The 115,343-nt window shown below is 44.0% G+C and carries 105 protein-coding genes, 1 tRNA gene and 9 pseudogenes (1 of these 115 cut by a window edge); 46 read left to right on the top strand and 69 right to left on the bottom strand.

The annotated features are described in order from the left end of the window. The 3 genes and pseudogenes from ATY38_RS11680 to ATY38_RS11670 form a co-directional block, all read right to left on the bottom strand. Positions 1-980 carry the 5' portion of a glycosyltransferase family 4 protein gene (locus tag ATY38_RS11680; protein WP_062559455.1) on the bottom strand. Its footprint begins 694 nt before the window's first position, so the window shows 980 of its 1,674 coding nt (coding positions 1-980); it begins with the start codon at positions 978-980; the stop codon falls past the left edge of the window. 11 nt (positions 981-991) lie between these two features. Then, entirely contained in the window at positions 992-1,861 is an 870-nt protein-coding gene (locus ATY38_RS11675; RefSeq protein WP_062559454.1) for a polysaccharide deacetylase family protein, read from the bottom strand. 614 nt (positions 1,862-2,475) lie between these two features. Next, positions 2,476-3,390: pseudogene (locus tag ATY38_RS11670) on the bottom strand (IS3 family transposase); the annotation flags it as partial. A 90-nt stretch (positions 3,391-3,480) separates the two neighbouring features. Here ATY38_RS11670 and ATY38_RS11665 point away from each other — a divergent pair. Continuing rightward, entirely contained in the window at positions 3,481-4,131 is a 651-nt protein-coding gene (locus ATY38_RS11665) for an IS110 family RNA-guided transposase (RefSeq protein ID WP_201011894.1), read from the top strand. Between the two features lie 91 nt (positions 4,132-4,222). Here the strand turns inward: ATY38_RS11665 and ATY38_RS11660 are convergent, their stop codons facing one another. Further along, positions 4,223-5,299 (bottom strand): IS5 family transposase, encoded by a 1,077-nt coding sequence (locus ATY38_RS11660; RefSeq protein WP_062559453.1) that lies wholly within the window; start codon positions 5,297-5,299, stop codon positions 4,223-4,225. 105 nt (positions 5,300-5,404) lie between these two features. Between ATY38_RS11660 and ATY38_RS11655 the strand changes: the two are divergent. Further along, positions 5,405-5,836 (top strand): annotated as a pseudogene (locus tag ATY38_RS11655) (transposase); the annotation flags it as partial. Between the two features lie 261 nt (positions 5,837-6,097). Here ATY38_RS11655 and ATY38_RS11650 read toward each other — a convergent pair. From ATY38_RS11650 to ATY38_RS11640, 3 genes and pseudogenes are all read right to left on the bottom strand, one after another. After that, positions 6,098-6,420: pseudogene (locus tag ATY38_RS11650) on the bottom strand (transposase); the annotation flags it as partial. Between the two features lie 171 nt (positions 6,421-6,591). Further along, complete coding sequence (locus ATY38_RS11645) at positions 6,592-7,383, bottom strand: class I SAM-dependent methyltransferase (RefSeq protein ID WP_062559451.1); 792 nt, start codon at positions 7,381-7,383, stop codon at positions 6,592-6,594. A 201-nt stretch (positions 7,384-7,584) separates the two neighbouring features. Further along, the gene (locus tag ATY38_RS11640) at positions 7,585-8,646 is read right to left on the bottom strand and encodes an IS5 family transposase (protein WP_062559450.1); all 1,062 of its coding nucleotides are present in this window, start codon (positions 8,644-8,646) and stop codon (positions 7,585-7,587) included. Between the two features lie 125 nt (positions 8,647-8,771). On the opposite strand from ATY38_RS11640, the pseudogene ATY38_RS11635 reads away from it, so the two are divergent. Continuing rightward, positions 8,772-9,934: pseudogene (locus ATY38_RS11635) on the top strand (IS30 family transposase). Positions 9,935-9,991: 57 nt separating this feature from the next. On the opposite strand, the pseudogene ATY38_RS17090 reads toward ATY38_RS11635, so the two are convergent. Continuing rightward, positions 9,992-10,213, bottom strand: a pseudogene (locus ATY38_RS17090) (transposase); the annotation flags it as partial. A gap of 63 nt (positions 10,214-10,276) precedes the next feature. Between ATY38_RS17090 and ATY38_RS17180 the strand changes: the two are divergent. Beyond that, positions 10,277-11,066: pseudogene (locus ATY38_RS17180) on the top strand (IS30 family transposase); the annotation flags it as partial. Positions 11,067-11,594: 528 nt separating this feature from the next. On the opposite strand, the gene ATY38_RS11620 reads toward ATY38_RS17180, so the two are convergent. Then, on the bottom strand, positions 11,595-12,551 hold the full coding sequence (locus tag ATY38_RS11620; RefSeq protein ID WP_062559446.1) for an alpha/beta fold hydrolase: 957 nt from the start codon (positions 12,549-12,551) through the stop codon (positions 11,595-11,597). Beyond that, entirely contained in the window at positions 12,551-12,943 is a 393-nt protein-coding gene (locus tag ATY38_RS11615) for a hypothetical protein (RefSeq protein WP_062559445.1), read from the bottom strand. Before ATY38_RS11615 ends, ATY38_RS11620 begins: the two co-directional genes overlap by 1 nt. A gap of 285 nt (positions 12,944-13,228) precedes the next feature. On the opposite strand from ATY38_RS11615, the gene rlmKL reads away from it, so the two are divergent. Continuing rightward, entirely contained in the window at positions 13,229-15,424 is a 2,196-nt protein-coding gene (gene rlmKL, locus ATY38_RS11610; RefSeq protein ID WP_062559444.1) for a bifunctional 23S rRNA (guanine(2069)-N(7))-methyltransferase RlmK/23S rRNA (guanine(2445)-N(2))-methyltransferase RlmL, read from the top strand. A 97-nt stretch (positions 15,425-15,521) separates the two neighbouring features. On the opposite strand, the pseudogene ATY38_RS11605 reads toward rlmKL, so the two are convergent. The 10 genes and pseudogenes from ATY38_RS11605 to ATY38_RS11560 all read right to left on the bottom strand — a co-directional run. Then, positions 15,522-15,863, bottom strand: a pseudogene (locus tag ATY38_RS11605) (transposase); the annotation flags it as partial. Positions 15,864-15,879: 16 nt separating this feature from the next. Beyond that, positions 15,880-16,953: an IS110 family RNA-guided transposase gene (locus tag ATY38_RS11600; RefSeq protein WP_062559443.1), complete on the bottom strand. Its 1,074-nt coding sequence runs from the start codon at positions 16,951-16,953 to the stop codon at positions 15,880-15,882. A gap of 268 nt (positions 16,954-17,221) precedes the next feature. Next, the gene (locus ATY38_RS11595) at positions 17,222-17,836 is read right to left on the bottom strand and encodes an IS3 family transposase (protein ID WP_062558875.1); all 615 of its coding nucleotides are present in this window, start codon (positions 17,834-17,836) and stop codon (positions 17,222-17,224) included. Further along, positions 17,836-18,156: a transposase gene (locus ATY38_RS11590; RefSeq protein ID WP_062558874.1), complete on the bottom strand. Its 321-nt coding sequence runs from the start codon at positions 18,154-18,156 to the stop codon at positions 17,836-17,838. The genes ATY38_RS11595 and ATY38_RS11590 overlap by 1 nt, the downstream gene beginning before the upstream one ends. A 231-nt stretch (positions 18,157-18,387) precedes the next feature. Beyond that, the gene (locus tag ATY38_RS11585) at positions 18,388-21,843 is read right to left on the bottom strand and encodes a tetratricopeptide repeat protein (RefSeq protein ID WP_062559442.1); all 3,456 of its coding nucleotides are present in this window, start codon (positions 21,841-21,843) and stop codon (positions 18,388-18,390) included. Positions 21,844-21,961: 118 nt separating this feature from the next. Then, positions 21,962-22,855 carry a hypothetical protein gene (locus ATY38_RS11580; protein WP_062559441.1) on the bottom strand — a complete coding sequence of 298 codons (894 nt, stop codon included), beginning with the start codon at positions 22,853-22,855 and terminating at the stop codon, positions 21,962-21,964. Positions 22,856-22,870: 15 nt separating this feature from the next. After that, positions 22,871-24,319, bottom strand: a complete 1,449-nt coding sequence (locus ATY38_RS11575; protein WP_062559440.1) for a CHASE2 domain-containing protein — start codon at positions 24,317-24,319, stop codon at positions 22,871-22,873. A 34-nt stretch (positions 24,320-24,353) separates the two neighbouring features. Then, positions 24,354-27,647, bottom strand: coding sequence for a tetratricopeptide repeat protein (locus ATY38_RS11570; protein WP_062559439.1), 3,294 nt, complete (start codon positions 27,645-27,647; stop codon positions 24,354-24,356). Positions 27,648-27,666: 19 nt separating this feature from the next. Then, positions 27,667-28,386: a hypothetical protein gene (locus ATY38_RS11565; protein WP_062559438.1), complete on the bottom strand. Its 720-nt coding sequence runs from the start codon at positions 28,384-28,386 to the stop codon at positions 27,667-27,669. A gap of 31 nt (positions 28,387-28,417) precedes the next feature. Beyond that, a complete protein-coding gene (locus tag ATY38_RS11560; protein WP_062559437.1) occupies positions 28,418-28,999 on the bottom strand; it encodes an RNA polymerase sigma factor in 582 nt (193 codons plus the stop codon). Positions 29,000-29,074: 75 nt separating this feature from the next. Between ATY38_RS11560 and ATY38_RS11555 the strand changes: the two genes are divergently transcribed. Both ATY38_RS11555 and ATY38_RS11550 read left to right on the top strand, forming a co-directional pair. Continuing rightward, the gene (locus tag ATY38_RS11555) at positions 29,075-29,404 is read left to right on the top strand and encodes a CHAT domain-containing protein (RefSeq protein ID WP_062559436.1); all 330 of its coding nucleotides are present in this window, start codon (positions 29,075-29,077) and stop codon (positions 29,402-29,404) included. A gap of 7 nt (positions 29,405-29,411) precedes the next feature. Further along, positions 29,412-30,113 carry an SDR family oxidoreductase gene (locus ATY38_RS11550; protein ID WP_062559435.1) on the top strand — a complete coding sequence of 234 codons (702 nt, stop codon included), beginning with the start codon at positions 29,412-29,414 and terminating at the stop codon, positions 30,111-30,113. Between the two features lie 74 nt (positions 30,114-30,187). On the opposite strand, the gene ATY38_RS11545 is transcribed toward ATY38_RS11550, so the two are convergent. Genes ATY38_RS11545 through ATY38_RS11535 form a run of 3 tightly spaced genes read right to left on the bottom strand, consistent with a single transcriptional unit; the run spans position 30,188 to position 32,785 of the window. Continuing rightward, entirely contained in the window at positions 30,188-31,021 is an 834-nt protein-coding gene (locus ATY38_RS11545; protein ID WP_062559434.1) for a metal ABC transporter permease, read from the bottom strand. Continuing rightward, positions 31,021-31,839 carry a metal ABC transporter ATP-binding protein gene (locus ATY38_RS11540; RefSeq protein WP_062559433.1) on the bottom strand — a complete coding sequence of 273 codons (819 nt, stop codon included), beginning with the start codon at positions 31,837-31,839 and terminating at the stop codon, positions 31,021-31,023. The genes ATY38_RS11545 and ATY38_RS11540 overlap by 1 nt, the downstream gene beginning before the upstream one ends. Next, positions 31,817-32,785 (bottom strand): metal ABC transporter substrate-binding protein, encoded by a 969-nt coding sequence (locus tag ATY38_RS11535; RefSeq protein WP_062560194.1) that lies wholly within the window; start codon positions 32,783-32,785, stop codon positions 31,817-31,819. The genes ATY38_RS11540 and ATY38_RS11535 overlap by 23 nt, the downstream gene beginning before the upstream one ends. 128 nt (positions 32,786-32,913) lie before the next feature. Between ATY38_RS11535 and ATY38_RS11530 the strand changes: the two genes are divergently transcribed. Further along, positions 32,914-34,992 carry a TonB-dependent receptor gene (locus ATY38_RS11530; RefSeq protein WP_062559432.1) on the top strand — a complete coding sequence of 693 codons (2,079 nt, stop codon included), beginning with the start codon at positions 32,914-32,916 and terminating at the stop codon, positions 34,990-34,992. Positions 34,993-35,093: 101 nt separating this feature from the next. Then, on the top strand, positions 35,094-35,555 hold the full coding sequence (gene nikR, locus ATY38_RS11525) for a nickel-responsive transcriptional regulator NikR (RefSeq protein ID WP_062559431.1): 462 nt from the start codon (positions 35,094-35,096) through the stop codon (positions 35,553-35,555). Positions 35,556-35,631: 76 nt separating this feature from the next. Here the strand turns inward: nikR and yut are convergent, their stop codons facing one another. From yut to ATY38_RS11480, 9 genes are all read right to left on the bottom strand, one after another. Next, positions 35,632-36,615, bottom strand: coding sequence for an urea transporter (gene yut, locus ATY38_RS11520; protein ID WP_062559430.1), 984 nt, complete (start codon positions 36,613-36,615; stop codon positions 35,632-35,634). 112 nt (positions 36,616-36,727) lie between these two features. Beyond that, complete coding sequence (gene ureG, locus ATY38_RS11515) at positions 36,728-37,363, bottom strand: urease accessory protein UreG (RefSeq protein WP_062559429.1); 636 nt, start codon at positions 37,361-37,363, stop codon at positions 36,728-36,730. A 17-nt stretch (positions 37,364-37,380) separates the two neighbouring features. Further along, a complete protein-coding gene (locus tag ATY38_RS11510; protein ID WP_062559428.1) occupies positions 37,381-38,058 on the bottom strand; it encodes an urease accessory protein UreF in 678 nt (225 codons plus the stop codon). 12 nt (positions 38,059-38,070) lie between these two features. Continuing rightward, positions 38,071-38,598 carry an urease accessory protein UreE gene (ureE, locus tag ATY38_RS11505; RefSeq protein WP_062559427.1) on the bottom strand — a complete coding sequence of 176 codons (528 nt, stop codon included), beginning with the start codon at positions 38,596-38,598 and terminating at the stop codon, positions 38,071-38,073. A gap of 127 nt (positions 38,599-38,725) precedes the next feature. Continuing rightward, entirely contained in the window at positions 38,726-40,432 is a 1,707-nt protein-coding gene (gene ureC, locus ATY38_RS11500; RefSeq protein WP_062559426.1) for an urease subunit alpha, read from the bottom strand. 33 nt (positions 40,433-40,465) lie between these two features. Continuing rightward, on the bottom strand, positions 40,466-40,774 hold the full coding sequence (locus tag ATY38_RS11495; RefSeq protein WP_062560193.1) for an urease subunit beta: 309 nt from the start codon (positions 40,772-40,774) through the stop codon (positions 40,466-40,468). Positions 40,775-40,811: 37 nt separating this feature from the next. Beyond that, positions 40,812-41,114 carry an urease subunit gamma gene (gene ureA, locus ATY38_RS11490; RefSeq protein ID WP_062559425.1) on the bottom strand — a complete coding sequence of 101 codons (303 nt, stop codon included), beginning with the start codon at positions 41,112-41,114 and terminating at the stop codon, positions 40,812-40,814. 89 nt (positions 41,115-41,203) lie between these two features. Further along, the gene (locus ATY38_RS11485) at positions 41,204-42,151 is read right to left on the bottom strand and encodes an urease accessory protein UreD (RefSeq protein WP_082633035.1); all 948 of its coding nucleotides are present in this window, start codon (positions 42,149-42,151) and stop codon (positions 41,204-41,206) included. Between the two features lie 41 nt (positions 42,152-42,192). Then, a complete protein-coding gene (locus ATY38_RS11480; RefSeq protein WP_235590279.1) occupies positions 42,193-43,560 on the bottom strand; it encodes a hypothetical protein in 1,368 nt (455 codons plus the stop codon). A gap of 736 nt (positions 43,561-44,296) precedes the next feature. Here ATY38_RS11480 and ATY38_RS11475 point away from each other — a divergent pair. Then, positions 44,297-45,352: a class I fructose-bisphosphate aldolase gene (locus ATY38_RS11475; protein WP_235590278.1), complete on the top strand. Its 1,056-nt coding sequence runs from the start codon at positions 44,297-44,299 to the stop codon at positions 45,350-45,352. A gap of 81 nt (positions 45,353-45,433) precedes the next feature. Here ATY38_RS11475 and ATY38_RS11470 read toward each other — a convergent pair whose 3' ends face one another. Both ATY38_RS11470 and ATY38_RS11465 read right to left on the bottom strand, forming a co-directional pair. Continuing rightward, a complete protein-coding gene (locus tag ATY38_RS11470) occupies positions 45,434-46,111 on the bottom strand; it encodes a tetratricopeptide repeat protein (RefSeq protein ID WP_062559424.1) in 678 nt (225 codons plus the stop codon). Between the two features lie 83 nt (positions 46,112-46,194). Then, entirely contained in the window at positions 46,195-46,944 is a 750-nt protein-coding gene (locus ATY38_RS11465; RefSeq protein ID WP_062559423.1) for an ankyrin repeat domain-containing protein, read from the bottom strand. Between the two features lie 351 nt (positions 46,945-47,295). Between ATY38_RS11465 and ATY38_RS11460 the strand changes: the two genes are divergently transcribed. The 5 genes from ATY38_RS11460 (at position 47,296) to purD (ending at position 52,797) form a co-directional block, all read left to right on the top strand. Beyond that, entirely contained in the window at positions 47,296-48,468 is a 1,173-nt protein-coding gene (locus tag ATY38_RS11460; protein ID WP_062559422.1) for an FAD-dependent monooxygenase, read from the top strand. A gap of 179 nt (positions 48,469-48,647) precedes the next feature. Further along, a complete protein-coding gene (gene dusB / locus ATY38_RS11455) occupies positions 48,648-49,655 on the top strand; it encodes a tRNA dihydrouridine synthase DusB (RefSeq protein ID WP_062559421.1) in 1,008 nt (335 codons plus the stop codon). Between the two features lie 3 nt (positions 49,656-49,658). Next, positions 49,659-49,901, top strand: a complete 243-nt coding sequence (locus ATY38_RS11450) for a helix-turn-helix domain-containing protein (RefSeq protein ID WP_062559420.1) — start codon at positions 49,659-49,661, stop codon at positions 49,899-49,901. After that, positions 49,898-51,457, top strand: a complete 1,560-nt coding sequence (gene purH / locus ATY38_RS11445) for a bifunctional phosphoribosylaminoimidazolecarboxamide formyltransferase/IMP cyclohydrolase (RefSeq protein WP_143023470.1) — start codon at positions 49,898-49,900, stop codon at positions 51,455-51,457. Before ATY38_RS11450 ends, purH begins: the two co-directional genes overlap by 4 nt. Positions 51,458-51,471: 14 nt before the next feature. Continuing rightward, positions 51,472-52,797: a phosphoribosylamine--glycine ligase gene (gene purD / locus ATY38_RS11440; protein WP_062559419.1), complete on the top strand. Its 1,326-nt coding sequence runs from the start codon at positions 51,472-51,474 to the stop codon at positions 52,795-52,797. A 6-nt stretch (positions 52,798-52,803) separates the two neighbouring features. On the opposite strand, the gene flgL is transcribed toward purD, so the two are convergent. From flgL to flgB, 11 genes are all read right to left on the bottom strand, one after another. Beyond that, complete coding sequence (gene flgL, locus ATY38_RS11435) at positions 52,804-54,012, bottom strand: flagellar hook-associated protein FlgL (protein WP_062559418.1); 1,209 nt, start codon at positions 54,010-54,012, stop codon at positions 52,804-52,806. 26 nt (positions 54,013-54,038) lie between these two features. Continuing rightward, on the bottom strand, positions 54,039-55,955 hold the full coding sequence (flgK, locus tag ATY38_RS11430) for a flagellar hook-associated protein FlgK (RefSeq protein ID WP_062559417.1): 1,917 nt from the start codon (positions 55,953-55,955) through the stop codon (positions 54,039-54,041). Positions 55,956-56,038: 83 nt separating this feature from the next. Further along, the gene (gene flgJ / locus ATY38_RS11425; protein ID WP_062559416.1) at positions 56,039-57,034 is read right to left on the bottom strand and encodes a flagellar assembly peptidoglycan hydrolase FlgJ; all 996 of its coding nucleotides are present in this window, start codon (positions 57,032-57,034) and stop codon (positions 56,039-56,041) included. 15 nt (positions 57,035-57,049) lie between these two features. Further along, positions 57,050-58,159 carry a flagellar basal body P-ring protein FlgI gene (locus tag ATY38_RS11420; RefSeq protein ID WP_062559415.1) on the bottom strand — a complete coding sequence of 370 codons (1,110 nt, stop codon included), beginning with the start codon at positions 58,157-58,159 and terminating at the stop codon, positions 57,050-57,052. Positions 58,160-58,204: 45 nt separating this feature from the next. Then, positions 58,205-58,921 (bottom strand): flagellar basal body L-ring protein FlgH, encoded by a 717-nt coding sequence (locus ATY38_RS11415; RefSeq protein ID WP_062559414.1) that lies wholly within the window; start codon positions 58,919-58,921, stop codon positions 58,205-58,207. Between the two features lie 24 nt (positions 58,922-58,945). Continuing rightward, entirely contained in the window at positions 58,946-59,728 is a 783-nt protein-coding gene (gene flgG / locus ATY38_RS11410) for a flagellar basal-body rod protein FlgG (RefSeq protein WP_013647644.1), read from the bottom strand. A gap of 27 nt (positions 59,729-59,755) precedes the next feature. Then, the gene (gene flgF / locus ATY38_RS11405) at positions 59,756-60,499 is read right to left on the bottom strand and encodes a flagellar basal-body rod protein FlgF (RefSeq protein ID WP_062559413.1); all 744 of its coding nucleotides are present in this window, start codon (positions 60,497-60,499) and stop codon (positions 59,756-59,758) included. A 28-nt stretch (positions 60,500-60,527) separates the two neighbouring features. Next, positions 60,528-61,799: a flagellar hook protein FlgE gene (flgE, locus tag ATY38_RS11400; RefSeq protein ID WP_062559412.1), complete on the bottom strand. Its 1,272-nt coding sequence runs from the start codon at positions 61,797-61,799 to the stop codon at positions 60,528-60,530. 13 nt (positions 61,800-61,812) lie between these two features. Beyond that, entirely contained in the window at positions 61,813-62,481 is a 669-nt protein-coding gene (locus ATY38_RS11395; RefSeq protein WP_062559411.1) for a flagellar hook assembly protein FlgD, read from the bottom strand. Positions 62,482-62,492: 11 nt separating this feature from the next. Continuing rightward, positions 62,493-62,897: a flagellar basal body rod protein FlgC gene (gene flgC / locus ATY38_RS11390; RefSeq protein ID WP_062559410.1), complete on the bottom strand. Its 405-nt coding sequence runs from the start codon at positions 62,895-62,897 to the stop codon at positions 62,493-62,495. Between the two features lie 3 nt (positions 62,898-62,900). Beyond that, a complete protein-coding gene (gene flgB, locus ATY38_RS11385) occupies positions 62,901-63,311 on the bottom strand; it encodes a flagellar basal body rod protein FlgB (RefSeq protein ID WP_062559409.1) in 411 nt (136 codons plus the stop codon). 218 nt (positions 63,312-63,529) lie between these two features. Here flgB and flgA point away from each other — a divergent pair, with 218 nt between their 5' ends. The 3 genes from flgA (at position 63,530) to ATY38_RS11370 (ending at position 65,121) form a co-directional block, all read left to right on the top strand. After that, a complete protein-coding gene (flgA, locus tag ATY38_RS11380) occupies positions 63,530-64,252 on the top strand; it encodes a flagellar basal body P-ring formation chaperone FlgA (protein ID WP_235590273.1) in 723 nt (240 codons plus the stop codon). A gap of 125 nt (positions 64,253-64,377) precedes the next feature. After that, on the top strand, positions 64,378-64,656 hold the full coding sequence (locus tag ATY38_RS11375; protein WP_082633034.1) for a phosphopantetheine-binding protein: 279 nt from the start codon (positions 64,378-64,380) through the stop codon (positions 64,654-64,656). 96 nt (positions 64,657-64,752) lie between these two features. After that, a complete protein-coding gene (locus ATY38_RS11370; protein ID WP_062559407.1) occupies positions 64,753-65,121 on the top strand; it encodes an Mth938-like domain-containing protein in 369 nt (122 codons plus the stop codon). 478 nt (positions 65,122-65,599) lie between these two features. Here the strand turns inward: ATY38_RS11370 and ATY38_RS11365 are convergent, their stop codons facing one another. Further along, positions 65,600-66,880 (bottom strand): DUF2130 domain-containing protein, encoded by a 1,281-nt coding sequence (locus tag ATY38_RS11365; protein WP_062559406.1) that lies wholly within the window; start codon positions 66,878-66,880, stop codon positions 65,600-65,602. A 486-nt stretch (positions 66,881-67,366) separates the two neighbouring features. Here ATY38_RS11365 and ATY38_RS11360 point away from each other — a divergent pair, with 486 nt between their 5' ends. Together ATY38_RS11360 and ATY38_RS11355 are read left to right on the top strand one after the other, a co-directional pair. Beyond that, positions 67,367-69,808: an EAL domain-containing protein gene (locus ATY38_RS11360; RefSeq protein ID WP_062559405.1), complete on the top strand. Its 2,442-nt coding sequence runs from the start codon at positions 67,367-67,369 to the stop codon at positions 69,806-69,808. Positions 69,809-69,837: 29 nt separating this feature from the next. Then, entirely contained in the window at positions 69,838-71,241 is a 1,404-nt protein-coding gene (locus ATY38_RS11355; RefSeq protein WP_062559404.1) for a sensor histidine kinase, read from the top strand. Here the strand turns inward: ATY38_RS11355 and ATY38_RS11350 are convergent. The 3 genes from ATY38_RS11350 to ATY38_RS11340 are packed head-to-tail and all read right to left on the bottom strand — an operon-like array spanning position 71,219 to position 73,116. Continuing rightward, positions 71,219-71,638 (bottom strand): ExbD/TolR family protein, encoded by a 420-nt coding sequence (locus ATY38_RS11350; protein WP_062559403.1) that lies wholly within the window; start codon positions 71,636-71,638, stop codon positions 71,219-71,221. The genes ATY38_RS11355 and ATY38_RS11350 overlap by 23 nt on opposite strands. Next, the gene (locus tag ATY38_RS11345) at positions 71,638-72,399 is read right to left on the bottom strand and encodes a MotA/TolQ/ExbB proton channel family protein (RefSeq protein WP_062559402.1); all 762 of its coding nucleotides are present in this window, start codon (positions 72,397-72,399) and stop codon (positions 71,638-71,640) included. Before ATY38_RS11345 ends, ATY38_RS11350 begins: the two co-directional genes overlap by 1 nt. Before the next feature lie 3 nt (positions 72,400-72,402). Beyond that, positions 72,403-73,116, bottom strand: coding sequence for an energy transducer TonB (locus ATY38_RS11340; protein ID WP_062559401.1), 714 nt, complete (start codon positions 73,114-73,116; stop codon positions 72,403-72,405). A gap of 299 nt (positions 73,117-73,415) precedes the next feature. Between ATY38_RS11340 and ATY38_RS11335 the strand changes: the two genes are divergently transcribed. The 7 genes from ATY38_RS11335 (at position 73,416) to ATY38_RS11305 (ending at position 81,538) form a co-directional block, all read left to right on the top strand. Next, a complete protein-coding gene (locus ATY38_RS11335; RefSeq protein ID WP_062559400.1) occupies positions 73,416-73,832 on the top strand; it encodes an RDD family protein in 417 nt (138 codons plus the stop codon). A 231-nt stretch (positions 73,833-74,063) separates the two neighbouring features. After that, the gene (locus ATY38_RS11330; protein WP_062559399.1) at positions 74,064-74,996 is read left to right on the top strand and encodes a GGDEF domain-containing protein; all 933 of its coding nucleotides are present in this window, start codon (positions 74,064-74,066) and stop codon (positions 74,994-74,996) included. 170 nt (positions 74,997-75,166) lie between these two features. Then, complete coding sequence (locus ATY38_RS11325; protein WP_062559398.1) at positions 75,167-77,467, top strand: DNA translocase FtsK; 2,301 nt, start codon at positions 75,167-75,169, stop codon at positions 77,465-77,467. A gap of 56 nt (positions 77,468-77,523) precedes the next feature. Further along, positions 77,524-78,147, top strand: a complete 624-nt coding sequence (lolA, locus tag ATY38_RS11320; protein ID WP_062559397.1) for an outer membrane lipoprotein periplasmic chaperone LolA — start codon at positions 77,524-77,526, stop codon at positions 78,145-78,147. Beyond that, a complete protein-coding gene (locus ATY38_RS11315; RefSeq protein WP_143023469.1) occupies positions 78,125-79,459 on the top strand; it encodes a replication-associated recombination protein A in 1,335 nt (444 codons plus the stop codon). The genes lolA and ATY38_RS11315 overlap by 23 nt, the downstream gene beginning before the upstream one ends. A 35-nt stretch (positions 79,460-79,494) precedes the next feature. Then, positions 79,495-80,811: a serine--tRNA ligase gene (gene serS, locus ATY38_RS11310; RefSeq protein WP_062559396.1), complete on the top strand. Its 1,317-nt coding sequence runs from the start codon at positions 79,495-79,497 to the stop codon at positions 80,809-80,811. A 40-nt stretch (positions 80,812-80,851) separates the two neighbouring features. Next, positions 80,852-81,538, top strand: a complete 687-nt coding sequence (locus tag ATY38_RS11305) for a DUF6781 family protein (protein ID WP_062560186.1) — start codon at positions 80,852-80,854, stop codon at positions 81,536-81,538. Positions 81,539-81,607: 69 nt separating this feature from the next. Here the strand turns inward: ATY38_RS11305 and ATY38_RS11300 are convergent, their stop codons facing one another. Then, a complete protein-coding gene (locus ATY38_RS11300) occupies positions 81,608-82,495 on the bottom strand; it encodes a recombination-associated protein RdgC (protein ID WP_062559395.1) in 888 nt (295 codons plus the stop codon). A 46-nt stretch (positions 82,496-82,541) separates the two neighbouring features. On the opposite strand from ATY38_RS11300, the gene ATY38_RS11295 reads away from it, so the two are divergent. The 3 genes from ATY38_RS11295 to ATY38_RS11285 all read left to right on the top strand — a co-directional run bounded on the left by ATY38_RS11295 (position 82,542) and on the right by ATY38_RS11285 (position 85,540). Further along, the gene (locus ATY38_RS11295) at positions 82,542-82,874 is read left to right on the top strand and encodes a putative signal transducing protein (protein WP_062559394.1); all 333 of its coding nucleotides are present in this window, start codon (positions 82,542-82,544) and stop codon (positions 82,872-82,874) included. Positions 82,875-83,007: 133 nt separating this feature from the next. Beyond that, positions 83,008-85,230, top strand: a complete 2,223-nt coding sequence (locus ATY38_RS11290; RefSeq protein WP_062559393.1) for a Tex family protein — start codon at positions 83,008-83,010, stop codon at positions 85,228-85,230. A gap of 234 nt (positions 85,231-85,464) precedes the next feature. Then, positions 85,465-85,540, top strand: a tRNA-Lys gene (locus tag ATY38_RS11285). Positions 85,541-85,983: 443 nt separating this feature from the next. Here ATY38_RS11285 and istB read toward each other — a convergent pair. Both istB and istA read right to left on the bottom strand, forming a co-directional pair. Continuing rightward, positions 85,984-86,793, bottom strand: coding sequence for an IS21-like element helper ATPase IstB (istB, locus tag ATY38_RS11280; protein WP_062559392.1), 810 nt, complete (start codon positions 86,791-86,793; stop codon positions 85,984-85,986). Continuing rightward, positions 86,786-88,285, bottom strand: a complete 1,500-nt coding sequence (gene istA / locus ATY38_RS11275; protein ID WP_201011929.1) for an IS21 family transposase — start codon at positions 88,283-88,285, stop codon at positions 86,786-86,788. Before istA ends, istB begins: the two co-directional genes overlap by 8 nt. A gap of 588 nt (positions 88,286-88,873) precedes the next feature. On the opposite strand from istA, the gene ATY38_RS11265 reads away from it, so the two are divergent. From ATY38_RS11265 to ATY38_RS11250, 4 genes are all read left to right on the top strand, one after another. After that, on the top strand, positions 88,874-89,110 hold the full coding sequence (locus ATY38_RS11265; protein WP_062559389.1) for a hypothetical protein: 237 nt from the start codon (positions 88,874-88,876) through the stop codon (positions 89,108-89,110). Positions 89,111-89,200: 90 nt separating this feature from the next. Continuing rightward, complete coding sequence (locus tag ATY38_RS11260) at positions 89,201-89,398, top strand: hypothetical protein (protein ID WP_062559388.1); 198 nt, start codon at positions 89,201-89,203, stop codon at positions 89,396-89,398. A gap of 351 nt (positions 89,399-89,749) precedes the next feature. Further along, a complete protein-coding gene (locus ATY38_RS11255; RefSeq protein WP_062559387.1) occupies positions 89,750-90,037 on the top strand; it encodes a hypothetical protein in 288 nt (95 codons plus the stop codon). 505 nt (positions 90,038-90,542) lie between these two features. Continuing rightward, positions 90,543-90,812 carry a hypothetical protein gene (locus ATY38_RS11250; RefSeq protein WP_143023493.1) on the top strand — a complete coding sequence of 90 codons (270 nt, stop codon included), beginning with the start codon at positions 90,543-90,545 and terminating at the stop codon, positions 90,810-90,812. A 134-nt stretch (positions 90,813-90,946) separates the two neighbouring features. Here ATY38_RS11250 and tnpA read toward each other — a convergent pair. Continuing rightward, positions 90,947-91,300, bottom strand: a pseudogene (gene tnpA, locus ATY38_RS17070) (IS200/IS605 family transposase); the annotation flags it as partial. A gap of 292 nt (positions 91,301-91,592) precedes the next feature. Between tnpA and ATY38_RS16105 the strand changes: the two are divergent. Continuing rightward, positions 91,593-91,754 carry a hypothetical protein gene (locus ATY38_RS16105; RefSeq protein ID WP_158441775.1) on the top strand — a complete coding sequence of 54 codons (162 nt, stop codon included), beginning with the start codon at positions 91,593-91,595 and terminating at the stop codon, positions 91,752-91,754. A 119-nt stretch (positions 91,755-91,873) separates the two neighbouring features. Further along, entirely contained in the window at positions 91,874-92,449 is a 576-nt protein-coding gene (locus ATY38_RS11245) for an MEDS domain-containing protein (RefSeq protein ID WP_062559385.1), read from the top strand. Between the two features lie 88 nt (positions 92,450-92,537). Here ATY38_RS11245 and ATY38_RS11240 read toward each other — a convergent pair whose 3' ends face one another. Further along, complete coding sequence (locus ATY38_RS11240; protein ID WP_062559384.1) at positions 92,538-93,143, bottom strand: MazG-like family protein; 606 nt, start codon at positions 93,141-93,143, stop codon at positions 92,538-92,540. 320 nt (positions 93,144-93,463) lie between these two features. On the opposite strand from ATY38_RS11240, the gene ATY38_RS16100 reads away from it, so the two are divergent. From ATY38_RS16100 to ATY38_RS11220, 5 genes are all read left to right on the top strand, one after another. After that, positions 93,464-93,619, top strand: coding sequence for a hypothetical protein (locus tag ATY38_RS16100; RefSeq protein WP_158441774.1), 156 nt, complete (start codon positions 93,464-93,466; stop codon positions 93,617-93,619). An 88-nt stretch (positions 93,620-93,707) separates the two neighbouring features. Next, positions 93,708-93,920: a hypothetical protein gene (locus tag ATY38_RS11235; RefSeq protein ID WP_062559383.1), complete on the top strand. Its 213-nt coding sequence runs from the start codon at positions 93,708-93,710 to the stop codon at positions 93,918-93,920. Between the two features lie 636 nt (positions 93,921-94,556). Beyond that, positions 94,557-95,471, top strand: coding sequence for a hypothetical protein (locus tag ATY38_RS11230; protein WP_062559382.1), 915 nt, complete (start codon positions 94,557-94,559; stop codon positions 95,469-95,471). A 122-nt stretch (positions 95,472-95,593) separates the two neighbouring features. Beyond that, a complete protein-coding gene (locus tag ATY38_RS11225; RefSeq protein ID WP_062559381.1) occupies positions 95,594-95,794 on the top strand; it encodes a hypothetical protein in 201 nt (66 codons plus the stop codon). 43 nt (positions 95,795-95,837) lie between these two features. Then, entirely contained in the window at positions 95,838-96,506 is a 669-nt protein-coding gene (locus ATY38_RS11220; RefSeq protein ID WP_062559380.1) for an IS1595-like element ISNur1 family transposase, read from the top strand. Between the two features lie 331 nt (positions 96,507-96,837). On the opposite strand, the gene ATY38_RS11215 is transcribed toward ATY38_RS11220, so the two are convergent. From ATY38_RS11215 to recQ, 4 genes are all read right to left on the bottom strand, one after another. Beyond that, on the bottom strand, positions 96,838-97,686 hold the full coding sequence (locus ATY38_RS11215; protein WP_062559379.1) for a GNAT family N-acetyltransferase: 849 nt from the start codon (positions 97,684-97,686) through the stop codon (positions 96,838-96,840). Positions 97,687-97,883: 197 nt separating this feature from the next. Beyond that, a complete protein-coding gene (locus ATY38_RS11210; protein WP_062559378.1) occupies positions 97,884-98,165 on the bottom strand; it encodes a high-potential iron-sulfur protein in 282 nt (93 codons plus the stop codon). Positions 98,166-98,839: 674 nt separating this feature from the next. Next, positions 98,840-99,022, bottom strand: coding sequence for a hypothetical protein (locus ATY38_RS11205; RefSeq protein ID WP_062559377.1), 183 nt, complete (start codon positions 99,020-99,022; stop codon positions 98,840-98,842). A 132-nt stretch (positions 99,023-99,154) separates the two neighbouring features. Further along, entirely contained in the window at positions 99,155-100,954 is a 1,800-nt protein-coding gene (gene recQ / locus ATY38_RS11200; protein ID WP_062559376.1) for a DNA helicase RecQ, read from the bottom strand. A gap of 273 nt (positions 100,955-101,227) precedes the next feature. Here recQ and glnA point away from each other — a divergent pair, with 273 nt between their 5' ends. The 3 genes from glnA (at position 101,228) to ATY38_RS11185 (ending at position 103,733) form a co-directional block, all read left to right on the top strand. Next, positions 101,228-102,637, top strand: a complete 1,410-nt coding sequence (gene glnA / locus ATY38_RS11195) for a type I glutamate--ammonia ligase (RefSeq protein WP_062559375.1) — start codon at positions 101,228-101,230, stop codon at positions 102,635-102,637. Between the two features lie 197 nt (positions 102,638-102,834). After that, complete coding sequence (locus tag ATY38_RS11190; protein ID WP_062560185.1) at positions 102,835-103,284, top strand: DUF4124 domain-containing protein; 450 nt, start codon at positions 102,835-102,837, stop codon at positions 103,282-103,284. After that, positions 103,284-103,733, top strand: coding sequence for a DUF4124 domain-containing protein (locus ATY38_RS11185; protein WP_062559374.1), 450 nt, complete (start codon positions 103,284-103,286; stop codon positions 103,731-103,733). The genes ATY38_RS11190 and ATY38_RS11185 overlap by 1 nt, the downstream gene beginning before the upstream one ends. Before the next feature lie 96 nt (positions 103,734-103,829). On the opposite strand, the gene xth is transcribed toward ATY38_RS11185, so the two are convergent. The 4 genes from xth to ATY38_RS11165 all read right to left on the bottom strand — a co-directional run bounded on the left by xth (position 103,830) and on the right by ATY38_RS11165 (position 107,537). Continuing rightward, positions 103,830-104,609 carry an exodeoxyribonuclease III gene (gene xth, locus ATY38_RS11180; protein WP_062560184.1) on the bottom strand — a complete coding sequence of 260 codons (780 nt, stop codon included), beginning with the start codon at positions 104,607-104,609 and terminating at the stop codon, positions 103,830-103,832. A gap of 70 nt (positions 104,610-104,679) precedes the next feature. Continuing rightward, positions 104,680-106,608 (bottom strand): DNA repair helicase YoaA, encoded by a 1,929-nt coding sequence (locus ATY38_RS11175; RefSeq protein ID WP_062559373.1) that lies wholly within the window; start codon positions 106,606-106,608, stop codon positions 104,680-104,682. A gap of 189 nt (positions 106,609-106,797) precedes the next feature. After that, positions 106,798-107,103, bottom strand: a complete 306-nt coding sequence (locus ATY38_RS11170; RefSeq protein ID WP_062559372.1) for an RnfH family protein — start codon at positions 107,101-107,103, stop codon at positions 106,798-106,800. Beyond that, positions 107,100-107,537: a type II toxin-antitoxin system RatA family toxin gene (locus ATY38_RS11165; protein WP_062559371.1), complete on the bottom strand. Its 438-nt coding sequence runs from the start codon at positions 107,535-107,537 to the stop codon at positions 107,100-107,102. The genes ATY38_RS11170 and ATY38_RS11165 overlap by 4 nt, the downstream gene beginning before the upstream one ends. A gap of 88 nt (positions 107,538-107,625) precedes the next feature. Between ATY38_RS11165 and smpB the strand changes: the two genes are divergently transcribed. Both smpB and ATY38_RS11155 read left to right on the top strand, forming a co-directional pair. Continuing rightward, the gene (gene smpB / locus ATY38_RS11160; protein ID WP_062559370.1) at positions 107,626-108,069 is read left to right on the top strand and encodes an SsrA-binding protein SmpB; all 444 of its coding nucleotides are present in this window, start codon (positions 107,626-107,628) and stop codon (positions 108,067-108,069) included. 54 nt (positions 108,070-108,123) lie between these two features. Further along, positions 108,124-109,137, top strand: a complete 1,014-nt coding sequence (locus tag ATY38_RS11155; RefSeq protein ID WP_062559369.1) for a COX15/CtaA family protein — start codon at positions 108,124-108,126, stop codon at positions 109,135-109,137. 66 nt (positions 109,138-109,203) lie between these two features. Here ATY38_RS11155 and ATY38_RS11150 read toward each other — a convergent pair whose 3' ends face one another. The 7 genes and pseudogenes from ATY38_RS11150 to ATY38_RS11125 form a co-directional block, all read right to left on the bottom strand. Further along, on the bottom strand, positions 109,204-110,403 hold the full coding sequence (locus ATY38_RS11150) for an acetyl-CoA C-acyltransferase (protein WP_062559368.1): 1,200 nt from the start codon (positions 110,401-110,403) through the stop codon (positions 109,204-109,206). A 23-nt stretch (positions 110,404-110,426) separates the two neighbouring features. Next, complete coding sequence (locus ATY38_RS11145; RefSeq protein ID WP_062559367.1) at positions 110,427-112,955, bottom strand: 3-hydroxyacyl-CoA dehydrogenase/enoyl-CoA hydratase family protein; 2,529 nt, start codon at positions 112,953-112,955, stop codon at positions 110,427-110,429. 180 nt (positions 112,956-113,135) lie between these two features. Next, positions 113,136-113,489 (bottom strand): arsenate reductase family protein, encoded by a 354-nt coding sequence (locus tag ATY38_RS11140; RefSeq protein ID WP_062559366.1) that lies wholly within the window; start codon positions 113,487-113,489, stop codon positions 113,136-113,138. Positions 113,490-113,492: 3 nt separating this feature from the next. Further along, positions 113,493-113,831, bottom strand: coding sequence for a cupin domain-containing protein (locus ATY38_RS11135; RefSeq protein ID WP_062560183.1), 339 nt, complete (start codon positions 113,829-113,831; stop codon positions 113,493-113,495). Positions 113,832-114,103: 272 nt separating this feature from the next. Further along, a pseudogene (locus ATY38_RS17065) lies at positions 114,104-114,243 on the bottom strand (IS5/IS1182 family transposase); the annotation flags it as partial. A gap of 45 nt (positions 114,244-114,288) precedes the next feature. After that, the gene (locus tag ATY38_RS11130) at positions 114,289-114,708 is read right to left on the bottom strand and encodes a hypothetical protein (RefSeq protein WP_062559365.1); all 420 of its coding nucleotides are present in this window, start codon (positions 114,706-114,708) and stop codon (positions 114,289-114,291) included. 1 nt (position 114,709) lies between these two features. Then, positions 114,710-115,237 (bottom strand): hypothetical protein, encoded by a 528-nt coding sequence (locus ATY38_RS11125; protein ID WP_062559364.1) that lies wholly within the window; start codon positions 115,235-115,237, stop codon positions 114,710-114,712. Positions 115,238-115,343 lie beyond the last annotated feature (106 nt).

The raw sequence follows: 115,343 nt of genomic DNA, 5'->3' as shown, positions 1-115,343 counted from the left end.
AATCCTGCGCTGATCAAACTCAAAAAAATGACCCAATCCGGTTTGGATTGCAGCATGATCGCCAATAAACCGAAAGCAAACATCGCAAGATAGATCACAGATACTACTGTCGGATGAGACAAACCAATATCAATCAAACGATGGTGCAAATGCGTTCGATCAGAAAGAAATGGACTGTTCTTAGAAGAAATGCGCCATGTCATTACTGATAATGTATCAAACAATGGCAGCGCAATTACCATAGCAAGCGCGGATAACGGCAATTGCGGAGCAGTATGACTCAAACTGACAAGCATCACCCCTAACACATAACCCAGCATCATACTCCCGCTATCGCCCATAAAAACTCTCGTGGGATAGCTGTTGTGACGCAAGAAACCAATAATTGCACCAATTAGAGAAATAGCAATTATCATTAACCACTCGCGATCAACGCTCCAAGCAAAATAACCTAAGAATACCAATGCAATTACTGAGATTCCACCCGCCAGACTATCCAGGCCATCTGCAAAGTTAAGTGCATTTATGATGCCCACCAAGAGAAATACCGTGAAAATCACTGATGTTTTACCCAACTCGATGTCACCAATGCTTAGAATATCTCCAATATACTCAACTTGCATACCGCTCAGATAAACAAATAATGTTGCGGATAAAAATTGCCCCAGGAACTTCCAGCCTGGTGAAATTTCCATTATGTCGTCAATGGCACCGGTTATGACGATTGCGATCAATCCTGTCAAAAAGGCAATAAAAAAAGCGTTCACTGGAAGAAAAATCAAGCAAATTATCACAAAACTAATTGAAATCGCTATGCCACCCATGCGCGGCTTTGGCGTTGTATGAATACTCCGGAGTTTTGGAATATCTATCGCTCCGATCTTCTGAGCCAGGCGGGAAGTAATCGGCATAAGCAGCATGGACAAGAAAATTGCCAAAGATAAAATTAACCCAGTGAATTCTAATGACATTTCAGCCATAAAAGCACTGACTATTCGAAACGCCCACTACAGGATTGCATCATAACAACAGGCGCTTTTGTCCAATTCACCAGTTTATCGGCTGCTTCGATGTCAATAAACCTGTTCCCGGCCAACCATAGATCCAGTTTCTTATATGCGCCTTTCAAGCCTATATAGGATTTAAATCTTCGATAGAACGGAATATTTAAAACGGGTTGATCAACATCAAAATCACGTGGATGAAAGTATGTCATCACGTAATCAGTCTGATTGGTCAATTTCTGAATCACCCAGAACGGCATTAGTCTGAAATATCCTCCTCCGGAAAATACTAATTTTTTACCCAAAACATTCCCGACACCAATTGGAAATTCTTTAATTTGTCCGCTTGCACAACCTAACAAGGAAGGCCGTGCTCGGCCAAAGCTTTTATAGCCGCCATGTCCCCGTTCAATGGGAAAAATGGAACTATCTCTTTCGATTCCATTCTCAAGCAGAGCTTCGACTATCCAGGTATTTCCTCGAATAAAGGAGAACCCTGGCGCTCGATAGGTTTTAACTTTTTTACCAGTAATATCTTCCAGAGTACAAATTGAACGTCTTAAATCTTCTCGGAATTGATGTCGGGTTTGCTGGTAGACCAGTTGGTGCATATGCGAGTGGGAAGCAACTTCAAAACCAAGCTCATCAATTCGGCGAATAATTTCCGGATAATGTTTACCCACCCAACCCAAACAAAAGAAAGTTGCGCGGTGTCCGTGCAGCAAGGTTAATTCCAGCAAACGATCGACATTGGCATGAATTCGTGGCTTAAAATTGCGCCAATGAGCTTCCGTAGCGGTACACTCAATGTCCAGCATATGAAACCAATCCTCGATATCGTAAGTCAGAATATTCATCTTAACGAAATGCGCGCAATATTTTATAAAATCAGCTCAATATAAAATCTTGTCAGTTTCTTGATAGAAAAAAGATTATACGCAAACAGCATATCTCATTCTCTTAAAATAATATATATGTCAAATAATTAACACTGAATGAAATACTGCTCTTAAGAACTCTGCGGCAATTTCCGGAATGGTGTTACCCAATCCCCGATAATCAACTTTGGTGAAATAATGATCAATGTTGATTGTAAAATCAGCACGGTGGTTTCTGTGATGTAGCGGTAGAAGATATTATTTGTTTTGAAGCTATACATGATGCATTTTTTGGTTTGAATCTAAAAGATGATGCTCTGGATTGATCGGTAATGTACTGTTTTATGTACTTAATTCTAATACAACTGTGTAAATGAAATCGCGGATTCAACTATGAAGTGCAACTTTTGTAAGGAAGTTTATAGGGAAGCTGCGGTAGTATCGGAGCTGCTTAAACGACCAAGTAAAAGGAGCGCAGATGAAGCACTACAAGCAGCTCACCAGAGAACAACGATACCAGATTTCTGGTTTGAAGAAAGCGGGATTGAACCAATTGAATCGCCCCGGATTTTCCGGAGACATGTTTTCTTGAATCAAGCTGCATCAGCTGACTCTTCCTGTTGGCGATGATACGCCTTTTCAAATTCTGCCGGTGGGACATATCCGATTGCGTCCAGCAGTCTTCGATTGTTGAACCAATCCACCCATTCCAATGTGGCAAATTCTACTTCTTCGATACTACGCCAAGGACCGCGATGCCGTATGACTTCGGTCTTGTACAAACCATTGATGGTTTCGGCTAGCGCGTTGTCATAAGAATCTCCGATGCTTCCGACAGAGGCGTCAATATTTGCCTGCGCCAAACGTTCCGTATAGCGAATCGATAAATACTGGCTGCCTCGATCACTGTGATGAATCAATCCTGAGGTTCCCCGCCGTGCCCATAGCGCCTGTTCCAATGCATCCAGTATCAGTTCCGTTCGCAATGAACGACTCACTCGCCAGCCAACAATATACCGGGCAAAAACATCGGTGATAAAAGCCACATAAACAAATCCTGTCCATGTCGCTACAAATGTAATATCCGCCACCCACAGTTGATTGGGCCGGGCAGCTACAAATTGCCGGTTAACCTTGTCCGTTGGCCGGTCAAGCAAATCGTCCGAAATGGTTGTCCAACACTTTTTGCCGCGTCGAACACCTTGTATTCCAAGCTTCTTCATTAACCGCTCGACCGTACAACGAGCAACACCAATACCTTCTCGCAGCAACTGCCGCCATACTTTGCGAGCACCATAAACTCGGAAATTGTCTTTCCATACCCGCTGTATATCAAGTTCTAGTCTCATATCCCGCTTGATGCGGTCAGGCAATCGATCGGGATCTCGCTCGCGCGCTTTGTGTTCGTAGTAGCTCGACGGGGCAATCCAGATTTCATTGCAGATTGGCTCGACCCCGTATTCCGCTTTGTTGCTATCGACAAATGTCACCATCATTTCGGTCGGCGGTCAATGGAATGGACGCCTTCATCTGATGTTGACGTATAACTCTCAAATGGGACATCCCAAACCTAACCACACAAAATCGAGGAGACTACTATGAGCAAGATCACCATCACTGGCATTGATCTGGCAAAGAACATATTCCATCTACATGCTGTCGATAGTACTGGCAGGCAGGTCAAGGCAATCAAGCTTTCACGTTTGAGACTGAGCGAATATCTGCATCGTAGCGAGCCAGTTACGGTTGCAATGGAGGCTTGTGCCAGCGCCCATCACTGGGGCAGGTTATGCCAGTTACTGGGCCATGAAGTCCGACTGATTTCGCCACAATTCGTCAAACCATTCGTCAAACCATTCGTCAAATCCAATAAGAACGACCGTAACGATGCACGTGCTATTTGCGAGGCGGCACAACGTCCTGACATGCATTTTGTTCCAGTAAAAACTGTCGAGCAACAGGCGGTTCTGAGTCTGCATAGGGTACGCGAGATGCTGATAGGCCAGCGAACAGCCACTATAAATCAGCTGCGCGGATTATTGACTGAATTCGGTTTAACAGCCCCAGCAGGGCGCAGAGCATTGCATAACACAATCCCCGCTATGCTTGAGGATCTTATGAAGATCTCGCCCACATTTCTCGTCAGCTGCATCAGGCAGCAATGGGAGCATATCGGAGAACTGGATCAGCGTATCGACAACGTAACCTCACAAAAAGACCTCTGCACAACCGCAAGAATTTTGCTGTAGCGACAGAGAAAATTTTCCAAGTGACACTTGTTGCACGTCACTTTAATAGAAAGTGAAGTTTTTTCCTTTTTTTAGGTGAATTTTTCCCCTTTTATGTAATATTTGGACGGATCGCTCCCCTTAATGGTTGGTCTACGAAGATTTTGTTGGCTGCTTTCTTTAGATTCATGCAGATACTTTTCAGTATGACTTGGGCGTTGACTTTCGTCGTACCGAAGTAGCTGGCGCGTCCCATTCTGAATAAGCGTTTGATTGTGCCGAAACACTGTTCGACAATATAGCGTTTTTTACTGATCAATTGATTCGCCAGCTTCTGGCGTGACGAGAGGGGTTTATTCTTGTACGCGCGATGCATGATTGCGCTCTTGATCTTTTGCTTTCTTAGAAATTGCCGATTGGCATTGCTGGCGGATCCCTTGTCGGCATACACCCGATTCGCCTCGATATGCGCACCATCGATAGCGGCTTCGAAATGCATCATTTCGCTCTGGTTGGCAGGGGCGGTGTGAACCCCGCGCACATAGCCGTCTTGTGCGTCCACCACCAGGTAACTGCGGTAGCCAAACTGCGACTTCCTGCCTTTCTTTAGCCAGGTCGCATCCGGATCCGCGCTTTGTTCTTCGATACAGTTGATTCCAGGTTGACTGCCATCTTCAAACTGAACAACCTTACCTTCTTCGGCATCCACTTCCAGTGTGATGGTCTTTTTAGGGCGTGCCGCTGACTCAATCAGCGTGGCATCAATGACCGCTCCTGTCGCACCCTTGATCATCAATCCGTGGCATTGAAGCTGTTCATTAATAGAGGCCAGCAGATCATCTAGCCGGTCGTTGGTTATTAGCCGGTTACGGAACCGGCACAAAGTGGTTTCGTCCGGTATCGCATCCGACAAGGACAGTCCGCAAAATTGCAGAAAATCAATGCGTACACACAGTGCTTGCTCCAACGCAGCGTCCGATAAACTATGCCACTGACCTAGCAGGATCGCTTTGAACATCAACAACCCATCAAACGGCTCTTGGCCTCCACCATGCGATAACTCGCGCTTGTATAAACCCGTAAGTTTCGGACGTAAGTCCTCCCACTCAATTAGGGCATCAATCTTCACCAGAACATTTTCTCGCTTCAATCGCTCTGCTAATTCCAGTGTTCCAAAACTCATCTGCATCTTTTGCTCCAACTGTCTTTTAACCCCCTCTATTTTAGTTGGTTATTGCACTGCCAGGCGAGGTTGTGCAGGAATCTTCAAATTGAAATGCATGCCCGTCAGTCTGACGTTACGCGTCGTCTGCAGACGATTCCTGGCATTGGTCCAATTACCGCTTCAGCATTAGAAGCATACGTTGGCAACGCCACTCAGTTTCGGGCAGGACGGCAGTTGGCCGCATGGTTAGGTTTAGTCCCTAGACAGCACTCGACAGGAGGCAAACCCGTGCTGCTAGGAACCAGCAAGCGTGGTGACGGTTATTTACGCAGGCTCCTCGTGCATGGCGCGAGAGCCGTCGTAGCCACTGTGCGCAGTTCTCCCAATGTACAAAAGCAGGACAAGACTATTATGGGATGGGTGGCCAGAAAACACATGAACGTGGCAGTCGTGGCTATGGCTAATCGCAATGCCCGCATTGCCTGGGCCGTGATAACACAAAAGCGGAATTTTGATAGAAATTTCCGCGATCAATTGGCAAACCAGTTGGCAGCGACCTAGCTGAGACTACAACTTTATATCTCTTTCTTGATTGCTACAGGTGACTAATTGACGTGATGGCATAGACAGGTCAGACCGGTGCTGGCAAAACCCGTGGAGCTCGATAGCAAGGACCAATAGGTCAATGCTGTGCGGTCGTTTGGGAGCCGACAAGCAGATTCCATCCTGGGCAGCGCATGGCCAAAATGAGCGCACAAATAGCCCGAATATACGACTGCGATCTTAACCTTCTACCCCAAAATGACAGAAAATCACTTGGCAAACTGGAGGCGTCCATATACGAGCTCCGCCTGCGCGAAATAGGCCGATGCCTTACGTAATATCTCGTTAGCTCGCTTTAATTCCCGATTCTCCTGTTCCAATTCCTTGAGCCGCTCACGATCCGCAGTCGACAGGCCGCCTCGAATTCCCTGATCAATCTCTGTTCGTCTTACCCAGGTGCGCAACGTCTCCGCTGTACAGCCAATCTTTGATGCGATCGACTTGATCGCCATCCATTGCGATTCATGCTCCTTTTGTTGCTCGAATACCAATCTTACCGCTCGTTCTCGTACTTCCGGTGAATAACTGATTTGGTTTTTCATCTCTTCCTCCTCTCAAACCATTTTATCTCTGGAAATACCGGGACGATTCAGAGAGGATTGTAAGAGAAGGCGAGGGCATTAAGCATCAAGCATAGTAGAAAGAGGATTTTCATCCAGGCCAAAACATAATCATCATTTTAACCGGCATAGTTCTTTGCAACAGAATCTTTTTCAATCTTTCCTAGCTACAATCAAATCCTGAAATGCACCGATATGCCGTTCAACACCGCTCCAAGGTCCTAAATACATATTGCTGATTGTCGTAAAAGAATGGGATTTGTAAAGATCAAGTATATAATCAACATCGTAAGCAACTGCAGCAGTAGATTTGTCTTGACTCTTTAGAAAATAATCTGGACCTTTTCCAGAAAGATCAAAAGGAAGGGCGTGTGATTTTATTGGATTGAGCAATTGTTCTCTGGCTAAGTTGTCAACTAAGAACCAAGTAGCTAAAAAATCACCTCCAGACCGTGTCCATTGCTGTACAAGTTTAAAATAATGCAGTAAATCTTCATTGTTCAAGTGAGTGCAAACAGAAGACATAAAGACAACATCAAATTCACCCAGATCAGGAAATTCATAGTTTATTAATTCACTTTTAGCAGAGGAATTATAGAACGTATTATGAATATCAGTATGAATAAATTCGAAGTGTGCCTTAGGAGCAGTAAGCGGTACAATGTTTTTCTGGCAAAAATCAACGGAATCTTTAACTATTTCCAATCCCACGTAGTGTCCATTCTTTAAAAAATGAGCAAGCGGATACGCAACGCGTCCAAGACCAGATCCAATATCTAGCACTCTAGAGTCTGGACTCAATTGGGTCGAGTGAGCTAGTTCTCGAAAAACAGCGCATCCAACTGATAAGAAATTATCCTTTGATCCACCAATGAGAGCAGCATTTTCTGGAACAACCACTTCTTTGGAGGTCATAACCTGCTGACACAGTTCTTCAATGTCCATATTTAACGCTCAACCCTGTTTTATATTAAAAAAAAACTGATACTTGGAGATTCAATGGGTGAAAGCAACACTTAAAAAGACCTCTGCACAACCGCAAGAATTTTGCTGTAGTGACAGAGAAAATTTTCCAAGTGACACTTGTTGCACGTCACTTTAATAGAAAGTGGAGTTTTTTCCTTTTTTTAGGTGAATTTTTCCCCCTTATGTAATATTTGGACGGATCGCTCCCCTTAATGGTTGGTCTACGAAGATTTTGTTGGCTGCTTTTTTTAGATTCATGCAGATACTTTTCAGTATGACTTGGGCGTTGACTTTTGTCGTACCGAAGTAGCTGGCGCGTCCCATTCTGAATAAGCGTTTGATTGTGCCGAAACACTGTTCGACAATATAGCGTTTTTTACTGATCAATTGATTCGCCAGCTTCTGGCGTGACGAGAGGGGTTTATTCTTGTACGCGCGATGCATGATTGCGCTCTTGATCTTTTGCTTTCTTAGAAATTGCCGATTGGCATTGCTGGCGGATCCCTTGTCGGCATACACCCGATTCGCCTCGATATGCGCACCATCGATAGCGGCTTCGAAATGCATCATTTCGCTCTGGTTGGCAGGGGCGGTGTGAACCCCGCGCACATAGCCGTCTTGTGCGTCCACCACCAGGTAACTGCGGTAGCCAAACTGCGACTTCCTGCCTTTCTTTAGCCAGGTCGCATCCGGATCCGCGCTTTGTTCTTCGATACAGTTGATTCCAGGCTGACTGCCATCTTCAAACTGAACAATCTTACCTTCTTCGGCATCCACCTCCAGTGTGATGGTCTTTTTAGGGCGTGCCGCTGACTCAATCAGCGTGGCATCAATGACCGCTCCTGTCGCACCCTTGATCATCAATCCGTGGCATTGAAGCTGTTCATTAATAGAGGCCAGCAGATCATCTAGCCGGTCGTTGGTTATTAGCCGGTTACGGAACCGGCATAAAGTGGTTTCGTCCGGTATCGCATCCGACAAGGACAGTCCGCAAAATTGCAGAAAATCAATGCGTACACACAGTGCTTGCTCCAACGCAGCGTCCGATAAACTATGCCACTGACCTAGCAGGATCGCTTTGAACATCAACAACCCATCAAACGGCTCTTGGCCTCCACCATGCGATAACTCGCGCTTGTATAAACCCGTAAGTTTCGGACGTAATTCCTCCCACTCAATTAGGGCTTCAATCTTCACCAGAACATTATCTCGATTCAATCGCTCTGCTTTCCAGTGTTCCAAAACTCATCTGCATCTTTTGCTCCAGCTGTCTTTTAACCCCCTCTATTTTAGTTGGTTATTGCACTGCCAGGCAAGGTTGTGCAGGAATCTTTTAAATTGTATAGTTTACATTTTGGAGTGAGCTCATGAATTATCAACCCTCAAAACGAAGTTTTACGTATCATCAACAGGAAACCATGTGGCAGCTATGGTCACAAGGTAAATCGTTGAGTGAAATCGGCCGGCAATTGAATAAACATGCCGGTTCGGTATTTTGCTACTTACAAAAATCCGGTGGAATAAAGCCATCGCCACCCAAACGTTCGGTCAGGGACTTGTCATTACTAGAGCGTGAGGAAATATCACGAGGCCTATCGGCTAATTTATCCTTTAGGGCGATTGCCAGAAATCTCAACAGGGCCACGTCAACGGTTTCCCGAGAAATCAACCGCAATGGCGGACTATCGAAATACCGTGCCGTAGCAGCCGATAGACGCGCCTGGGTGAAAGCCAAACGGCCAAAGACCTGTAAGCCTAATGACGACGCCAACTTACGCGCTATCGTATCGGATAAACTGGCTAGCCAGTGGTCGCCAGAACAAGTGGCGGGTTGGTTGAAACAAACTTATCCTGAAGCATCGGCTATGCATATTTCACACGAAACCATCTATAAAACGCTGTTTATTCAATCGCGCGGTGCTTTAAAAAAAGAGCTGCTCCGGCAGTTGCGGACGCAACGGGTGATGCGTCAATCCAGGCACTTCAATACCAAAGGAAATGCCCGGGGCGGCATTATTGATGCAGTATCCATCCATGATCGGCCGCAAGAGGTGAACGATCGAATCATCCCGGGACACTGGGAAGGCGATTTAATCTGCGACACCCAAAAGTCGTATATCGCAACCTTAGTCGAACGAAGCTCCCGCTATACGTTGCTGGTTAAATTAACCGGGAACGATACTCATGCTGTGGTTAGTGCTATCACCCAGAAAGTCATTGAGCTGCCCCAGCAACTGAAAAAATCGTTGACCTGGGATCGAGGGATGGAATTGGCGCAGCACAAACTGTTCACTATTGATACCGATATCAAAGTCTATTTCTGTGATCCTAAGTCACCTTGGCAAAAAGGAACCAATGAGAATACTAATAAACTACTCCGTCAATATATGCCTAAGAAGACCGATCTATCCGTTTATTCACAGGAGCAACTCGACATGATGGCAGAAGAGTTAAATGATCGACCTAGAAAAACGTTGAATTTTTTATCGCCATCACAGAAAATTTCAGCAGTGTTGCAATGACCGGTTGAATCTCCAACACACTTTTTTATAAAGTCACGCTCCATCTTCACTTCTGCTAATTCTCGTTTAACTCTGGACAGCTCTAATTCAACTTCAGTCAGAGGCTTCTGATGCTTACCTACCAATGCAAGTTCTCCTCGTTTGTCAGCATAAACCCAATTCTTTAATGTGCTTTCCGGTAAAGAAAGCCGTTTTGCTGCCTCAACCAAAGTTAACCCACTTTCTTTAAAAAACTTAACTGATTGCTCCCTAAATTCCTGGCTATATTGTGCGCGGGGTAATTCCATCTCCATCCTCCATTTCATGTTCTCATTTTATGAAACTTCGGATTCCTTGAAAATCAGCATACCTCAGTACAGCGTCACTCATTGCTGGAATGGACGGAAGTTGAACGACTGATTTGGTTGGACATGAGCCCGGAACAAGCATCTTGCCGACTTGTACTGGAATGCGGGTTGAGAATCAGCCATGAGACGATCTACGTGTACATTTATGAAGACAAACGCCGTGGTGGCGACCTGTGGCAACACTTACGCTGCCAGAAACCACACAGAAAACGTTACGCCGGTGGTCAAGAACGCCGGGGTACGATCAAGAACCGGATCGGGATTAACGAACGCCCGGGGATTGTCGATCAGAAGAGCCACATAGGCGACTGGGAAGGCGGCACCGTGATCGACAAAGAACCATCGAGGCGCATTGGTCACATTGGCTGAACGGAAGTCGCGCTACATACTGGCAGCCCAAGTACCCGGCAAACAGGCATCGGGTGTGACGGCGGCGATAACGCGGCTGCTGCGTCCCCATAAAGACAAGTGCTACACCATGACATTCGACAACGGAAAAGAGTTTGCGGAGCATGAAACCATCTCGGCGAAACTCAATGCGGATGTTTATTTCGCTCACCCCTACCGTTCATGGGAGCGTGGCTTGAACGAGAACAGCAACGGGTTACTGCGTCAGTATTTCCCCAAGGTAATGGAGTTGATTGAGGTTACCCAAGAACAAGTGCAATGGGCGGTGGATAGACTCAACCATCGACCACGCAAAGTACTTGTATTCAGAACTCCGTTTGAGATATTCTTCGGGAAGACGGTACGCTACACCAAATCACCGTTAGGTGTTGCACTTCGAAATTGAATCCACCAATACTTACTGAAGGAAATCAATCAACAAATATTCTCCACCGCAAATTTCCCTTTTTTATAGCGATCAAGCCTGAATGAATCCCGCCATATCGAAAAACTTACTTCTTAGCGGTACACAAGTTTAACTACAATCGCTTTTTCTCGCGTTATTGCCTTACTTCTCAGAGAGTTTCATCTATTACTCACAATTTCTGTGGATAACTTTGTGAATAACACTTTATTTAGTTGGCTAACTTAAATATTTCTAAAGGTTTTTCTTGAATTGATTAATAAGTTAACACTTTAATTATATAAAATTTATCATATAGTTATGATAAGTTTATCAGATTGGCATGAAGTTATTTATGATAGCAATTGTATCTTACTGAAATTGTGGACGACTCAGAATGTCAAGAAAAATTTAAGTGCGCGGAAAAACACGCACCCCAAGTAAAAACTGACTCGACAATCCTCAGATGAAACAGGGAGTTTTCACTGAATGACGGACAATAGTATGAGTCCGTTGCCGCGAGAGGTACTCCTATAATCTGGATGAAACATGACGCGTTTGTGCATCCAGAAATTGCTGTAAATAAGGTAATAACCTTGATGGCGCTTCCTCCTGCACAGCATGCCCAACATCGTTAAAGATAATCAGCTTCGAATTGGGCAAATTCTCATGCAGACGCTCACCAATGGCCAGAGGCACAATTTCATCATCCCTGCTCCATATGATTAAGGCAGGAAGCAGCAAACTCGAATAGTTTTCTGAGAATTGCTGTAAATCTGCCGGCAGCATTTGCCGCACGGTAGCGAGTGTTGCGTACTTTGCATTGGGCTTGGCGAGATTGTCTGCATAGTGATCAATGGTGCCCTGCGGAATAGCAGCATCATTAAAATACACTTTCTTCAGCAAGCTTTTCACCTGAACAGAATTTGGAATAGCATGGATCACCAGCGGCCCCAGTACCGGAGTAGCCAGCATTCTCACAAAACCAGGCAGTTCTTGCGGATATGCAATACTGTCTATCAACACCAGGCTGCGCTGCAGATTCGGATGTGAAGATGATAAATAGATCGATGCAGCCAAGGCTACTCCGCCACCGTAAGAATGCCCGATAATGTGAAGGTTCTTCAGGTTGTTTTCAAGGACGAAATTCCTTACTAATCGCGCCTGGTCATAAACGGAATAAGCGTTATCGCGCGGTTTGGGCGATTCGCCAAAGCCTTTCAGATCAATGGTGATTACCCGGTATTTCTGCGCCAGGGGTTCAACAATATGCCGCCAGCTATAACTGCTGGCGCCAAAACCGTGAATCAGAAGCACCGGATTCCCTTTACCCAGGCTTTTAGATGCCAATCGCAATTCACCCGCCTGTTCCGGATAACGATATTGCGACCAACCCGGAATATCCTTGTCCATGACGGCACAGCCGCCAAGACCGAAAATCATACCCAGAAAGGCAAAAACAAAAACGCTTATACGAGAATTTTTCATTAATTAAGAGACCGCATTAACATCACCATATCGAATAGGCCGCCAGCAGCAAAAGAAATGGCTCCGAAAATAGGCAATATCGCAATAATCCGGCAAGCTATTCTTAAATGCTCAGCTTCCTCCTTATTTTCTATCCTCATGTGGCGTGGAATTGAGAGGATCACATAGCTAATCAAACTAAGAAAAATGATATTTCCAATAGTAAGCGGGAGAAGATTGGTTAAATAGATTTCTATCGGGCCGAGTGTCTTCCCGGCACAGTATCCACACTCATCGATCAGTTCAAATATCAAGTCGCGCCGTGCATTAATGGTTTGAAAAAAACTCAGTGTCGTATTCACTGCACCCCACAAGGCTGCCAGCAAGACAATTGGAAGTCCCAATCGATCCATTTTTGCTCCTTTTCGACTCAGAGATTGAGGAAGTTTAAGCGGATCCACAAGCAACTGTACGTACATTGCATGATAGAGATTATCACGGCGATGTTTAAAAAGAAATTCGATCTCCTTTCAGAGGCAGGCAATAACAAATACCAAGCCCTCGCATTATCGAATGATTCGCCAAACTGCAGGAATCCAATCAATACTGAATGAATCCAGCCGCAGTTAAATAAAAAAATGCGCGACTACTGCACATTCAAGTATCCTACGCGGTTATTCCACAGTCAGTCACAAACTATGACGCAATATCAGCTCTTCGCCACCACGCCCAAAGCGATGGAAGGTATTCTCGCAAATGAAATCAGCGCTCTGGGTGGACACGATGTACATCAAAAATTGGCTGGTGTGGCTTTTCAGGGCGATCTGGCCATGGCATATAAAGCTTGTCTATGGCTACGCACCGCCAGCCGCGTTTTGTTATTACTTAACAGTTTTGAAGTGAATTCCCAACAGGATCTTTACGAGGGCATCCAACGCATCGACTGGTCCGAACATTTAGGTCCTGACGACAGTTTAGCGGTATCGTTCAGCAGCAAAAATAATCCGGCAATCGATAACACGCACTTTGGCGCACTGAAAGTCAAAGATGCCATCGTCGATCAAATGCGTGGCAAGTTTGGCAGCCGACCCAATGTCGATACCGCACACCCCAGCATTCGTGTCAATGTGTATCTGCATAACGAAATCGCACAGTTGAGCTTGGATTTATCCGGTGAAAGCTCGCATATGCGTGGTTATCGCGACATCACTATTGCAGCACCCCTCAAGGAGAATCTTGCTGCGGCCATTCTGCTGCGCGCAGGTTGGCCGGAATTCGCCCGGCAAGGAGGTTCACTGCTCGATCCGATGTGCGGTTCGGGAACTCTTTTGGTGGAAGGTGCGTTGATCGCGGGTGATATCGCACCGGGCTTGCAGCGCGATTATTACGGCTTTCTAGGCTGGAAGCAGCACGATGCTGCACTGTGGCAGAACATTCTAGAACAAGCCCGGCAGCGCCGTGAGATAGGTTTAGCCAAATTGCCGGTGATGGTTGGTTTTGACCAGGATCGTGATAGCGTCAATGCCGCGTTGCGGCATATTGAAAACGCAGGATTATCCGGCAAGATCCACATTGAAAAACGGAATATCATCGATGCATCTGCCGCGACAAGTTGGCCTCATGGATTGATTGTTTGCAACCCACCGTATGGTGAACGTCTTGGCGATGAAGAACAAGCCGGAATGTTATACCGAGAATTTGGCGAAGTATTGAAACAACGCTTTACCGGTTGGCAAGCCGCAATCATTATTGGCAATCCGGAGCTGGGCTTCCGATTGGGCATACGTTCGCACAAACCGATCACGCTTTTTAATGGCGCACTGGAATGCAAGTTGTTGCGCTTGACCATTGAGGAAAAAGCTTTTTTTGAACCGAAAGCCAAATCCCAGCAGGAACGCATCGAATTTATCCATCGCCGCGCCCAGGCCGGGCAACCCGACAGTCGAGCGGAAATGTTCGCCAACCGATTACATAAGAACCTGAAAAAACTGACCAAGTGGGCCAAACAAAATCAAGTCCATTGTTATCGCCTGTACGATGCTGATCTCCCCGAATATGCGGTGGCTGTGGATATTTATCAAGGCGAGAGAATCTGGGTCAATGTTCAGGAATATGAATCTCCCCGATCTGTCGACCCCGCCAAAGCCAATCAGCGGCTGGCCGGAGTGCTGGCGGAAATACCCAAAGTGCTGGAAATTCCTGCCGAACAAGTGTTCTTGAAAATTCGCCGCAAACAGAAAAACACCGATCAATATGAAAAACAGGGAGATTCCCGCCGCTTTCATGTGATTGAAGAAGGTGGATGCAAGTTTTGGGTGAATTTTGAGGACTATCTGGACACCGGCCTGTTTCTTGATCACCGCGCAATGCGCTTACTGATTCAACAACAAGCCAAAGGTAAACGTTTCTTGAATTTATTCGCTTACACCGGCAGTGCTACCGTACATGCAGTAATCGGCGGTGCGATATCGAGTCTCACGGTGGATATGTCCAATACTTATCTGGATTGGGCCAGGCGCAATTTTCATCTCAATGGTATCAGCGACGAACACCAACTGATTCGGGCCAATTGCTCGGAGTGGCTGGCGCAACAAGCGCAAGCAAAACATAAACAACAATTTGACCTGATCTTTCTCGATCCCCCTACCTTTTCCAATTCCAAAAAAATGGATGAGATCTTCGATATCCAGAAAGATCATATACCACTGATCCGTAATACCGCGGCCCTACTGGCACCCAAAGGAACCTTATATTTCTCGACCAATTTCCGCCGTTTCAAATTGGACCAGGAAGCATTAAGCGATCTTATCATCGAAGATATCAGCACCAAGATGATCCCCGAGGATTTTGCGCGCAACGCCAGAATACATTATTGCTGGAGAATATCTCGCTGATCAAATTTCATCAGCAATAGCGCCACAAGAGTTATTGAGAAAAAAACCTGCATGAACAATCAATTCTGGAGTTGTCCCCTTTTGGCGGACATTTTTTTCATGGAGTCGAGAGAGTCTCGACCTGTGAAAGCGGATTGCAGTTTATCGCGATTTTATTTTTCTCATTCAGTTTTCTCTCAAAATTGTTTGGTGATAAGTATCCCAGGCCGGAATGCCTGCGAGTTGGGTTGTACCATGACTCGATCCAGGTGAATATGGCCAGCCTTGCTTCAGTTTTATTTTTCCAGGAGCGCCTATCGATCAATTCACATTCCAGGCTGGCAAAAAAGCTTTCAACCATTGCATTGTCATAAGCATCACCCACACTTCCCATGGAGGGATGCACACCCATTTCCCTGCATCGCTTGCCGAATTCAACACTGGTGTATTGACTGCCCTGGATGCCCTTCTAAATGTCAAGCAGCAATTTGGATACTATTGATAAGATTGTTGCGTTTTTTCAGAATGTAATAAACTTCTCGCGCAATATAGCGTTTAAGGCACCGCAGCGCCTCAAGTTTCGTATGCCCTTGTGTCAAACTTTTATCAACGTACTCTTTAGTTTTATTGTCCGTCCTCAGTCGTCCAATAGCGATAATATGCAGTGCACTATTAGCGGCTCTGTCACCGCCGCGATTCAATCTGTGTCTATTGACCTTGCCCGAGGAAGCAGGAATTGGATTTACACCGCATAATGCGGCAAAGCTAGCTTCGGATTTTAATCGATCCGGATTGTCTCCCGCGGTAATGAGTAATTGTGCAGCAGACTCATAACCAATGGCTTTACCTGCAATCAGATCGGGAGCAAGTTCATCAACTATGGCTGAGATCATGACATCCCGATCCGCAATCTCATCATGCAATTCCAGATATCGCCGTGCAAGAGATTTCAATGCGATTTTGTATGCAGTTGATATATTACGATACCCGCCCAGATCTGGCCGCCAAGTGACAAGAGTACGGATTAATTGCATGCGAGTCAGTGCACGGAGCGGTTCCCGAATCGACTCTGGTGCGGAAATAATATTCATTTGGATCATTTGGAGTGCGATACGTCTAGCTGCAATGGCAGTCTTCCTACATACCTTTAGAACTCGTAACGACTCCACCATGCCATCTCGTGTTTTAGGTGTGACGGTTCGTATTCCAGCAAATGCAGCATGGGCCGCATTTTCCGCATCGATTGTATCGTTCTTGCCGCGTCTGCGTCGATCCATTTTATCAGGTGAGGTAACTTCTAAAATTTCGACGTCAAACTGCTGCAGATACCTTAGCAAACCCGCACCATAAGTCCCAGTGCATTCTATTCCAATGCGCTTGACCTCACCAAAAGATTGCATCCAATTCATCAGCATTGATTTGTATCCTTGCCGTGTTGTGGAGAAAGAATTACTGGCAAGCACTCGATCGTAAGTATCGACTACGGCTGCGAAATGTATGTCTTTGTGGGTATCAACTCCTCCAACTATGCCATGATGATTGTCATCCATTCTCAGCTCCCTATTTTTGAATGATGTTATTGATAGGGATTCACCGAAACCGATTGCCGGGACAAGACAGTAATGAGATAAGCGATCAGGCCCTTCTTGGGTCACAGACAATGGCGAGGTGAAACCTCACCGATAGATATTGCCAAATAACCGACAGATCCAGGGAATGACACTATTGACGGTCTATCGCTCTGAGAGTCAGGAAACTTGGCAATTCTTACGGTACCAGAATTCCAATAATTACTCATTCAATAATTGAGTCAAATCATTATTGAAATCTGGTGCAAGTATTCTTACTATCGCTATGGTGAATCACTTTGCCCGGTTTACGAGTGATTAACGCCATGTTCAACGCACTGATCACCAGGCTTGCTGTCATGGTTTCACCGAAAGACCAGCCCACTACCTTACGGCTGAATACATCGATGACCACGGCCAGGTACAGGAACCCTGCCCAGGTAGGAATGTAAGTCATGTCCGCAACCCATAGTTGATTGATGCTAGCTGCCTTGAAATGGCGTTGCACTAAATCCGGTGCAGGGCGGTCACGCTTATTCCGATGAGTCGTGATCACAAAGCCTCGCCTGCGACTCACCCCTTTAATTCCAGCTTCACGCATCAATCTGCCTACGCGCTTATGATTGACCCTGACTCCACGATCGGCTAATTCAACGGTAATGCGGGGGCGGCCATACGTACAATCGCTGGTACGGTATATGGCCATGATCTGCTCGATCAATCGACAGTTGGTAATGGCCCGTCGGCTGGGTGTGCGTTTTGCCCAGTCATAGTAACCGCTGTGCGATACACCGAGTGTCTCGCATAGAACACGAGCCGGAAATTGGGCCCGGTTTGCCTTGATTAATTGGTACACCTTCCCCATCAATCCTTGTTGTTTGCAAACCAGGCCGTAGCCTTTGCCAATATGTCACGCTCCATCTCCACACGCTTGAGCTTCTTACGCAATTCCAGCAGTTCCTGCCGTTCGTTGGCACTCAAGGAAGCAACACTCGATGTCGCAGCGAAAGCAATTGCCTGGCTTGATCTAATTGGTACACCTGCTGCTCGACACCAGGTTTGTATCGAAGTGTAGTGGCATCCAAATTCCTTGGATAATTGCTTGGGGCATTTGCCTAATGCTACCAATTCCACCATCTGCTGACGAAACTCAGGTGGGTAAGCAGGTTTGTAGTTTTGTGTCATATTTCTTCTCCTTTAAACAGAACATAATGTGTCCGTTCAAAGGGGGCAACTCCAACTCCACAACTAATAATCAACACTCGGCCGTAACCAACGAGATATTGAGCACGCTCCTCAATCTGCTAGTTCTTAACGAGCTTCCGTCCCAAGTCGCATAAAATGAAACCCGGGGATAAAATATCATTCAAGAACGCCAGAATATTATCCATGGAATCGCGCCGCCTTGTTGATATTTCACAACCAATTACCCATCAACACAAACGGTGCCCAGTAATAGGGCTGGGAGAATTTATCGCCGCTGGTAATCATTGAAAGTTGTGCTTGACGCAGGGCTTCTGCTTTGGTGAGTTTGTTTTGCTCGCGGAGTTGATAAAAGCTTTTCATAAAAAAGCTGGTGCTCTCATCAATCACCGGCCATAAAGTCGCCATGACTGACTTGGCCCCCAGTTCCTGTACTAATACGCCGAAGCTTTCGATTTCGGCGCCGTTGGATAGTGCGTTGTCTTCACCCATTGCGGTATCGCAAGCCGATAACGTAACCAGATCAGCGCCGGAGAAATCAAGATTTTCATCGTACACTTCGGCCATGGTCAAAATAGTATTTTGACCGAGTAACAGAAACGAACGGCTGTTATCGCCGGGGCGCAGTTCAAAATGGCTGCCGATATGAATAACCGGGCTCGGTTGCTCGCGCGTCAGAACTTGAGTCAGTTTTTGTTTACTGAACGCCTCATCGAGATAAATTTCTCCCGGTAACAAGCCTGCTTCCTTCTCGTTCTGACGGATAAGGGTCTTCAGCTCAGTAGCCACAAATGGCAAAGAAACAAAATTGATAGGTTTTAGGGTGACAGGGTCGACAACATCAGCTGCCTGACTGACGCCAAAGCCTGAAATTTGCCAATTCGGTTGCGGACGAATATTCAGATCGGTGCGTGCAGCCAGTGTCTGAAAGTTAATCGCATAGCGCTCGATCAGAAACTGTTGGCCATCAAATAAAGCGGCAAACGGCAGGTAGCGCAATATGCCGTCCAGCGAGACCATCAATGTTTGCGCATTGGCGGCAGCCAATTCATCCGCTACCGGGGAGATCAGCAGCGCATAGAGTTCTTCACTAAGCGCTTTGTTATCGACCTGTTCCTGCTGCCTTAAAAGAGCCTGGCGCATCGCGCCGACTTTACGCCGCAATGTTGCGAGTTTGATCTCGCTGTTGCGTGTTAACTGTTTATCCGGCGTAGTCAGAATGATTCTGACCCCGTCGTCCATCAAAAGGTAATGCAATGATACAGCGCCATGCCCCAGTTCTTTTAAACTGCGGCGCAGACGGTTAGACCGCTGCAAAATATCCTTTTCCACATGAAGCTTGTACTCCGGATTGCCTTGCCATGCGCTCAAAGAGGTGTTGATCTGCATCAAACCTTGCCCAAAAGCCATTTTGCGTATTTTAAGCCGTTGCTGCAATTCGTTCAGCCGCTTCTGTTCAACTTCCACGCCTGCACGCACTTGTTTTTCGGTTTCTTGCCATACCATACCTACTTCACGCAGATCGTTGCTGAGCTGCTGATAATGTTGACAGTGCTCTTCTTCCCAACGGGTACAGATCGTGCGCGTATTCAGCATTTTGGCTGCAGACTGATTGCGGCGTAGATACTGATAGTGTTCTTCCTCTTTCAGCATGGCCAGCACTTGTTCAGCTTCGGCCAGACGCCCTGCTTCTAATAGCCAGTCGGCAACGGTGCGATAGCTCGATTCCTTGCTTTTAAGAAAGCTTTTGCGTAGTTCATCACTCAGTTGCCGGTTGGATTCCCGGCTGGCCTGCAAAACATTGATGGCCCGCTTACCGTAAAAAATGGCGCGTGTTGTTTGATCAAGGGCGCGCTGTAGTTTTGCGTAATTGAGTAAAACCACGGCGGTATCTGGATGGCTTTCTCCTAGCAGTTGCTCAGTAATAGCCAATGACTGCTGATAATAATCTAGGGCCTGCAGATATTGGCTCAGGCTAGTGTACACACGACCCAGATTGTTCAAGCTACTCGCTTCGCCATTGCGGTCACCGAGTTCACGCACAATTGTCAATGACTGCCGATAATAATCCAGCGCCTGCGGATATTGGTCCAGACTAGTGTACACATTGCCCAGATTGTTCAAGGTATCCGCTTCGCCATTGCGCTCACCGATTTTACGCCTAATTGCCAGTGACTGCTGATGATAATTCAGTGCCTGCGGATATTGGCCCAGACTTTTATACACAATGCCCAGGTTATTCAAGCTATTCGCTTCGCCATTGCGGTCACCGAGCTCACGCTTGATTGCCAATGACTGCTGATAATGATCCAGCGCTTGCGGGTATTGACCCAGACTTTTATACACAATGCCCAGGTTATTCAAGCTATTCGCTTCGCCATTGCGGTCACCGAGCTCACGCTTGATTGCCAATGACTGCTGATAATGATCCAGCGCTTGCGGGTATTGACCCAGACTCGCATACACATTGCCAAGGCCAATCAGGTTATTTGCTTCGCCATTGCGGTCACCGAGCTCACGCTTAATTGCCAATGACTGCTGATAATGATCCAGCGCTTGCGGGTATTGGCCCAGACTTTGATACACATTGCCCAGATTGTTCAAGGTATCCGCTTCGCCATTGCGGTCACCGATTTTACGCCTAATTGCCAGTGACTGCTGATGATAATCCAGCGCCTGCGGGTATTGGCCCAGCCTTTCATACACATTGCCCAGGTTACCCAGGTTACCCGCTTCGCCATTGTGGTCACCGAGTTTACGGTCAATGGCCAATGACTGCTGATGATAATCCAGCGCCTGCGGGTATTGGCCCAGATTTTGATACACAAGTCCCAGATTGCTCAGGCTATTCGCTTCGCCATTGCGGTTACCGAGCTCACGCTTGATTGTCAATGACTGCTGATGATAATCCAGCGCTTGCGGGTATTGACCCAGACTCGCATACACATTGCCAAGGCCAATCAGGTTATTTGCTTCGCCATTGCGGTCACCGAGTTTACGCCTAATTGCCAGTGACTGCTGATGATAATCCAGCGCCTGTGGGTATTGACCCAGACTTTCATACACAATGCCCAGGTTGCTTTGGAACATAGATTGCCAATCGTTTTGCTTCTGAGTACTGGCGATTTCCAATCCTTGCTGATACTGTTGCAGAGCTTCTTTGAAGTGAGATTGACGATAGGCCTCATTCCCCCTTTTGCGCAGAAACTGCATTTGTTGCGTCGATAATTCGGCTTGGCTTGGGATTAAGGAAACAATCTGTACACCGATTCGGTCACCCTTAAGAACTGCATTGTGCAGTTCACGATTGCGAAGATAAGTTAATGTTACCACCTCGTTTTCAGCCTTCGTTCCAGTAAGTTCAATGAGGTGTTCGTATGAATCCAGAAACGTATTGTCATATGTCAGCAGGATATCTCCCGATTTTAATCCTGCTCTTTCCCCCTGACCACCGGGTACAACATCTGTAACCAGAACACCTTTGGCTTCGCCAAACAGTTCATGATGAGATTGTCTGAAAGATCTGGCCTGCTCCAGCATGGCTTGCTGAGGATCGGCAGCCTCGACCTGTGCATTGCCGTTATTGCCTGCATCAAGAATTTCTGACTCTGCTTGAACGATCCCGCACAGGAACACTAAAAGCAAGATGCAAATCAAATTTGGGTTCATTTTTCACTTTGCTCGATTGCTATTTGATTTGTTCAATTTCCGGCATATTCCGTATCCAGCCGTCTTCTGTTTTTCCAGAAAATAAACGTTATTTTCCACTACTGCTTTATGAGGTGGGCTATTTACTAATTGATTCAGGGACGTGCCCCATCAGAATACCCTGCCTGAAATCCCGCAAACCATACCGATGCGCCCATTGCAACGACTGAAACAACCATTTTGGTTCACTCGCGAGTGCCAATGTAGCGTAACGTTGTTTAACTTTTTCCGGCACATGGCTGGCATGAATTTTATGATAAAGCGCGGGTACTTTGTCAGATTGCACGACAGTCAGTGCAATATACGAAGACGAACTGTCACCGAGAACTTCAAGCCCATAATTTCCAACCGGAAACGTGATGTCTGTAAGTGTTATGTGATTATGCTGAATATTAATTTGTTCGGTGATGATATTGTCGTTTTTGTCGAGCAATCGAACGCGGTAGGGTGGCTCTCCACCGCTCCAGTAGACTGTCAGGGCATCCAATCCCGCTATGAGGTAATTTTTATGATCGGAAGCACCCAAAATCAGAACCGGCGCACCACCGCGTGATGTTAATGACCGAGTCGATTTTTTTTCTTCTGATACTTTCTCAAACCATTTTTCACCGAGCGCGATCATGTTTTCAATAAAATCAGGTGGCGTACTTGACTCTGGCACTCTGAATACGCCTTTTTTTTGTGTGAGGATGAATTGCTTGTTATTTTCAGGATCGTTCTGTTCCAGATGGATTTCACCGGTTTCGCTGAGTACGCGAAGTTCATCGCCTGTGCGCAACAACATTTGCGTTTCGATTGTTAATTCACTTCCTTGCCGCACCAAGCGGTATTCTTCGGGCTCGCCGGTAAAATCATCAATCCAGAATGCCGCCCAGAGTGTTTGCGGTATGAATATACTCACCAGTAGAACCAGCAGCGATTGAATCAGTTTTTGTCTGAATTGATCGCAATACAATCTGTTGTTTTTAATCATTTTACCATCTCTGTATCAATGTTTTCCCGAGTTGTTCAATCGATTGCGGATCGCGATATTTTCTTCATATTGCGCAATGAATTGATGAAATTGCATTCCAAGCAAAGGAACCGCAAAATCGATCCACAGACCGTATTTAAAAAAATAGAAACTGAGCGGTAACAGAATAATGATGATGACAGTGCCCGTTACCAATGTTCCTTTCATACTGTTATAACGCGCAAAAGCCCAACTCATCAGGATAATTAATCCCAGTTCTAAAACCCACTTGATAACACTATGCGGCGGTGCAATCTGGCCATACAAATGCAGCGATTTGATTGCATTGAGAATAATCATTGCTCCCGGCATTTCTCCAAGCGGCGTTTGATACAAATCACGGCTGTCGCTGTAACTGGCGCCAATGATGACAATGCGGTTTTGCACCAGGTCATTTGATGGAATTCTTGTGGCCTCGGTAATTTTGTACACAGGACGTTGCCAAAACTCATCCGTTGTTGTTTTTTGCCATGGCAAAGTATAGATGATGCGTTCACCTATGCGCTGGTGCTCATTGGCATCAAGTTTGATTCGTTTGTCCGCATAATACAATTCACCCTTGAGGTGTTGCTCTGTTTCTTCGATGGCATCGCAAGAATCCGGCAATTGTTTTTCCAGTTGCGCGATAACCTGCTTGAATTCTTCCGGAGCACTTAAATAAACATCGATCAACAGTTGAAAAGCGGGGGCAATGGCAGGCAGCCCGTCCAGGCAACCTATTGCAACCAGGTGCCAGTAGCGGACAACCTGATCAGAGGCGCTGGCTCTAAATAATGGCTGCACCCAGTGTATATTCTTGCCGAGTTCATGGCTATCCAGAAACGAGGAGCGAAAATAATAGTCTTTTTGACCGGTGAATTTGGACTCGGGATAAAAGCCGCGCAACAGGAACAGGGGTGGATATTCTGCTTTGTATTGCTGGAGAAAAGTAATCAACGATGTATCATTAGCTGAAGGTTTAGCCAGTTCTACGTCCAGCACAATCGCTTGGGCACCTCCTTTGGCTGCATATGAAATCAAATGTTCAAGCTTATCGCGTGGAATATGAAAGGGTTCCTCCCAGGTGCGGTAAGTGTCTTCATCGATATCCAGAAAGGTAAATTCCAGTGGTCTTGATTTATTCGGAATCTGCGCCATTCTGGGCGTATTCTGGTTAATGAACATCATACTATCCATCGCCCAATTTTCCGCTTGTGAAATCCAATGGGTATGATGTGCAACATGCAAACCAACGGCAATAGCGACACCCACGACAAAATTACTGATGAAATGCTTCCGGAATTTAGGCATTTGCTGCCACCGTCTATGCACGGGATGGAATCTAACTGCAATCCATCCTTTCGTAGCATGAAACAGTCTGACAAAACCGCCAAGCATATATACAAAGATATAGCGTAACATAGTCAGCTTGATCAACCACTTCATGATGATTTTCTTTTTTTAAGGATTCAGTGTGGAGTTATAACCAGTTACCCATCATCACAAAGGGTGCCCAGAAATACGGGTGGCGAAAATCATGTCCGCCTTCCTTGGCCTTTAAGTCGCCTTTGAGCATTGCAATTTGCGCCTGACGTAGCGCTTCGGCTTTGCTTATTTGCATGTTTTCACTGCGCAACCGGTAGAGGCGTTTCATCAACAACCCCGTGCTTTCATCTTCCACCCGCCACAGACTGGCCAGCACACCATTTGCTCCTCGCAATTGCGCCATCACAGCAAAGCTCTCGACTTCACCACCCGTGCCTTTATCGCCAACCGCTGTGTCACAGGCAGACAATGTCAACAGATCGACGCCATGCAGCTTGAAAGCCGCCTGCCGCCGGAATTCATCCAGACTCAACTGATCGCCATCGCCCAGTAGCAGCGTCGACAAACTGCCATCGCCTGGTTGCAATTTAAAGTGACTGGCGATATGCAATACCGGAAAACCGGCTCGAATGACTGATTTAAACGACTCGCGATTAAATGCCTTGTCCAGGTGAATCTCCCCTGGCAAAACACCTAATGGATCATTGTCATTTTGGCGGATAATATTTCTGAGCTCAGTGGGAACACCTGGTAACGCTTCAAATCCCGGATGCGCCTGGCTCACGCCCAAACCCGCAGCACGCCAGGCACTGACATTGTTTTCGTGCAGATTATTATGCGCAGCAGCAGTATAGAGACTTAGATTATATTTCTCGATCAGGAATTGCTGGCCGTCATGAAGGGTTGCCAGCGGTATATAACGTAAGACACCGTCCAGTGACCACATCAGAGTTTTGGCCTGAGTTTGCTGCAGGTCCTTTTCCAATGGTTTCACTAGATGGTCATACAATTCCTGCGCCAGTGGTACCGGATTGCTGCCGGGATGTTTTAATGCATTGCGGAAACGTTTGACGAGATCATTCAGATCTTTTTCTGTAATAGCGGATTCCCTTGCCAACTGCACTTCGGGTGTTGTCAATATCAGATGCAATTTATCTATGGTTGCCACGGTCGTGATGATCACGGATTGATGTCTGCGCAGCAAATCCTGTTGCCGCTCCAGTTGAGCTAGCTGACGCTCGCCAAATTCTACCGCTTTATCACCGCCCACCTGTTTGAAATATCCTTCCAAGCTGGATAATAAATTGAGAAAGACACCCTGCGCTTGCTCCAGTTCTTTTTCGATCTCAGCCAAACGAATTTTGGCTTGTTCGTCAATCTGGCTTAATTTCTCAAGATTGTCATATTCCTTACCCAGGGAAACTAATTGATTGCTGAATTGCTCGATCTGCTTGACGATACCGCTTTCAACCTGCGTATAACCCACCTGAATCGTACGCATGTCGTCCTTGCCATCGCGCTGGATAAAATCAAAATATTCCTCTTCCTTCAGCATGGCCATGACTTGTTCGGCTTCGGAGAGACGGCCTTGTTCAATCAACATCTTTGCCAGACCGTGATAAACAAATGTTTTATCTACCAGAAAGCTAAGTTGCAGATTTTGCTGCAATGTTAAATTACCTGTACGCAACCCTTGCAAAGCATTCACGGCCTGCTTAGCTGCCATTATAGCCGCGTGAATCTGATCAAGTTGATAGGAAGCGCTTGCAATGCCATACCAAATACGCCAAAGTGATTCCGGCACCGTTGTGATATGCGTGAGGATATTCATTGCCTGACGGTAGGCATCCAGTGCCTGCTGATATTGGCCAAGATTTTTATACACAGTGCCCAAGCCGTTCAGGCTATTTGCTTCGCCATTGCGGTTACCTATTTCACGATATAGGTACAATGACTGCTTATAATGATCCAGCCCCTGCGGGTATTGGCCCAGACTGTCATACACATTGCCCAATCCAATCAGATTACTTGCTTCGCCATTGCGGTCACCAATTTCACGGTAAATGTTCAATGAATGCTTATAATGATCAAGTGCCTGCGGATATTGACCCAGATGATAATACACACTACCCAAGTTGTTCAGGCTAGTCGCTTCGCCATTGCGGTCACCAATTTCACTCCTAATTAACATTGCCTGCTGATGATAATCCAATGCCTGCGGGCTTTGTCCCAGAGTTTCAAACAAGAGGCCTAAGTTGTTCAGGCTTCCCGCTTCGCCATGTCGGTCACCGATTTCATTCCTAATTACCAATGCCTGCTGAAAATAATCCAGCGCTAGCGGGTATTGGCCCTGATTGTAATACCAGAGGCCTAAGTTGTTCAGGCTTCCCGCTTCACCATGGCGGTCACCGATTTCACGTTTTATTACCAATGACTGCTGAAAATAATCCAGCGCCTGGGGATATTGACTCAGAATTTCATACACAGCGCCCAAGCCAATCAAGCTATTCGCTTCACCATTGCGGTCACCGATCTCACGCTTAATTATTAATGACCGTTGAAAATAATCCAGCGCCTTATTGTATTGGCCCAGAATTTCATACACATTGCCCATATTGTTCAGGCTTCCCGCTTCGCCATGTCGGTCACCGATTTCAATCCTAATTACCAATGCCTGTTGATGATATTCCAGCGCCTTCGTATATTGGCCCAGCATTACATACACATTGCCCATGTTGTTCAGGCTTCCCGATTCGCCACGTCGGTCACCGATTTCATTCCTAATTACCAATGCCTGCTGATGGTAATCCAACGCTTGCGGGTATTGGCCCAGACTTTTATACACTACGCCCATGCCGTCCTGGAAATAAGATTGTTCAGCTTTTAGCTTCTTAGTACTCGCCATTTCCAGCCCTTGCTTAAACTGTTGCAAAGCTTCATTGAAGCGAGATTGATGATGGGCCTCATTCCCTTTTTCAAGTAGAAACTGCATTTGTTGCGTCGATAATTCTGCTTCATTAGGGATTAAGGAAAGAATGTGTACACCGATTCGGCCGCCCTTAAGAACAGAATTGTGCAGTTCACGATTGCGCTGATAAGATAATGTTACCGCCTCGTTTTCATCCTTCGTTCCGGTAAGTTCAAAGAGGTGTTCGCGTGAATTCAAAAACGTATTGTCATAGGTCAGCAGGATATCTCCCGATTTTAATCCCACTTTTTCACCTTGGCTGCCGGGTACAACATCTGTGACCAGAACACCTTTGGCTTCGCCAAACAGTTCAGGATGCGATTGTCTGAAAGACCTGGCCTGCTCCAGCATCGCTTGCTGCGGATCGGCTGCTTGAGCTTGCGAGTTGTCACTATGAACTGTTATTGATGTTTTCTGCCCGGTTTGCGCACATCCGAACAGAAGCAAAATGAGCAATAGGTGGATCCATACCGTTTTCATATCTGAATTCACTCCATGATTATTGATTTTGTTTGATTTCCGGGGCAATTTGTATCCAGCCGTCTTCTGCCTCTTTAAGACGCCATTGCTGTAAAAATGTCAGGATATTTTGTTCGGGTTCAAAGGGGATATAAATTTCCAATTTCCAGTCGGATTTGTCGTCGGCTTCCAATGGTGTGAAGCGGTAAGCAACGTTGAGTGCTTTTAGTTGTTCGATCAGTTGCCTAGCGGTCTCCCGGCTTTGGCGGTGTGAGTCAACCGGTATAGGTTGCGTAACCATTTCGCTGCGGAAGCGAGGGAGTTCCTTAAAGTTGGTTGAGGTCTGCGGCAATAGCGGTTCATCCGGGGATGGAATAACAATCCAGAGTGTCAAAGAGATCACCAAAACGGCAGCTGCAGAAATGAAAGCCCCTGCCGGAAAATTGAAGGAACGGAACCATTTTGTTTGCGCATACGGTTTCGATTCATCTAACAAATTTTCTTTTTTTAAACGTTTTAAAAGTCGATCTAATTCTTTTGATTGATCCGATTCACTATGAATCGTCTTGTCTGTTTTTAATTCTTCCTGATACTTTTGTAAAATCGCTTCGCGTAGTGCCTCGGCTTCTGCACGCACAACAGGATCGGCGTCATGCACCGTTCGTTCTGCAAGAATATCCTGCCAGTCCTGTTCCAGCTTTGAGTCAGGCGATTGTGGTGAATCCGATGAGCCCTGATCTGCGTTTGTTTTCTCTGTCATAACAAGATTAGATGCTTTTTTAGAAATTTAGTCAGGGTGTGAGGAAATCAAAACATGGTTTCAAAAATGGTCGCAGTTTTTTACGCGATTGCGATAGATATTCACGGGTAGCTGCTATTGTGCGGCCAAGAAAGCTGCTCATTTCTTCGATCGTCCATCCGTAAATCGCAAACAGTGTTAGTGCATGCGCGCGCTCTTGGTGTTGTTGACTAAAACGTTCAAAAGCCTCATGTACACACTTCTTCAGTTCATCCTGGTCGGAATTGTGGGCTGAATTAATTGGAACATTTTCAATCAGATTTTCATCGAACTCTATTTCACTGACGTGATTGCCAGATTTTCGATATTCGCTGATAAGCCTATTGCGGGCTATTGTCCATATCCATGCACTGAATGCGCCTTCATGGCGGTAGCTGTCTATATTGTGTATTACTTGAATAAAAACGTCCTGCAATAAATCTTCAGCCTGCGCTAATGATTTTCCATTCCGCATATAATAACGCTTCATTTGAGGAGCGTATTTTCGGTAAAGCGTTGAGATACCTTCAGCGCGTTGTTTCCCACCAGCGCGGATTTGCAAAACACAGTCCAATTCTTGTTGTTCTTGTTTCATAATTCTATGAAATATTGTTTGTATTTTTACATTTGGGGTTATCTGAGATTTAGGTAAGGATTGTGTCGTAATTTATTGCTTGATTGCAAGCAATTGATTGATGTTGCGAACACCAGCTTTGTGAATATCGGCAGCAATTTTGAACTTCGTCCCGGCGATAATAGCCGTTCGTTTCTGTTACTCGGTAAAAACACTATTCTGACCATGGCCGAAGTGTACGATGAAAACCTGGATTTCTCCGGCGCCGATCTGGTTACGTTATCGGCTTGCGATACCGCAATGGGTGAAGACAACGCATTACCCCGCATCTTACCTCACAAACGGATTGACGGAAAATATTCAGACAGGCTATCAAAAAGATTGAATAGCGGTATCATTAAGTCATCAGACTTCCTACCCAGGTAAAAAAACGATGAAGAAAACAGTACTCATTACAGGTTGCAACCGCGGTATCGGGCTGGAATTTGTGCGTCAATACGCTATGAATGACTGGTGTGTCATTGCTTGCTGCCGCAACCCGATGTCAGCCGATGCATTGAACCGTTTAGCCGCGCAACATCCAGACCAAATCAATATTTATCCATTGGATGTCGCTAATCATTCGCACATTGAACAGTTAGCACAGACGCTATCCGGGAATGCCATTGATTTATTGATCAATAATGCCGGTATTTACCCACCGGAATCAGGCGATGCTTTCGGAATGACGGATTACGAAGCATGGACACATACCTTTGCAGTGAACACCATGGCACCGTTGAAAATGGCTGAAGCATTTCTTCAACCGATTGCCGACAGCAATCTGAAAACCATCATCACCATTACCAGCAAAATGGGCAGTATCGCAGATAACCGGGGCGGCGGCAGTTACATCTACCGTTCCAGCAAAGCGGCGGTCAATATCGTCATGAAAAGCTTGTCGATAGATTTGAATCCCAAACAAATCACTGTTGTCCTGTTGCATCCCGGTTGGGTAAGAACCGACATGGGTGGCCCGAACGGTTTAATCTCAACCGAGCAAAGTGTCACCGGCATGCGCCACGTTATCGATAACCTAAAATTCGAAGACTCCGGAAAGTTTTATGCTTTTGACGGACAAATTGTGCCTTGGTGAATACATATCCAATCAGATAACAGTCTGCATTACTCCGAATATTGCAGCCAACTAAAACCAGCTATCCGCGCCATTCAACATTGCCTTGACCGATAAACGTTACGCAAAGGTTTCACCAGCATCGATAAGCCAAACACCAACACGCTGAACAGCACAATAGTTGTACCGGAAGCGACGTTGAAAATATAACTCAAATACATACCCATTACGCCGGTCACCGCGCCGATGATGGTCGAATAAATAATCATGCTGCTAAAACGATCCGTCAGCATTCTCGCAGTCATGGCCGGGGCAATGAGCGTGGCGGCGACCATGGTGACGCCAATGACATTCAGCGACGCGATGACCGAGAATGTAAGCAACAATGAAAATAGCCATTGCACGGAATCGGTTTTGATACCAAATACACGCGCCGCTTCATTATCGAAAGTGGAGAACAGTAATGCGCGATACGTGATGAACATGGTAATCAGCGTGAAGAAAGCGACCAGCCCGATGATCATCAAATCCTGTTCTGTAATTCCAAGAATATTGCCAAATAAAGCTGCTTCGAAGTTTTGTTTAAAATTCCGCATCTTGCTGACAATTGCCACACCCAGGGCGAACATCGCCGTGGTTACTATCCCGATCGCAGCATCCAGTTTGATTTTATTGTTTTTAGTAATTTTGTTGATGATGAATGCGGCGAGTAATCCCATCGCGCACGCGCCCGCATAAAAATTCAGATTCAGGGTGATACCGATTACTGCGCCACCAATTGCCGCATGAGATAATCCGTGACCGACATAACTCATGCCGCGTAGCACGACGTAAACTCCGATCAGGCCACCGGACGCACCTACCATTAACGCTGCAAGCAAGGCATGACGGAAAAATTCATACTCGATCGGTTCCAGCAGAAATTCCATCAGGGATGCTCATCAATAAAATTGAGCGGCGTGCTATTAGCGATCAGGAGATGTCCTTCGGATTTTACAATGACAATATCACCACCATATGTTTTAGTCAGGATTTCGTTGGTAAATATCGTATTCGGCCGACCTTGGGCAACCATCCCCCGATTGAAACAAATAACCCACGGCAAGTGAGATGCCACCGCATTTAAATCATGCGTGGTTAATAATATGGTAATACCCCCACTATTGATATCCCCCAATAAATGCAACACCTCGTGCTGAGTCTTGATATCCACCCCGGAAGTCGGCTCATCCAGAATCAGAAGCTTGGGATTGTTGATCAACGCGCGCGCCAGAAACGTGCGCTGTCGCTGCCCCCCTGATATATCGCTGATATGGTTTTGCAGGCAATCGTCAACACCTAATCGATGCGCAAGGTCCCGAATGCACGCCCGCTCCTGCTTGCTGAGCCAAGGCCATATACGCCCATTGGTATAAAGCCCCATGGAAATGACTTCTTCAACCGTTACCGGAAAATTCCAGTCAACACTGCCAAGTTGCGGCACATAACCTATCGTGCCTGGCCTCACTTTATCCACGGGATAGCTATAGAGCTCCACCTGTCCTGCACTCACAGCATGGATCCCCAGAATAATTTTCAGCAACGTCGATTTACCACAAGCCGTGGGACCGACAATTCCGGCAAATTGACCTGCAGCTATCTCTAAACAAAGGTCGTTAAATACTACATTTTGATCATAACGAGCAGTAACGTCGATCAATTTTACCGCAGGAACTAAAGGTGAATCAGAATGCAATGTTGCTGGCATCAATGTTGGCCATACAGGTTGGATTACCGCCTAAGGCTTCAGTCATGGTAATCATGTTACCGGCCATCATACCGATGAAAGAGTTATTAGGCCCTGCCGGGAGCTCATCATCCGAGAGTTGATCGATAAATTTGGCTTTTGCTTCCCGGGCAATTTGTTTCATCACTTTGCTGGGAAAAACTTCCGAACCAAATATGGCTGGCACCCCTGTTTCCCGGATTTGTTTAATGATGCTGATAACTTCTTGGGGGCCGGGCTCGGAGAAATCGGAAGGTTGAATTGCTGCGATAACTGTCATGCCATAACGTGGCGCAAAATAGGCAAAAGAGTCATGATAGGTTACCAGCTTACGGTTATTTTGAGGAATCGTCTCAATACAATTGAAAATGGCCTGATCCAGCTTCTTTAATTTGGTCAAGTAAGTTGCTGTATTTTCCTGATAATGCGCTTTATTGGCAGGGTCAAGCGTAATCAGGTTGTCTTTTATTATTTCTGCATAACGCATTACCAATTCAATATTTAGCCATAAATGGGGATTAGGGTGTCCATGTTCGCGGGGAAAGCTAAAATCATACTGCCAGTCCGCTTCTTTTAGCGTAAGGTTTCCTAATTGCAGAATCGAAGTTTCAGGCCTTTTTACCTTTCTCGCCAGTTTTAATGTAGGCAATTCCAGATCAAGGCCATTCACGATAATCATGTCAGCTGCCCGTAATATTTTTATGTCCGAAGGAATAGGCTCAAACGTATGGGAATCGGTACCATCAGGAACGATTCCGGTTACTTTGATGTGTTTTCCACCGATATTTTGCACGATGTTCGTGATCGGCGAGACCGTGGTAACAATTTCCGGTATTTCATGAGCGCTGGCTGCGAATACCGAGTTTTGCAAACAAAGTAGCAGCAAACATAAAAAAATCCCTGTAATTCTATACGTTATAAATTTCATAACCACGCTTCCCTTAAATAACATTCTTCTTTTGTATGAAAAAAAAACAATTTATCATACATTTTGAATTATTATGAGTCTCCATAAGGATTTTAACTAATAAAACATGTAATTTTATGGAGAAAAACATGCAAAAAATAACTACCCTGTCGTCCGTATTACGGCGGTTTATCCAAGGAGGTAGTATTCTATCATTGAGTTTGACATCCTTATGGGTCGACGCCGCAGGCATTCCAACCCTTAACGAAATACTCGTTCGTGCTAACGCGCGGGAATTAATCGGATCGGCCAATTCCGCCAATGAAGGCACTGTCCTTAAGCATCAGCTCGATCTGCGCACGGTTTATCGTCCGGGAGAATTACTCGAAACAGTACCGGGTTTAATTGTTACGCAACATAGTGGCGAGGGCAAGGCCAATCAATATTTTTTGCGCGGATTTAATCTCGATCATGGCACAGACTTACGAATAACCGTCGATGGCATGTTAGTCAATCAACGTTCGCATGGTCACGGCCAAGGTTGGGCAGACACCAACTTTATCATTCCTGAATTGATAGGCAACTTGCAATATATGAAAGGACCGTATTACGCTCATCAAGGAGATTTCTCCTCTGCCGGGGCTGTCAGTATGGGCTACCTCGACAAGCTACCCAAGGGTATCGCTAGCTATGGTTTAGGGCAACAAGGATTTATGCGGGGGCTGGTAACTAAATCGCATGAAGTCGGACGTGGTAATGTTTTGTATGCGGTCGAACTGCTCACTAAAGACGGCCCATGGGTTAAGCATGAAGATTTCAAGAAATTTAATGCAGTATTGCGTTATAGCCAAGATACCGGGCCAACCAAATTCAATGTTACCGCGATGGGCTATGGCGGAAACTGGAATTCTACCGATCAGATTCCGGCAAGAGGGGTAGCCAGTGGCTTCATTCCACGATTGGGTGCCATAGATCCCAGTAGTGGCGGGGAATCGCATCGATTTAGTCTCTCGACTGCATTGCAACATTCAAGCCGCTATGGCATCACCCAATTCAACTTGTATACGCTTCACAGTAACTTGGCATTATTTTCAAATTTCACCTATTTTCTGGATGATCCCGTAAATGGAGATCAATTTTCTCAGATTGATAAACGTTTTCAGTCGGCAATGAATGTAGATCATCTTTGGGTCAGCAGGATTAAGGGGATCGAAATCGAAAATACGGTGGGTGTCCAGTTTCAGAACGACGTAATCAATAATGGACTGTTGAGCACCAAAGAGCGCCAAACTTTGTCAACTACGCGAAAGGACCATATCAATCAGAACAGCGTGGGTATTTTTTATCAGAATAGCATTCAGTGGCTGGAAAAATTTCGTAGCGTGGCTGGTGTCCGTTCAGATTATTATTGGTTTGATGTTAACAGCAATCTCAATGTAAACTCGGGTAACCGCTACGATAGTATGACAAATCCCAAATTGGGTCTGATTTTTGGCCCTTGGGTACAGACGGAATTGTATTTTAATTATGGCAGTGGATTTCATAGCAATGATGCACGCGGAACGACTTCTATCGTTGATCCCAAATCAGGGGATTCGATTAACAGGGTTAATCCATTGGTGCGCTCGACCGGCTATGAAGTCGGGGTTCGTACCGCCATAATTCCGGGGCTACAGGCCTCCTTTGCCGCATTCCGACTGGATCTTGATTCAGAATTGTTATTTGTGGGCGATGCCGGAACAACTGAGGCCAGCCGTCCAAGTAAGCGGGAAGGGTTTGAGGTTTCACTGTTTTATATGCCCAAGGATTGGTTAACGATCGATATTGATTATGCATTGGCGCGCGCGCGTTTTAGTGATGACGATCCCAGTGGAAATTACATACCTGGCGCAATTAGAGGAGTAGGCAAGATGGCGGTTTCCGTCGATAACATTGGCCGGTTTTTTGGTAGCATGCAGGTACGCTATTTTGGCAAGCGCTCATTGATAGAAGATAACAGCGTACAATCCAATCACACCGTAACGCTTAATGGTCAAATCGGGTATAAAATTGGCAGCAATGTGCGCGTAATCCTGCAAGGATTCAATTTACTTAACACGCATGCACATGCAATTGATTACTACTATGCTTCCAGGCTTCCTGGAGAACCTACAGATGGCGTCAATGACGTGCATTTTCACCCGATTGAGAGCTGTTCACTGCGGGTCAATTTGGTAGCCAACTTTTAACTGACAAAATAAATTAAAAATCCCTTAAATTGTTTGCTGATGTACGATTTTATGTTTTTTCAGATAATCGAATTCTTGTCATAATTCCTGAGGAGTGTTGTATGGAGCGTTTTACTATTTCAATGGATGATCAGCTTTTTAAACAATTCGATAAACTTGCGCAGGCACGTGGTTATGATAATCGTTCAGAAGCGATTCGTGATCTTGTCAGAGAATATCTGGAAACCGCGCGCCTGCAAAAGAGCAACCAAGGCTATTGTATTGCCACGCTGAGTTATATCTACAATCATCACGAAAGGGATCTGGCCAGCCAGGTAACTTCGGCCCATCACAGCCATCACGATTTGACCTTATCGAGTATGCATGTCCATATGGATCACGATAATTGCCTCGAAGTTGTCATTCTTCGAGGAACGATTCAGGATGTCAGGACTTTTGCAAACCAGATAATTGCCACCAACGGTGTGCGGCATGGTAAGTTGCACATTGTACCGATTGAATTTGCCCAGGAACATCACTCCCACTCGACTGCTGCGCATACGCATAGCAGTCCGTTGACTTAACTTTCTAACAATAACCTTGTGAAAATAAAGAACCCAGTTTTAGTAACGAGGTTTTAGCTTCAGAATTTTGTCATATTCAGTGTGAATTTCCCCAATATTTGGATTTGCTGGCAGCAAATAGAAACATCCACATGACCAAAACAAAAGGAAATGTCAGTGTCGGTAAGCCAATCGGTGCAAGGAAATTAGCTAAACCGGCCTGGCAAATCACAGTTAAAACTCCCGCCAATAGAGCCAGAATTGCAGTGCCTGTAGTAGGCTTGAGGAAAACCCAACCAACCGCCATCATTGTCAACACCGGATTAAATGCATAGAGTCCCATTTCAATCAGTGTCTTATCGGCCCCTAAGCAGATAGGCAAGGCTACACCAACTATTGCACCAGCTAGCGCCATGGATGCACCGCGCAATGACGTAATTGCAATACCGGTAAGAAACAGGATACCTACAATAACGCTATCGGCAAACATCACTTCGGCGACGCCTTTGGTTACGGCTGTATACCAGGCCTCGGCCGCATCTTGCGTAAGAGTCGCAAACTCCGCTGCAACCACTGAGGCCGCCGCAATGTCAGCGGGAATGCCTGGTTCCGGCAATACAGGGCCACGCGCAAATCCGTCAAAAGAATAGACGGCCACCATAAACATCCAGCATGTTAGAACAAAGGGGGATGTTGATGCGGGAATGTTATAAGGCTGCAAGATCCGCATCAACGCAGCGAGCACAATGGTCGATAAAATCGAGGCAAGTACAACAAGTACCCAGAGTTGTGGCGTATTTTCCAGGAACAAAAATAGACAAGGACCTACCAAAGTTCCATTAAAGCCGTATAACCCTGCATCAATATCATCATCAGAGAAGCCTAATAAATATGCAGCAACCGTACTGCTGATGACGCCCACAGTCGCGGCAAGTCCAGCAGTGATCCCGCCAACATATAAGGCAATTAGAAAAATAAGACCGGTAACCGCATTGCAACAGAAAAACACTTGCCCTACGCCTCTGAAGATAACACGCAAAGGTTTGGGTATTGCCTTGTCAATCGATAAAGACCAATCCATGATGATTAGCTCCTAAAGTTTATGCAAAAAAGAAACTACGGTAACTAAATAAAACACTAATTTACTGAATCACTCATGCCAGGATTGACAGTAAGCTTGTGAAGGACATCGATCAACCTGTTCGCTGTTTCACTTCTTCCAGCAATCCTTGCTTCACAATAAAATCAATTATTTGATCAACACCTTCGCCAGTTTGCAGGTTAGTAAACACAAATGGCCGATCGCCTCGCATTTTTTTCGCATCTCGCGCCATCACATCCAAATTTGCTCCGACATAAGGTGCCAAATCAATTTTATTAATAACCAGCAACGCTGAACGTGTGATGCCAGGCCCCCCCTTACGCGGTATTTTCTCACCGGCTGCGACATCAATGACATAAATGGTTAGATCGGAAAGTTCCGGGCTAAAGGTGGAAGCTAAATTGTCCCCGCCGGATTCAACCAGAATAAGATCAAGATTGGGAAAATCGGCTGTCATGCGCGCAATGGCCTCAAGATTGATTGAAGCATCTTCCCGAATGGCGGTATGCGGACATCCCCCCGTCTCCACACCCATCAAACGCTCCGGAGGCAGCGCATTGGCGCGCAATAAAATCTCCATATCTTCCTTGGTATAGATATCGTTCGTAATAACAGCCATCTCGTAACGATCACGCATTTTCTTGCTTAAGGCCTCACATAAAGCCGTTTTTCCTGACCCTACCGGACCCCCGATACCCACTCGAAGAGGATTTGATTGTTTGTTCACGTGTAATACCTCAAAAATTATGACCGATAAACTCTACTATATTGGGTTTCATGTTGCATCGACAACAATGATAACCCTGGCGCCCAATTCGACAACTCGTCATCGTTGAGTTGCTGCGCACGTACTGATACTTCTTCAATCACTGTATGCAACGATAATAAAAGACTTTGTCCGGAAACCTGCCCAAGTGGCACTGATTTAACGCAAACTAACACTTGATTCTCAACCAATGAAAACAGCATTCCTAGCAATGCTGCTTCATGAGGCACTCCCAGAGCTTCTGCGACGCATGCAAATGCGGTAGGCAAAGGTATTTCGGATTGATCGGCTAAAATCGCATGTAGTGAATCGTCTGCAATCTTAAGATCCGTGACCAGTTTCCCTAAAGAGTACCCCATCTGTATTGTTTCCGCACGAAACTCTGCGGTATCTCGTGCTGCAACAAAACATTCAGTCCAGTAGCTAACGGTCTCCACATCGCGCTCGGCAAATGCTTTAAGTAAACGCCAGACGATTGGCGCTTCGAAATCCGCGATGATATTCAAGGCCTCCGAAATCCACACACGCGCAGAACTCTCATCATGCACATCACCCTTCTCAATGGCGGATTCCAGGCCTTGCGAATACGTATAGGCACCAATTGGCAGCGATGGACTTGCGAGTTGCAGTAAGCGCAGCAATAAAGTGGATTGCACAGTGAATGACTCCTAAGATTGCGAGTCGGAAGGTCTGTGAATCTTTTGGCGTGCTGGTATTGGTGCAAGCGGACCATGCGCATGATAATGGCCATCATCGCCATGGTGATGATGCCCTCCTCCACCATAAGCGCCTGATTCCGGTTCAAATTGCTCATCCTCTTCTATGACAGAAGCACCCAACCCCTCCAGCATTTGTTTCAAGACAGCATCTTGATGAATGCGCAGAAAAGCTTCTCCAACTTGGGTTTGCGTATGCCGATTACCCAAATGAAAGGCACACCGTAATAAATCATGTGGCGTCTGGCAAGTCACCCGATAAGTGGGCTCTTTAGCGGCAATAATCTGCACCACTCGCCCGTCATCGCTTCTAAGAAGGTCATTATTACGTAATATTGTGCCTCGCCCAGTAAAAATCGCCACTTCCTCACCTGATGCAAGCGTCGCTCTTAGCCGACTGTTTTCACGCATTTCGTAAGGCAAAACGAGTTGCGCATATACTGAGTCTGCATGATCTATTTTCTTATTCAGCGTAAGCATTTATGTTACCGTAAGTCATTAATTATACTGCAGCTATCAAAGAAACAAATGTCGTGATAGCTGCTCATCAAAATGAAAAATCCTTGTTCTTGTGCTACTCGTTAAAAAAGCAAGGTAAGAAATGCACCTAAAACAGGAAGTAGCGTTGTGCCATTGGCAACACGTCTTCAGCGCCGCACGTCAGCAATTGCCCATCCGCACGGACTTCATAGGTTTCCGGATCAACTTCCATTTTAGGAGTTGCGCTATTATGAATCATGTCTTTCTTGCGCAAGTTTCGGGTATTCTTAACCGCAATAATATCTTTGTCCAGCTTCAGTTGATCAATTAAATTAGCATTAAGCGCAGCTTGCGAAGCAAATGTAAAACATGATGTTTTGATCCCGCCTCCATATCCTCCAAACATGTAGCGATAATGTACCGGCTGAGGTGTTGGAATCGATGCATTAGGATCACCCATCAGCGATGCTGCAATCATTCCCCCTTTCAATATCATGGATGGTTTTACACCGAAAAAGGCAGGTCTCCATAATACAAGATCTGCATATTTACCGACTTCTATCGAGCCGATTGCATGTGCAATGCCATGTGTGATGGCCGGATTAATTGTGTACTTGGCAACATAACGTTTTACACGAAAATTGTCATTCCTTGAGTTATCTTCTTGCAATGTACCGCGCTGTATCTTCATCTTATGCGCGGTTTGCCATGTACGCAACACGACTTCACCAATGCGTCCCATTGCTTGCGAATCCGAGGACATCATAGAAATTGCTCCCATGTCATGCAAAATATCCTCAGCGGCAATCGTTTCTTTCCGGATACGTGACTCTGCAAAGGCAACATCCTCCGGAATATTGGCATGTAAATGATGGCACACCATCAACATATCCAAATGCTCATCAAGAGTGTTGACCGTATAAGGACGAGTCGGATTCGTAGACGAGGGTAAAACATTCTCCTGGCCAACGACTGCGATAATATCCGGCGCATGACCTCCACCTGCACCTTCGGTGTGAAAAGTATGAATAGTCCGATCTTTCATGGCAGCAATGGTATTCTCCAAATATCCGCCTTCATTAATAGTGTCGGTATGGATAGCGACCTGTACATCATATTTATCCGCCACATCCAGGCAATTATCGATCGCGGCATATGTGGTACCCCAATCCTCATGGAGCTTCAGGCCACAAGCTCCGGCAAGTACTTGCTCTTCGAGCGGTGTAGGCAGGCTGGTATTACCTTTACCGAAAAAGCCTGTATTCATTACTAGCCCATCCGATGCTCTTAGCATCGAATGAATATGCCAGGGACCGGGCGTACAGGTAGTTGCCGCTGTTCCAACTGCAGGTCCGGTACCGCCGCCCAGCATGGTAGTGATGCCGTTCATCATGGCGTCTTCGGCTTGTTGCGGAGAAATGAAGTGAATATGGGTATCAACACCGCCCGCGGTAACAATCGAATTTTCACCCGCAATAATCTCAGTCGCTGAACCAATTGCCATCGTAACATTCGGCTGAATATCCGGGTTACCGGCTTTTCCGATATTAGCTACTTTGCCATTCTTGATCCCAATATCCGCTTTTACAATCCCCCAGTGATCGATAATGATAGCATTGGTAATGACGGTATCCATAACATCCGCATGATTTCGCTGTGATTGTCCCATGCCATCCCGAATTACTTTACCACCACCGAATTTCACCTCTTCTCCATACGTAGTGAAATCTTTTTCAATTTCTATAAATAGCTCTGTATCGGCCAGACGAACACGATCCCCGGTCGTTGGACCCATCATCTCAGCATAGTTTCGACGGGAAATTTTTACGCTCATTTTCTTACTCCTGTAAAATTATTGCGATACAAACTATTTAAGTTTGCCCATCACTTTTTGGTTAAATCCATAAACGATCCGATCTCCCGCAAGCTCAACAAGCTCAACCGTTCTTTCTTGTCCTGGTTCGAAACGAATAGCTGTCCCGGCCATAATATTCAGGCGCATACCATAGGCAGCTTCTCGATCAAATTTCATCGCGGAATTAACTTCATAAAAATGAAAATGGGAGCCTATTTGTATTGGGCGATCCCCTCCATTTGAAACGGTTAGAGATTTAGTGTTTCTGCCCACGTTTAATTCTATTTCACCCGCCTCAGTAAATACTTCACCTGGAATCATTGGCACTCTCATGGCGATCTCCTATACTTTAAATTAGCTAAACAATCGGATTATGAACAGTCACCAGTTTTGTACCATCTGGGAACGTTGCTTCAACCTGAATATCCGGAATCATTTCAGAAACACCTTCCATGACATCAGAGCGAGTTAATATTCTTTGCCCGGCAGCCATAAGTTCTGCCACTGTCCGACCATCTCTGGCCCCTTCCAGTACAGCACAGGTAATCAGAGCAACTGCTTCAGGATAATTCAGACGTAAACCACGCGCTTTACGTCTTTCTGCGAGTAATCCGGCAGTAAATATCATCAGCTTGTCCTTCTCTCTCGGTGTTAAGTCCATAGTTCTTCTCCTGGGTAAAATGACGCTTACAATTTTAAAACTGCTGCAGCATCGTCAATGTAAAAACACTACAATTAATTATTAAGGAATCACGTATTCCACATCCGCGGCACAATAGCAGCACATCCGATTAATTCCGGTCGCAGCAAACCCCAGACACACAACATCACCTGTTTTGCCACTTCACTTGAATCACCCAAATAACGCACCACCAAAGCAGATTTAAGCTGCGACATTCCGACCTGGTCAGCTCGCTTTGTGATTTTATTTGTTTCTTCTCGAGCCAGATCAATCATTGGCTGGGATATTGTTTTTCCAGTCAGAATCAGTGTTGCACAGACTGTTTTTCCAGATAGTGCCAAAGCGCCACTCATCGCAGAGCTCTCGCCAAGAAGATGTATTTGCTCCAGCCAGATCAATTTGTTATTTCTCTTGATGCTGGTACGTTGCTTGATTTGACCGTTACTGAACGTTTCACCGTAGGCGGTCCTTCCAAAACACAATATTTCACAACTCACATAAACTGCATCATCTTCCAGGATTACCTGATGATCAATTTCTACGTTTGCATTGTTGTAAAAAATGGTTTCCTGCGGCACCCACTCAAGAGAGCCGCCTTTTTTTACATTGACTCTAATTTTCTGGTGTGAAGTATGGCCGTTAGCTTTGTACCATTTGGCAGCACCGGGTGTAATTATCTGTGCATTGGCAAATGCATCAACTTGAGCTGAAATTTCCAGCTGATCACCGCCCACAACCCCACCTGGCGGATGAATAATCACTACATGGCAAATCTTTTGTCCTTCAGGGTAAAAAGGTTTCTGTACCAGTAAAGGACCGAAGTGTTCTCGTTCTACGAGGCGCGTTACTCCATCCATTTCAGCGAATTTGAGTGATAATCTTGCTTGGAGTGGCTTATGCTCTGAAGCTACGTTTGAGGTGGATATAACAGCATCAGTTGGCTGCTTGAAATCACTTGGAATAGTAGAGTTCCGTTGCTTGATTTCTGATTCTTCTGAATAAGTGGATAGCAACATAGTTTTTTCCAGTATTAATGGAGAAAAGATTACAGAAGACCCTAAATTTGTAACTGGAAAGAGATTTTAAAAACATCAAGTGTTGGACCCGAGATTCCTGGCGCATAATTTAATCCTTTCATCAGCAGATCCCCATGCTGATAATATGCTGAAATACGTGCATTAAATCCATCGATAATATAGTTTAGACCCGTCTCAATTTCTTCTCGATTACTGCTAGCATTGGGTTGGACGCTGGTAAATCTGCCATAAGGCTGAAAATGCCCTATGCCAATTTTAGTTGGAAACATATAAAGACCGGTTACTGTCCACGACTTGCCATCGAACATGCAGAAGCAATCACGATCAGAAAATGCCGCAGTCGAGTAGTTAGCATAAAATTGTTTATACTCAGCATTTAAAGTAGTAACGCCCATATTTTTAGGCAATACTTTCTCGAATAATAAGTCGCCGGTAAAACCAAGAAAATCACTACGATTTATGAACGAGCCGGCGCCATTCTTTTGATAAGACATACCAAATGCGAGCGCTAAAATGTCTCCAGCCTTTCCATAATACGTACTGGAAGTGTAATAACCGGGGTTTTTTTCCGGATTCAGAAAATTATAGGTAACACGCGCAGCTGTCAGTATAGTGCCGCCCGGATTGGGGCCTGCAATTTTCGAGGATTCCAAGCCACGAAAAACTCCCACTGCATAACCCAGTGTGCCTGGAATAATACCAGGCTCTGCATTACCCCAAAAAGTTACACCGTCGTCACGGCCGTAACGACCTGCACCACCATCGCCAAACTTAGTGCTGAAATCTTGAGAAAAGAAAGGAGTTTTGAATGCATCATGAGTAGCCTGAAAAAAAGGGCCGCTTAGTTCCCCTCGTTCCGTGGGTGCCAACATACGCCCCCCCCATACATTAAAGTAGCGGTTGTACTCAAATTTAACAATCGCATCCAGAATGTTGTAGGACATCTTTGGATTTTCACCAGAGGCGGTATTGTTACAAAAGAAGCACTCGGTATTCACTTCGAATTTGAAGTGCTGATTAAACTGTCCATTGAGATAGAGACGCGCATTGTCATTGCTGTAAGCGCCATCATTCAGATTTCCAGAATTTGGATTTTCCGTCCATAACCCTGTACCGCGATACCCTGCTCCTAAACTAATCCATCTGTTTTCATTCGTTTCCACCTTGAGCATTTTTTTAATCGGTGCAGTTGCTCCGGCCATCGAATAGGCTTTCGGTACAGATAAAAGAAAAACACTCATCAGTAGAACCGTAAGGAAAAACCATGTCCATACCTGTTTTATCAATTTTTTATTACCTATATGGAAACTATGCCGGTCGAACATGATAAATGACTCCAAATTTGTATTCTCGATTTTCATTTGAAAGTTGCTATTGTCTTTATGCATGAGATTGCTCGTTCCCTAATATAGACTAATCCAATTGAATGATTAAACGGTCGATGATTGTTATTGCAAAAATAAGCAAAAAGATTCTATCGCAGAATTTCTATTAATTACATTTGGTAATACTTTTTATATGTTTAGTATGATTAATTGTTAACAAGTCACTAATAATTCGGTGGCTCTCAGTTCAACGCTTTCTTTTTAACCGAGGTATGCTGATTTTCGTAAACTTCGAAGTTTTGTAAAATGAGAACATGAAATGAAGAACAAAAATGGAATAACTGTTTGCCCAGTATGACCAGGTATTTCGGGATCAATGCGAAAGTTACTAATACAAAACACAAGACTCTAAATCAGTGAATACAATCTATAATCCTATAGCTCTTGTCACGATGATCGACAAGATAGTACGAACGGCGCAGCCGATTTTGGATACATGGTCGAGAGGATCATAGGGGTTATGTGAGTCGAAATGCTCACATAACAATGAACAATTATTGAAAAGGAATGGAATGCTGATAGGTTATCCAAGCAGATAAATCATGTGTGGCAAAACAGGTCGAGCCGCAAGAATGTTAACCTGAATTTCTACCAGTACACCAGCACTTCAGACACAATGCGGGGTAGGAATATTCTTGGTAGAGTCTCGTTTGCAGGAAGGTTAGGTACAAAATACGGCCGATTCCTTTATTGCTAAAACATGCATTATCTCTTGTCAGATCGGGAGGCATCCATATAAATGAAAATGACTGATATTACTGCGATTCTGGGCAACGAAAGCGAACAACTTCTCAATCATATTTGCAATACGATTCCTAAACATAACTTGCAGCTGCCAGGTACCGATTTTGTCGATCGTGTGATGGCATTGAGCAATCGAAAACCAAGTGTTTTGCGCAATTTGCAGGCACTTTATCATCGGGGACGATTATCCGATACAGGTTATTTATCCTTGTTGCCTGTAGATCAAGGGGTGGAACACTCGGCAGGCGCATCGTTTGCACCTAACCCAATGTTTTTTGATCCGAAATGTATTGTTGAGCTTGCTATTGAAGGTGGCTGCAATGGTGTCGCCTCCACTCTGGGGGTATTGGCGATCGTGTCACGTCAGTATGCACATAAAATCCCTATGATTCTTAAAATCAACCATAATGAATTGCTGACTTACCCTAATAAATTCGATCAAACGCTATTTGCGAGTATTGATCAGGCCTTCGACATGGGAGCTTGTGCAGTGGGGGCAACTGTATTTTTTGGTTCGGATGAATCGCGTCGTCAAATTCAAGAAGTTTCAGCAGCATTTGAACATGCGCACGATCTAGGTATGGTCACCATATTATGGGCGTACACTCGAAATAGTGCGTTTAAAACTGCAGACAATGATTATCATGTCAGCGCCGATCTAACGGGTCAGGCTAATCATCTGGCAGTCACCATCGGTGCAGATATCGTTAAACAAAAAATGGCTACCAATAACGGTGGCTATAACGCAATAAAATTCGGCAAAACTCACCCCAAAGTATATAGTGAACTCACAACAGATCATCCGATTGATCTCGTGCGCTATCAAGTCGCAAATTGTTACATGGGACGGATCGGCATGATCAATTCGGGTGGTGAATCGGGCAGCGATGATTTGCACCAAGCCGTTAGAACTGCCGTAATTAACAAACGTGCCGGAGGAATGGGGCTCATCTCCGGGCGCAAAGCCTTTCAAAAACCTTTCGCTGAAGGTGTCAAGTTGCTTCACTCGATACAAGATGTGTATTTGTCGCATGAGGTAACTATAGCTTGAGAAGGGTAGTTGGAATGTAGCAGGTCTAACCCGATATGACAGTCACGCGATCAAATCGGGACTGTCCTGTCAACAATACAATCACTTGGAATGTGATTGCTGTATAGCATCCAAATTGCTCCGTGCTTCTTCATTTCCTTGCGCAGCTGCTTTCTCAAACCATTCGATCGCTTTCTTCTCATCCCTTGCCACGCCTTCTCCGGTAAAGTACATGGCACCTAAATTATTTTGTGCATCTACATGTCCTTGTTCTGCAGCCTTCTTAAATAACTCGACAGCTTGTTCCATGTCCTTAGGCACGCCCTCACCATTGGCATACATAAGCCCTAAATTGAATTGCGCATCGGCATAACCCTGCTCCGCCGCACGGTAAAACCATCCGGCCGCGAGCTCAGGATCAGTATTTAATACCTGCCCGGAAGCTGTCTTGGAAACAGCATCGCCCGTATAATACATCACACCCAAGCCATTCTGGGCAACTGGATCTCCAGCTCTAGCATCTTCCATGAGCGCCTTAAATTTTTCCGCAGCAATATTTTCATCACCAACATCTGACGGCATAATCTGTTCCTTCAGCGCAGCCTTCTCATCTTCCGTCAAACCCTCACTCATAAATGATGGAATCTCACCCATCTTGGTGATTTCACCCATGGGGTTTGGTATTGCGCTATCTTCTGATTTATCACTTTTTGTCTCTTCACCGCAACCATGTAGCAATAAAATCGCTGCCGCAAGTAATAAAACAGCAAAAACTTTCATTTATATTTTCCTTTATTTCTCAAGTTAAACAATATAAAAAATACACTATAACAACTCGATGAGAAGTTGTGTATTGATAGTTACTAACGAGCACCAGCCTTTTTTAACAATTCAGTAATTTCCCGATGTTGATAGCGACTGGCAAGCATCAATGCAGTCATTCCATTACCTGCTTTAAGATTAAGATTGGCATTTGCTGCGATCAGCGAATAGACAACTCTCAAATTACCATGTTGAACTGCAAGCATTAATGCAGTAGCGCCATTTTCCAACTGATAATCTACTTCGGCTTTTGCATTAACCAAGATTTGAATGGTCTGCTGATGACCTTCTTGCGCAGCCAGCATCAGAGCTGTCATACCATCTGCCCGTTTAGCATTTACATCTGCCTGAGCATCTAACAACAAAGTAATGACTTTCTTTCTATCTTTCTCGGCAGCCAGCATCAATGCCGTGCCATCTTCTTCAGAAACAGCATTTACATCAGCTCCGGCTCTTAATAAAATCTCAACCACCTGATCACGACCATCTCGGGAAGCACGCATCAAAGGCGAGAGACCGTCATATACTCTTAAATTTACATCCGCGCCGGCTTGTAGAAAGCGCTCTACGATAGCGGAATTTCCCTTATTTACCGCTGCTAGAAAAGCTGTATTCAATTCTTTCGGGTCTATTTTTTGATTCTCAAGAATATTATTTACCAAAGAAAAATTTCCCTTGTCTGCGGCAGTAATCAATTCATCATCAACATCCCCTGACCAGGCATCGAAAGCTAGAAAAGTCAGTAAAAACATAATTCCTGTTATAAATTCTTTTTTAAAAAATCTTATCATGCAAAATTTCCTATAATCATTCAATTATTTTCATGCGGAGAATTCCAGAATTCTAATTAGCTTATCGGTTTTGTATTTATTAATCGAATAGAAGAATTATACAATTTAAATAATTTTATTACCGCCATGTAACCCGGAATTCTATTATCTATTACATTTCAATATCATGTGCTGTATGCTATTGCTGCACAGGGTGTATTAATCTACTGCCCAATAAAAAATCTGATGCAAATTGCTAATTTGATAGATATGAATCGGAACGTTTTGAATGTAGTATCTTGGTTGGTCATGTGATTACGGTTAAGAAGCCAAAGTTCTTACTCTGGAAATAATTCGAAAAAATTAATTTTTATGATCATTGATCATTATGACATCGTTATTGTTGGTGGTGGCCCGGTAGGCATGGCATTAGCGCTTGGCCTACATGATAGTGGAATATCAAGCCTGCTTCTGGAAGCTCGCGGACTACCTGAAAAAGACGAAGATCCGCGTCCATTGGCATTATCGCATGGCAGTTATCTGATATTGCAGCGATTGAAAGTGTGGGATAAGTTAATACATAATACCCCGATCCGGACAATTCATATTTCCAATCGCGGCAGTTTCGGGCGTACTATTTTGGAATCTCAGGATGCCGGTGTTCCTGCGTTAGGCTATGTAGTGAATTATCATGATCTTTTTAGTGCCATGCATGCGCAGCTAACGACCGCGCAATCCAAATATATTGCCGGTGCTTTAGTTACCCGAATCGATACTACTGAAAGCTCGGGCAATGTATTCTTTGACCATTACGGACAATCAAAACAAGTAACCGCTAAGCTGCTTGTTCTGGCTGATGGCGGCCAACTTACCAAACAAATACCCGACATTAATTATCAATCCTATGACTATCAGCAATGGGCTGTAGTGGCAAATATCAGAGCTGAGAATAAGCAAACGGGCATCGCTTATGAGCGCTTTACGCCGGATGGACCTGTTGCACTACTTCCCAATGATTCGGATTTTTCTTTGGTATGGACTGTAGCTCCAGAAATTGTAAAGAGAATTACCGAATTGAATGACAGATCTTTTTTATTCCAGCTACACCAACATTTTGGCGATAGACTCGGAAAATTTATTGGCGCGGGGAAAAGATCGGCATTTCCGTTATCACTTAAATATGCCGCATCCTCCGTATCGCAAAGAATTGCACTCATCGGCAATGCAGCCCAAACTTTACATCCGGTTGCAGGACAGGGGTTTAACCTGGGCTTGAGAGATGCCTATGAATTAACACATGAAATCATTCACACGAAAAATGTATCGCAAGAGCTCGGCGCACCCACCATGCTATCCAGATTCCACCAGAAAAGACAAAAAGACAGCAACGCTGTTAGAATCTTTACCGATACTTTGGTCAAGCTATTTTCCAATGATAATAAAATACTAAACCAGGCTTATGGATTCGGTTTAAGCACTTTGGATTGCTTGCCGCCGCTTAAACGCTTTGTTGCGCGCCGCATGATATTTGGCGCAAAAGGATAACTTCGATCTTTGTTCCACGGTCAATTTGACAAAGGTTATAATAAAGCCCGTAAGAGAATATGAAGATATAATTCCATTTTCCTGATTGAGCTTTAAGCTGTTTTCTACAAACTTTCAAATAACAACAATACTCAACATCAGATCTAACCTACTATTAATAATCTCCATAAGATGTTTCCATGCAAATTGGCCCTCACATTCTAAAGAATAAGTTGATTGTTGCTCCAATGGCCGGTGTTACCGATCGACCGTTTAGGCAGCTGTGCAAATCAATGGGTGCCGGCATGGCCGTATCCGAAATGGTGTCAAGCAACTCTCTGCTCTGGGGTTCTAAAAAAACACAGCGCCGAGCGAATCATGAAGGAGAAGTTTCTCCCATTTCTGTTCAAATTGCTGGCGCTGACCCGCAGATGCTTGCAGCAGCGGCACAGTATAATGCAGAAAATGGCGCCCAGATTATCGATATCAACATGGGATGTCCGGCAAAAAAAATATGCAATGTCATGGCGGGTTCAGCGTTATTACAGGATGAAAAATTAGTAGAAAAAATCCTAATTGCGGTAGTTAGAACGGTTGATATTCCAGTAACCCTTAAAATCCGCACCGGATGGGATAAACAACATAAAAATGCATTATCTATTGCACATATTGCAGAAAACTCAGGCATTCAGGCGCTTGCAATTCATGGTCGGACACGGGCGTGCGCTTACACTGGCACCGCGGAATACGATACCATAGCCGCGGTGAAGGCGGCAGTTAGAATTCCTGTCATCGCAAATGGCGATATCACTACCCCGGAAAAGGCAAAACAAATCCTAGTCTATACTAAAGCGGATGCGATCATGATTGGCCGCGCTGCCCAGGGAAGGCCCTGGATCTTCCGGGAAATAGATCATTTTCTTACAACAGGCCAACATCTCCAGTCACCTGAGGTATCTGATATACATCGAGTTTTAATTAATCATCTGCATGATTTATATCATTTCTATGGCGAATACTCGGGTGTTCGCATCGCACGCAAACATATATCCTGGTATACCAAAGGACTCATAGGATCCGCCGGATTTCGTCAGGCGATGAACCAGTTACCAACCAGTGATCAGCAAATTTCTGAAACCAATAAATTTTTTACCCAATTAGCTAAAAAAGGCCAAAGATTGAGTTACATCAAAGAGGGGAGTAATTAGTTTATGAGCGCAGTAAAGGAGAATGAAATTGCATCATGCATACGGAATACCATAGGTGGGTATCTCAATGATCTGGATGGAGAAAAACCGGGAAATATTTATAGCATGGTAATTCAAAGTGTTGAAAAACCTTTAATAGAAGTTGCCATTCAGCATACCCAGGGCAATCAAACACAAGCGGCTGAATTACTTGGAATTAACCGCAACACATTACGTCAAAAAATGAAACAATATCAGATTAAATGATTATTAAACAAGCACTCATCAGCGTTTCTGATAAAACCGGAATCATTGACCTAGCCCGGAAACTCACCCATTACGGCATCAAAATTATATCTACAGGTGGTACTGCGAAATTATTAAATGAGGCCGGAATATCCGTTATTGAAGTTAGTAATTATACTGGCTTTCCGGAAATGCTGGATGGTCGGATTAAAACACTTCACCCTAAAATTCATGCCGGTATTCTCGCACGTGATGATTTTCCTGATCATCAGCAGGCGCTTGATCAAGCATCGATATTAAATATCGAATTGGTAATAGTCAATTTATATCCATTCAGACAGACAATCGCAAAACAAAACTCCACGCTCAGTGATGCGATTGAGAATATTGACATTGGGGGCCCTACAATGATCCGGGCAGCTGCCAAAAATTATCAGAAAGTCGCTGTAATAACCGATCCCTTGGATTATTCTTTACTCTGCGACGAACTGGAAGCTAGTAATAAATCGATCAATTCGGCCACTCGTTTTAAGTTGGCCCAAAAAGCTTTTGCACATACAGCTTCGTATGACAGTGCTATCAGTAATTATTTGACTGCATTGGATGAAAACTTTCTCCATAAAGATTTCCCAGAATCGCTTCATCTGAATTTCAATATCGCACAAAATTTACGCTATGGAGAAAATCCTCATCAAAAAGCAGCATTCTATCGAGATTCGATCATAACTTCTGGTGGTTTGGGGAGTTATCAACAACTACAAGGTAAAGAATTATCCTACAATAACATTGCAGATACCGACGCAGCTTGGGAGTGCGTTAAAACATTTGATAAACCAGCCTGTGTAATCGTGAAGCATGCTAATCCTTGCGGAATAGCCATTTCTGAATCAGTACTGAATGCTTATCAACTTGCATTCGCAACCGATCCGGTTTCTGCTTTTGGCGGCATCATTGCTTTCAATCGAATCATCGACAAAGATACTGCAGAGGCAATTCTTAAACAATTTGTTGAAGTGATTATTGCACCGGAAATTTCACCTGAAGCACAACAGTTACTATTACAAAAAAATAATATTCGAGTATTGATGGTACCGTTACAAACAGAAAGCTCTATCTATGATTTAAAAAAAGTCAATGGCGGACTTCTTGTTCAAACACCGGATTTTTCTAATATTACCGCAGCCGATCTGACGATAGTGACTAAAGTAAAACCCACTGCGCAACAATTGGATGATTTATTGTTCGCATGGCGAGCAGCAAAGTTTGTTAAGTCCAATGCTATTGTATTTTGTCGCAACGGCCAAACAATCGGCATTGGGGCAGGTCAAATGAGCCGGATTGACAGTGCACGGATTGCATCTATAAAAGCTCAACAATCGGGTTATACACTTACAGATTCTGTTGTCGCGTCGGATGCATTTTTCCCCTTCCGCGATGGTTTAGACGTTGTAGTACAAGCAGGAGCCACAGCGATAATTCAACCTGGTGGCAGTATTCGGGACGACGAAGTCATTGCTGCCGCGGACGAACAAGGCATTTCCATGATATTCACAGGCATCCGTCATTTTAGACATTAGAAAATCTCTATATCATGAAGTTATTAGTTATTGGTGGAGGAGGCAGAGAACACGCGCTGGCATGGAAATTAAGCCTCTCATCACGCGTGCACAAGGTATTTGTGGCGCCTGGAAATGCGGGTACTGCGCTTGAACCTGGGTTAGAGAATATTCCCATTACTTCAATCCCTGAGTTAATCGAATTTGCACGGAAAGAGCATATTGCAATCACCGTTGTCGGACCAGAAATACCGCTTGCTGCAGGTATTGTTGATGCATTCCGGGCCGACGGCTTAAAAATCTTTGGGCCAACTCAACAAGCGGCACAGCTCGAGACTTCAAAGATTTTTGCCAAGAAATTCATGCAGCGACACCAGGTCCCTACCGCATCCTACATGAGCTTCACTGATGCTGAATTAGCGCATCAATATATTGATCAGCAGCCTACCTCTTTAGTAATTAAAGCAGATGGCCTCGCGGCAGGAAAAGGTGTCATTGTTGCACAAACCCATGAACAAGCACACTCAGCTGTGGATGCCATACTGGTCAATAAAGATCTTGGCACTGCGGGATGCGAAATTATTATTGAAGAATTTCTCCAGGGTATAGAAGTCAGCTTTATCGTCATGACTGATAGTCTCCATATCCTCCCGATAGCAACCAGTCAAGATCATAAACGTCTCTATGATGAAGAATTAGGCCCTAATACTGGTGGAATGGGTGCATACTCGCCCGCCCCTTTTATTTCACCCGATCTGCACGCACAAATCATGCGAAATATCATCGATCCTGTCATTAGCGGATTAAGGCAAGAAAGCATCCGCTATACCGGTTTTCTTTATGCCGGCTTAATGATTACAGAGGATGGCCATGCAAACGTACTGGAATTTAACTGCCGTCTGGGAGACCCGGAAACGCAACCTATCATGCTTCGTTTAAAAAGCGATCTGTTGACACTCATTGAGCATGCTATAAATGGAACGCTAGACAATGCTGATATCGAATGGGACGAACGTGCCGCGCTTGGCGTGGTAATGGCGGCGCATGGTTATCCGGCGAACACGAGAAAAAATGATGTCATTCATGGCCTGCATGATCTTATCGATCAACAAAAGAACAATGATAATTTTCATATTTTTCATGCCGGAACGATCATGAAAGGAACAGAAGACAACGAAATTCTCACTGCAGGAGGGCGGGTTTTATGCGCAACGGCATTAGGGGAAAATATTAAAACCGCTCAGCAAAATGCTTATAAGCTCATCGAAAAAATTTACTTCGAGGGTTATCAAGTTCGCCATGATATCGGCTATCAAGGCATTAATTATCAGGAAAAAATTAAGCAAGAAGCAATTGAGTAAGTGTTTTCAAATATAATTGAACAAGGATAACCCGGAAATTTTAATATAAGATTGTTGTGCAGCTTGGAGATACAGTTGCTGTCTTTGAAAATCTGAAATTACCTTCGACAGATCAGCATCTTGCAAATCAGAAAGTAATTTTTCAAATTGAATATTTTGATCATCACCAACGCTTTCCAAGCTGTCTATTTCATTCATCCGAGCTCCAATAGCGGACTGCTTTGTAAGTACATGCTCCAAACTGTTGTTAATATTTTGAAGCGCTGTATTTAAGCTATTTGACAATCGCGTGCTTCCCGGTTGACTGCTGGATGGTGTTTCGAGCGCCGTAATCAAGTCGCTCACAGTTTCAAAAATACTTTGATTACTGCTTGGAGAAACTGTAAATCTATCTCCATTCGCCGGATCTCCAGTAATACTCAATTGTATTCCGTCAAAACTGATCGCACTGTCACTGGTGTAAGGATTACCTGACGAAACCGCCGACCCTGTGGTTACGTTTACAATGTCATAAGTTGTTACACCCGCTGCAACAGTAAAATTAATCTCGTAATTAGCACCTGTAAGATCAGCTGGTACGATCACTGATCCCTTGTCGATGATACCAGTACCATTGTTTAATGAATCGGCTGCGGTTGAGAAAATACCGTTTCCGTCCCTTATACGCTCAAAAACATCGATGCCAGAATCGCTGACAGGAAGTTGGCGTGCCGATCCAACTTGATTCATTCTCTGTCCCTGATCTCCCGCATACTGCACATTAAGACCCGTTTGCACAAAAGGCTTTGTATTAGCCTGATATCCCGAAAATAAGAATTGTCCATTCTCATCCGTGGTATTGGCTAAACCCACTAATGAATCAAACTTACCACGCAATTCCGTAGCAAGGATCTTCTTATCCGCATCGTTTAGCGTCGAATTTCCCGCATAAACCGCTGAGTTATGCACGCTCTGAAGAATCGAAGTTACTTGCTTGAGTACATTCTCTTCCAGCCCCAATGAGGAGCTTGCACTGGCACGATTAACAGAAAATTGTTTATTCAGTGCTGCTGCTTGTGTAACATTCAACGCCTGTGCCGCAGCAATTGGATCATCTGAAGGTGTCAGGATTCGTTTACCGGTAGATAGTTGCTGTTGGGTCTTAACTAAGTTGCCCTGGTTCTGGAGCATCAAATTAGTCCCGGTTTCATGAATTGTTTGTGTACTGACGCGCATGGTATGACCCTCAGCTTAGAAATACATTAACGGATACGAAGAATTGAATCAAACAGTGTATTGCTCATTTCAATGATCTTACTTGCAGCTTGGTAAGCTTGCTGAAAGCGCATTAAATTGGCAGCTTCTTCATCCAGATTAACACCTGATGTGGACTGTATAGTATTTTCAATTTGTGCTAGGAAATTAGCTTGTGACTTACTGGTCACTTCCAATTCTCGCGTTTTATTACCAATCTGACTGACAAGCTGTCCATAAGCAGACTGGTATGATGCTGTACCATTCTCCACAGTATTTTTAGTCTGTAAGGCACCCAGCAACAATGCATTCCGATTATCGGCAGAGCCGTTAAGATTAGGCGTAATTGTAAAAATATCTCCCGCAGCAGGGCTGCCACTAATTTGAAAAGTGTAACCATTGAAACTAATATCAGCTCCTTCAGTATATGCTTGATTGGTGGCTGGTAACCCGGCACCGGTACCCGTCACATCATATTGACCATCGTATGGCGTATGAAATGTTATAGTTAGCGGTTGCTGAAGATCGGGATCCAGAGGCAAGGGATTTACAGTTCCGGCACTGATCTTCCCGGTACCGGTATTTGTTACTGCTGCATTGGTACGATTAGGTGCCGCTGCAGCAATTTTGGTTGTGTCGGCAATATTTACCGCGATATCTTTCGCGCCATTTACAGTAGGTTGTATTCGGAATCTCTCATTTGTAAGAATAGTTGCTCCGGTAACAGAAATACCATCAAGTATTAATGGCGCTCCCCCTGATGGAGCAACTAAGGTACTTACCGAAGTATTATCCGATAATCTCGTTAATGTATAGTTAGTGCCATCGTATGAGAATTGATAATCACTCGTAGTTAAGGCACCGTGATCGCTTATGCTTGCAGTAATATTAGAAGCCGGATTATTGGTTAATGCTGAAATTACCTTGGGCGATGGAACAGTGAAGAAATTTACCCCCATATTACCATTAAGATCCACGCCTAACTGATGTTGCTCATTGAAACTCTGCGCTAACGTAATGGCAATTCTTCCTAAGGCATTTTGTGCACTATCAAGCGTTTCGCTTCTAAAGGACAAAAGCCCTCCTAAAACCCCACCGGTAACCTGATCCTCATTAATCTGAATAGTATTATTCCTAGAGATGAGACCTAAGGTTAGATCGCTCGGATCGTCAGGTGATTGGATCGCCTTTAACGACAGTACCTGACTTCCAACAACCAATGCTTGCCCATTCCCCACAAAAATACTTACACTTCCATTACTTTCCCGGATGGTATCCGTATTGATTAACTTACTTAACCGATTGATAAGTTCATCACGCTGATCAAGCATATCATTAGCGGGCTGTCCGCCGGATGCACCTTCTGCCAGTGTAATTTGTTGATTTATTTCGGCTAGCTGAACCGCCAAAGAATTTACCTCAACGACAAGACTGGTAACTTGCGCGTTAATACCTTCTCTCATTTGTGACATGCGCTGATCCATACTTTGGAAGCGCGCCGCGAGCGCTTCACCATTACTTATCATGGCTTGGCGTGATGGAATCACAGATGGATTTGATGCAACATCTTGCAGCGCACTAAAAAAATTTTGGAGTGCTGGAGAGAGTCCCGAAGTAGTGTCTCCCAGCATATCGTCTAATTGCTTAATTTGTGCAAAATGACTATCTAGCGATTGGCTTTGTGTTTGGATCTGTAAGGATTGGTTAACAAGAAACTGGTTGTATATACGTTGAACTGTCGTTGAGTGAACACCGCGCCCAACAAATCCGGCCCCCGATGATTGTGGTGTATTGGTGTTCAGTATGACCTGCTGGCGATTATATCCGGGAGTAGCCACATTACTGATATTATGGCTGGTTGTTAGTAACTGATTTTGCGCAGTTAGTAAACCAGAAATCCCAATGTCAAGAATACCATTTCCCATAGTTTATATGCCGACCTTTAATTTTATTTGATTTCTAATAGCGATATCGGTAAGTTGATAAAAGAATTAAAAGATTTTCGTTGTCAAATGAATTCACGATTCTGCATTGCTTCACTGTTAATTATTCGAATCAGCTTCTCGGCATATTTTGGATCGGTAGCATAACCCGCCCGCTGCAAACCCGTTGCAAATGCCGCAAAATCAGAAGATTCCAAGACTTTGGCATAACGTGGATTATCCAATAACAATCTAGCATAATCGTTAAACCCTTCCGCATAGGAGTTATAAGCACGAAATTTATCTACGATCTTTTGCGGTATACCATTAATATATTCAGTAGTTACTTTCTCTACAGTGTCGCCTTTCCAACTTGTGCCGGCTTTAATACCGAACAGATTGTAACTCGGGCTATTGTCAGCACGACGAATCTCATGTTTGCCCCAACCACTCTCAAGAGCTGCTTGAGCCAGCATAAAATGAGAAGGAATACCCGTTGATTGAGAGGCAGTCTTTGCATGTGGCATAAGCATATTGATAAAATCCGTTGAGCGATTGAACGATTTCGTCAGCTGTGATTCGATTTGAATGGGTGTTATAAAAACTTCATTCGATGAAGTCATTTTTTCTGTTTTCTTCGAATTCTGCACGCTAGGCCACAATTGACCGGATATATCGCCGGGGTGTCCATTTTTTAGGGGTGATGGCGGATTAACGGCACTTATAGAAGACAAAATAGCGTCGGCCTGACTTATTGAAGTCTGTGGTTCAATCGGACCATCGGCTCTACCTAATTGTTTTACTAATATATTAGCGATACCAATGCCTTTGGTTGACAGGTGCTGAGCAAGCTGTTGGTCATACATTTGTGTAAAAAACTGCGTTTGTTGGCTATCAAACATTCCATCTTTAGGAGTCGCTTCCCGCATGCTTTTAAGTAACATATTCATAAATAGTGCTTCAAATTGCTGCGCCGCCTTATGTAAAGCCTGTTGCGGATCTCTCTTTGCCATCAGATGCAAATCATCAATGCTTTTGGCATCAACCGCAAGCTTGCTTGAAATATCCGCTGATATCATTATGTATATTCTTCTGGGTTAAATAATTTCCAAATCTGCACGCAACGAACCTGCAGCTTTTAGTGCTTGCAAAATGGACAATAAATCTTGTGTTGTTGCACCAATCGCTGTTAACGCTTTAACAACTTCGCCAAGATCAGCTCCATTTGGCAACAGCATTAAATTTCCTTCGTCAGTACGTATCTCAACTTGAGACCGCTGCGTGACAACAGTTTCTCCCCGTTGTGCGAATGGACCCGGTTGGCTAATTACAGGCTCTGTATTGATAATGATTGATAAATTGCCATGCGCAATTGCGCTTGTTTCCAGCGTCACCGATTGATTCATTACAATAGATCCGGTGCGGGAATTAACAATAACTTTTGCTGTTGCTTTAGCGGGAACCACATCCATGCTCTCAATCTGGGAAATAAACATGATTCTCTGACTAGTATCAGCAGGCGCTTTCACTTGGACGACACGTCCATCAACCGCAACGGCAGAAGCCGGGTAAAATGAATTAATGGCATCTACGATTCGATTCACCGTTGTAAAGTCGGTTGAATTCAGCTCAAGATTAATATAGTCCCCCTGCCCTACAACCGTTGGAATCTCACGCTCGACTATACCTCCTCCGGAGATTCTTCCCACGCTGAGATGATTAACCTGCACACTACTTCCCCCGGCAGCGGCTCCGATGCCACCTACCAAAACACTTCCTTGTGCCATTGCATAAACCTGATTATCAGCCCCTTTTAGTGGAGTCATTAGCAACGTTCCGCCACGCAAACTTTTTGCATTTCCCATGGACGATACCGTAACATCGATATGCTGCCCGGTTTTGGTAAACGCAGGCAGTGTTGCTGTCACCATTACAACGGCAACATTTCTTAACTGTAAATTGGTTCCAGGCGGTAAATTAACCCCTAACTGACCCAACATGCTGATAATGCTTTGTACCGTAAATGGCGTCTGGGTAGTCATATCACCACTTCCATCTAAGCCGACTACTAACCCATAACCTATCAATTGATTGTTACGGACCCCCTGAATCGATGCTAAGTCCTTTATTCGATCCGCCAGACTTATGCCCGGTAGAAATAAGCATATCATCAGCAAACTTTGAATAATCATGTGCAAAATTTTCATAATGTTATGTACTTTTCAGAAAATCGAATATACGTATCAAAATAATCAAAAAGGCGTCGCATTCAGAAAAAAGCGCGATAACCACCCCATCGTCTGAGCTTCATCAATATAGCCATTAGCACGATATTCAATGCGCGCATCAGCTATCTGCGTCGATGATATGGTGTTTCCCATAACATGGATTGGATTGACCACTCCGGAAAGCCTGATGAATTCTTGCCCTTGGTTTATCCCAATCTGTTTTTCACCACTGACCACCAGATTTCCATTTGGCAATGCCTCAATCACTGTTACTGTAATCGTTCCTTTAAAATCATTTTTGCTGGAACTCTCACCACCGCCATCAAAACTATTGTTGGATTTAGCTTCAACAGTGGCATGTTTTTTTAATAAACCTAAGGGTATTCCAAGAAGACTGGGAACCGAGAAATCAATACTTCCTGAGCGATCTACATTACTTCCTGAGCTCTTACTTGCATTTGTTCGTTCATTCAAAGTAACAATGATCGTATCGCCAACACTTCTTGCGCGGCGATCTTCAAATAAGGGGGTATAACGAACACCATTCGTCGTACTATTTAGGGCTTGCAAAATAGAACCATTAGGCTGAATAACCGCCAAGCTTTGATGAGCTGGTCGTAAGGAATTAGGTTGATGAGTAACTGTTGATGGCGTGGTTGTACAACCCGATGCAAGCATAAAAAACATCAATATATATGCGAAAAGATATTTATTACCTATCAACGGCTGGCAGTTAACCATTCTATTACTCCCGTAATTAACCGATTATAGTTGCGCTAGTTTTTGCAGCATTTGATCGGATGTCTCAATAGACTTGGAATTCATTTCATAAGCCCGTTGCGTTTGAATCATATTAACCAATTCCTCCACTACACTTACATTTGAAGTTTCGACGAAACCCTGATCCAGAATCCCCAATCCATTCGTTCCAGGCGCATTCTGATTGGGCGTTCCGCTGGATGCGGTTTCCATATACAGGTTCTCCCCCATTTTCTGTAATCCGGATGGATTGATGAAGCTTGCCAATTGGATATTACCCAGTTGTATGGGTACATTGGAGCCAGGCACCGTTGCAGATACCGTACCATCTCGCCCTACCGTGACAGTCTGGGTATTAGGTGGAACAACAATTGCCGGCTGCACCATATATCCGCTGGAGGTTACAAGTTGACCGTTAAGGTCCAATTGGAATGCTCCATCACGAGTATAGGCGGTTGTACCATCAGGCATTAAAACCTGAAAAAAACCCAGCCCTCGGATTGCAACATCGCGAGGATTATCAGTCGGCTGTATTATTCCCTGAGTAAATATACTTTCAGTTGCCACTGGTTTAACGCCTGTGCCAAGCTGCAAGCCGGAAGGTAATTGAGTTTGTTGCGAGGATTGAGCACCCGGTTGTCGCAATGTTTGATACATTAAATCTTCAAACACTGCACGAGATCGCTTAAAGCCATTGGTATTGACATTCGCCAAATTATTAGCAATCACATCCAATTTGGTCTGCTGTGCTTCTAAACCCGTTTTGGAAATCCATAATGAACGTATCATTTGATTAATCCTTTCAATTTACTGTTTCTAGGCTCTTACAAGCATAATTTGACTAGCCTGCTGTGCATTGCGCTCTGCATTCTCCAGCATCTTCATTTGCATATCGAACTGACGAGCTAAAGCAATCATGCTGACCATCTCATGCACGACATTCACATTACTGCCTTCCAGTGTTCCGTCGATCAGTCGAACTCTGGCATCAACGAGTGCTTCTTTACCATCTTTTTGACGAAACAAACCATCGGCACCCTTTACAAGATTCTCCTCCGGAGGATTGACCAACTTAATTCGCCCGACTATAGCCACAGTATTTGGCAACGCATTAAGCGGAACTGTTGATACCGTTCCATCCACACCGATAGTAATGCGCGTTTCCGGTGGAACAGAAATAACTCCCGTGTCACCTTTAACTTTCAAGCCATTCTGGGTTAACAGCAAACCATTCGGACCGACTTGCAAACTACCATTACGGGTATATGCCTCTTCACCATTATCAAGTTGCACGGAAATCCAACCAGGACCACGAATAGCAACATCAAGATCACGCCCAGTAGTCTCTAGTGGGCCGGTAGTGAAATCGGAACCCGTCGTTGAGTCCACCACAAAAGCGCGTGTCGGCAATCCATCGCCAAATAAAGGGATCGCACGAAATGCATTGGTTTCAGAGCGATAGCCCGTAGTTGATGCATTAGCGAGATTGTGCGCTACCGTTGCCTGTTGATTCAGCGTATGGTTTGCACCGGTCATCGATGTATAAATAAGTCGATCCATGGATTTTTACTCAACTGTAATGAAAAAACTAAAGATTAACCAACGTTTGCAGAATCGCATCCTGAGTTTCAATTGTCTTCGCATTCGCTTGATACATGCGCTGAGCGGTAATCATTTTTACCAATTCAGAAGTTAAATCCACATTGGCGGATTCAACGGCAGAAGCTTGCAGCACTCCTAACGTTCCCGAGTTTGGCTGTCCAACCAATGGTTGTCCTGAACTGGGCGTTTCTATCCAACGACCATCACCAATGGGATTGAGACCTTGCGGATTAACAAAACTGGCCAACACAACTTGCCCCAGTGTTTTATTTTGCCCATTACTGTAATTTCCTTGAATTATTCCCTCTGGAGACGTTGTAAAACCAGCCAATCGACCCGATGCATATCCATCGCTCTGGGCTAAATTAATACCAAATTGAGAGCCGAATTGTGTTGCTGTAGTCAGATCCAAAGCGAAAACTAAAGGAGAGCCTGCTCCCAGTGTCGGATTGATGGTTGCCAAATCCACAGACACATTAAAAGGTGCGATCGGTGCAGTCAGAATTCCATTATCATCAAACGTTAAGGTCACTGAAGCAGCACCGTCCAGCGTAACGCCAATAGGGACGCCTGTCGGATCAATTGCGCCATCGACACTCGCATACATATCCCATGTATTGGCTAATGCACCCGATTTCTGAAAATAATAAGTAAACGCATGATCATTTCCTAAGCTATCGAAAAACACTCCGGATTTTTTTTCATTAAAGCTCTGAGTATTATTCGCATCAAAAGTGGTCACTGCGGGTGCGGTAGCATTTGAAGGCAAATTAAATCCCAGATTGAAAGTCGATGTGACTCTTGGAGAAATATCACTGGTGCTTAATTGTAGATTGGTTGGTTGGCCGGTGTTTATGTTGCCATCCGCATCGGGTGCATACCCGGTCAGATTTATTCCGCTCGCATCGGTAAGGAATCCATTTCCATCGAGACGGAATTGACCATTACGGCTATAACTAATCACACCGTTATCATTCATACGAAAAAAGCCTTGGCCATTTATCGCGATATCCAATGGGTTATTGGTTGGCGCAATATCCCCCTGGTTAAATAGTTGTGCAACAGTAGCTACTCTCGCGCCAATGCCTACTTGAGTGCGCGAAGAACCGGCTCCATCCAATGAGTTTGCAAATATATCGGTAAATTGAGCTTGAGACTGTTTGTATCCGACAGTATTTACATTGGCAATGTTATTACCCACGACATCCAGATTTGTCGATGCCGCACTTAAACCACTTAAACCTTGTTGAAAACCCATCTTGCTCTCCTAATCAAAATACCTGTTTAACGTCAGATAAACTGACTAATCCCAACACATTACCCATATCTAGAAACGTTCCCTGCTCTCCATGGGAAACGCTATTTACCGTGCCAAATGAAAGCGTGTTGACTTTTACATCCTTATCACCCTGTTTTGCGGTTACCTCAAAGGTATAATCACCCGGAGCTGCTTTAGTACCACTGTCTGTCATGCCATCCCAAGCAATAGTACTGACACCTGCCGGTTGCACACCCAATTCCATTTTGCGAATTGCAATACCCGAGCTATCGAGTATCGTTACTGTAGCTTTATCAACCGATTGAGCTAATTCAATCCCGGCTATAGCACCTTCTCCTTCAAAATTAATTGAGTTGCCGGGAACATAAGCGCTATGCCCAATCATTTCCAATGCTTCGATCGATCGGCCATCATCAGCGCTGGAAACCAACTGCTGCAGTGTTGTGTTTAATTTATCGATACCAGTTACCGTGCTGATTTGCGCCAACTGGCTGGTCACTTCTGCATTATCTAATGGCTTGAGCGGATCCTGATTTTTCATTTGGGTAATCAGAAGCTTCAAGAAACGATCCTGAGGATTTTCGGCATCTTTTTTAGTTGTGATACCTGCTGTGGTTCCCGCCGAAATTGATTGCGAATCGGCTGCTTGAACTGAAGTCATGGAATACTCCTTTATTGACCTAGGGTCAGGGTTTTTTGTAACAGAGATTTAGTAGTGTTCATCATATCGACACTATTCTGATACGAGCGTGAGGCCGACATCATATTGACCATTTCATCAACGACATTGACATTTGGCATCGTCACATAACCGCCTGTATTCGCAAATGGGTGATTGGGTTCAAATACTTGCCTCATCGGCGATGGATCATGGATAACGCCCGCAACCTTAACACCCGCAGCGCCATTAGCATCCGCACGCAATGTGCTGAAAACCACTTGACGTCCACGATAAGGTTCTCCAGTCGAACTGGTCACACTATCCGCATTCGAAAGATTGCTCGCCACCACATTCAACCGCTGTGACTGCGCAGACATGGCCGAGCTTGCTATACCAAACACATTAAACAATGACATTTTTTATCTCTCCTGCAATGCTGATGATATATTTTTAAGCTCATTACTTAAGAAAGTGATACTCGCATCGTACTTAATTGCATTATCAGCAAACCGGGTGCGTTCCATATCCATATCAACCGTATTTCCATCTGCGCTAGGTTGTAAAGGAACGCGATAGAGAATGTTATCTCCGAATAATCCAGGTACAGATGAATTAATATGCATTAACGATGTCGTATTAAGGCTTACTTTTTTCAGGCTTGGGGTAGAAGAAAGCTTTTCATGCAGCATACTGGCAAAATCAATATCTTTTGCCTTAAAATTAGGAGTATCAGCATTTGCCACATTGCTTGAAAGTAATTCTTGCCTCGCGACCCTCAAGCTTAACGCGGTGTGGTGATAATTTAATTCTTTATCAAGTTTATTAATCATCTTCTATATTGCCTTAATCAAATAATTTTCTATTCATCATTTAGCATTTAACATGCCAACTATAATAAATGCTCGGATTGATAGGCGAAGTAACAATAAAGACAAGAAATAGACGTTATCTTTGAGCATGAATCCATTCACAATTGCTTAATATACGGATATAGCGGCAATAATTGCCGACATCGGCAAAAATGAATGACCCAGCAAATAAAAAAATTATGACACGTTACTCAATATTAATCCTTTGCCCAATCATCCTGGCGCTTGCTTCTTTTACACCTGCACTTGCATCTCGGCACAAAAATGTTCCTCCTAGACAAGAAATATCTCTGATAAATAATGCAATTGAGAATTTTCTCTACAGCAATACTGCTAGCTTGCCCGGTCACGTCACTGTAAATATAGGTCAAATTGACAGACATCTGGTGTTACCAGAATGTGCGCAATTGGAACCTTTTATTCCTGTAGGAAACCGTTTATGGGGAAAAACTTCTATTGGTGTCCGTTGTAATAGCGGGAGTGCAACCTGGACCATCTACGTACAAGCAGAGATAAACGTGATGGCGAATGTGTTACATACCGCACGGCCTATCGCTACCGGGCAAATAATTACCAATGAGGATATTGCGCCCCAGAATATCAATCTGACACAATTACCCGAAGGCATACTTACCGATGCTTCACTAATAGTAGGTAAAGTTGCCGCAACTAATTTACCCGCCGGTCAGCCCTTACGTCCACAAATGCTACGTGCACCTCATGTAGTCTTGCGGGGACAAACCGTCAATTTAGTCGTCCAAGGCCGCGGATTTAATATTCAATCTGAAGGACAAGCGTTAGCTGATGCAGCTGATGGACAAGTCATTCAAGTGCGCAATAAATCAGGACGAATCATCAGCGGATTAGCCCGCCCCAATTCAACTGTTGAAATAAGGCCATAATTTATAACCAGCAGACTAATTTCCACATAATCGCTAAATGCTAAAAATTATCACCGTATAAATACTTAAATCAGATTTATAATCATTAATTACATGGCAAAACGAATAACAAATAATTTTTTACTGTGATAAATATAAACCATACGCTTGAAATAAAAAAAATTCTGACTGATACCTTAGGATTAGGCAAACGACTTGATGCAATGGGGTCGGATGTAATATTACTTGGCAATATTCCTGAGCTTGATTCAGTTGCGGTTGTTACGATCATCTTGGCTTTAGAGCAAAAATTCTCTATCTCAATAAAGGATGACGAAATTAGTGCCAAAACTTTTGAGAAACTCAGTTCATTGGTTAACTTTGTAGAAATAAAGCTGGCTGAAAAGAACAGACGATTAGCCTGAATCTGTCCTCAAATACCTGCACAATACTGATTGTGTTCTGATTCAATTCATGCATAATCGCTTTTGATACAATCAAAATCATCATGGAGCATAGCATTGAAATTACACCCTGCTCATTTCTCTCATCAGTATATTTTCACTGGGTACGGTGACAAATATGTGGAAGTCAATCAAATACGATATGAAAAAAATTTGATTGTATTACCGAATCGGCTGATTGAAAACTGGCCGGTTATTTCAGTTTCTGAGCTGGAAATTCAGCATTTTGAAAATTTGTTACCTCATACACCAGAAATAGTTGTTCTAGGCACAGGTATCTCGCATCAATTCCCGCACTATTCACTACTGAATCAAATGGCTAAAATGGGCATTGGAATTGAGATTATGGATACAAAAGCTTGCTGCCGAACCTATAATATTTTAGTTGAAGAAGGACGGCAAGTCGCAGCGGCTCTATTTATATAAAACTGCAGCAATGCAAGGGACGCCCGCTACCCTGAACGTCATCAAAATACCAAAAAAATACTATTAAAACCACGTAACCAGGAAAGGGCATTCGACATGAATATCACCACCATAGGCATTGATCTGACAAACGAAGCATTACAGATTCACGGTATAGATATTCATAGTAAGATTATGTTGCGCAAGTAACTGCATCACAGCAAGATAGCGCAGTACCCCGCACTACTGAGCGCGAGAGCAATGATAAATTGGAACACCGCCAAACCCATACCTCATAAATCTTTCACTTGCATAAACAGAGTCTTGCTTAACTTTGTCGCAGCGAATGAGTCTGGATTAAACAACCGGAGCGCGATAAGTATTTTCCGTTGGTAATCATGAATATTAAATTCAGTATGTACATTCCAAGAAGATCCACTAGCCGCTTAACCTTAGGATTTCATTGTTGACAGCGGCCATCACCATATGTTTGATCTTGTCAATCAGTATCTTTGATTTCAAGTGCAGCTAACTCCAATCCCTCGATTTCTTGCAACGACCTGCCCGCAATTCCTTGCAAATCTCCGTACATGCCCACTGTCGCTGTCATCACGCGCTCAATCTGTTCTTCGCGTTTGGCCCATTGTTTCATAATCGCCTTCCGTTCCCTTTCGAGATCTTGCTGCATAGTGGAAAATGCTTCGACAATTGCTTCCACACGCTGACGGAAACGCGGGCCAGTGAGATACTGGTAGACCATTTCGGTTTTGGTTTGCTGGCCTTCGGATGATTGGCGCGCTAATGCAACTTCCAACAGGGATTGACGCAGAATCATCGCTACCGGCAATGTGGCACGCGGATGGGTAACCCAAACACCTTCAATCAATTCAAACGTTTCAACACCTTTTGGCAGGCTATGGCTCACAATAATGGCGATTTCCGCCTTCGCGGTACGCTGATCATCACGCAATTTCACCAACCAGGCATCGCTCCAGTTTTTGGTACGCTTGAATTCCCACAAAATGACACCGCACGGTTGACCGCCTGTGCCAACAACACGATGCAACACATCCCCACCATATTCACCCTTGGGGACCGGATCAATCGCATCATAAGGAAATTTCATGCGCAATAGGTTCTCCAGCTCTAGTTCCTGCACTTCCCCTTGCAGTTGTTGCGATCCCTGCTCCGCCCTACGTTTAAGGTCTTCAATCTGCTTTTGCATCGCGGCAATGGTTTGTTCCTTTTCCATTACCTTGAATTTTTGCTCTTCTTCGGCTTCTTTTTTGGCAAGTGTACGAGCTTCGATCAGTCCCTCCTGCACTCGCTTGGCAACGGTGAGTTCCAACTCGCGCTTGGCATCATCGAGTTCTCGCTGTTTCTTGATCAATTCAGCTTGCGCTAGTTGCGCTTGCGCGAGCTTTTCTTCACGGACTTTTAGCACTTCTTGTAATTCGATCAATTCACGCGCCTTGCTTTCCAGTTCAGCGGCATTGGCCAATTTAGCTTTGCGGGATTCTTCTGCAATCACACGCACACGCTCCACTTTCAGCTGCTCCGCCACTTGACTGACTATCTGGTCTTCCAGCTTGCGTTTGTCTTCGGTCAGTTGCTTTTCCTTGTCACGTATCGCTTGCTCGCGCAGGATAATTTCGCTGTCTTTTTGAGCCAATCGTTGTTCAAATTGCTTGCGCGTCGATTCGATCAGCGGAGCTGCCAATGATTCAGTGAGCTTGATTTCTGTTTTGCAGTTCGGGCATGTAATCGTTGGTTCTGTCATAACGCTGTTTCTCCAGTTAAGAGCAATGATATTATTCGCTGCACGTGATTGGCACCCTGATTCTGAGGTGAATTCAAGTCTGAAGTATGCAACTTTATAATACCGAGTGGAAGCAAGCTATATTAGCCGGTTAAGCTGCTTGAACGATTAAATAAAATAATCCAGCTCTACACAATCGTGCAGCTCTCCAGAGCGCAACGATAACAGATTTACGAATACGTGAGCGATGCTAGAAACAAGGTTTGGAGAAATATCGCATGTTCCGCAGCCAAATGAACACACACAGCACTTGACGACAAAACACCAAATGCGTTCTACTTCTATAAATTATCCGCAATGAAAAAAACAGCACAGACATTCATCGCAAGATTTTCATTTAATGCATGAAAAGGTCTGCTCAATCAAGCGAGGCCGATTCTCAAGCCTTTCCTTGAGCAATATTGAATAGATTCAAACTCGATCAATCTTTACAACCGGTTCGCAACTATGAGTGAATTTATCAAAATACTGATTATCGAAGATGAAAAAATAGTGGCTCTTGATTTAAAAAGACGTCTGATCAAATTAGGCTACCAAGTCACAGGAATGGCTGCCAATGGTCAGAAAGCGTTAACTCTGGTGAATCAGGATCTGCCCAATATTGTTTTAATGGATATCCATATTCAAGGAAGTATGGATGGAATTGAGTTGGCTGGTATATTACAAAAAACACATAGCATTCCAATAATTTATCTCACAGCCTATTCCGAAGCACAAACTGTAACCCGCGCAAAAGCAACCAAACCCTATGGATATCTGCTAAAACCATTTTCTGACAGAGAATTAAATATCATCATCCAAGTCAGTATAGAACGCTACGAAAGTGATATTTTGTTAAAAAAAAGCGAGCAGCACTTACGCCTTGCATTAGAAGCAGCACGTATGGGCACGTGGGAGGTGGCAAAAGCCTCACATAAGATATTCATGGGGAAAAGCCCAAGAGGCGATCTTGAACCCATAGCCGATTGGGAAAGTTTTTTTCTCACCATTGACGATAGCGATAAATCAGAAGTTTGTGATTTCATTGATAGACTCTGTGCAAAAAGAGGTTATGCAGCTGAAATAGAATTTCGTGTCACCTCTGACGCAGGGAAAATTTGCTGGTACAAGCTGTACGGCAAATCATTTGAGAATGGTAGCTCTGCCCAATATCAGGTTGTTGGAATCTTGCAGGAAACTACTGAGAATCGACTTGCAAAAGATCGTCTGGCTCAGGCAGCCACGGTTTTTGAATGTTCCACGGAAGGTATTATTATCCTTAACAAGGATAAGTTGGTTGATTGCGCCAATAATGCTTTTTACTCCATGACCCAGTATCAAGAATGTAATCTCAAAAATAAAGAATTGCCTTTTCTTACCCATCGATCGCTGGATGAAAATATCTTTAAGGACTTATGGCATAGCGTTGAGACGCATGGCTGCTGGCGCGGAGAAATCAAGGCATTTAAAAGAAATAAGGAAATAATGTACATCTGGCTTACGATCGGGCTCATTCCGGTCGAGACAGGTATGGAAAAGCAGTTTGTAGTGATGATATCGGATATTTCAAAGATCCGCGAAACACAGGAGCAATTAACGCATTTTGCGTATTACGATAGCCTTACTAATTTACCTAATCGTATTTTGATCATGGACCGCCTTAATCAGTCCATAGCAAAGGCGGCACGTGATTCATCCTTGCTGGGCATATTATTTATTGATCTGGATAACTTCAAACGAATTAATGATACTTTGGGGCACAAAAATGGCGATTCAATGCTATGTCTCATTTCGCAAAGAATATTATCAGTATTACGCCAAAGCGATACATTAGGAAGATTGAGCGGTGATGAGTATATTACTATTGCGGGTAACGTTGAATCTTATGATGCTTTGATTAGAATTGCCGAGAAAATATTGGATTGCATTTCGAAACCTGTCGTTCTCAGTAATATGGAAATAATCCCGTCATGCAGTATTGGCATCAGCGTGTATCCCCATCACTCCGAAAATCCGGATCATTTAGTGCAAATGGCGGATACAGCAATGTACGAAGCCAAAAACAACGGGCGTAACAATTACGCCTTCTACCATCCTGGTCTGACACAAAGAGCCGTCCATCACCTGACACGGGAGAGGGAATTACATCATGCTCTGATCAATAATGAATTTTTACTTCATTTTCAGCCACAATTCTCTCTGATAAATGAAGAAATAATCGGAGTGGAAGCTCTGATTCGTTGGAAGCATCCCAAGAAAGGACTACTACTGCCGGCAGAAATTATTCCCGTCGCTGAAACCAGCCGATTAATTATTGATATCGGTAATTGGGTCTTGAGGGAAGCATGCAAACAACTGCATCAGTGGCGAAATGATGGTTTGAATAATTTACGCATGTCAGTGAATGTTTCAATACGCCAGCTCGCGGATAATAATCTGCAAAAATTTATCGCAAAATTATTGCATCAGTATTCTCTCCCCGCGCATTCTCTCGAACTGGAAATCACAGAATCCTGTTTGCAAAATGAATTAATTTATATCTCCTGCCTGGAACAATTGAAAAAGCTGGGAATACTCATTTCCATCGATGATTTTGGCACAGGCTATTCCTGCCTGAGTTCGTTAAAAAACCTCCCGATCCATCGCTTAAAAATTGACCAAAGCTTTGTTAAAGGAATCCCGTTGGACAAGAATGATTGCGCCATTGCAACGGCTGTTCTGGCATTAGCTCAGAAGCTTAATTTGCAAGTTACCGCTGAAGGCATCGAAACATATGATCAGATTATTTTTTTGCTCGACCACGGTTGTAATGAATTACAAGGTTACTGGCTCAGCAAGCCGGTTTCTCCCAAACAAATACCCGATTTAATACGTGATTTTCCCGATCAATTTACAAGTTTAAAATCCTGACTCTTTATTCATCATCAGAAAATCCAGATATGCCATCTAGCCGATTTAGAAATTTCAGCAATCCCGAAGAAATGGTAAACCTTGCTGTGGAAGCTTCCCCTAATGGGATGGTGATGGTCAATGGTGAAGGTAAAATTGTCTTGGTAAATTCAGCCTCGGAAAAAGTTTTCGGTTATTCTCGGCAAGAACTTATCGGACAGCCAATTGAAATGCTGCTACCGGGGCGATTTCGTGCAAACCACCCTGAGCTCCGGCTTACTTATGTGAAGGAATCAAAGTCTCGCCCGATGGGCCATGGCAGGGACCTCTATGGTTTGCACAAAAATGGAAAAGAATTCCCTGTCGAGGTTGGGCTTAATCCCGTTGAAACCTTGAACGACGGCACATTTGTCCTGGCTGTTATCATTGACATCAGTGAGCGCAGACAAGCTGAAAAAATGATTAACCTAGCCGTGGAAGCAGCGCCAAATGGTATGGTCATGACTGATCATAGTGGAAAAATTTTGTTGGTCAATTCCACGACTGAGGAATTGTTCGGTTACCTGCGTCAGGACATGATAGGACAACCGATAGAAATGCTCATACCTACATCGCACCATTCGCACCACCCGGAATTGAGAAAGAATTTCCTAAAAAATCCCAGTAAACGCGCCATGGGGCATGGACGGGATCTTCATGGTGTACACAAGAGCGGCAAAGAATTTCCGGTTGAAGTTGGCTTAAATCCAATCCAAACAACGGAAGGAATTATAGTCCTGGCTTCCGTTATCGATATCACCGCGCGCAAACAGCAGGAAGAACAACTTATAGCTGCTCTGAAAGAAAAAGATTTATTATTATCGGAGATTCATCACAGAGTTAAAAACAACCTGCAAATTATCGACAGTCTCTTAGGTATGCAATCTGAAACCTTACATGACGATACTGCAGCAATCAAGGTCTTAACAGAAAGTCAAAACAGGGTCAAATCGATGGCTCTTATTCATCAAATTCTGTATCAATCGCAAGATTTCTCTCAAGTTGATTTTTCCGCATTTATCCACTCATTGGTAAATAATCTTTTAGTTTCCTACACCCCGGATACTTCCAGGATAAAAACTAAAATCAATACTGATAAAATTCTTATTCCCATTAATATCAGTATACCTTTGGGTCTGTTGCTAAACGAATTATGTACAAATGCAATAAAGTATGCTTTCCCAGGGAATCATTCGGGAACAATTCGAATTAGCTTAAAGGATCATAGCGCAAGCAAGCTGTTGATGCGCATTAGTGATAATGGAATTGGCATAGCCAAGGATTTAGATATTGAAGATACGCCCACACTGGGTCTACAACTCGTTCAATTGCTAAGTGAACAAATTAATGCAGAGTTAACCATTCATCGTAGAAATCCGACAAGTTTCACACTTATTTTTCCGAAGGATCTGTAATAAAACCGATTCTTGTCATGCCCGCTTTGGCTGCGATGCTCATTACCCGTGCAACATGTTCATAATGCGCCAATTTATCTGCGCGAAGATGTAGCTCGGTTTCAGGTTCCTGGGTTATTTTTGCAGTAAAACGCGGTGCTAACTGTTCCAACAGTTCAGGCTCGCCATTCCAGAATAGACTACCATCCGCACGTATAGCCAACTCAATATGTTCGGTTTGTATAATATTGGGAACATTCTCCGCTTTTGGCAGATCAATCTTGACTGAATGTGTCAGAAGTGGTGCTGTAATAATAAAAATAATCAACAAAACCAACATCACATCCACCAGCGGGACTACATTAATTTCTGACATGGGCGTCTGGCGACTGCTATCCTGCATACTTCCAAACGCCATTATTGTCCCCTTTCCATAACAACATCAATCGAATCCGCATCTATTTCATGTCGCGATTGCGGAGAAGAAGAAATGGATGCATCGGTGTTATCTCCAGCCGTTATCAATACGAATAGATCGTGAGCAAAAGCTTCCAAGCGCGCAAGCCAGATACGGTTACGACGTACAAAAGCGTTGTAGGCCAGCACTGCCGGAATAGCTACCGCCAGCCCCAGCGCCGTCATGATTAATGCTTCACCAACAGGACCGGCAACCTTGTCTAAAGTACCTTGCCCCGAAAGTCCAATTTGTATCAATGCGTGATAAATTCCCCATACCGTTCCAAACAAACCAATATAAGGCGCTGCCGAACCTGCTGTGGCAATTAACGTTAGTCCATTCTCAACTCGCGTAGCTTCCTGATCGATACCGTTGCGTAAAGTACGTGTCAGAAATTCACTTGTCCCCTCTGCAGTCAGAGATTTATGCATGCTGCGCATTTTGGAGTCACTCGTCGCATCAATGCTCATTTTAGCAAGCTCAGAGAATGCATTATCCGGTGCCGCATTTTTTAATTCGACACGAGCTGTTTGGAGCGAATCATAACTCCAGAAATGTTTTAAAAAAGCCTCAACACGCCGTTTAGCAATTAGATTTGCAATACTTTTTGTAATAATTAAATACCAGCTCGCAATTGATAGTGACAACAGTAATACCAACACGCCGATGCCCACTTCATCAATTTGATTGAGAAAATGGGAAAAGCCAAGTCCTTGTTCCATGAATTAATTTCCTTGCAATACAAAATTAAAAGGTTGTAAAGCTACCGCCCGAACCGGTTGACCATTACGCAATGACGGATTACAGTGCCAGCTTTTTACCGCGGTTAATGCCGCTGTATCAAGACGCTCATAGCCACTGCTATTAAGAATTTTTGCCTCATCAATACGCCCACTCTCATCCAGTTCTACACGCAACACCAATTTACCTTCTTCACCCATGCGTCGTGAGATGGCAGGATACGTTGGCGGAGATAATTTTGGGCAAGAAACGGATAATTCCGAAGTCAATGTCACAGGCCCGGTAGGCATTTGTGCTGGCGCAGAATCCGACAAGGTTCCGGATTCTCCAATTTGATTGAGAACCAGATCTGCTGCAGGCGATGGCTCCGGAGCAGATTCGATATACTCCTGCTTAGGAATCACGGGGGCTTTCGCTACAAGGCGTTCTTGCTTAGGTTTGACAACAGGTTTTTTGGCTGGCTGAAGTTTTACAGGCACGGGCTCCGGCAATGCCTCAGGGGCAGCTCGTGATATTGACGGAGCAATTAGCTCAGCGAACAAAGTAACTACCTGATCAGGAGCTGGAATTAAGCGCTGATTCCATAAAAAATAAAATAAAGCAGCGTGCACAATCAGTACGAACAACAATCCCGGTAATGAAATAAGGCGTTGTTGCTGCTCAAAATATTCACTATTTTTCCAAGATAATGATTGCATTACAGAATAACAAACCCAGAAAAATTCTTACTTATTAAGACTCGAAACTATCACAAACAGATGCACTGACTCGCCAAATTCGTATGTAACCATTACATCAACAATCTGTTTCCGTACCCTAAGTACTGAAAACAAAACCACACAGTTCTGCATGATAACGCAAACGATAATAGTTATCAATCGCTAGATTGAAGCTTAATACCAGGATAATTTGTCAAAACAATACAGAAGGCTTTATCATAAATAAATCCACTGCACTAATTAACAGACAATGCGATCACATCCAAATTAATTCGAACATGGCTTACTCCACACCCGGCTTCTGGCGTCGCATTACTTGCCTGATTTATGAATTTCTTCTTCTATTAGCCGTTTTGTTATTTGCGGGATTCATTTTTCATCTTGTTTTCCGAGATACGCAAGCCGTTTATTTCCGACCATTATTTCAATTTTATCTACTCTTAGTCATGGGATATTACTTCACTTGGTTTTGGACGCATGGCGGACAAACATTAGCCATGCAAACTTGGAAGATGCGCATCGTGACAGCGAATGGTGGCAGCCTAACAAAAAAACAAGCCATTATTCGTTACTTGCTTGCAATAACAGGGATTTTTCTTTTTGGGTGTGGAATCATCTGGGCATTGTTTGATCGCGATCACCAATTTCTCCATGACCGCATTGCAGGGACCCGAATCATTTTGTTGATAAGCTAAGGTTCGCTTGGAACCGACTAACCTCCTTACGATAATCCGTCTACTATCTGGTCTTTTTACAGGCGTTTAGTATACACATTTTTATGCTGCGTCTAAAAATGTGTATACTAAACGCCTTGTTATAAGCCTTGTTATAATTTTCTCTAATTATAATAACTAGCATTTAAAGATTGGTTTCAATAATCCGTTGATATTATGACTTCATCTCTAGATTAGCGATCATTTAAACAAATGCGTAGCCAAATTTTCTCAGCAATTACTTACTTGAAGCTCTATCTGAAAGAATGTTCCATTCAAGCTAACTGCGTTGTTATCTTAGCCGCAACGATCGCTATTTTCATCATTGACTTAAGCCTTCCCTTAGGCGTTGCTGCTGGCGTACCTTTTGCACTGGTAATATTCGCCAGCCTATGGGTAAGCGGAGTTCAATTTACCTATTTAATCGCCACGCTTGGATTCATTCTAACCATCATGGGATTCTTTCTGTCATCGCACATGGTTGCTCCATTAAATATTGTATTGTTTAATCGAGGAATAACTTTGTTGTTGATCATTTGTTCCGCATACATGGTGATTAAAATCAAAAAAGCAAATGTGGATATCACAACGTTAATGAATCAGATACTGATTGATCCTGTAACAGGATACAAAAACCGCCAAGCCTTTGAAACCGAACTGGATACAGAAATTCTGCGCAGCAAACGTTATAATCGAAGTTTATCCTTAGCGATTATCGATATTGATCTTTTAAAGTTGTTTACTGACAATTACGATTATAAAAACAAAAACAATTCTATCAAGAAAGTTTCCCAAGAAATCAAGACTAACATCAGAATAACCGATTTCTTCTATCGCATTGATATTAATGTGTTTGCTATTATATTTTCTGAAACAGATTTGGTTGAAGCTAAAAAAGTATGTGAAGCCATCCGTAAGAAAACCTCCTCCATCATTGATAAAAACGCTGAAAACAAGATCATGATAAGCATTGGTATCGCGATGCTTGAAGAAGCGGATAACAAAATTAATCTATGCAAACGTGCAGAAGATGCCCTTTTTATCTCGAAGCAGAATGGAGGACATCAGGTTTCCACTTTGCCTGCAGTTGCCAATAAAGAAAAAGCTCCCGTCGCTGCCATCCTGTCGCGTTCGAGATACGATTGACCCCATTTTTCCAGCTCAAAACAAGTAAAAGCATCCTCTGCGCACTCAAATCAATTCTTTTTTAACTGTAGAAATAAATGCATTTATTGATGCATTGAAGAAATTGCCTCAAATTCTCTTATATAATCCAAGGTATCAATCAGCCAAAACCCTACGTTTCTGAGACATCCATGAGTTTATTGAACAAGCCAATGGCCAAAAAATCAAGCGGCCATTCTTTTCCACCCAGAGTAGCCCGGTTATTGCGTGAATCAGGGCTATTGATGTTGATGGGTGCTGCACTTTATCTGATATTGATATTTTTTAGTTACGACCGTAGCGATGCCGGCTGGTCGCACAGTGGCGATTCTAATCAAATCAATAACGCAGGAGGGAATGTCGGCGCTTGGTTGGCTGACTTATTGCTATATCTATTTGGCGCATCCGCATGGTGGTGGGTTGCTTTCTTTCTGTCTGCAATTGCATGGAGCTATCGTCGAATAGATACCGTTGGTATTTTTGATCGGCATTCCCTGTTACTTTCTCTTGGTGGTTTTTTATTATTGCTTGCAGCCAGCAGCGGCTTGGAATCGCTCAGATTTTACTCGCTCAATATTTCACTGCCCTTACTGCCGGGCGGGATGCTAGGCAATACAATCAGTCATCATCTCTCCCAAATACTGGGATTTACGGGCGCTACACTGACATTGTTGATACTCATCGCCGTCGGCTTTAGTCAATTTACCGGCTTATCATGGGTCCGATTTGTAGAAATGCTTGGCGAGAGTGTTGAAAATCTATTATTACTCCTCAAAAATACATGGGAAACAAAGCAGGATAAGTTTGCAGGTATCATTGCCTCTCACGTCCGAGAAAGAACCATTGAGAACGAGAAAAAACGTATTGAAAACAATCCGATTCTGCATATCGAACCCCCAACGACGAATATTACTAAATCACAACGCATTGTCAAAGAGAAACAGTCCTCCTTATTTTCAGATTTACCTGACTCACCGTTGCCTCCCCTGCACCTTCTGGATGAACCAGATAAAGATTTTGAAGTATTATCCAAGGAAGTTCTGGAATTCACTTCTCGCCTAATTGAACGAAAGCTCAAAGAATTTGGTGTCGATGTTAAAGTGGTTGCTGCCTTCCCCGGACCAGTTATCACTCGCTATGAAATTGAGCCGGCCATTGGAGTCAAGGGTAATCAAGTCATTAATCTGATTAAGGATCTGGCGCGTGCACTATCAGTTGCCAGCATCCGGGTAGTCGAAACTATTCCGGGGAAAACCACCATGGGACTCGAAATTCCCAATCCAAAACGCCAAATTGTTCGACTCCAGGAGATTCTCAGTTCACAAGTCTATGCCGATTCCGCTTCACCGCTGACCATTGCATTGGGCAAGGATATCAGTGGTCGCCCGATGGTATCGGATCTGGCTAAAATGCCTCACGCACTGGTAGCCGGAACCACCGGATCAGGCAAATCAGTGGCGATCAATGCCGTCATCCTGAGCCTTATATATAAAACTACGCCGGATCAGACCCGCCTGATCCTAATTGATCCCAAAATGCTGGAATTATCGGTATATGAAGGTATTCCGCATTTGCTGACGCCGGTTGTCACTGATATGCGTGAAGCAGCTAGTGCATTGCGCTGGTGTGTTGCCGAAATGGAGCGTCGTTATAAACTGATGTCTGCATTAGGTGTACGCAATCTCAGTGGTTACAATCAGAAAATACAAGAAGCCAGTAAAAATGAAGCGCCTGTAATTAATCCACTGGCGCTACCTGAAGAAGAGCCGGAATACCTAGAAGAGTTGCCGCTCATTGTCGTGGTTATCGATGAGTTAGCCGATTTGATGATGGTCGCCGGCAAGAAAGTTGAACAATTAATTGCCCGGCTTGCACAAAAAGCACGAGCATCGGGCATTCATCTGCTATTGGCAACTCAACGTCCCTCCGTCGATGTGATAACCGGTTTGATTAAAGCAAACATTCCTACGCGGATTGCTTTTCAGGTTTCGAGCAAGATTGATTCACGCACCATTCTCGATCAAATGGGAGCAGAAGCCTTACTGGGTCAGGGTGACATGCTGTACTTACCGCCCGGCAGCGGCTATCCGCAACGTGTTCATGGTGCTTTTGTCGCCGATCATGAGGTTCACAAAGTAGTTGAATACCTCAAAGAACATGGAGAACCCAACTATATCGAAGAAATTCTTAGGATCGATGATGAAGAAAGCGATGCCGGCAATTCACTCGAATTTAAAAAACCATCTGAAGGTGAAGCCGATCCGCTCTATGATGAAGCAGTTGCCATCGTAATCAAAACCCGCCGCGCCTCTATCTCTCTCGTACAAAGAAATTTGCGCATCGGCTATAATCGCGCAGCCCGGCTAGTTGAGGATATGGAACGAGCCGGTTTGGTCTCATCGATGCAAAGTAACGGTAATCGGGAAGTATTAGCTCCGGCACGTAACGAATAATCCACCTCTCAGCTAATTGTACTTGGTACTACACACCCATTTCATTAAAGGAACCTATGGTGCGTTTAAACTGTTCCATTTTCTTCTTTCTGCTTAGTCTGATACCTGTTTTGACTGAAGCAGCCGCTATCAACAGCCTGAAAACTTTCATCCAGGAAACCCGCACAGTCCGCGCAAAATTCTCACAAACACTGTACGATAAAAATTCCCGTGCCATTCAAGAATCAACCGGCACCATGCAATTCGAGCGTCCGGAAAAATTTCGCTGGGCTTATGAAGAACCCTATGAGCAACTGATTGTTGGCAATGGCACGCAAGTCTGGTTTTATGATCATGACCTCAATCAAGTAACGATACGCCAATTCAGCATCGCTATCGGTAGCAGTCCAGCCGCATTACTCGCCGGTAGCAGTACGATTGAGGATAATTTCGAACTGGTTGAGCTAGGTATGCAAAACGAAATGGAATGGCTCGAAGCAACTCCCAAAAGTAAGGAAAGCGCTTTTGAATTCATCCAGATGGGATTCTCACCGGAGGGCGCACTCAAGATCATGGCATTGCGGGATAATTTTGGGCAAACGACATTATTGTCATTCTCTGAGCTAGATAAAAACCCCACGCTACCCCCCGATTTATTTAAATTCATCCCTCCGGACAATGCAGACGTCATCACTGAATGATCTTGGTCTTTTCTCGGCCAACGCGCCAAGAGCACCGCTGGCGGAGTTGTTACGCCCTAAACAACTCAACGACGTCATCGGACAAAACCATCTACTCGGGACAGGAAAACCATTACGTTTAGCATTTGAATCGGGCAAACCACATTCCATGATTTTATGGGGTCCGCCAGGAACCGGAAAGACCTCCCTGGCACGTCTCATGTCCACAGAATTCAATTGTGAATTCATATCGTTATCCGCCGTTCTATCTGGCATCAAAGATATTCGCAATGCGATCGAAGAAGCTCGGTCAGCCTTGCAACAAACCGATCGACATACCATTCTTTTTGTCGATGAGGTGCACCGCTTTAACAAATCACAACAAGACGCTTTCTTACCGCACATAGAGCAAGGCTTGATCACTTTCATCGGCGCGACCACGGAAAACCCATCCTTTGAAATTAACAATGCACTGTTATCACGTGTTCAAGTATATATCCTCACCGCCTTATCCGAATACGAGCTATCCAGTTTACTTGAACGCGCCCACAAACTGATGCCGGATAACTTGCAATTTTCCGATGAATCAAGGGAGTTACTGATCGAGTTCGCTGATGGTGACGCTAGGCGTTTACTGAACTTACTGGAGCAAATTCACACTGCAGCTAAGACCGAATCAATCACACAAATCAATAAAGATATTGTCCTCAACACACTATCACGCAATGTGCGCAGCTTTGATAAAGACGGCGATGAATTTTATGATCAGATATCCGCATTGCATAAATCCGTCCGTGGATCTTCACCTGATGCGGCGCTTTATTGGCTGTGCCGCATGCTGGACGGCGGTGCCGATGCGCTATATATCGGACGCAGGTTGATCCGCATGGCCGTTGAAGACATCGGCCTGGCCGATCCACGTGCTTTGCGCTTGGCATTGGATGCCTGTGAGACTTACGAACGGCTAGGGACGCCGGAAGGCGAGTTGGCATTGGCACAAGCTACCTTGTATTTGGCATGCGCAGCAAAAAGTAACGCTGCCTATTTAGCCTACAAGAAAGCCCGTTCCTTGGTTTCCCAAGACAAATCGCGCCGTGTTCCGATACATTTACGTAATGCGCCCACAAAATTGATGGAGGATATTGGCCATGGAAACGCATACATTTACGCGCATGATTGCCCCGAGGCTTATGTCGCAGGTGAAAACTACTTCCCGGATGAAATGCCTGAAGTGAATTTTTATCAACCGACTGCTTACGGGCTAGAACAAAAAATTCAAGAAAAATTAGCTTATTTGCGAAACTTGGATAAACAAGCAAAGAATAAGCTATAAAATTTAATTAATACCGGTTATCTGGGAGTTCTTGCATGCTAGAAATTCAACAATTACGCACCGATCTGGATCGTGTTACCCGGCAGCTTGCAAAAAGAGGCTACACCTTTCCGGTCGAAACATTTAATGCCTTGGAAGCAGAACGCAAAATTATTCAAACCCAAACACAGGAACTGCAGGCGCAACGTAATGCAACCTCAAAGAGAATCGGTCAGGCTAAAAGCAAAGGCGAAGACACTTCGGCAATTATGGTTGAAGTAGCGCATCTGGGCGATGTATTGAAACTTGCGGAAGATCAGCTTGAGCAAATTCAGCATAATTTGCAGAAAATACTGCTCGAGGTGCCTAACTTGCCGCATATCACCGTACCTGATGGCATAGATGAGACAGGCAATGTACAAATTCGCCACTGGGGTGAACCGCGACAATTTGATTTTCCCATTGAAGACCACGTCAGCATCGGCGAAGGTCTTGGGTTATTGGATTTTGAAACCGCCGCCAAACTCAGTGGCGCACGCTTTAGCCTGATGAAAGGCGGACTTGCTCGCTTACATCGAGCACTGGCTCAATTTATGCTGGATACACATACGCTGGAACATGGATACACGGAAACCTATGTCCCTTATCTGGTCAGCCGGGACAGTCTGCGCGGCACGGGACAACTCCCCAAATTCGAACAAGATTTATTTGCCGTCACCGCCGGTGGGGCAGAATCATCCTCTGCAGGAAATATGCCGGAATATCATCTTATTCCTACTGCGGAGGTACCCATTACCAACATAGTGCGCGATGAAATCGTGCCACTGCAATCACTGCCCCTTAAATATGTGTCGCATACACCCTGCTTCCGTTCCGAAGCCGGCAGCTATGGCCGTGATACGCGCGGCCTGATTCGTCAACACCAATTTGATAAAGTGGAGCTGGTACACATCGTTCACCCGGATCAATCCTACGACGCGCTGGAACAGCTGGTCGGTCATGCGGAAAAAATTTTACAGAAGCTGGCGCTACCCTACCGGGTCATGGCCTTATGCACCGGTGATATGGGTTTTTCGGCAGCAAAAACTTACGATATTGAGGTTTGGCTGCCGGCACAAAACACCTACCGTGAGATATCCTCCTGCAGCAATTGTGAAGCATTCCAGGCGCGCCGCATGCAAGCACGCTTCCGTAATGAAAATGGCAAGCCGATGTTATTGCACACATTAAACGGTTCCGGCCTGGCTGTTGGACGCACGTTAGTAGCTGTGTTGGAAAACTATCAGAATGCGGATGGCAGCATCACTATACCGGAAGTTTTACGCTCCTATATGAATGGCCTTGACCAACTCGGGCGTAGCAGCGCAAAATAAAAACCAAATGCAACCATTCACCTTTATAGGAAGCACCATCATGCAAAATGAACATAGCGGTCAGTTCGACAATACATCTGACAACGACAACAGACTCAAAACACTCGAAGCTGAGGTGCGTGAAGCGATTGCCAGCGGCACGCATATTCGTGAAACCGTGCGCCGGCTAACCCTGGAAGCTATGAATGCAAAACATATCGATCTGGAATCCCTGCAGCGAATCATCACCGCAGTGATGGATGGCGTGCACGACGGCGCAGCGCACCAATTGCAACACGCTACCAATCAAGCACACGCAGCAAAATCGCAGATTACCGAAGCGGTTGCAGGGCTTGATTCCGCGCTCGCTGGATTTGCCGAAGCTTCCAAACTTGCCGTTCAGGAAGTAACCAGCCAAGCCAGGAAATTCTCTGATACCGAGTTACAACGCACACGTTCTGATCTGGAAAGTCTGGAAAGTTTATTTCTTGATACGCTTCATCGTACCGGCACAGCAGCGCAAGGCGTGATTGCAGAGATTCTGCTGGATTTAAGCCAGCATGCAAAAAATAATGGAACCACAGTAGGCTCGCAGTTAAAAGAAACTTTGGCCATTTTTGCGCAACAGATCGCAGCAGTCGGACAATCTCAGCTGGAAACCGGTGCCACCCTCGCCCAGAAAACAGCTGAATTTGTGGGTAAAATCACTCAAGGCGTCCTCTCGGGAATCAAGGACAAATCCAAATGAAGCTATTATAAAACTCGATAAATGGGACGAGCGCTGGCCATGTACAGAATTTGCATAACCGGCTACACCCTAACTTAAATCCTCACCACCTAATGCATCAACCATTTCGGTGATAAGCTGGCTTAACTCGCCGGTCATAATGGCGAAATCACTGACAAATAGTTCTTCGACATCCTCCGTCGATTCTTTCAGAATATCCTGTGGTGCGATCCGCCGCAGCTGTAAATTATCATGTAACACAAATGAAATTTTACTATCCCACGTCATTGCCAGCTTGATCACTTTCTTCCCCGCCCGGACATGACGCGCGGTCTCTTCGGCTTCCAGCACATGATGAGTATATTTGACGGTCGCTTTCTCATCATTCATGCCTTGCAGCTCGCAATCCCTATCAATACTGAATATAGAGGGCAAATCAGTACCTGACAACCAACGCGTCATCGCTGAGGAAGGAGAAGTCTGCGTTTCCAATGGGGCCAGCGTCAGGCCGTGCATCGATTTAACCAATACCTCAACCAGTTCATCAGCTTTCTGGGTGCTTGCCGTATCGATAATCAAGCGATTTTTAATCGCATCGATCCAGGCATAAGTTTTGTGCCGCTGCGTAAAAGCACGTGGCATCAACTCAATAATTGTAGCTTCCTTGATATCCCTGATTTGTTTCTTACCCGGCTTGTAGCCTTGCATCTGCTCCATTTTCGCTAAACTGTCTTTAGCCTGCTGATTGATCACACCGGCTGGAAGCAACTTCTTCTCTACACCTAAAGCAATCAGCCACTGCTGACCATAGGCATGGACAAAATTTTGCTGTTCCTCGCGCGGGGTCATCCATCCACGGCTTTGCATCTCCGTTTGCAGGCATGGCTGTAACGCATGATTGGACAACGCCTCTTCGAGGTTATTCAATGTTATATTTCCGCTGGTGATACGATAGGCTTGTAAATTTCTGAACCACATAGTTTTTCTATATTAATCGTTTGATTTATTTTAAATTTTCTCTTACATGAAAAAAATATATTCCGCCAACACCTTGATGGAAGCCCAGATAGTACTGGATCTGCTCGAACACGCCTACATCCCGGCACAAATTTTTAACCAGCACGCGCAGGGCGTAACCGGAGAAATCCCTTTTACACATGCGTATCCGGAAATATGGATCACCCGCGACGATGATTATGAGCGCGCAAAACGCGTCATTGAAACCTACGAAAACACCCCGGTTACAACCGGCAATGTGCGCTGCCCCTCATGTCATGAAGAAAATCCGGCGAATTTTCAGCTGTGCTGGAAGTGTGGAAGCGGATTGGAAGTTGCAGTATATCGCGATCACATCTGAAACCTGAAACTAAAATTTCGTAATAAAAGAAAAAATCTCTGCTTTCACTCCAACCTGCGATTGATCAATTAGGATTGCACGGTAAATTGGTTTACCATCTTTCCTCAACACTTCACTCACCCAAAGAAATCTTATGTTGCCCTCCATCGAACACCGCCTCGCCACCGAACTTTCAGTAAAACCCTCGCAAATCCAAGCCACGATTCAATTGCTCGATAATGGTGCCACGGTGCCCTTTATCGCGCGCTACCGCAAAGAAGCAACCGGCGGGTTGGACGATGCGCAGTTGCGGTTATTAGCGGAGCGGTTGCATGGCCTGCGCGAACTGGAGAAACGGCGTACAGCGATCATGGCAGCCATTGAAAAGCAAGGCAAAATGACGCCGGAATTGCTCAATGTGATCGCACATGCGGAAAACAAAGCGCATTTGGAGGATTTGTATCTGCCGTACCGCAAAAAACGCCGTACCAAAGCACAAATTGCCATCGAAGCGGGTTTGCAGCCACTGGCAGATACCTTGTTGGGCGACCCGAGGATCGACCCGCTCATTGAAGCGGCGAAATACCTGAAGGCACCATTTATTACTGACGAAGGCGACAATCCAGGAGTGGCCGATATTGGACAAGCATTGGCGGGTGCGCAGCATATTCTGATCGAACGTTTCTCCGAGCATGCGCCGCTGCTGCAAATATTGCGCGACTACTTGCACGTACACAGTGTTTTGACCGCCAAGGTCACTAAGGACAAAAAAGACAGCGACACTAAATTCACCGATTATCACGACTATTGCGAAGCTATCGGCAAAATCCCTTCGCATCGTGCATTGGCGCTGCTACGCGGAGAACGCGAAGGCATTCTGAAGCTAAAACTGCGGCTGAGTTCTGAATTGGAAGAAAAGAATCGGAATTTAGTGCCCAATCCATGCGAACAGCGGATCGCACGTCAATTCAATGTCCATGACCAGAAGCGTGCGGCAGATAGCTGGCTGATCGATACTGTGCGCCAAGCATGGCACAACAAAATTTTCACGCATCTGGAAACAGAATTAATAAGTAACCTGCGGGAACATGCCGAAACTGAAGCGATCCAGGTGTTCGCACAGAACCTCAAAGCCTTGTTGCTTGCACCCCCCGCTGGTGCGTGCGTCACCATCGGACTCGATCCGGGCTTGCGCACCGGTGTCAAAGTCGCTGTTGTTGACATTACCGGTAAAGTACTCGACACCGCGACGATTTATCCGCATGCGCCGAGAAACGATTGGAACGGTGCGCTGGCGATCTTGAAACAACTGGCGGAACACCATCACGCCACGCTGATTGCGATCGGCAACGGAACTGCATCACGCGAAACCGATTTGTTGGCTAAGAATCTGATTAAACAATATCCGCAACTTAAACTCACATCGATCATGGTGTCAGAAGCGGGTGCGTCAGTGTATTCCGCTTCCGAACTGGCATCGGAAGAATTACCGCAACTGGACGTATCTCTGCGCGGTGCGGTTTCGATCGCACGGCGGTTACAGGATCCCTTGGCCGAGTTGGTCAAGATCGACCCGAAATCGATCGGTGTAGGCCAGTACCAACATGACATCAATCAAAGCCAATTGGCACAATCGCTCGATGCCGTGGTGGAAGACAGCGTTAATGCTGTCGGCGTTGATGTCAACACCGCATCTGCGGCATTACTGCGTTATGTCGCCGGACTCAGCGGCAAAATCGCGCACAACATCATCGCATACCGCAACACCAATGGCATGTTCGCTAAACGCATCGATCTGATGAGAGTCCCGAGCCTGGGTGAAAAAACCTTCGAGCAAGCCGCCGGATTCCTGCGTATTCCCAATGGTACCAACCCGCTTGATGCTTCCGCTGTTCACCCGGAATCGTATCCGCTGGTTGAGCAAATACTGCATGACATAAAACTGAACATCTCAGAATTGATCGGCAATCACGCAGTTTTAAAAGCTATCCACCCGGAACAATACGCCAATGCGCAATTTGGTTTGGTGACCGTCAAAGACATTCTGAAAGAACTCGAGAAACCCGGCCGCGATCCCCGCTCCACCTTCAGAACCGCCACTTTTAAGGAAGGTATTGAAACTATAAAAGACTTACGCTCCGGTATGGTGTTGGAAGGTGTTATCACCAACGTTGCCGCATTCGGTGCATTTGTTGATATCGGTGTGCATCAGGATGGTTTAGTGCATATCTCGGCATTATCAGATAAGTTTGTCAAAAATCCACATGCGATCGTTAAAGTGGGTCAAGTAGTCACAGTCAAGGTATTAGATATTGATGAAAAACGTAAGCGAATTGCGTTGACAATGCAACTTGCTGACAACAAAAAAATATCCTAAAGGAATTACCTCCATAACGCCTATTGAATAGGAAGTGCTTCCTCACGGAAAAAATTTTTAACTTTGATTACAAATCTGACAGAGATTCTTGTAACAGATCCTTTCGAGCCCAAGGTAAAAAATTTAATTCATCGTAATATCAACTAGTAAACGATATCAGCAGTCACCAAATCTGCATTCCCCTCGATAAAGCCATTTATATTGGCTGTCGAATCGGGTATAATGCCGCGCTTTGGGTCGTTAGCTCAGCCGGTAGAGCAGCGGACTTTTAATCCGTTGGTCGCGCGTTCGAATCGCGCACGGCCTACCAAATAAATCAAGGGGTTAGTTCAAAAGACTAATCCCTTTTTTATTTCTGGTGCCACACTGGTGCCACGTCAAAAAGACATTCACCCAATAAAAAACCCGCCACTTGGACGGGTTTGTTAAAAGTTTTATTCTTCTAACCGGTATTTGTCGCGATGTTTATCCAGATCATGGAAAACTTTTCTTTTCTTTACACTCTTATAAAGCAGAAATTCAAGATAAGTAAAAAATCCCACATGATATCCTTTCGCGCATGAATCATCGGTGAAATCCATATCTTCAACTATTGAGCCAAGAATGTTGATACCGGTTTAAAATTGCCCCCCATTACGGTTGAAAATTGACCAGGGGAAATCAGTGCGTAGGGTACTACGCATCTGTGGATAAGTCGACCAGACTGAGTTGGTTTTTTACCTCCTGTTGATGTTTTAGTCATAATGCAATGCGCTACAAATTAGCCAGATATTCTTCTGGAGAAGATTTTTCTTTTTCTCTTTCCTGTATTTTCATTTTTGCATTAGCGGCGCTTTGTTTGTAACGGAAAGAGTCATTACCGGTTTCGATAATATGGCAGTGATGGGTTAGTCGATCCAAAAGCGCGGTGGTCATCTTGGCGTCGATGAAAACGCTGCTCCACTCAGCAATCGCCAGGTTGGTGGTAATGATGACGCTGGTGCGTTCATAAAGCCTGGAGAGTAGGTGAAACAATAAAGCGCCGCCCGCTTGAGAGAATGGCAGATAGCCCAATTCATCGAGGATAACTAGGTCGACCTGTAATAGTCTTAGCACCAATCGACCTTGTTTTCCTGCAGATTTTTCCTGTTCCAGACTATTGGCCAGATCAATGGCACTGTAAAAACGCACTTTTTTATTATGATGCTGTATGCCTGAGGTACCGATGGCAACGGCTAAGTGCGTTTTGCCAGTTCCGGTGCCACCGACCAGCACCAGGTTCTGTGCTGCGGTTGCAAATTCCATCGTGGCCAGTTGATGAATCAGTTGTTGATCGACTTTGGACTGGCTGAAGTCAAAACCCTGTAAATGGCGCTGTATCGGGAATCTGGCGGCCTGGGTCTGATAGCGGATGGAGCGGATGCTGCGCTCGGTTGATTCGGCCTGGAGTAGGTGATACAGGATTTTGTCGACCGATTCAAGATCAGCCGTCCTATCCAGTGTATGCTGTTGCCTTAGTTCGGCATAGCAGGCCGCCATTCCATATAATTTCAATTCCTTGATTTGCGCGAGAATGTCAGACATGCGGCACCTCCTGGACGCTCAGGCGGTCATAGCGCGCAGTATCGGCCCGCGGCTCTTCATTGAGTTTAAGTGTCGTTTCCACTAGCGCAGGTAGCTCAGCCTGTTTCAGGCGCGCGAGTACATTGGCTACATGCTCGGCGCTAAGCACACCGGATTCCAACGCCAGTTCAACGGCGACCAGAACAGCTTCCAACCCATGTGTTGGTACCAGACTCAGTACTTTGGCCATGGTTCGATCGGCTTGCTGGTGTTCTCTGCGCCGCAATGCAGTCTGAAATTGCAACAAGGGTGCCGGTAATTCAGCAAATGGGGCACCGTTGCGCAAGGCGCCCGGTTTCTTCTCGATGATCGGAATATAATGCTGCCAGTTATAGCTGACCTGGTCGCAATCCAGAAGACGGATATGACTGACTACTACAGCATTGTCATGGACAATCTCGACGCGGTTGGAGTACAGATGAACCGCTACCATCTGGTTGGCTAGGTAACAGGGAACGGAATAACGGTTACGTTGCAGTGTGACCAGGCAAGTGCTGGAAACACGCGCCAGCACTTCAATATAACCATCAAACGGCGCTGGCATCGGCATCAGGTGCATCTGTTCCTGTTCCAGCGCATCGGCTAGGGTAATGCCAGCATAATCCGGGTGCTGTATTTCTGACCACAGCGCGCGGCAGCGCGCTTCAAGCCAGTTATTCAGATCCTCAAATGTACTGAACTGTTGCTGTTTGGCCTCAGCCCAGATAAGGCGGCGCACATCCTGAACATTCTTCTCAACAATCCCCTTTTCCCAGCCGGAAGCAACATTGCAGAAATCCGGCTCGAACAGGTAATGTGCCGTCATCGCAAAGAAACGTGTATTGACCACACGTCCATTGCCTTTGGTCACCTTGTCCACAGCAGTCTTCATGTTGTCATAGATGCCGCGCCTTGCAATACCTCCTAAAGCAGTGAATCCGCGCGTATGGGCATCAAACAACATCTCGTGGCCTTGAGAAGGATAGCCCGACAGCATGAATGCACGGCTGGCGCATAGTTTGGTGTGCGCAGCCAGAACCTTGCGATGAATGCCGCCGATCACCAGCCACTCTTCGCTCCAGTCAAACTGGAACGCTTCACCCAATGCAAACCTTAGCGGCACATATGCTGATTTACCCTTACCATCTTGATTGCGCCAGTTACGGATAAAGTCGGAAACAATCGTATAACCGCCCGTATAGCCTTCGTTCAAAATCTCTTTAAACAACATCTTCGCCGTGCGCCGATCCTTCTTGGGACGACACGCATCCCCTTCCAGTGCCAATAACAGCCTAGGCTCAAACGGAGTCAATTTGCCTGACTTCTTTGCCCTTTGATATTTAACAGCACTATCACCGGACGCTCTCAGCCACTTCTTTATCGTGTTTCGTGACAGACTTGTTCGTCGCTGAATTTCATTCATCGACAGATGTTCACGATAATACATCCGCCGTATCTTTGCATACATAACCATAGTAATCACTTCTACTGTCTCCTGCCTAAAATTTAAGCAGGATACGTCAATTACCTGGTCAATTTTCAACCGGTACAATCAGGCTTTTCTGGTCAATTTTCGACCGGCGTCAACAGTCCAAATATTACATAAGGGGGAAAATTCACCTAAAAAAAGGAAAAAACTCCACTTTCTATTAAAGTGACGTGCAACAAGTGTCACTTGGAAAATTTTCTCTGTCACCACAGCAAAATTCTTGCGGTTGTGCAGAGGTCTTTTAAATTTAATTATCAGTCTGTACGGGTTACAAACATTAGTTAAAGGATGGTTTCCACAAATATCCAGTGCGTTGCTAGCGAGCGCACTGGCTAAACTTGTATACAAGGGGGAAAAATAGAATAGCCCAAAGATGATCTTTGAAAAAGGAAGAATCCGTAGATCTAAAACCATTAGATCAGTAGATAATTTTAATACTGTACGGTTTCCCCCCATTCTGACTAATCTCTTATCAAATTTGTCTTGTTACCCTTTATGTATTTAAACGCACAGACCAAGGAGATAGTCTTGGGGCACCATTCAAATTCCCATTAACTTTGAAGGATTATTATCATGATGAAAATTTTACTCACAACTATTGTTACTGGATTTTTATTTGTTAGTGCTTCTACATTTGCCGGAGATTATTCTCAAACGCAGAACAAAGTTGATGACAAGGTGAATGTACCTCAAAAAGCTCAATCCAACCAAAAGGACGCTGAGACGAACATGCAGAATAACAGCAAGAATGAAGCTGAACAGGCCAACAATAAAGATACGGATAATCAACGAAAAAAAGACTTTAGATAATAGTCCCATACCAACTCACTTCGTAGAGTTTTGGTTGTCCATCTTAGACATAAGTTATCACACTGAGTAATATTTTAAGGAGACATTCTCATGGAACGAAAAGTACAGATTATAGAAAAGGAATCTCTTAATCCCATAGCGGAATATCTGATTGATTTGGAAGATAACAATTCAAATGAAGCTTATTTCGCAGAAGCGTGGATGAACGCTATTGATGATGGGTTAGTTGATTCAGCAAACGAACCGGATTACGAGATGAAATTTGTTGAAGGTGTACCTGCGGAGTAATTAAGAATTACTCTATTATTACCCCAGGTCTCGCTATCTATTATTAAATGTCGCACTGAAAATCATATAAATATTCTTGAATCGATAAATTCTTAAACATCTTAAGGTGTTGCTATGTCATTTGATGAGAACAATGATCCCGATAAAAAACTTAGCTCTCTAATTTTCTTTCTATTTATATTGTTAATCTTAGGTAGCATTCTGATTGTGGGAATGGTGTGGACGCTTATTGACCCCGATTTCAAGTATATTCCGGAAGGTTTCAGGCAATTTTTTAATTCACTGTAAGCACCGTACTGACTTTAATTTTTAACGCATCATAATTTTTCACTTTTTTATGGAGAATACTTTATGAGCAATAAAGAGGTTGTTTTAATCGTCGGATGTTTATTATTTCTTCTCAGCTCGCCTGTTTTTTCTCAATCAACCCCTCCCTTAGAAAAATCTATTGGAATAACCCCTGCTGAGCAGTTCTCAGAACCTGGTCGTATTCAGAATGAGATAGATAAAAAAAGAAATGAAACCAACTCACCTGACAGCGATGCTAATCGCTATATCACAACGCCATCTGACAATGTTTCTGAACCACTTAACCAATTTGAAAAAGATTCAGGAATAAACCAAAGAAATTTTGAATAGAAATATCAGATTAAGACTACATCGGCTTTTGTAGTTTTTCTTTTTTAGATATCGTACAGAGTCAATTAAATGACATAAGTAATATGTCCTTTTATCCGGAGATAATCATGCAAACTGAAGATACCCAACCTAAGAAAAAGAACATTGCCATTACTATGATTTGTGCTGTGTTATTAGCTTTTGCGCTTATTTTAATAGGGTCATGGTTTTGGGGATGGGAATATTAATAAGCAAATACGTATGCAACAAATGATTTAAAGGAAAAGATATTCTTCTTTCTGAGGTTTTTCTTATTGAATTAGGAACTTATAAGTTTATTATAAAGACACATAACTCAATCTTTGACCATCAATTTTCATTAGATGCACAAGAAAACATTAAAGCGAGAACCCGCCTGGCAGTTTTTATTTAATCTAAGCCACAGGCATGATTTGTCGTATGTATGCAAACAGACAGACAGGCTCTTCCAAGTAAATTCATAATGAATTTTTAACCTAGGAGTATCATGATGAATAAAGTATTAATAGCTTTTCTCTTAGCAATTTTTATTTTGCCCGCTTCAGCATTACTGGCTGATTATGGAGATGATTTAAAGAAAAGAGATGAACAAAAAATAAAAGAGAACCATAAAAACCCACCTCTTCAGCCATCGGGCACCTCTCCCGCCCCAACTTACGATCCCTCTGGCACGCCCGGCAATTTAAAATCCCCAACTGGTATTGACTCAAATAATAAATCAGGCAACAATTCGCAAGATCCCGGACAGAGAAAATAGATCTTATTTTTTATTACTACCTGTGAAAATTATTACCCGCTTAGGCGGGTTTTTATTTTGTGACCCTTAGGAGGGTGGGATGTCTAACTGTGAATATTTTCAAAATAAAGAACTCGGCCGCAAGCGACCGAGTTTTAGAAGAGCGGTAGTTGCTCAAACCTCCCTTCCATTTCATCCATCACTTTGACTTGATTTTGTACATACTGACGAATAACCTCCTCGTTAGCATTACCTATAGTTTCAACAAAATAGCTTTGTGTCCATAACTTACCTCCCCAAAATTATTTTCTCTTTATCTCTGGGCATATACGAAAAAATTCTCGGGCTGATATGCTTTTTATTACTTGCATGACATATGCTGGCGAAATCTTCGGATCTGTTCTCACTACCATATGAATATGATCCATTGGAATCTCTAATTCCACAATCTCTATATCGTAGTCATACCCTATCTTACCAATAATGCCTTTTAACTCGCTTCTATATGGCAAGCCCCCGAGATTTTCGCGATGCGGCTAAATGATAAAGCGCTCATTGAAGATTATCGCAAACATGCTTGGAAAAGAGCAGTATATGAACAGAGTGTTAATGAAGAAAAATAATCTGATTATGAGATAATTATAAATGTAAAAATTCCAACTTTAACATAGCCTTACAATTAAAAGCATACCTACAATATCAACCCGCACCTGTGGGTTTATTATCTCTCACATTTCAAAGATGTTTGTTAACGAACAGTCAATCGTTTCAAACTAAAGGGAAATATTAGGAGAAATTGATTTGAGAAGAGCTCGTTTCGCTAAAAAAGCTAGTGGTCAATTAATGGCCGAATACCTGACAAATCTTCAAAAAATTCTCGAAAAAGCATGGTTTCGTGCAATATATGGAAGATCAGTAATTGAAGCCAATAAGACTGATTACGAAATAGAGTGTCGTTTTTAAAACCACACATTAAATAATAATTATAATTTGAATAATTAAAGAATGAATTTCTTAAACTTTGAGAATATACTGCTCGTAAATAATGTTAATTTTTTGTGAAAATTTATGGATTAGTTACGATGAATAATATCTCATATATAACTCAAAGAGTTAAAGATGATTTAGCAAATAATCAAGCAGTGATTGTAATTGTACAAGCCAAGCAAAGAAAACAAATCACTGAAGAATTGAGCACATATAATTTTGATATTGAAGAAGTAAAAAATAAAGGGCAGATAAAATTTCTTGACGCTGGACTATTTCTCTCCAATTTCATTTTGGATAACGAGCGCCTCGATACTCAATCTTTAAACACATACTTAAGTCATACAATAAAGAATTCAAAGTTATACTTTGATCACGTTCTTGTAATCGATGGAATGATGGATTTGCTTTTAAAACGAGGAAAACATGAGTCCGCTGTATTGCTTGAAAAACGACTACATGACATAGCTTCACAACAAGAATCCTCTGTATTTATATTCGACTCTGGTATCCCCGTAGCCGTAGTATGTGCTGAAGAAAACTCCGAGTCATCAATTAGGACAGCTATTGAAAATTCAGTAATGAATGGATTGGAAACAGCGGGGAATACTTTGGAAAATCTTGCAAAACCTTCAACAACCGAGCTTAAATCTTTTTCGTCCCCTATCTAGATCGTAATTCACATTTCTTAAAATCCAATAGACATCAATTACCAGTATTGATGTCTTCCCCGTTATATAATTCACTCCGTCATGTTTTTTAATTATCATTACCAGCTTGCTTTGCGGAGCTTTTCTGCACCGCAGAATTAAGATTACCCAGTAATTTTTTTGATTTCTTTGTTGTAGTCTTCATCATAGCCAAAGCGGCAGGATAATCTTCATGAGTTTCTTCTAGAATATTTCCATTAAATCTTATTATTTTTTTATTTTGGATCTTTTTAAAACTAATTTCCAGACATTCAAGTAAGGAAGAATTATTTAAAGCTGCAAGAATAGTGAGATAAGCAAGTAAATTCCAAATTTCTTTGTTAATTTTATCCTTATTCGCTATATCTCCAGATAACTTTCCAATAATATTATATATTTTCAGTAGGATATATTGCGGATCATTTAAATTCTCTTCCTTTATTTTTATTGAGTGATCAAGACAATCGGAAAAAGATACTTTACTCATTATACAAATAATGATCATGTTAATAAGACAATTTCCAATTTCCTCTCTACATCCCTTCCCCTTGGTTATGACGGTTGTTAACTGACCGAATTTTGAAACAAGCATTAGAGTTTCAATATGAATATCCGCCACATTCACAAGATTAGACTTCTCTAACCAATCAATAACTTGATGACTGAGATTTTTCATTTGAGAATTTATTAATTTTTAATAAAGATGTATATATTTATTTTTCATTCTGTGTAAGTTCTTTGTCGTAGATTTTCCAGAATGTGTCTACAGTTTCGTTTCCGAATGAAAAGTATATATTCATTTGAAAATTTCAAGCCCCTCTTGAGTTTCTTGTTGCCCGTATTCCAATCCCTTTTAATCTGATTTTTTAAATTTTATTCGTAAGCACGGATTCCCACATTAAAAAACAGTCTTGAAATATTTCAAAGTTAGCAAACGCACATATATTTTTAGGAGAAATTATTAAGATAAATTCCCCGTTGAAAAAGGAGGACTTTATGTTAACCCGAGACACTATCTTTGAGTTCGAATTTACTGATTCTAATTCTTATTTTGATAACCCAGCACTTCTCTATGATGTACCTCCACTCGAAGTACATACCGAAGAAATTTTTAATTCCTTTGGCGGTATATATCATATTGAAGAAGGATAAATTTATTTAACAAAAAAATGCGGAATATTTATCAAAGTTAATGTAATAAATGTTTCTTATGTTATTAATTTACCAGGAGAATATAAATATGAAAAACAATAAAGACGTTAGTAATAGTACGAAAATATTAGTAGAAAAAAATAATTATGTTTCAGACTTGCCGATGGTTGGATCGATGAATTTTATGCCTTCCGGGTTTCCACAGAAAAAATATTATAAAAATAGTAATTTCTCTAAAACGAAAAATATTAGCCATTTTTACGGAAAATACCAGCCTTTCATAAAATACATTCCTTCATAAGAAACTACGATGAGAACAGGAGGTAAGAAAAGGAATCTCCTTCTAAATTATCCTCTATGGATCTAACAAGAACCTGGAAGAGATTGGGAAGCTAAAAATTTTATCACTTAGATATTCTAAGCCATCTAACAAGACACTAACGAATTATCAAAAGAAAGACAAAGATAATGCACTCCCCTTCGGCGGGCTTTTATTTTATTTTCCAAATTGTTTGGTAAAAAAGCTTCACTGATAAACTGGATTTGAGTTCTCGGCCCACTTAATAACCTGTTTTATTAGATTTTTCATATTAAGAATAACCAAAAAACAAATACAAAATGACAGAATCTTGCAAATTACCACAATTTCGACAGATAAAGAAAAAAGAGAATGGCCATTTTCCGATGCCGTATTATGTAACGCCTTTATTTAAAAAAGAATTATCTCCATCTATTATTAAATAGAGCGTAAATTGTTTAAGAATAACCAGATTTGAAATGAAACCTGCTGGACGGTAAATTTTTAACAAATAACTATTAGGTTGCAACTGTAAGGAAACAGATTGAATTTGTTTTAGATAAAAGATGGGAATCGCACATACGCTTAAAAGCAATTTGTGTATCTTCGTATTTCCTCCACGTTAACTAAGGATTAAAAATGTATTCTAGTACAAATAATGAAATTCCCATACCTACAACAACTTACACTGGTTGGTCAATTAATTGGGGCGCAATTTTTGCCAGTCTGGTTTTTATATATGCTTTAAGTTGGTTATTATTCACATTGAGCTCGGCGATTGGTTTAAGTATCGTAGAAATTCCCAATCCTCATGATACTGATGTCAAATCCGAATCCTTAACATTAAGTATTACTTTATATGCTTGGTTAATAGGAACCATTTTGATTACTTACTTTTGCGGTGGATTGCTTGTAGGTAAACTTTCAGGCAATGCTGATCAAGGCACATTGATGCTACACGGTCTGGTTATGTGGTCGTGCACAATTCTTATCGCGATTTTATTAGGAGCAATGGGAGTGAATAGCTTTCTGAGTTCTGCTACTAGCGCCGTTAAAACAACAGCTACAATCGGAGCGGAGCTGCCAAACATTACTTCATCAGGCAATAAACAGCTACCTTCATCTTTTCAACCTTTGATAAGTTCTTTAAAACAGGAAATTAAAAAAGGTGGCTCTCAAGACGATACGAATTCATCTCAGCAAGATGATAATTCAAATTCAAAAAGTCAACATGCTTCAGATTCAATTGATCCCCAGGCTTTACGTTTAATGGCTTTTGCTTTAATTCAAGGTGATGAAAAACAAGCCAAGGAAATTATTGCGAGCAGTACTGATCTGGATGAAAAACAAGTCGATGAATTGGTAAATTCAGTTAAATCTAAAGCCGATAAAATAGGTAAAGATATTGAGAAAAAGGCAAATGAAGTCCGGCAGTATGCAAGTGGAATTCTGTGGCTAACTTTTATAAGTTATATAGTCGCATTATTTGCAAGCATTCTCGGTGCTCGATGGGGATCAAAAGAATTATCTCATTCTATTTATCAAACTAAATAGTCAAAATATCATTTTTTCCTCCGCAGCATTTGTTGCGGAGATTATTGATAAAAAGAAAATTATTCCTATAAGAGTTTTTTGTTTTCTTTTTTATTAACTAGCTATACCTATGGAGTAATTTAATGGAAATCAAATATAAAGGGTTCAGTATTATTAGCAATGCCGAATGTGATGAGAATTCAGGTCGTTGGAATGGGAGGTTCAGGATTCTTGATGAGAAAGGTGTGGTTGCTTATGAAAGTTTTACTGAACCCAGATCTAATCAAAATGAAGCATACGATGCTGCTAAACATTCAGCATATGAGTGGGTCGATGCGCAATAATTAAGGCTCTAGACTAGCAGAACTAAACTACTAGTCTAGTAAGATGTTAAGAAACAGAAAATTAAGTGATTATTGGATTAAAAAAATAATTGAATGCTTTTGCATTGATATCCCAGCCAGCAAAGCGGCTCTGCTACTGGGTAAAAATCGTAACACGATTAATCGTTGGTATGGCATTTTCAGGCAAGTAATTTATCATCATCAGACTGCCCTTAAGAACAAATTGTTAGGCAGAGTGGAAGTTGATGAAAGGAATGATGGCGGGAAACGGCAACGTGGTTATCATGGCAAACTCAAGCGCGGTCGCGGCACATTAAAACAGCCTGTATTTGGTGTGTTTGAGCGAGATGGCAGGGTGTATACCGAAATAGTGCCAGACTGTAAGCGATTGACTTTACATGAGGTAATACTAGGTAGAGTATCGATTGAAAGTGTTATTTATAGTGACGGCTGGCGTGGTTATAATGGTTTGGCAGATGTAGGCTATTCCAGGCATTTTCGTGTATCGCATGGTGACAATGAATTTGCTCGAGATGGACATTGCCATATTAACGGTATTGAGTCGTTCCGGAGTTTTACCAAGCGACGACTCGCAAAGTTTAACGGTGTATCAGTAAACTTTGAACTGCATTTAAAAGAATCTGAATGGCGATGGAAAAAACAATCGAATGAGCTTGCTAATCAACTTTGGCAACTCATCAGATATTATTAACTCCGTTAGTCTAGAGCCTTGATAATTATGTGTATTACATACCGAAGACTATAGCTCATTAATTTCGTTAGGCACCGAAGTATTCTGATTTTCAGGAAATCCAGAGTTTCATAAAATGAAGAGATGAAATGGAGGATGAAGGCTTTTAAGATATTCTGGAGTTCTTCGGCAAGGCTGAGCAATCCTGCTTTGTATTTGATAACTGGATTGTTACTATGGTAGCAGGAGTGTTACCTTCATTTATGTTTGATTTTAGGTTTCAATACCTACATCAAACTCGGTAACGCTTTCAATTTCAAGCGCTCTGTACAATTAGATCAAACAATAAAGATCAACCCAGTTCAAAACTGGTGATGCCATACATCCGCTCAAAATCTAGTGTTGGCATATATTTGGTATACATTCTCGATGTTTCAAAAACAATCTGTAAATCATGGCGTTTAACTAATGCACGCGCATGAGGATTGTTCTCACAAATATCCAAGAATACCGATTGGTTTTCCTCTACAGCAGCAAGTAATCCCAACCATAAAGTCTCAGCTAATAATGGATTATCCGCAAATAACGGGGCAATTTTATACCCTATGCGACAAGGACGAATTACTCCATATGCGACAATCCGATTATTCCGAATAATCCCTAAAGCAATGCTATCAGGCTGAGTGAGCCATAACTTTAGAAATTTAGTCCTATCAGCAGGGAAAAATGCTGAATCATACAAACATATTTGCGCAAAAGGAATATTTGCAAGTTCAATCAATTCCGGATTACATGAAAACTGTCCGCCTGTTAATCCTTGATAGCGAATATTACGATATGCTGCCTGAAAGCCGGACTTTATATAGTTATCCTGTTGTGCAACTACTCCATCCAGGCCGATATTGCATCCTTTGAGATAATTAAGTCCAGCATGCCAAAGCCTAAGACCATATTGTTGCCCACGATATGGTTCTTTAACAATATAAAGTCCCATAAACCCAAACGAATCGCTGTATTTAACCGCTGATAAGCAGGCAATAGGTTGACCGTTAAGTAGGCCTATGAAGAAACCATTCCTATCCGCAGCATAAAAACAATCTCTATCGTGTAAACCAGGATTCCAACCTTCAGTAGTAGCCAATTCGATAGCAAAATCGATCTCATTTTGCATCATTGGTCGGATAATATATTCGCTGTCCATTAAATTCTTTTATATCTGCGGAATAAATATTTAGTGAGGCGGTGTCCAGTACACCGCTAAATATGCCTATCCTCTTTAATCTCTTTAGGTTTAATTCCCCGCCCCTTGAGACGAAGGCTGATTAGATTGAAGAATGCAGTAATACCCCGCTGCTTGCGGCGGGGGTGCTTCATTTTATATTTTGAACCTTTCAATCTTTATTTTTTGGTATATGCAACACACCAGCCTTGGGGATTAATACTGCCTTCAACAACTTTACATCCCCCTTGAGCTTCTGGCGTTTTACCGGGAATAAACTGCACGCAATTATTGCATTGTTCTTTGTCGTTTGGCTCATCCCGATATTGCATTGATTCTTTGGAAGCTTTAGACGCATGTACGTAATTCATTACGATACTGAAAAGAGGGATGGTGGCACCCAGTGCCATAAATTTCATTATTCTGCGTCGTGAGAATTTTTTCCGAAAATGACTCATCATAGTATCCTCCTTCGAATAGGTTATCATGGATATTCTCTTAAATAATAATCAAAACACAAGGTTCAGATCTATAAGGATATATCTACTTAAAATAAATTGTCTGTACGGCAGCAAACATTAATAAAAATACAGCTTCGATTTGCGTTTCATTTTTTACAGACTTTCTCATATTCAATTGCTGGAAAAAACATGAATTCACGCTGGGTTTCTCTTTTGTAAAAGATTCAAAAAGCGTTCAACACTATTAAGTCTGACAGGATGTCACTCTCAGCAGTACCCTCTTAGCTTAGCAGGCGCGAGCTTTGGGCTTGAGTATATAAAAATGCGTGATGGATAGTGATGATGCAGTGGAGTGAACGCACTCATGCGCTTTCATGTTTGCTTTGCGCTCTTCATTCATGCCCATGAAGTCAAGACTAAATTCATCCGGCGTGAGTACGAGGATGCAAATCTGTTTTGCAAAACTTACATAAAAGTAATTCGACCCGGAAATGGATCAATAGGTGAAATGATGTCATCTCATTAGATTCATAGGGAATTGACAAATATTTATCTTCCGTAATCTCAAGATTACTCGAGAACTTGAGATGGGAAAATAGTGCAGAAAAAAACCGCCTCTTCGGGCGGTTTTTTTCTCATTCTAATGAAATTATTTTGGTACTAAAATTCGGGGATCAATGTCCAGGTTTGCTGGTACCACCGAAAGGACGTGGATCTTGCCCTTCTTTGAGGCAGTTACCATTCCCATCTATTCCAAATTGACAGTCATCGACACTAGCATTTGGATCACCCATATCGGCATTTGAACAAGCGGTTAAAAAAACCAGTAGTGCTACAGTAAAAATTGACAGTTTCATCGCTTAATTTCCTTATTTAGATTTACCATATTTGTTTTGAGGGTTTGAGTATATAACAGAACAGAAAAAATTTCCAAGTACTTGGCTATCAACACCACTCACTGATGCCATATCAGCGGATGCTTTACCTTCTTAGCCGCCGCGCAGTATTTGCATCAAATAAACGCCATATTTGTCGAGTTTACGCACACCAACACCTGTCACTTGACTCAATTCATCTTCCGTTTGCGGGCATAAACGCACCAATTCATGCAGCGTGGCATCATGAAAAATCACATAAGCCGGAACACCGTGCTCTTTGGCTGTCTTTGCCCGCCATGACCGCAATTGCTCCCATAAATAGCGCTCGGCTGAGTCCAAGGGGGTTAAATCATCGCGATTGCGCTTTTTAGATAATTGTTCGGTTCTGGTTTGTTGACGTAAATACACGTTCTGCTGCCCTTTAAGTACAGCACGACTAGCTTCAGTAAGATGCAAAGCACCATGACCTTCACTGTCCGGCGTCAGCAAACCGAGCGCAACAATTTGGCGAAATATCGCACGCCAGGTTTTTTCAGGCATATTTTTCCCGATCCCAAACGTACTGATTCTGTCATGATGCCATTCTTTTACCCGGTCGGTCAGGTTGCCGCGCAAAACGTCAATTAAATGACCTGCGCCGAAAATCTGCCCCGTACGATAAACGCACGACATTGCCTTTTGCACTTCCACCGTGGCATCCCAAACTTTAGGTGGATTTAAGCAAATATCGCAATTTCCACATCCCTCCGTGTCAACTCTCTCACCGAAATAGCTTAGCAAGCGAATACGGCGACAAGTAGTCGTTTCGCATAATGACAACATGGCTTCCAGTTTGCGTGCAGCTCCTTGTTTAAATTTGAACTGCGCCTCGGATTCTTCAATCATCCGCCGCTGCTGAATAACATCGCCAAGACCATACGCCATCCAGGCGTTGGCTGCTTGCCCATCGCGGCCAGCGCGGCCGGTTTCCTGATAATAACCCTCGATGCTCTTCGGTAAATCCAGATGCGCGACAAAACGCACATCGGGTTTATCGATCCCCATACCGAACGCAATTGTAGCAACCATGATGATGCTCTCTTCGCGTAAAAATTTTTCCTGATTCACGTTTCGCTGCTGCATACTCATGCCGGCATGATAGGCCACAGCATTCAAACCCTGCTTCACCAGCCAAAGGGTGATTTCTTCCACCTTTTTGCGCGACAGGCAATACACAATCCCGGCATCCGACGGGTGTTCCGCTTGAATGAAAGCCAGTAACTGAGAACGACTGTTAGTTTTATCGATAATCTGATAACGAATGTTTGGGCGATCAAAGCTTGAAACAAATACCTTGGCTAAATCCAATCCAAGCCGCTCCATGATTTCTCTACGCGTATCCATATCGGCGGTTGCTGTTAATGCAATACGCGGAACTGCAGGAAAACGTTCGTGTAAAATTGATAATTGAATGTATTCCGGACGGAAATCATGTCCCCATTGCGAAACACAGTGCGCTTCATCAATCGCAAACAGCGCAATCGGAATACGTGCAATCAGATTCAGAAACCGCGCAGTCAACAAGCGCTCAGGCGCCACATACAGCAAATCATATTCATCCGCTAAAAGCTTCTGCTCAACTAGAATAGCTTCTTGTTGGGATAGTGAAGAATTCAGCACTGCGGCGCGCACCCCAATTTCGTGCAATGCAGTGACTTGATTGTGCATCAAAGCAATGAGCGGAGACACGACAATAGCAACGCCATTGCGTAATAAAGCGGGAATTTGATAACACAATGACTTGCCACCACCGGTTGGCATCAACACCAGACAATCGCCTCCACCGGCAAGGTGTGCAATGACTTCCGCTTGCTGCCCGCGAAAAGCCGGATAACCAAAAATTTCCTTCAATATATTAAGTGCTTCGGACATTCCAAGTAGAATTATTGCAAATTCCTGCTGATTAACCGGATCACGGCATTATTGTAATTTACATTGTCTGCAAATTACTTTTTTAAGAATCATAAAGACTTTCATGATACTACACCGGGATGGGTGCCCAGCTACTAGTAAGTTTATTTTCATTCAGTCGGTTTGATAACGATTGTTAATGCCGTTTCAAATTATTCATGCGGTTGTGCTGGTATAATTCTAGAAAGGTGTCTTTATTTATAAAATTTGTGAAGTTAGTTTGGAGAAATGAATATGGTGGTAGCTGATGTTCTGAAATTAATTCAAGACAATGAAGTTAAATTTGTTGATTTGCGTTTTACCGATACCAATGGAAAAGAACATCATGTCACCCTGCCCGCCCATAACTTTGATGCAGATAAGTTTGACGATGGCCATCCTTTTGACGGTTCATCGATAGGGGGTTGGAAAGGAATTCAAGCATCCGATATGTTATTGATCCCTGATCCCGATACCGCGAATATGGATCCATTCATGGATGAACCCACGTTACTGCTTACTTGTGATGTGGTCGAGCCTGCCGATGGCAAAGGTTATAGTCGTGACCCGCGTTCATTAGCCCGGCGCGGAGAGATTTACCTAAAATCAACAGGTATCGGGGACGTGGCTTATTTCGGACCGGAACCTGAGTTTTTTATATTCGATTCGGTACGCTGGCATACCGGTATGTCCGGTTGTTCGGTCAAAATAGAATCCGAAGAGGCAGCCTGGAGCTCGTCAATCAAGTATGAAAGCGGTAATATCGGTCATCGTCCTGCTGTCAAAGGCGGTTACTTCCCGGTACCTCCCATAGATTCATTGCAAGATATCCGCTCTGCCATGTGCCTGACCCTAGAAGAAATGGGGGTGGGTGTCGAAGTTCATCATCATGAAGTGGCTACCGCAGGTCAATGTGAAATAGGCACACGCTTTAACAGTCTGGTGAAGCGCGCGGACTGGAATCAGATCCTTAAATACGTCATTCATAATGTCGCGCATTCTTACGGCAAGACAGCAACTTTTATGCCCAAGCCGATCGTGGGTGACAATGGTTCCGGCATGCATGTGCATCAGTCAATCTGGAAAGACGGTAAGAATTTATTCTCCGGCAATGGTTATGCGGGATTATCCGAAATCGCCTTGTATTATATCGGTGGTATCCTCAAACACGCCAAAGCGCTTAATGCCATCTGCAATCCCAGCACCAACTCCTATAAAAGATTAGTCGCCGGATTTGAAGCACCGGTCAATCTGGCTTATTCGGCCAGCAATCGATCAGCCGCAATTCGTATTCCTCATACCAGTAGCCCTAAAGGACGACGCATTGAAGTTCGTTTTCCCGATCCAACCGCAAATCCATACCTGGCATTCACTGCGTTAATGATGGCTGGTTTGGATGGCATCCAAAATAAAATACATCCCGGCGACCCGATGGATAAAAATCTTTATGACCTGCCGCCAGAAGAGGCTGCCAAGGTGCCTAATGCCTGCGCTTCGTTGGATGAAGCTTTGGAATGCCTGGATAAAGATCGGGATTTTTTGATTCGTGGCGGCGTATTCTCCAATGATTTGATCGATGCGTACATTCAGTTGAAGATGGATGAAGTCAAATTATTACGTACCATTACACATCCGATTGAATTCGATTTGTATTACAGCTTATAATTTTCACTATTCAGAAACTGAGCAAACTGAATATACCAAGCAATATTAATTACTTATAGGATAACGTCTATAACCCGACACCGATTAAGTCGTGCAATAAAGAGGAATTGGCAGTTCTTTTTTTGCTTTTCGATAAAGAAAATTTTGATAAACTAATCAGGCAGTTGATACTGCCATCAATATTCTTTCAGCAAAATATGAAAACTATAACATTCTTGATTTTATTGATCTTTATGTTGCCAATGGGCTTCCCGCAAGCAATAGCCGGTTCCGAGATATATAAGTATGTCGATAAGGATGGCAATATTACCTTCACTAATCGTCGCGTCTCTAATGCGGAAAAGATTTCCATTGCCTCGTTTTCGAGAAACACAAAATCCAGTCAGTCAAAACCAAGTTCAGAATTAAATCTTCCGCGCGTAAACGATACAACACAAAAAAGCCGTGATGCCATGCGCCGTGAGATTCTACAAAAAGAACTCATTGCCGAAGAAAAACTCTTTTCTGAAACACGGGATTTCTTGGACGAGATATCCAACAAGCCTGAGTTTAAGAATAATTCTCAGGAAAAGACTGTACAGCTAAAAAATAAATTACTTCTGCACCAAAGAAATGTTGCGGCATTAAAAAAAGAATTAGGTCGATAATGCCAAGAAATTACTTCTTGCTCATTACATTAGCACTATTTTTTAGCTTATCTTATGCCGGCGTCTATAAGCATATTGATGAGAATGGCAACGTAACCTATTCGAATATTCCTTCCAACGACTCCAGACGCATTGATTTACCGCCGATTATTGTCGTTCCACCTGTAGATACCGGTGAAGTTGAAGATCGAATTACGAAGCGCAGAGAGTCCATGAAACTTAGAGAGCAGCGCGAACAACTGCAAAATAAAATTGCCGAGGAAGAAGCGCAGCTTAATGAAGTAAAAAGCGAGTATAAAGATGGCATGCCGGACCGCTTGGGCAGTGAACGCAATTACCAAAGATACCTTAACCGGGTAGAACGGCTGCGAGAGGAAATCAGTGCACGTGAGAAAAACCTGGAATTAATGAAAAACGACTTGGGTAAAATGCCTGAAAAAATCAGATAGGAGATTATGCTTTAGCCGTTCACGTCTCAATTGCTTCGGGAATGAGTCAAATAAAGCCCCTCACCGCAAGACAGCGAGAATTTAAACCCGGAAAGATTAAATATCCAGTGAGCAAGCCAGCTCCACCAAAACGGGTGCATGATCCGAAGGACGATCAAGCTTGCGCATCGTTTTATCAATCGTACACGTCATACATGCGCTGCAAAGTTCCTCGCTGAGGAGTATGTGATCAATCCGCAATCCCTGATTTCGACGAAACGCCATCATCCGGTAATCCCACCATGTATAGGATTTCTCAGGTTGCTCAAACAAGCGGAAGCTATCAGTCAAACCTAAATTGAGCATATTTCCGAAAGCAGAACGCTCGGGGCCGCTACATAACACTTTTCCTTTCCAAAGTTCGGCATCATAGACATCCCGATCCTCCGGTGCGATATTAAAATCGCCCAATACTGCCAATCTCTTATAATCTATCAGTTCCTGCTTCAGCCATTGAGTAAAAGCTGGCAACCAACGTAGTTTATATTCATATTTTTCCGACTCAACATTCTCCCCATTAGGCACATAGGCGCAAATCACACGCAAATCCCCATAAGTTGCTGCGATTACCCTTTTCTGTTCATCAGCCAAGCCGGGTATTGCAGTAACTATATTGCTTCCTTGCCTTTTACTAAGCATCGCCACACCGTTATAAGTTTTTTGCCCGGAGAAGACGGATTCATAGCCTGCAGCTTTTATTTCATTGATCGGAAAATTTTCATTGATTAATTTTATTTCCTGCAGACATAACACATCGGGTTGATGTTCTACCAGCCAGTCAATTACCTGTGGAAGACGTACTTTGAGAGAATTAACATTCCATGTTGCTAATTTCATAACCATAAATTATTTATACCATAGCCCTATTGGCAATAGATAATGAAACATCACTATCATCGCAGTTCCTTTAATCAGTACAAAAAAAGCGCTCGACTTCTGCCAAATCCCGAGTACGCTTCATGGGAGGCAGACTTTGCCATATCTGCCTGCCATAAGCTTTTGTTGTCAAACGCGGATCACAAATCATCAAGACACCGCGGTCTGTTTCATCCCGGATCAATCGCCCGGCTCCTTGCTTCAAATTTATAACTGCGCGAGGCAATTGATATTGCATAAACGCATTGCCACCTTCATTATTAATTTTATCAATTCGCGCTGATAAAACCGGATCGTCCGGAGGCGCAAACGGCAATTTATCAATGATAACCAGTGACAACGCTTCCCCTCGCACATCGACCCCTTCCCAGAAAGATTGACTGCCAACCAGAATCGCATTATCCAATTTGCGGAAACGCTCCAACAGATATGAGCGCGAGCCCTGGCCCTGAAGTAACAACGGAAAAGAGCTGAAATCATCAGAATTCTGTAATAACTCATAAATCCGTTGCATCGCACGTAAACTGGTACAGAGGAAAAAAGCGCGTCCGCGGCTGGCACGTAATACCGGCAATGCCGATTGAACAACCTGGTCAATATAATTTTTATGATGCGGCTCCGGCAAGCCTATCGGTACATAAAGCAGCGCCTGCGCAGAAAAATCAAATGGACTATCCCAGCAAGCGGTTTGCGCAGTATTCAATCCCATTTCATTATTGTAATGAGAGAAATCCTTTTTAACCGACAAAGTTGCTGAAGTAAAAATCCAGGCACGTGGCGATGTCATCATTTGTTTTTGAAAGATTTCGGCAATTGATAGTGGCGTTGCATTAAGCTGCAGGGCATGATGATAAACTTCAATCCACCGCACATGATCCCGCATTTCTGTTTCACTACGCCAGCGCTGAATCAGGTACAAATGATTGGTGGCCCGTTGACGGCAATTTTCCAATCCTTCAGATCGCTCTGATTGACTCTCCAGTTGCTTTACCAAGGCAAGCAACTGTTCCAGCAACTTATCCAGCGCAACATTGAAATCCGAGTGTTGATTGATTGCTGACAAAGATAACCGCGTGTTGTCTTCCGTGATGGTTAAACGCAAATCGCGTGCAGCTTTTTCCATCGCGGCAATAGCTTCCGGCAGCGGCACAAAGTCCCCAGCCGCATGAATCGCTTCCACTCTGGCATCCCGTACAAGATCCAGCAATTGCCCGGTACTGATCGATTCGCCAAAAAACAGGCTGGCCGTTTCCGGTAATTGATGCGCCTCATCAAAAATGACCGTATTACAGGCGGGCAGCAATTCCGACAAGCCCTCATCGCGCAGCATGACATCCGCAAAAAACAAATGATGATTCACCACCACGATATCCGCCGCTAATGCTTGTTTGCGCGCTTCCATCACGAAGCATTTTTTATAGCTGGGACACTCGGAACCCAAGCAGTTATCCCGGGTTGAAGTTACATGCTGCCAAATGGCAGCCGTTTCGGGTACTTCATTAAGACCGCTTTTATCGCCACTGTTACTGATATTCGCATACCGTTCTATTTTCTGTAGATACTGGATCTCGTCGCGATTAACAAAGCTCAGCTGTGTATCCTGCAAACTTCTTTCCAAGTGATAATGGCAAATATAATTTGCACGCCCTTTTAACAATGCAATCGTAACCGGTATTTTAAGCGCCGCACGCACTGTTGGAATATCACGATTAAACAACTGGTCTTGCAGCGTTTTTGTTCCAGTGGAAATGATCACTTTACCCCCTGCCAACAAAGCCGACACCAAATAGGCAAAAGTTTTGCCGGTTCCGGTACCTGCTTCAGCCACCAGAACTTGATTTTTGGTTATTGTCGCTGCAATGGTCTGCGCCATTTCCAATTGCTGCGAACGCGCACGATACCCCTTGATGTGATTGGAAAGAATGCCATCGGATGAGAAAATGGAATCAATATCAAGCATATAATCAGATCTGCCGGAATTCCAAGGCTATGCGCGTATCACAATGGAGTGGAAATGATATCTTCAGATAAGGCTACGCTAATTAGGATAAGGCATTGAGAGTTCAGGATAATAAGAAACACGGTGTGTAATTTCCGGAAAGAATGAAAGCGAGAAAATCATCCCCAAAAAACGGTTATTGAGTAATGATCATGACTTACGATTTTCTGAGCCCAAGGAACGTTTAGCGCGTATTCTTCTGATTTCCTTGGGATCAATAACCAGCGGCCGGTAAATTTCGATTCTGTCGCGTGACTGCAATGATGTATGCGGTCCAACCAATTTTCCAAAAATGCCCAGCTTATTTTTTGCCGGATCTATTTCGGGAAATTGCTCCAAAAATCCCGAAAGCGCTAGGGCCTCACCCACCGTACAATTATCCGGTACAGTCATTTTTTTCAAAACCTGAATATTTGGAAGGGCATAGACGATTTCAACCTGAATCACTGTAGTCATCGTTTGCCGTAGATTACTTCCGCCCGCTCAATAAAGGATTCCACAAAGCTATTTGCGATCATATGAAATACCGGACCCACAAGCTTTTCCAGGATTTTATTTGAAAAAGTATAATGCAAACGAAATTTTATTTTGCACGCATTATCGGATAATGGAATAAACTGCCAATAACCATCCAAGTGCTCAAAAGGACCATCCAGCAGGCTCATTTCAATCAAATCGGGCGGAAAGCGCTTGTTCTTGGTGGTAAAGCTATGCTGGATATGATGATAATTGATCTTGACTGTCGCATGCGTGGTTACTTCATCCTGAGGATCCACCGAGGTACCGCCGCACCACGGAAGGAAATCCGGATATTCCTTGACATTATCAACTAATGCAAACATTTGCTCAGCTGAATATTCAACCAAAACTGATTTTTCTATTTCTGCCATAAAAGTAAATCAACTCACATCGATGAGGAACACCGAAAAACTGATAAAATATGCTTAATTTTAGTCATTCCCACTGCTTAATCCCTGTATGAGTATAGTACAAAATAAAAAAGCTTTTCACGATTATTTCATCGAGGAAAAGTACGAAGCAGGCTTGGCACTGGAAGGGTGGGAAGTTAAATCCATACGCGATGGCCGGGTTCAGCTGAAAGAAGCTTATGTCATTATTCGGAACAGCGCATTATATCTCATTGGCAGTCATATCAGCCCGCTTAAGACAGCGTCAACGCACATTAATCCTGATCCGGTACGTACCCGTAAGTTGCTGCTGCACGCAGAACAAATCAGACGGCTTATCGGCAAAGTCGAACGCGCCGGATATACACTGGTTCCATTGGATATGCATTATAAGACAGGCAGGATCAAGCTGGAAATAGGCTTGGCCAAAGGCAAAAAGCAGCATGATAAGCGCGAATCCGAGAAGCAAAAAGAGTGGGAACGCACTAAACAACGCTTGATGCGTGACAAGTAAAACAATTCATCATTATCTACCGACTTAATTTTATTCAATAATTTTTTTACGACTATGCAAAAACCTATTGCGATCTGGTTACTTATTTGTTGTGCCATGGTATTTGCCATGATAGTAGTTGGTGGCGTTACGCGATTGACCGATTCAGGGCTCTCAATTGTCGAATGGCAACCTATCGTGGGCACCATGCCCCCGGTCACACAGGAAGACTGGGACGTATTGCTCGAGAAATACCGCGCTACACCGCAGTATCAGAAAATCAATAAAGGCATGAGTGTCGATGAATTTAAAAATATCTTTTGGTGGGAATACTTTCACCGCCTGCTGGGTCGGCTTATCGGAATAGTATTTTTTGTCCCTTTTGTTTATTTTCTGGTTAAAAAAAGAATCGACCGATCTTTAGGAATCAAGTTGACCGGCATATTTATACTGGGGGGGTTGCAGGGGTTGATGGGATGGTACATGGTCATGAGCGGTTTGGTTAACGATCCGCATGTCAGCCAGTATCGGCTTACCGCGCATCTTGGGTTGGCTTTTGTGATTTTCGCCGCGATGTTTTGGGTTGCTCTGGGCCTGCTTACTCCGCAAAGCGAGCACCCCAAACCCGATGAAAAAATTCAAAGTTTGCGCAGATTCTCTTATAGCCTCACCTCATTGATCTTTATCATGATTCTTTCCGGAGGATTTGTTGCCGGTATTCGTGCTGGCTTGGCTTACAATACATTCCCGCTCATGAACGGATATTTGATTCCGCCAGACCTTTTTATTCTGGAACCCTGGTATCGAAATTTCTTTGACAACATCACTACCGTCCAATTCGACCACCGACTGATTGCGTGGCTATTGGCTTTTTTAGTGCCGCTTTTTTGGTTTAAAACACGCAAAGTCGAACTATCCGGCACTACACGTCTTGCTTGCAATCTTTTCTTGTTGATGCTGGCAGTACAGATCAGCCTGGGTATCACAACTTTATTGCAGGTGGTTCCGATTCATCTGGCAGCGTCTCATCAAGGGGGCGCAGTGCTGCTATTTGCGGCATCGCTATGGGTAAGCCATCGCTTCCGGTAGTACAGAAAAAAGCCGGGCAAATTTAATTGACCGGCTTTTTTAGTATCAATAGAACATAAAATTCTGTCAAAGCGCCTCAAACACACCTGCCGCACCCATTCCACTTCCAATGCACATGGTTACCATGCCGTATTTTTGTTTATGACGCCGCAATCCGTGCAGCAATGTAGCCACCCGAATTGAGCCGGTGGCTCCCAGCGGATGCCCTAATGCAATTGCGCCGCCCAAAGGGTTCACTTTATTGCGATCCAATCCCAGATCGCGAATCACTGCAAGGCTTTGCGCCGCGAATGCCTCATTTAGCTCGATCCAATCCAAATCATCCTGCTTGATGCCGGTTTGTGCGAGTACTTTGGGAATCGCTTTGATCGGGCCGATACCCATAATTTCAGGCGGCACACCGGCTACCGAAAATCCAATAAATCGCCCGATCGGGGACAGATTGAAACGTTGCATCGCAGCTTCGCTCATTAAAACCACCGCGCCGGCACCGTCTGACATTTGCGAGCTATTTCCTGCAGTTACCGAGCCTTTGGCAGCAAAAACCGGTTTCAACTTCGCCAATGCATCCAGGCTGGTGTCGGCACGGGGTCCTTCGTCAGTATCTTTGATGACAACTTTCTCACGCACATGGTGCGTAACTAGATCGGGGCGTTTCTCATCCACCGGATAAGGTGCAATCTCCTGCTGGAATTCGCCGGATTGGATAGCTTTGATAGCCCGCTGATGACTGGTCAGAGCAAACTCATCCTGATCTTCGCGCGACACTTTCCATTGTTCGGCCACTTTTTCTGCGGTCATACCCATCCCGTAAGCGATCGCCACATTTTCTTCATGCTCAAACATCATCGGATTCATGGAAACTTTGTTACCCATCATCGGCACCATGCTCATGCTTTCGGTACCTCCCGCAATCATCACGTCGGCTTCTCCGAGGCGAATGCGATCCGCAGCCAGAGCTACCGATTGCAGGCCCGATGCGCAAAAGCGATTGATTGTCATACCCGCCACATTATCGGGCAAACCCGCCAATAACAATCCCACACGCGCCACATTGATGCCTTGTTCCGCTTCCGGCATGGCACATCCGACAATCACATCATCAATTGCCTTCGGATCCAGTCCTTCGCATTGCTTCATCACCGCACGCAGCACATGCACCAGCATGTCGTCGGGGCGTACATTCTTGAACATGCCGCGCGGCGCTTTTCCCACCGGAGTACGTACAGCAGCTACAATATAGGCTTCTTGAGTTTGCTTGGTCATAGAATTCTCCGTGAATCGTGATATCAGTTTCTAAGTGGCTTGCCGGTTTTCAGTGTGTGCTCGATGCGCGTCTGGGTTTTTGCGGTTGCCAGCAACTCCATAAAGGCTGTTCGTTCCAATTCCAAAAACCAATTTTCATCGACCAGACTGCCGGGTGTTAAATCACCTCCACACATGACATGCGCTACCTTATTCGCAATCAGATCGTCATGTTCGGAAATAAAACCGCCCGCGCGCAAATTAACCAACTGGCTTTGAATCGTTGCAATGCCCGTGTTACCCGCCACGGGAATTTCCCGCATGCGCAATGGCGGGCGATAGCCAGACTCGGCTAATGCCAGCGCCTGTGCCTTGGCCACGTACAATAATTCAAAACGATGCATCACGATGGTATCGGCCCGACGCAAATAACCGAGATCCTTGGCTTGCTCCGCGCTTTTCGCCAATTCCGCCATTGCCACGGTTTGAAAATAGTGTTTGAGCGATGGGAAAGGATCGCCGTCTTTGGCATTTTGCGCCGCGCGCATGGCAAACTCCTTGCATCCGCCACCCGCAGGTAATAGCCCAACACCCGTCTCCACCAAACCAATATAACTTTCCAGCGTTGCCACCGCACGGTCGCAGTGCATGACAAATTCGCATCCGCCACCCAATGCCAAGCCATCCACGGCCGCAACCGTCGGAATCATCGAATAGCGCAACGCTTGTGAAGTTTGTTGAAACTGCTTGATCATTCCTTCCACTTCTGCCAGTTTCTTAGCCATCAGCACATCGGCAAGATCCAGTTCCCGTGCCACTTGCAGCACCGTAGCCTGGGCGGATTTCTTGAATTTTTTGAGGAATGATTGAAATGCACTCGGCGGCTGCGGTGGTGCAGGCGGCGCACTGCCCTGCTCCGCATTCGGTTTAGGCCGCTCCGTGGCCTTCTGTAAATTAGCTCCGGCAGAAAACGGCGGCTCTGTTTGCCAGATCACCAGGGCGCGCCAATCTTTTTCAGCTTCCTTAATTGCGTGCTGGACTCCTTCCAGTACGTCAATGCCAATCGTGTGCATTTTGCTCTTAAAACTGAGTATGGCAATGCCATCACCGTTATGCCACATTCTCACGGCATCGGTTTCAAATATGGTTTTTCCATATACCACTTCTTCACCGATTAATCGATCAGGAAACAATTGGCGTTGATACACCGGCAGTGCGGAACGCGGTTGCAGTTCCCCGGATGCAGGAGAAAAAGAACCCTGTGCAGCATGCACGCTTTTTTTGTCGCTTGCGGCAATCGTCATTACCCATTGTGGTAAAGGCGCTTGACTCATACTTTTCCCAGCAGAGATATCTTCCTGAATCCAATTGGCAATTTGCTTCCATCCTGCTGCCTGCCAGATCTCAAATGGCCCTTGATTCCAACCAAACCCCCAGCGCACTGCCAGATCGAGATCGCGCGCATTATCCGCAATGGCTTCCAGTTGTACTGCGCAGTAATGAAACAAATCACGGAATATGGACCACAAAAACTGTGCTTGCGGCTGCTGGCTATTGCGCAACGCAGCAAATTTTTCTGCGGGATTGCTGTGTTTCAACAGTTGTTTCAATTCATCATCCACTTCAGCCGCGGACAAACGATAGGTTTGCGATGGCAGATCAAATACATGAATTTCATTTTTTATTTTCTGATAAACGCCACGCTTGACCTTCTCACCCAGCGCACCGGTTTCGATTAAACCTTGCAGCCAATCCGGCACAGCAAAATAACGATGCCAGGGATCATCCGGCAACGTATCGCGCATGGTATTGATGACATGCGCCAAAGTATCCAAACCGACCACATCCGCGGTACGGAACGTTGCGCTTTTGGGACGCCCAATCAAGGAACCCGTCAGCGCATCGACCAGATCGAATCCAAAATTAAATTCCCGGCCATGATGCATGGTCGCTAGCAACGAAAACACGCCGATGCGATTGGCGATGAAATTGGGGGTGTCTTTGGCGCGTATCACGCCTTTGCCCAGATAAGTCACCAGAAATTCTTCCAGATGATCAAGCATTGCCACATCGCTGGATTGACAAGGAATCAATTCGACCAGATGCATATAGCGCGGCGGATTAAAAAAATGTATGCCGCAAAAACGATGGCGTAATGCTTCCGGAAAAGCTTCGGCCAGCTGATTGATCGATAATCCCGAGGTATTACTGGCAAAAATCGTATGCTCCCCCAAATAAGGCGCAACCTTGACATACAGATCGCGCTTCCAATCCATACGCTCGGCGATCGCTTCAATCACCAAATCGCAATCTTTGAGCTGTTCCAGATGTTGATCGTAATTGGCCGCTTGGATGCAGGTGGCTTTGGTTTTGATCGATAGCGGTGCGGGCTCCTGCTTTTTAAGTTTCTCCACCGCCTTGATCACATTGGTATTGGGATTGTCCGCATCACCCGGCAACTCAAACAACAATGTTTCGATATTGGCATTGACCAGATGCGCCGCAATCTGCGCGCCCATCACGCCAGCGCCCAGTACCGCAGCTTTCCGTACTAAAAAACGTTGATCTCTCAATTTCGCCTCCTGCTTGATCCGGTTATGGAAATGGAATAAGACACTGTTTGTATCGATCGTGGCTCAAAGAGTACAAGCATGAGACCTAAAGCGCAAGCTTGTTTGTTGTCTGAAATCCAGGATACCGCCCGCGTACTCTGCACTGTCGGCTTATGAACGTAGAAACCGCAATTGAAAAAATCAACCCCAGATATCCGCAAACTTCTCCGCGTTAAACCCCACGGTTGCACGCTGCCCATCGGTAATCAGCGGTCTTTTGATCAAACGGCCATTACCCGCAAGCAACGTGAGTATTTCCTTGTCAGATAAGGCAGGCAATTGTGCCTTGATTTTTAGTTCGCGGTACTGCACCCCGCTGGTATTAAAAAGTTTGTTCAATGAAACATTGGCGCATGCAACAATCCCGGCCAGTTCTTCCGCGGTTGGTGGATTTTCGGTGATATCAACAAATTCGTAGCTAATTCCGGCTTGCTGTAAACATTGCTCCGCCTTGCGGCAGGTATCGCATTTTTTATAACCGTAAAATTTGAGCATGATCTATTCGCCGCCTTTCGGGCCCCAAAAAACTACCCAGGTAGAAAAATCCGCTGAGAAATTCTCAAAACGATGCTCGACATGCGCTGCGACAAAAAATACCATACCGGGCTCAAATGAATGACGTTCACCCGCTACCACAATCTCGCCATGACCGGAATGGATGAAATACAACTCGTCCTGATCATGCGGTGTTTGTATATCCGTACCCTTGGGCGCATAAACTTCCACCGACATGGTGCCGTGCGCAAACGCCAGCGTAAAAGGCTCGCCCATCGGCCATTCCGCGCTGGCCTGGCCGGGTATGCGTTGCATCAGATCAATGAATGTCCCTTTCAGCATTCGTGTCACTTTTGTTTTATTAAATGCCTTCATTATTCAATAGAGAGAATGGATTGTAACGTCTTAGAAAACTGGGTGAAGTACGCTCATGATTGAGAAAAGCAATATCGCCACAATTATGAAAACTTCACATAAATCACTCCCCATGAATTACTTGACAAATTCTCACTTGTCACCGAATGCGTCATATCAAAATATCAATGACATCTCTATTATTGCGCAGACTGCAGTTTCTGCGACCGGAAAAATAACCAAATAATGGCTAGCAGTCATTGTTTCAGATTCCAAGCGGCGGCGCAGCCATCAGCAGGAGCAGGTTGATGCGATCGCCCATAGCGCCTTTCAGGTAATTTCTCACCATTCGATATTCCGACTTCAGGTATCCGATAATGAGCTCAATCGCCGCGCATCTCGCTAAAACGAATACGAATGAAATCCTAATTTTTACAAGATGACACTATGTTAAGTTTATCTGCCATGGTAAAGCAGAATCGTATTTTTCCTTTTCACCATTTACAGATATATGACAATGCTTGATATGAGGATTTACTCCTTCATATGGGCGCCATTCCCACGGTTTAAATGTTGAACTAATTATTTTTCTATTATAAATTATATACTTAACTCTTGAATCTTTACTGGAAACTAGCGAATCAACTAATCTTTGTGCATCACATCCATGCATCGGATCATGTGTTACGTCTAATGCAGTTACTACCCCAATTCCATTCTCGACTATCCATGGATTATGATCAGATTTTCGTGATGCATGCGCTGCATCGCCGATAGTTCCGTCACTAGAAACGCTACGATTAGGTGCAATCTGATTGATTTGCTCCCTTAATATCTTAAGGCTATCTGCCACTCTCCATGCCATTTTATTTCCCCTTTTCCTCGTCTATATCGTAACACTCGTTTGAAGTTATGCACTCTCGCCCCAGGTTCAAATCTTCATACACTTCATTACGCTGTTGATCCACGGTTTCTTTGCTATCTGATTGTGGACTATATCTCTGCTTGATCTGAGAAAATACAGTTGGCCAACCCAATCCAATCATCACTGCTGCTTGAATCGAGGCTTGAAATAAGCCTACTTGATTCCCTAAGAAACCAACTATTGAAGCTGAAATAAACCACAAAGACCATTCTATCAACGCACCCTTCTCTGTAAAGTTTTCTAATTTCCGCACTGTCCCAATTTGATTCAATTTAATCGAATAATCAACTATCTTAACTAAAATACCTATTACCCCGCACCCGAAAACAAAAAACCAAAATTCAGAATCACTTAGACGTGCAATACCATTATTATTCATAGCATCCTCGAGAGGAATATCTGTACCCTCAGCTATAGCATTCTTACAACAAACTAAGAGCATTAAAAATATCAAGATTCTTAATTTCATTATTCCCTCACAATTATCAGTTAATTAATAAATCAGTCAAATTTGTTAACTTGCTACTTATTCAATGATTCTATTGACTTCTATAATTCAATTTTAGTCTCCTAGA

The sequence above is a fragment of the Nitrosomonas ureae genome, assembly GCF_001455205.1.
In the GTDB taxonomy this organism is placed as follows: domain Bacteria; phylum Pseudomonadota; class Gammaproteobacteria; order Burkholderiales; family Nitrosomonadaceae; genus Nitrosomonas; species Nitrosomonas ureae.
This window is presented reverse-complemented; position numbering and strand designations above follow the sequence as displayed.

Excerpts from the sequence above, each read along its gene's own strand:
- ATY38_RS11125 (WP_062559364.1), bottom strand. The coding sequence starts at position 115,237 with ATGAAATTAAGAATCTTGATATTTTTAATGCTCTTAGTTTGTTGTAAG.
- ATY38_RS11530 (WP_062559432.1), top strand. The coding sequence starts at position 32,914 with ATGCAAAAAATAACTACCCTGTCGTCCGTATTACGGCGGTTTATCCAA.
- ATY38_RS11205 (WP_062559377.1), bottom strand. The coding sequence starts at position 99,022 with ATGAAACTGTCAATTTTTACTGTAGCACTACTGGTTTTTTTAACCGCT.
- ATY38_RS11230 (WP_062559382.1), top strand. The coding sequence starts at position 94,557 with ATGTATTCTAGTACAAATAATGAAATTCCCATACCTACAACAACTTAC.
- ATY38_RS11365 (WP_062559406.1), bottom strand. The coding sequence starts at position 66,880 with ATGACAGAACCAACGATTACATGCCCGAACTGCAAAACAGAAATCAAG.
- ATY38_RS11595 (WP_062558875.1), bottom strand. The coding sequence starts at position 17,836 with ATGGGGAAGGTGTACCAATTAATCAAGGCAAACCGGGCCCAATTTCCG.
- ATY38_RS11360 (WP_062559405.1), top strand. The coding sequence starts at position 67,367 with ATGAGTGAATTTATCAAAATACTGATTATCGAAGATGAAAAAATAGTG.
- flgK (WP_062559417.1), bottom strand. The coding sequence starts at position 55,955 with ATGGGAAATGGTATTCTTGACATTGGGATTTCTGGTTTACTAACTGCG.
- ATY38_RS11590 (WP_062558874.1), bottom strand. The coding sequence starts at position 18,156 with ATGACACAAAACTACAAACCTGCTTACCCACCTGAGTTTCGTCAGCAG.
- ATY38_RS11150 (WP_062559368.1), bottom strand. The coding sequence starts at position 110,403 with ATGACCAAGCAAACTCAAGAAGCCTATATTGTAGCTGCTGTACGTACT.
- nikR (WP_062559431.1), top strand. The coding sequence starts at position 35,094 with ATGGAGCGTTTTACTATTTCAATGGATGATCAGCTTTTTAAACAATTC.
- rlmKL (WP_062559444.1), top strand. The coding sequence starts at position 13,229 with ATGACGCAATATCAGCTCTTCGCCACCACGCCCAAAGCGATGGAAGGT.
- ureA (WP_062559425.1), bottom strand. The coding sequence starts at position 41,114 with ATGGACTTAACACCGAGAGAGAAGGACAAGCTGATGATATTTACTGCC.
- flgA (WP_235590273.1), top strand. The coding sequence starts at position 63,530 with ATGACACGTTACTCAATATTAATCCTTTGCCCAATCATCCTGGCGCTT.
- ATY38_RS11170 (WP_062559372.1), bottom strand. The coding sequence starts at position 107,103 with ATGACTACAGTGATTCAGGTTGAAATCGTCTATGCCCTTCCAAATATT.
- ATY38_RS16100 (WP_158441774.1), top strand. The coding sequence starts at position 93,464 with ATGTTAACCCGAGACACTATCTTTGAGTTCGAATTTACTGATTCTAAT.
- flgG (WP_013647644.1), bottom strand. The coding sequence starts at position 59,728 with ATGATACGTTCATTATGGATTTCCAAAACGGGTTTAGAAGCACAGCAG.
- flgL (WP_062559418.1), bottom strand. The coding sequence starts at position 54,012 with ATGCGCGTCAGTACACAAACAATTCATGAAACCGGGACTAATTTGATG.
- ATY38_RS11475 (WP_235590278.1), top strand. The coding sequence starts at position 44,297 with ATGAAAATGACTGATATTACTGCGATTCTGGGCAACGAAAGCGAACAA.
- ureC (WP_062559426.1), bottom strand. The coding sequence starts at position 40,432 with ATGAGCGTAAAAATTTCCCGTCGAAACTATGCTGAGATGATGGGTCCA.
- dusB (WP_062559421.1), top strand. The coding sequence starts at position 48,648 with ATGCAAATTGGCCCTCACATTCTAAAGAATAAGTTGATTGTTGCTCCA.
- smpB (WP_062559370.1), top strand. The coding sequence starts at position 107,626 with ATGAGTATAGTACAAAATAAAAAAGCTTTTCACGATTATTTCATCGAG.
- ATY38_RS11420 (WP_062559415.1), bottom strand. The coding sequence starts at position 58,159 with ATGAAAATTTTGCACATGATTATTCAAAGTTTGCTGATGATATGCTTA.
- ATY38_RS11135 (WP_062560183.1), bottom strand. The coding sequence starts at position 113,831 with ATGCTGAAAGGGACATTCATTGATCTGATGCAACGCATACCCGGCCAG.
- ATY38_RS11535 (WP_062560194.1), bottom strand. The coding sequence starts at position 32,785 with ATGAAATTTATAACGTATAGAATTACAGGGATTTTTTTATGTTTGCTG.
- ATY38_RS11265 (WP_062559389.1), top strand. The coding sequence starts at position 88,874 with ATGATGAAAATTTTACTCACAACTATTGTTACTGGATTTTTATTTGTT.
- ATY38_RS11210 (WP_062559378.1), bottom strand. The coding sequence starts at position 98,165 with ATGATGAGTCATTTTCGGAAAAAATTCTCACGACGCAGAATAATGAAA.
- ATY38_RS11340 (WP_062559401.1), bottom strand. The coding sequence starts at position 73,116 with ATGCAATCATTATCTTGGAAAAATAGTGAATATTTTGAGCAGCAACAA.
- ATY38_RS11550 (WP_062559435.1), top strand. The coding sequence starts at position 29,412 with ATGAAGAAAACAGTACTCATTACAGGTTGCAACCGCGGTATCGGGCTG.
- ATY38_RS11465 (WP_062559423.1), bottom strand. The coding sequence starts at position 46,944 with ATGATAAGATTTTTTAAAAAAGAATTTATAACAGGAATTATGTTTTTA.
- flgB (WP_062559409.1), bottom strand. The coding sequence starts at position 63,311 with ATGATTAATAAACTTGATAAAGAATTAAATTATCACCACACCGCGTTA.
- ATY38_RS11155 (WP_062559369.1), top strand. The coding sequence starts at position 108,124 with ATGCAAAAACCTATTGCGATCTGGTTACTTATTTGTTGTGCCATGGTA.
- ATY38_RS11250 (WP_143023493.1), top strand. The coding sequence starts at position 90,543 with ATGATGAATAAAGTATTAATAGCTTTTCTCTTAGCAATTTTTATTTTG.
- ATY38_RS11645 (WP_062559451.1), bottom strand. The coding sequence starts at position 7,383 with ATGGACATTGAAGAACTGTGTCAGCAGGTTATGACCTCCAAAGAAGTG.
- ATY38_RS11235 (WP_062559383.1), top strand. The coding sequence starts at position 93,708 with ATGAAAAACAATAAAGACGTTAGTAATAGTACGAAAATATTAGTAGAA.
- ATY38_RS11215 (WP_062559379.1), bottom strand. The coding sequence starts at position 97,686 with ATGGACAGCGAATATATTATCCGACCAATGATGCAAAATGAGATCGAT.
- ATY38_RS11345 (WP_062559402.1), bottom strand. The coding sequence starts at position 72,399 with ATGGAACAAGGACTTGGCTTTTCCCATTTTCTCAATCAAATTGATGAA.
- ATY38_RS11675 (WP_062559454.1), bottom strand. The coding sequence starts at position 1,861 with ATGAATATTCTGACTTACGATATCGAGGATTGGTTTCATATGCTGGAC.
- lolA (WP_062559397.1), top strand. The coding sequence starts at position 77,524 with ATGGTGCGTTTAAACTGTTCCATTTTCTTCTTTCTGCTTAGTCTGATA.
- ATY38_RS11395 (WP_062559411.1), bottom strand. The coding sequence starts at position 62,481 with ATGACTTCAGTTCAAGCAGCCGATTCGCAATCAATTTCGGCGGGAACC.
- istA (WP_201011929.1), bottom strand. The coding sequence starts at position 88,285 with ATGGTTATGTATGCAAAGATACGGCGGATGTATTATCGTGAACATCTG.
- ATY38_RS11615 (WP_062559445.1), bottom strand. The coding sequence starts at position 12,943 with ATGGATCGATTGGGACTTCCAATTGTCTTGCTGGCAGCCTTGTGGGGT.
- ATY38_RS11600 (WP_062559443.1), bottom strand. The coding sequence starts at position 16,953 with ATGGATGACAATCATCATGGCATAGTTGGAGGAGTTGATACCCACAAA.
- ATY38_RS11175 (WP_062559373.1), bottom strand. The coding sequence starts at position 106,608 with ATGCTTGATATTGATTCCATTTTCTCATCCGATGGCATTCTTTCCAAT.
- ATY38_RS11220 (WP_062559380.1), top strand. The coding sequence starts at position 95,838 with ATGTTAAGAAACAGAAAATTAAGTGATTATTGGATTAAAAAAATAATT.
- istB (WP_062559392.1), bottom strand. The coding sequence starts at position 86,793 with ATGTCTGACATTCTCGCGCAAATCAAGGAATTGAAATTATATGGAATG.
- ATY38_RS11300 (WP_062559395.1), bottom strand. The coding sequence starts at position 82,495 with ATGTGGTTCAGAAATTTACAAGCCTATCGTATCACCAGCGGAAATATA.
- ATY38_RS11305 (WP_062560186.1), top strand. The coding sequence starts at position 80,852 with ATGCAAAATGAACATAGCGGTCAGTTCGACAATACATCTGACAACGAC.
- ATY38_RS11575 (WP_062559440.1), bottom strand. The coding sequence starts at position 24,319 with ATGAAGTGGTTGATCAAGCTGACTATGTTACGCTATATCTTTGTATAT.
- ATY38_RS11255 (WP_062559387.1), top strand. The coding sequence starts at position 89,750 with ATGAGCAATAAAGAGGTTGTTTTAATCGTCGGATGTTTATTATTTCTT.
- flgC (WP_062559410.1), bottom strand. The coding sequence starts at position 62,897 with ATGTCATTGTTTAATGTGTTTGGTATAGCAAGCTCGGCCATGTCTGCG.
- purD (WP_062559419.1), top strand. The coding sequence starts at position 51,472 with ATGAAGTTATTAGTTATTGGTGGAGGAGGCAGAGAACACGCGCTGGCA.
- ATY38_RS11450 (WP_062559420.1), top strand. The coding sequence starts at position 49,659 with ATGAGCGCAGTAAAGGAGAATGAAATTGCATCATGCATACGGAATACC.
- ATY38_RS11580 (WP_062559441.1), bottom strand. The coding sequence starts at position 22,855 with ATGATTAAAAACAACAGATTGTATTGCGATCAATTCAGACAAAAACTG.
- ATY38_RS11325 (WP_062559398.1), top strand. The coding sequence starts at position 75,167 with ATGAGTTTATTGAACAAGCCAATGGCCAAAAAATCAAGCGGCCATTCT.
- ATY38_RS11130 (WP_062559365.1), bottom strand. The coding sequence starts at position 114,708 with ATGGCATGGAGAGTGGCAGATAGCCTTAAGATATTAAGGGAGCAAATC.
- ATY38_RS11290 (WP_062559393.1), top strand. The coding sequence starts at position 83,008 with ATGTTGCCCTCCATCGAACACCGCCTCGCCACCGAACTTTCAGTAAAA.
- ATY38_RS11620 (WP_062559446.1), bottom strand. The coding sequence starts at position 12,551 with ATGAAAAATTCTCGTATAAGCGTTTTTGTTTTTGCCTTTCTGGGTATG.
- ATY38_RS11460 (WP_062559422.1), top strand. The coding sequence starts at position 47,296 with ATGATCATTGATCATTATGACATCGTTATTGTTGGTGGTGGCCCGGTA.
- ATY38_RS11545 (WP_062559434.1), bottom strand. The coding sequence starts at position 31,021 with ATGGAATTTCTGCTGGAACCGATCGAGTATGAATTTTTCCGTCATGCC.
- ATY38_RS11140 (WP_062559366.1), bottom strand. The coding sequence starts at position 113,489 with ATGCTCAAATTTTACGGTTATAAAAAATGCGATACCTGCCGCAAGGCG.
- ATY38_RS11240 (WP_062559384.1), bottom strand. The coding sequence starts at position 93,143 with ATGAAAAATCTCAGTCATCAAGTTATTGATTGGTTAGAGAAGTCTAAT.
- ATY38_RS11565 (WP_062559438.1), bottom strand. The coding sequence starts at position 28,386 with ATGACAGAGAAAACAAACGCAGATCAGGGCTCATCGGATTCACCACAA.
- ATY38_RS11350 (WP_062559403.1), bottom strand. The coding sequence starts at position 71,638 with ATGGCGTTTGGAAGTATGCAGGATAGCAGTCGCCAGACGCCCATGTCA.
- ATY38_RS11570 (WP_062559439.1), bottom strand. The coding sequence starts at position 27,647 with ATGAAAACGGTATGGATCCACCTATTGCTCATTTTGCTTCTGTTCGGA.
- ATY38_RS11165 (WP_062559371.1), bottom strand. The coding sequence starts at position 107,537 with ATGGCAGAAATAGAAAAATCAGTTTTGGTTGAATATTCAGCTGAGCAA.
- xth (WP_062560184.1), bottom strand. The coding sequence starts at position 104,609 with ATGAAATTAGCAACATGGAATGTTAATTCTCTCAAAGTACGTCTTCCA.
- ATY38_RS11190 (WP_062560185.1), top strand. The coding sequence starts at position 102,835 with ATGAAAACTATAACATTCTTGATTTTATTGATCTTTATGTTGCCAATG.
- purH (WP_143023470.1), top strand. The coding sequence starts at position 49,898 with ATGATTATTAAACAAGCACTCATCAGCGTTTCTGATAAAACCGGAATC.
- ATY38_RS11335 (WP_062559400.1), top strand. The coding sequence starts at position 73,416 with ATGGCTTACTCCACACCCGGCTTCTGGCGTCGCATTACTTGCCTGATT.
- ATY38_RS11415 (WP_062559414.1), bottom strand. The coding sequence starts at position 58,921 with ATGGTTAACTGCCAGCCGTTGATAGGTAATAAATATCTTTTCGCATAT.
- ATY38_RS11485 (WP_082633035.1), bottom strand. The coding sequence starts at position 42,151 with ATGTTGCTATCCACTTATTCAGAAGAATCAGAAATCAAGCAACGGAAC.
- ATY38_RS11540 (WP_062559433.1), bottom strand. The coding sequence starts at position 31,839 with ATGCCAGCAACATTGCATTCTGATTCACCTTTAGTTCCTGCGGTAAAA.
- flgF (WP_062559413.1), bottom strand. The coding sequence starts at position 60,499 with ATGGATCGACTTATTTATACATCGATGACCGGTGCAAACCATACGCTG.
- recQ (WP_062559376.1), bottom strand. The coding sequence starts at position 100,954 with ATGTCCGAAGCACTTAATATATTGAAGGAAATTTTTGGTTATCCGGCT.
- ATY38_RS11185 (WP_062559374.1), top strand. The coding sequence starts at position 103,284 with ATGCCAAGAAATTACTTCTTGCTCATTACATTAGCACTATTTTTTAGC.
- ATY38_RS11480 (WP_235590279.1), bottom strand. The coding sequence starts at position 43,560 with ATGCATAAAGACAATAGCAACTTTCAAATGAAAATCGAGAATACAAAT.
- ATY38_RS11585 (WP_062559442.1), bottom strand. The coding sequence starts at position 21,843 with ATGAACCCAAATTTGATTTGCATCTTGCTTTTAGTGTTCCTGTGCGGG.
- glnA (WP_062559375.1), top strand. The coding sequence starts at position 101,228 with ATGGTGGTAGCTGATGTTCTGAAATTAATTCAAGACAATGAAGTTAAA.
- yut (WP_062559430.1), bottom strand. The coding sequence starts at position 36,615 with ATGGATTGGTCTTTATCGATTGACAAGGCAATACCCAAACCTTTGCGT.
- ATY38_RS11665 (WP_201011894.1), top strand. The coding sequence starts at position 3,481 with ATGAGCAAGATCACCATCACTGGCATTGATCTGGCAAAGAACATATTC.
- ATY38_RS11330 (WP_062559399.1), top strand. The coding sequence starts at position 74,064 with ATGCGTAGCCAAATTTTCTCAGCAATTACTTACTTGAAGCTCTATCTG.
- ATY38_RS11295 (WP_062559394.1), top strand. The coding sequence starts at position 82,542 with ATGAAAAAAATATATTCCGCCAACACCTTGATGGAAGCCCAGATAGTA.
- ATY38_RS11225 (WP_062559381.1), top strand. The coding sequence starts at position 95,594 with ATGGAAATCAAATATAAAGGGTTCAGTATTATTAGCAATGCCGAATGT.
- ATY38_RS11355 (WP_062559404.1), top strand. The coding sequence starts at position 69,838 with ATGCCATCTAGCCGATTTAGAAATTTCAGCAATCCCGAAGAAATGGTA.
- ATY38_RS11660 (WP_062559453.1), bottom strand. The coding sequence starts at position 5,299 with ATGCAGATGAGTTTTGGAACACTGGAATTAGCAGAGCGATTGAAGCGA.
- serS (WP_062559396.1), top strand. The coding sequence starts at position 79,495 with ATGCTAGAAATTCAACAATTACGCACCGATCTGGATCGTGTTACCCGG.
- flgE (WP_062559412.1), bottom strand. The coding sequence starts at position 61,799 with ATGGGTTTTCAACAAGGTTTAAGTGGTTTAAGTGCGGCATCGACAAAT.
- ATY38_RS11315 (WP_143023469.1), top strand. The coding sequence starts at position 78,125 with ATGCAGACGTCATCACTGAATGATCTTGGTCTTTTCTCGGCCAACGCG.
- ATY38_RS11470 (WP_062559424.1), bottom strand. The coding sequence starts at position 46,111 with ATGAAAGTTTTTGCTGTTTTATTACTTGCGGCAGCGATTTTATTGCTA.
- ATY38_RS11245 (WP_062559385.1), top strand. The coding sequence starts at position 91,874 with ATGAATAATATCTCATATATAACTCAAAGAGTTAAAGATGATTTAGCA.
- ATY38_RS11495 (WP_062560193.1), bottom strand. The coding sequence starts at position 40,774 with ATGATTCCAGGTGAAGTATTTACTGAGGCGGGTGAAATAGAATTAAAC.
- ureE (WP_062559427.1), bottom strand. The coding sequence starts at position 38,598 with ATGCTTACGCTGAATAAGAAAATAGATCATGCAGACTCAGTATATGCG.
- ATY38_RS11260 (WP_062559388.1), top strand. The coding sequence starts at position 89,201 with ATGGAACGAAAAGTACAGATTATAGAAAAGGAATCTCTTAATCCCATA.
- ATY38_RS11560 (WP_062559437.1), bottom strand. The coding sequence starts at position 28,999 with ATGAAACAAGAACAACAAGAATTGGACTGTGTTTTGCAAATCCGCGCT.